Raw genomic sequence first — 89809 nt, forward strand, 5'->3', positions numbered from 1 at the left:
CGAAAGAGCAACAAAGATAAGACCTGAAATGAAAACACCAGACAAAGCGGCCTGCCATGAAATGCCCATGCCGAGCACGACAGAAAACGCAAAAAACGCGTTCAGCCCCATACCTGGCGCGATGGCGATCGGATATCTCGCGATCAGTCCCATTAAGATACAGCCTGCCGCAGACGCCAGCGCTGTCGCTGTAAAGACCGCGCCTTGGTCAATTCTCAGCGCTTCCGGAAAATCTTTCACGCTCTCCAAAGCAAGTGTAATCGGATTGACGAACAGAATATATGCCATAGATAAAAAAGTCGTTAATCCGCCAATGATTTCATTGCGATAGCTGGTGCCCAGCTCATCAAACTGAAAAAACTTTTTCAAGCTATTTGACTCCCTTCACTCTTTGTTATTTATCCTGCCCTGAAAACGCCAAATAAAAAACGCCCCAATGCATTTTGGGACGCTTGACTACAGACGGATTTCAGTTCGTATAAATAAACGTGTTTTATTTATATCAAACGAAAGAAATGTTTACGTAGTCAAGCCATTTACGGTAGCTTGGTAGAGACTTGCGAGCCATATCCCCGCGATTATACGAATTATCTTATTTGATTTCTGTGTCTATTGTACCAAGTTCGTTTTGAAATGACAATATAAAAAACGAACATTACCGATTCAAAAAAATGGTTTATTCGTCTATTGACTAAATTGATAACAATGATAAAAACCGTATGTATGACTTCATACGGTTTTTCAACTTATGCTTATTTTATCTTGGCAGGCTGACTCACCTGATGCACTGGTACAGTAAACGAGAATGGCTTTCGTTGAACCAGGTCATTTAAAACGCCTTTATCAATATAAAGACCATATTTATTAAACTCAAAATGCTTTAAAGAAAGCTTATCAAGATAGGCATCATCCAGTTCAAAAGTAGATACCATTTCGGCTGTGTTCATATTTTTCACTTCAGCTTTATTCCATTTCAAATAATAACCTTCTTCATAATAAGCCATTGGATCAGGCCATGATTGCATTTTTTTCATATCACCAAGGCCAATCATTTCACCTATATTCACTAAGTCATCTTCGTTCATACTTGAAGTATCAACTCCAGTGAAGCGGTAATAAACCAATACTTTCCTCCCTTCTTGTTTCATGTTATTGATTTCAATCCCTATGTTTTGATGGTTTGTTTCTGAAACACGAAACGGCATCTCTGCATTTAGCGGAACGATTTCACTGCCCTCAGCCTCAAATCTAATATCTGCTATTAATGTTAGCTTTTTCGCTTTTGGATTGATTGGTGATTTTAACTGTGTTTGGCCTTTTGCTCTTACCGTTCTCTCGTTTACTTTTTTGCGGTCTCCAAGTTCGATGTTTGACGCTGACATCTCATATGTGTTTCCTAAATCATCTTTGACCTCGTTAATTTCAACCTCATCATTCTTTGCTATGCCTTGATAATCTATTGTAAATTGAAGGACAGATCCAAGTTTTCCGTTTTCCACTTGAATATTGGAAAATTGATAACGATTATGATAAGCCGATACCTCCTTTGAACTTTCTAAATAACTTGCATTCTTTTTGGTAATAGGCAGATTAAATCTCCAATTCCCCTGTATTTCATTGATATGAGTAATCACAAAAGGCACAGTATCCCCATTTTTTATTTCAGTACCATTTGTATAAATCCTTAATTGTCCTGCGTATTGCTTGTTATTTAATTTTTTAAGCATTAAGAAATCGTAGTTGATTGAAAACTTGTCGTTATAACTCGCTTCGTCCACATCATACATGATCTCTTTTTCATCAGACTGGAAGTTATCCACAGTAAAGTTATAGACAAGCTGTCCGGCATCGTAATATGAGCTATTTACAGAAACAGTGATTCCCCTAGACTCTGCTTTTTCATTCAAAGCTGTGACCAAATTGCTTTTAAACAATGATAGGCCAACTTTATCTTGAAAATCCTTATAAATTTGGCCGACAATGGGTATGCTTCCCATCGCTTTGTTTACAGATGGCAGAAAAAGACCGGACGTTAAATACAGTATACCTACCACAGCAGTAACAGCGATACCATTTGTTAGGATTCGTCCCCATTTAAAACGGCGCCTGCTGTTACTTTCATTTTCAGCACGAACGACAGCTTGATGTATTGCCTTTTTGAGTGCTTTCTTTGGCACTTTTATTTCGTCATACATCTGTTTTACTTGGTATTTGTCCATTTGTTTTGGTCCTCCTTTTCCAGCTCCTGTTTCAAAGCTTTTCTTGCTCTATGTAAATGTGTTTTAATTGTGCCTTCTGCCATTCCTGTTTGTTCAGCTATCATTGAAATCGAATAATCTTGAAAATAATAGAGTTGAATCGTGAGCTGAACATGTTCATCAAGTGAATCAATCGCATTTCGCAAATCCATGTATTCCTCGATATTGGCTTGATCAGTGCCAGTATCATGCTGTTTCTCAAACGGAACCAAATCTCCTTTCTTTTTATTCATGGCGAAAATGGAATGAATCAGTATTCGAGTAAGCCACGTTAAAAAATACTTTGGCTCTTTTAGTTTTTCTATATGAATAAAGGCTTTATAAGCCGTTTCCTGTACAGCATCAAGTGCATCTTCTTTGTTTCTTAAATAGAGATAGGCTGTTTTATATAACATCTCCTGATGTGCCAGCATAAGCTTTTCAAAGGCTCGAGAATTTCCTTTTCTCGCCTTTGTAATCAATCTTTCTTCCTTCACCTTATCCACCTCCTATGTTGTTAGATAGGAAAACTGCCGAAACGGTTTCAAAAAGTTCACAAAAAAAACGCCCCTTTTGTAAAAGGGACGTTTTTCTATTAGCTATTTACTTATTCCCACTCAATCGTCGCAGGCGGCTTACTTGTAATATCGTACACCACGCGGTTAATGTGCTTCACTTCGTTTACGATACGTGTCGAAATGACTTCAAGCACATCCCACGGGATACGCGCCCAGTCAGATGTCATGCCGTCAATTGAAGTAACGGCGCGGATTCCGATTGTGTAATCATATGTTCTCGCGTCACCCATAACACCAACGCTGCGGATGTCAGGAAGAACAGTGAAGTATTGCCAAATATCACGCTCTAATCCGTGATTCGCAACTTCTTCACGTAAAATCGCATCTGATTCACGAACGATTTCCAGTTTTTCTTCTGTTACTTCGCCAAGTACACGGATTCCGAGTCCCGGTCCTGGGAAAGGCTGGCGCCATACGATGTCATCGGGAATGCCGAGCTCTGTGCCAAGCGCGCGCACTTCGTCTTTGAAGAGCGTGTTTAACGGCTCGATCAGTTCAAACTGCATGTCTTCTGGAAGCCCGCCGACATTGTGGTGAGATTTGATCGTTTGCGCCGTTGCCGTACCGCTCTCGATGATATCAGTGTAAAGCGTTCCTTGTGCAAGATAGTCGATGCCTTTGAGCTTGTCCGCTTCATCATCGAACACGTAAATGAATTCATTACCGATGATTTTGCGTTTTTGCTCAGGATCAGAAACGCCTTTTAGTTTATTTAAGAATCTGTCTTGTGCGTCTACTTTAATGACGTTCATGTTAAAGCCTTCGCTGAATGTTTTCATAACCCCTTCAGCCTCGCCTTTACGGAGAAGACCATGGTCTACAAAGATACAAGTCAGCTGGTCGCCGATCGCTTTATGAATCAAAACAGCAACAACAGAGGAATCAACGCCGCCGCTTAGCGCGCAAAGAACCTGCTTATCTCCGACCGTTTCACGGATTTTTTGCATTTCAATTTCGATAAAGTTCTCCATTGACCATTTGCCTTCACATTCGCAAACGCCGAATACAAAGTTTTTCAGAAGGTCATTGCCGTATTCAGAGTGGCGCACTTCCGGATGGAACTGAACGCCGTACCATTTTTTGTCCGCTTTGCTCATCGCTGAATTCGGGCAGTGATGGCTTGTCGCGTCAACAGTGAAGCCTTCAGGAACTTCTACAACCAAATCGCCGTGGCTCATCCAAACCACTTGTTCGTTCGGAAGATCTTTGAACAAATCAGGTGCGCCTTCGATGTGGATGTTTGCTTTTCCGTATTCACGCTGGCTTGCCGCTTCAACTTTACCGCCAAGGTAATGAGTCATCAACTGCATGCCGTAGCAAATTCCCAAAACAGGAATATCAAGCTCGAAGATTTTCTCGTCACAGCGGAAAGAGTTTTCATCATACACACTGTTTGGACCGCCGGATAAAATAATTCCTTTCGGATTCATTTCTTTAATTTCTTCAGCCGTCAATGTATGGGGATGCAGCTCGCTGTATACACCGAATTCACGGATACGGCGTGTAATCAGCTGGTTATACTGACTGCCGAAATCAAGGACAAGAATCATTTCATTCACTAACTTTGTCATGGTTGTCACCTAATCTCCTCTAAGTTTTTTGACACAGAAAAAAACGAGGACAGATATGAAACACGATCCGCCCTCTTTGGCAAGGCCGTTTGCCGGAGTCCGGTAACTCGCTCCCAGACTCCGATAATATTCACTAATTCTAACAACACGTCGATAAGCGGTCAAGACCATCTTCTTTTAATTAAATTTTCCCATAACTCTCTGGTTTCATTCCAAAGCGCCTTCGAATCTTCATTTCTGTAAAGCGCCCGTTCATAGCTTGATGTCAGCTTTGACATGTCTTCCGAGCTATATTTTCCATCGATTCGTTTCGCATAGTCACGCAGCGTTTCACTGTCTCGTTTCGGAATGCCTCTTCTCTTCAGCTGTTTCAGCAGCGCGCCATATGCCTCAAAAAACACGTGCTGATCGCTGCGCCGCTTCAATTTTCTTACAACGAAAATAGGAATCCATAGCGAACGGAAAACATACAGCAAGACCGCTGCCAAGAGCAGGACTGCAAGAACCCCAAGCGCTCCATACCAGCCCGCCCCGGCATTTTCACGTGAAGCGGACGGTTTTTTAGAAACAGGTGTCTCCCGTTTTTCCTTTTGTTTTTCCGGCTGTTTTTTCTCTTTTTTCTGCGCTTCTTTTGTTTTCTCCGGTGAGCTGCTGCTTTCGCTGCCGGAATCCTTTGTGTCAGAAGAAGTAAATGCAGCCGGGTTTGTAAACCCTTTAGTCGGCTCAAATGTGACCCAGCCCTGTTCTGGGAAATACACCTCTACCCAGGAATGGGCGTTGTTATTTGTCACCTCGTAGATGCTGCCGTTTTTGTTTCCCGCTTCTTTATATTCGCCTGATGTATACCCCTTGACCCAGCGGGCCGGAATGCCGGCCGAACGCAGGAGCACCACCATAGCGGAAGAAAAGTTATCACAGTAGCCCATCTTTGTTTCAAACAGAAATTGATCGACATAATCCCCATCATCCTTAGGGATGGTCACGTTTTCGGTTTCATATGTGAACTGATTTGAACCTAAATAGTCCTCAACCGCTTTCACCTTATCAAACATATTATCATGATCCTGAGTCAGCTTGGCCGCAAGGGTTCTCACCCGCTCAGGCAGTGAATCCGGCAGCTGCATATAGCGGTTGCTGAATGTGTATTCCTCACTGTTGTTTCTCACTTTCACCTTTCTCAGCTCATCCAGCTTGTAGACCGGGGAATTGTACGTTACGGAATAGCTCCCCATATTTCTGATCTCACCGGCTTGTTCACTGATCGGGGAAATTTGTTCCGTGTTTCCGTTCATTTCAAGCGAGACAGCCTGCTTTGGCTGTATGGTTTTCGCACCGATCGGATACATCACATGGTTATACCCGTAGTGTTCATCAACTTTGACACGGACGGCGCTGCGTTCTGTCGCAACCTTGTGGTCAAACCATAGATTTTCAACTTTCCCTCCGCTTAGCTGATATGACATGCCTGTGTCTGTTTCAATCCAACCTTTCCCGGTATACGTATCCTTCGTTTCCACACGGAAATACGTACGCTCTTTTCCCTGCCAAGTAAAAACAGGGGTGTCATCCTGCTGAAACGGGCCGCCGAGTGATTCGTCATGGTTCCCGTATCCGATTTTGCTTTCACCAGCCGGCACACGCTCTTGATTGGTAATTTTTTTGAGAAAAGGCACCGGATCAGGCCAAGCCGGATCTGATTTCGGAGCGGCAAGTCCGAATCCCACGGCAGCCAAAATGAATACCGATAACGGCAGAAACCATTTCAGGACAGATATTTTTGGCAATGCGATTCTTTCCATCAGCTTGATGCGTTCTAAGTATAAAAGGCCAAGCATAAAGAAGCCGATCAGCACGATACGGATGACGGCAAAAGTGGCATCATATGGCGTAAAGGTATCAAGAATCGTAATATACGCTACTGTCATCATAAAGAAAAATAAGATTCTTCTCTGGTAAATCACCCAATAATGAAGGAGATAGACCAGCAGCCACAACAGCACAAAAAACAACAGGGTCCGAAACGAAGGAATCATGTCATTCCATTGCCCTGATTGTATCAGCGTGATATTCAAATAGACATCCCGCAAAAAAGAGCTGACCCAGTTCAAATCAAATATGGACCCTTGATAAAACAGGATGTGCACCGAGATCAACGTAAATAAGACACAAAAAGGAACGGTGACAAACCACCTCATTCTGAAAAAACTCAGTAGAAACGTCAAGCCGATAAAGACAATAAAAAAGCCCGTATGTTTCGTATCTGTAAAACGGTCAAGCGGTCTGAGCCACTCCCACAGCAATAAAAACGCCAGAAAATAAAATAGCAGCAAGCTCAAACGGCTTCCCTTCTGATCATCGTGCGGCATGTGCACCGTCACCCCTCTTTCTAAACAACACGCGAAACTCGTCCGCCCCTCATGACCTGAACTCTGATTTGGCGTTTCATCATGCGTTCGACCATGACATTTTCAGCTTGAGAAAGCTCAGCGTCTTTCTCTTTTGCCAGGATCACTGTAAACCGGCCTCCCCCGGTTTCTGCTAAGTTCAACAAATCTTCCGTGAACTGCCCCGTGACGATCACCTTATCAGCTTTGCGAACAGACGGCTTACCCAGCTCCTCCCGTACATATCGGCTTACCGGGTCAGCCGCATCACAATGAACGACGGCTAAATGCCGAAGCATGCGCTTAAAATGCTGCTCCCCTTCTTGAATAGGAAAAAGCGTTTTTTCCTTTCCGACTGAGGCCAAACCTGCCCCCGCACCGCTTTGTAAAACAGAATGAAGAATCGAAGCTGACACAGTAACGACCTCTTCGAATGCTTCAGAGGAAAAACGGTCCATCAGAAGAAACAGGTTTTTGCTTCGAGACGGTTCAAATTCCTTCGTCATCAGCTGGCTCCGCCGTGCAGAAGTCTTCCAGTCTAACGCGGCAAACCGGTCTCCCGGCTGGTAATCCCGAACACTCGCTGCGACTGCGGAATGGTGCTGATGAACCGGAGAAGACCCGCTTACACCATCTTCCTGATGCCTCTCATTCACCTGATAAGAAAGACGCTGAAAGGATGGATAGACAAACAGGGTATCATCCAGCTCATAAAAAGCTGTTTTTTCAATCAAGCCGAGAACGTCCCCGGTTCGCACCCTGACAGCATGAATATGATGTTCTCCGCGCGGTACGCGAGCTAGTTCATACGACATCGTCATACGCCGTTTAAACCAAGGGAAAACGAGACGTTTGGCCGCGGCTTCGTCTCGGTTCAATGACTCGATTCCTTCTGGCAGGCAATCTTCAATCACCATATACATCAGCGGAAACGGCAGCTTCCTTCTCAGCGTTATCGACACGCCCAGCCTGTCCCCCGCTTGCAATTGTGTTTTAACCATTTGCCGTGAAGCCTGGAAAGAACGGAGCGGATACAACGCCAGCAGCCCGGCATACACGACAAAAGGGAGAAACGCGTAAAACAAAAACCAGCTGACAAAGCCGCCTTGAAACATCGCGTAAGAAAAAACAGCAGCCGTCAATAGCGTTAATACAATCAGCTTCCACCCATATACCAGCCATTGCGTCTTCTTCATCAGCGGATCGACGACCTTTGAACCGGTACCTTCACAACGGACATGATCTCCCGTACGATCGCGTCTGCCTCGATTCCTTCAAACTTCGCCTCTGGCTGCAGCAGCATCCGGTGCGGAAGCGCGAAAGGAGCCAAATATTGAATATCATCCGGAATGACATAGTCGCGATGATGGAGCAGCGCATATGCTTGGGCCGCTTTCATGAGAGCGATTGATCCGCGCGGACTGACGCCTAATTGAACAGAGGCATGCTGTCTCGTTTTCTGCACGATTTCCACAATGTATTCTTTAATGCTGTCATCGGCGCGGACATTTTGCACTTCCCGCTGCAAACGGATGAAGTCTTCTTTTGAAATAACCGGCTCAAGCGTCTCAATCGGATGGCTTTTTTCCTGAAGAGATAAGACGTCCAGCTCCTCATTAAAGGTCGGATAACCCATGCGAAGTTTGAATAAAAAACGGTCAAGCTGGGCTTCCGGCAATGGGTACGTCCCTTCATATTCGAACGGGTTTTGCGTTGCCATGACAAAAAACGGAGCCGCAAGCGGCATCGTATGGCCATCTACCGTTACACTTCCTTCTTCCATCGCTTCTAGCAAAGCAGACTGTGTCTTCGGAGAGGTACGGTTGATTTCATCGGCCAGCACGATATTTCCCATAATCGGGCCGGGACGGTATTCAAATTCCATCGTTTTCGCATTATAGATGGACACGCCTGTGACATCAGATGGCAGCAAATCCGGAGTGAATTGAATTCTTTTGAAATCGGCGCCGATTGACTTTGCCAGCGCGCGGACCATCATCGTTTTACCGACTCCGGGCACATCCTCAAGCAGCACATGCCCTTTGGCAAGAATGGCTGCTAAGCTGAGTACGGCGATGTCTCGTTTCCCCACCATTACTCTATTAATATGTTCAACTGCTTTCCCCAGCAAAGGATGCAGGTCTTCTTGGTATGCCATTCTTTTCCTCCTAGTCATCTACAAAATTCATCATATTGTAACCTAACTTTACCACAAAAAGCGATCTGTATAAAAAAACGATTCTAGCAAATTGTTTCCAATAAAGCAGAATAAATCACACCAAAAAAGCTTCCTATGACAGGAAGCTCAATTATTTGCGTTCTAAAGGTTCCATATGAACATGTGAATAATCAATCGCATGCTCCTCCTTCATTCTCCGCTCAATTTCATTGGCAATATCGTGGCTTTCCGTAATATTTAAATCAGCGGATACTTCAACCACCACATCAACGTAGACCGTACTGCCCAAGTATCTCGCTTTAATATCTTTTAAACGGCGTACACCTGGAATCTTTTCGATTGTCTGTTTATAAGCTGAAATGTCTTTTACGTCGAATCCATCTGTCAAAGAGTGAGATGATTCTTTGAAAATATCCCATGCCGTTTTGCAAATGAGCAGACCGATCACAAACGCCGTGACCGTATCAATCCAAGCAAGGCGGAATTGCGCAGCCGCAATTCCGATAAACGTGCCGACGCTGACGAACGCATCCGATTTATTATCAGCGGCCGCGGCAAGGAGCGCATGGCTCTTCACCTTTTTGGCCAGCCTTTTATTGTACTGGTACACCATAAGCATCAGGACTGCCCCGCCTGCTGCCGTCCAAGCCGCAATCATATCCGGTGTCTCTTGTTTAGGAGAAAAAATAGATTCTCCGGCGCTGAACAGCACTTGCAGCCCGACAACCATCATAATAAAGGATGCGATAAGTGATGCGATCGTTTCCGCCCGAAAGTGGCCGTATGGATGATCTTCATCAGGAGGCTTTTGAGAGATGCGAAGGCCGATCAGCACAGCAACAGAAGCAATAATATCAGTTGTGTTATTAAACCCGTCTGCCATAAGCGCTTCCGAGTGAAAGAAATAACCGATGATCAGCTTAATCCCGGACAGGACAAGATACGCGGAAATGCTGACAATAGCCCCGGCTTCTCCCTTTTTCAGTTCATCGTATCTCTCCATACAAAACCTCCTCTCCGCTCGTGAATTCCTATTATAATGATACAAAGCTGAATAGCAGTGGGTCTACAGAAACATGATTCACTCGCCACAGAAAAATAGTTATGGCGGAACACTGTTTCTCTAAACCAATTTACTTTCCCCTCTAAAAATCCCTTAAAATTCAATGCCGCCAATACCTCTGCGATCTTCGATATTTTAAAACATTACGCTAGCTGCAAAAATGAATAATTAACGAAACATTTTTTCTTTTAATCCAAGCTTATCTCCTGAAAACACCACAAACAAAAACCTACAAATTTGAAATAAACTGTTATATTTTCTCACACGAATTTTCGACAAACTGTATATTTATGATAGAGTTTCAATTATCATAATATTCAGTAATGGTTTCATTCTTTAAGGAGGTAATTTATGAACCAGTCTCAATCAGGATTAAAAAAAGAATTAAAGACCCGCCATATGACCATGATTTCGATCGCGGGCGTGATCGGAGCCGGCCTATTTGTAGGCAGCGGTTCAGTCATTCACTCGACCGGTCCCGGTGCTATCGTTTCTTACGCGCTAGCCGGCTTACTGGTTATTTTCATCATGAGAATGCTCGGTGAAATGTCTTCCGTAAACCCGACGAGCGGATCGTTTTCCCAATACGCCCATGACGCCATCGGGCCATGGGCCGGATTTGCAATCGGCTGGCTGTATTGGTTTTTCTGGGTCGTCGTTATCGCGATTGAAGCAATTGCCGGAGCCGGCATCATTCAATACTGGTTCCACGATATTCCTCTGTGGCTCACAAGCTTAATTTTGACCGTATTGCTCACACTGACCAACATTTATTCCGTTAAATCATTCGGTGAATTCGAATATTGGTTCTCCCTTATTAAGGTCGTTACGATTATTTTGTTTTTAATTATTGGATTCGCTTTCATTTTTGGATTCGCACCAGGAAGCAGTCCAGTGGGCCTCTCCAACTTGACGGGCCAAGGCGGATTTTTCCCGCAAGGCATCAGCTCCGTATTGCTTGGCATTGTCGTCGTTATTTTTTCCTTTATGGGAACGGAAATCGTTGCTATCGCCGCAGGAGAAACATCCAATCCATTGGAATCCGTGACCAAAGCGACGCGTTCCGTTGTGTGGCGCATCATTGTCTTTTACGTCGGCTCTATTGCCGTTGTCGTTGCGCTTTTGCCTTGGAATTCAGCCAATATTTTAGAAAGTCCGTTCGTCGCTGTGCTCGGGCATATCGGTGTTCCCGCTGCCGCGCAGATTATGAATTTTATCGTCCTCACCGCTGTACTCTCTTGCCTGAATTCAGGTTTGTACACCACATCCAGAATGCTGTATTCACTTGCAGAAAGAAACGAAGCACCGCGCCGCTTTATGAAATTAAGCAAAAAAGGTGCTCCCGTACAGGCGATTGTTGCCGGTACACTTTTCTCATATATCGCGGTTGTGATGAATTACTTTTCTCCTGATACCGTCTTTTTATTTTTAGTCAATTCATCAGGCGCAATTGCACTGCTCGTCTATCTCGTCATCGCTGTTTCCCATTTGAGAATGCGTAAAAAACTTGAAAAAACGAACCCTGAAGCTTTAAAGATTAAAATGTGGCTCTTCCCATACTTAACCTACGTGACCATTATCGCCATCTGCGGGATTTTAGTATCTATGGCATTCATTGATTCCATGAGAGACGAGCTGCTGCTGACAGGCGTCATCACAGGAATCGTTCTGATTTCTTATCTTGTGTTCAGAAAACGCAAGGTGAGCGAAAAAGCGGCAGCCAAGTCTGTCACACATCAGCAGTCCGACATCCTCCCTTAATGCTGATCAAATCCTAAACGGACTCCCGTTTAGGATTTTGTTATTTCTTCTTCGGGCAGGCAGCGGCACGCCATTTTTTTGTAACCATCACGTCCTTATTGTCATTAACTATAATACCAATATGGAAAATTTAGATAAGGACAGATGAAAAATGATACTTGAAAAATTTGCGGATGCTCTCCCTATCCCAGATACACTAAAGCCTGTTCAGCAAACAAAAGAAAAGACTTACTACGAAGTCACTATGGAAGAATGCACTCACCAGCTCCACCGCGATCTCCCCCCGACCCGCCTTTGGGGCTACAACGGCTTATTTCCGGGACCTACCATTGAGGTCAAAAGAAATGAGAACGTTTATGTGAAATGGATGAATCACCTTCCTTCAACGCATTTCCTTCCGATTGACCATACGATTCATCACAGCGACAGCCAGCATGATGAGCCCGAAGTAAAGACTGTTGTACATTTACACGGAGGCGTCACGCCAGATGATAGTGACGGGTATCCGGAAGCTTGGTTTTCCAAAAACTTCGAGCAAACAGGCCCTTATTTCAAACGAGAGGTTTATCATTATCCGAATCAGCAGCGCGGTGCTATTTTGTGGTATCACGATCACGCCATGGCGCTTACCAGGCTGAATGTCTATGCCGGACTCGTCGGCGCTTATCTCATTCACGATCCAAAGGAAAAACGCTTAAAGCTGCCTTCCGGCGAATACGACATACCGCTTCTTATCACAGACCGCACGATCAACGAGGACGGTTCTTTGTTTTATCCAAACGGACCGGAAAACCCTTCCCCGACACTTCCCAATCCTTCAATCGTTCCGGCTTTTTGCGGAAAAACCATACTGGTGAATGGGAAGGTTTGGCCATACTTGGAGGTCGAACCGAGGAAATACCGCTTCCGCGTCATCAACGCCTCCAATACGAGAACCTATAATCTGTCACTCGATAACGGCGGAGAATTTATTCAGATCGGTTCAGACGGCGGGCTTCTTCCGCGCTCTGCTAAACTGAACTCTTTCAGTCTTGCACCTGCCGAACGTTATGATATCATCATTGATTTCACAGCCTATGAAGGACAATCGATCATTTTGGCAAACAGCGCAGGCTGCGGCGGTGACGTCAATCCCGAAACAGATGCGAATATCATGCAATTCAGAGTCACAAAACCATTGGCACAAAAAGATGAAAGCAGAAAGCCGAAGTACCTCGCCTCATACCCTTCGGTGCAGAATGAAAGAATCCAAAACATCAGAACACTGAAACTGGCAGGCACCCAGGACGAATACGGCAGACCGGTCCTTCTTCTCAATAACAAACGGTGGCACGACCCTGTCACAGAAGCACCAAAAGCCGGCACAACTGAAATATGGTCCATTATCAATCCGACACGCGGAACACATCCGATTCACCTGCATCTGGTCTCCTTCCGTGTATTAGACCGCCGGCCATTTGATATCGCACGTTATCAAGAAAGCGGGGAATTGTCCTATACAGGCCCGGCTGTTCCGCCGCCTCCAAGTGAAAAGGGCTGGAAAGACACCATTCAAGCTCACGCCGGTGAAGTCCTGAGAATCGCGGCAACATTCGGGCCATACAGCGGACGATACGTATGGCATTGCCATATTCTTGAGCATGAAGACTATGACATGATGAGACCGATGGATATAACAGATCCCCGTAAATAACCCGACAAACTTGCCTCTCGCAGGCAAGTTTTTTCTTTAAGAAACTTTTGGCCCCATTTTTCGTATAACATAAAAACAGCAATAAGGAGCGTTTTTATGCTGAGCGAAAAGACAAAACAATACATTTCCATTTATGCCGAATTAAAATCAAAATTAAAATGGAAAGTTGCACAAGATCAGATATTAATACTCATTTCGTCTGCATATATTGTGAATAAAAGAGAGTTTGATTTTGAGCGCTTTTATGATTTGAGCAGCTATATCAAATCAAACATCGGCAGCTTCTCGACACTCAATTCCCACCACCGCTTTACAGTTGCTTCCATTCTGGACATTCATTTTCAGCATGAGGCAAAACAAACGTTTCTGACTTTCATCGACGTATACAATGAAATGGTGAAGCTTGGATATAAGCGGGATATATTCACGTACCTTTCCGCCCTGATCCTGCTCACCGGCAAATCAGACACAACAAACCTAAGAGAACAGATGAACACGGGGCTTTCTGTTTATCAGCAGATGAAGAAAAATCATTATTTCCTCACTTCACCCCAGAATGTTCCGCTTGCCGTATTGCTTGGCGAAAGCGGAAAAGGTTTGGAGGCGCTAAACAAAGCGGAAACATGCTATCATCTGCTGGCGGCCAACGGGTTTAAAAAAGGGCGGTACTTACATCAGGTCAGCCATATTCTGGCCTTACAAAGTGAAAAAGCCCCTGAAACACTTGTTTCCCATTACAAACATATATATCAATCCATCACTGCATCTTTCAAAAAGCCTAAGGATTATCATTATCCAGACCTTGCCCTTCTCACATTTCTGGAAGAGCCAGATATCAAAACCGTTTTGGCTATCGCTCGCGAATTAAACCAAGATAAAGCATTTAAACGGCAAAAGGGGATTAATTTTAAAATTGCTGTCTGCTTATATCTCAGTGAGTATATGGAGAACAATCTGCTGATGGAATCAGGCCTATACACCGCAATCGAAGCGGCAATTCAGGCTCAGCAGACAGCTGCGACAGCCGCCATCATCAGCTCAACAGCAGCCATTCATTCTCAAGACGGAAACTAGAGGAGGAGAAACATGCCATACATCACATTAGAAGATCAGACACGTCTATACTATGAAACGCACGGGAGCGGTACACCGATCCTGTTTGTACACGGGGTGCTGATGAGCGGGCAGTTTTTTCACAAACAATGTTCAGCACTATCTGCCAATTATCAGTTTATTCGTCTCGACCTTAGAGGACACGGCGAATCCGACAAAGTGCTTCACGGCCACACCATTTCCCAATACGCCCGCGACGTAAGGGAGTTTCTAAAAGCAATGGAGCTCGATCGTGCCGTTCTCGCCGGCTGGTCAATGGGCGCTTTTGTCGTATGGGATTATCTCAATCAATTTGGGAATGATAACATACAAGCCGCTGTAATCATCGACCAATCCGCTTCCGACTATCAGTGGGAGGGCTGGAAACACGGCCCGTTTGATTTTGACGGTTTAAAAACGGCGATGCACGCCATTCAGACTGATCCGCTGCCATTCTACGAAAGCTTCATTCAGAATATGTTCGCGGAACCGCCTGCTGAGACAGAAAAAGAATGGATGCTGGCAGAAATCCTCAAACAGCCGGCTGCCATTTCAAGCACGATTTTATTTAACCAAACGGCTGCTGATTACCGTGACACCCTTCAAAACATTACTGTACCGACATTGCTTTGCTTCGGGGAAGACCGCAAATTTTTCTCTACAGCAGCTGGAGAACACTTGCGCGGCAAAATTTCCAACTCCACGCTCGTCACCTTTTCTAAAAGTAGCCATTGCCCGTTTTTAGAAGAGCCTGATGCTTTTAACAGTACACTCCTCTCCTTTTTAGATGGTCTGATTGGAAAGCCATAAAGAAAAAGGAATTAGGAGATTGGGGAAAAGTATGAGACAATAAGAAATGTGCAGTTAAAATACATGAGGGAAGAAGTGACTTTATGTCTTACTATAATAAACGTAATCAAGAACCGCTGCCTAAAGAAGATGTGAGTACTTGGGAATGCACAAAAGAAGACTGCAACGGCTGGAGCAGAAAAAACTTTGCCAGCAGTGACTCGCCATCATGCCCTTTGTGCGGCAGCAAAATGATTGACGGCATCCGTTCATTAGTGAATCTCCAAAACAACGGTCAAACGAAAACAAGCTAGCTCTTCCCTATAAACAAATGCAGTCTCCTGCAAGCAAACATTCCCCGAACGGAGACGCAAATTCTATATCCAGACTAAAAAGCCTCCATTTCAAAAGTGGCCTAAAACAAAGAAAGAAGCCCAAAACTGTCTACGTTTAGGGCTTTTTTTCGCCTGTCGTTATGGTATAATATGGATATCGATGAGGTGATAACATGATCGCAAACCAGCAGCGAAACGACCTAAAAAAAAGAGCTCAGATCAAAAAGCTGAACCTTGCCATCCACTCATATGTTGAACTTCTGTTTTTGTCGATACCGCTGATCCATTTCTTTAAATGGCTCGGTTCATCAGTCCTGCATCTCATCCATTAAAAAACCACTCAGCCCATGCCGAGTGGTTTTTTCAGCTAATAACAGAAAAGCTGTTGATGATGCCGTTCGGATTTTCCCACACTTTTTCGAACGTCTTTTTTTCAAGGTTGTAGGAATAAATCGTCCGAACCTTTGCTTCACGCCCTGTTTCATCCTTCAATTTTTTAGCTCCCTTGGCTTCGGCGAGAAAATAAATTTTCTTTCCATCCTTAGAAAACTGCGGCTGAGCGTCAATTAACAGCTTAAAGTTTTTTTGATTCGAAATGACGGTTTCATATTTTTTCGTATCCGCCTTCAGCATCTGAATAGAAGCGGTTTGCTCCGTGCCTTTTTGTGTATATGATGTAAACAACATACGTTTATCATCATCAGAAACAGCAATATCACTGATAAACTGGTCAAGGCTCTTCAGCTCATCAAATTTGTTTTGACGGCCTGACGCAAAATGAATCGTTGTCGGTTCAGGATCGATCCCCTTTTCGTTCGCTTCATCTGTTTTCTTGTAATCTTCTTCTACAGAATAATGAAGAAATGCAAATGAATCTGTTTTTTTGTTATAAAAGAAGCTGCTGACGCTGTCATCCTGATCATTCACGGCAGGATAAAGGTTTTTGTATTTCTTCGTTTTCAGATCAAAGGACGCGATCCGAAAATTGCTTTCGTCCGCTTTCCCTAAACGGAAATAGATGGTTGAACGGTCCCTCGATAAAAACAAGCTGTCCGCACTCTCAGCGCCTTTATACAGCATCATCTTTTTATTAGACTTTAGATCCAGCTTAAAGAGCCTCATTTCATTTTGATCATTATTGCCCGTATAATAGAGCACCCGCTGCTTTTGATCCAAGGCAAATGCCGGATAGCCGGTCAGCTCCTCCTCATGGATCACCTTGTCATTTTCATAATACTTCGTCAGCAGATCGGTATTCGTAATCGAAACGAGCAGCTGATCACCGCTTTCCGTATTGACTGAAACATCAGCAGCGCTCTCATGGCCTTTATCCTTTACAACATAAAACACAAAGCCCGCTGCCGCTATCACGACTGTTAACAATAATATGATTCTTTTTTTCATCTCTTATCTCCACCAATAGAAAAAGCAAGAATGTGACTTCTTGCTTTACAGATTATATATGTAGATTAATAGCTGTAATGTCCCGCTACTTTTCCTTTGCTTAATGGGTATCCAAGCGCTTTAAACGCTTTAGGGCTTACATCCAGTACTGCATGAGGCATTCTGCCAACATCATTTTTGTAAACCGTAATCACCTTTTTAGGCTTCGCTTTTGCATAAGCTCTGATTTTTGTCCCGTTTTTAGGAACATCAAATCCGATCTTGGTCGCACAGTCCCAGTGCCCAAGTTTTTTTCCTGAAGAGCCTTTTTTCCCGACTCCATTATACCAAGTAATATTTCCATTCACATGTTTCGCACTGGCATCTGCTGAAAAACTGAAAGCTCCCAAAGTACTTCCTACTAAGATAAAAGCGGCTAAAATGACTTTCTTCAACATTTCGTCCCCCTGTTTGTTAACATCTAGAAAAATTGTACACGATCAACCAGGGAATTTTTATTTCAATATCCTTACAGTAATGTTACAAAGCCAGAATAGTTGCCAATGCTAAAATAAACCATGGAAGATTATCCTATTATAATTGGAATATAAGCGTTATAATTGTTGATAGAGTAGTTATCGCATTCAATATGAACGAACCATTACCGTATTGTTCAAACCAAATTTCATAGTTATGTAAACGATTCATACTCTCTCATAATAAAGAAAAAAGAGCGTGCGAGACTCTTTTTTCTTCAAAATTTCTTTTTTTAAAAACGTAAATTACATTATATAAAATTTTCATTTCTTTTTTGGTTTTAAAAATGGCGATTTTGTGAACAGTTCATATTGATCAGTGCGGAATTACTCATATAAAAAGATATAGGAGTGGTAATCCATGAAGGCAGCAAGATGGCATAACCAAAAGGATATCCGTATTGAAAATATTGAAGAGCCAAAAACAGAGCCGGGAAAAGTAAAGATCAAAGTCAAATGGTGCGGTATCTGCGGCAGTGATTTACACGAGTATCTTGGCGGCCCGATCTTTATTCCGGTTGACAAACCGCATCCATTAACGAATGAAACAGCACCTGTCACAATGGGCCATGAATTCTCCGGTGAAGTTGTTGAAGTCGGCGAAGGCGTTGAAAATTATAAAGCAGGAGACCGAGTCGTAGTCGAACCGATTTTTGCAACACACGGTCACCAGGGCGCCTACAACCTTGATGAACAAATGGGATTCCTCGGCTTAGCCGGCGGAGGCGGCGGTTTCTCTGAATACGTCTCTGTAGATGAAGAGCTGTTGTTCAAACTTCCTGAGGAATTATCATATGAACAAGGCGCTCTTGTTGAGCCTTCCGCGGTCGCTTTATACGCTGTCCGCTCAAGCAAAATCAAAGCCGGTGACAAAGCGGCTGTATTCGGCTGCGGACCGATCGGGCTTCTTGTGATTGAAGCGCTGAAGGCTGCTGGAGCGACTGACATTTACGCTGTCGAGCTTTCACCTGAACGCCAGCAAAAAGCTGAGGAGCTTGGAGCCATCATCGTTGATCCGTCCAAAACAGATGATGTAGTCGCTGAAATTGCAGAACGTACTGGAGGCGGTGTCGACGTAGCATTCGAAGTCACTGGCGTTCCAGTGGTACTGCGACAAGCGATCCAATCCACTACAATTGCCGGTGAAACAGTCATTGTAAGCATTTGGGAAAAAGGCGCTGAAATCCACCCGAACGACATCGTCATCAAAGAACGTACAGTCAAAGGAATTATCGGATACCGCGACATCTTCCCGGCTGTATTGTCATTAATGAAAGAAGGTTATTTTGCAGCTGACAAACTTGTAACAAAAAAAATCGTATTAGACGATTTGATCGAGGAAGGCTTCGGGGCTCTTATTAAAGAGAAAAACCAAGTCAAAATCCTTGTCAGACCTAACTAATGGAACAAAAAAGAATCCGCACACAGATGCGGATTCTTTTTATATGCCTTATCCAACCACTTCAGAGCTGGAATCTTTCTTCGCCTCGCCGCGAACATAAGCGCGGAAATTATCCTCCAGCTGCTCAAGCGAAAGCCCTTTCGTTTCCGGTAAAAATGTCTTCACAAACAATACAGAGCAAATTCCTAGTACAACGAAGATAAAGAACGTTGTGGACAGCCCAATCGCGGCCAGCAATATCGGGAAAGTGAAACTGACTGCAAAATTCACCATCCACAGACATAATACCGTGACCCCCATTCCCAAACCGCGAAGGCGGAGCGGGAAAATCTCAGAAAGCATCAGCCACGTCACTGGCGAGATCGCACCCTGCTGAAATGCAAGGAATGTCACTGTTAACGACAGAACCACATATGGAAGAGCCGGTGATCCTTCGAGCACAAGTGAGAATATCCCGATCAGCAATAATGCCGTTGTCGTACCGATCAAACCTGTCATCAGCATCGGCCGGCGGCCAACTTTCCCTAGCAGCCAGATTCCGACGAATGTTGCCAATACCGAAATCACGCCATTCGCGATATTTCCGATTAATGCGGCTTTCGTTTGAAAACCGGCATCTCTTAAAATTTCAGTACCATAATACATAATTGAGTTTACACCTGTAATTTGCTGTACAATCGCAATCCCGATTCCAATGAACACAATCCGGCGCACCCACGGTACCGCAAGATCTTTAAACGTCGCTTTTTCAAGCTTATCTTCTTTTTTGAAAGCGAATTCAATTTCTTCCAGCTCAGACGCAGCCTGCTTTTCATCCCTAATTTTTTTCAAAACCCGCAAAGCATCTTCTTTTCTCCCTTTAGAGACGAGCCAGCGAGGACTCTCAGGCATTCTAAGCATACCGAAAAACAAGAATACCGCAGGGAGCGACGCAATGACGAGCATAAATCTCCACACATTGGAGCTGTCTCCCATTGTTGTTCCGAGAATCGCATTAAAAATAAAGGCCAAAAGCTGTCCTGATACAATCATCAGTTCATTCTGCGTCACCATCCGCCCCCTGCTTTCCATAGGAGACATCTCCGCTAAATAGGCAGGAACCGTAACTGATGCGCCCCCGACCGCAATTCCGAGCACAAAACGGGAGATAATCATGATCGTTACATTTGGAGCAAACGTACACCCGAGCGTTGATATGAAAAATATAACAGCGAGGAACAAAATATTTTTGCGGCGGCCGTTAAAATCAGACATCCTGCCGCCAAATACGGCACCCAATGCGGCTCCAAAAAGAAGTGAACTGGTGACAAGCCCCTCTGTGAAGGCATTGAGGTTAAGCTGGTCCGGCTCTCCCATATACGGCAAAGCTCCATTAAGCACTCCCGTATCATAACCGAAGAGGAGACCGCCGAAAGTCGAGACTATAATAACTGTACGTAAAAATGACATTTGATTACCTTGTTTATTCATACTGTTTCCCCCAGTCTTTTTCAAAATCGATTACTGCGTATTTCAAAAACTTATTCTAGGGTTGCTGCTTTTCTTACATCTGGTGAGAAGGCTTCAGAAAAAATTCTTCATGTTTATCCAATGGCCTCATTACCTTCCCTTCAGCTTAGCCTCTCAGTTCTTTTGGAAGCGATTTCATTTTCATCTAAAAAAAACAGTGAGCATTTCTTTGCACATACACTCGACAACTTGTTACTTTATAGTCACTTGATAGTTCTATTTTAGTAATATAATAGTGACATTTTTGTTACTTCTGATATTATCATAATTATAAAAACACTTACAGTCAATATAAATTTCTGAAAATTTTTTATCTAATCAAAGAAAAATCATCAATTCAAGGGGAAAATGAACTTTTTTCTTTGTGAAAATAAGTAAATCTAGTCAAAATTTCTGTGAGTTTCTGTTTATCTGCTATCAACGACAAGATGGTTAACTGTTGGGTAACTCCTCCTGTTTTTCTTCTATACAATGACTTTCTTATCAAACATTTGAACAATTGTTTCAGACTAAAGGTAAAAGGAAATAAAAAAGAAAAGATGGCTGGCTAAGGGAGGCAACAAAATTGAATGAGGTTTATGTCATTGCAGGCCTTTTATTGTTAACAGCAGGCATGATCGATTTTTTATGGACCACATTATGGTTAGAGAGCGGCGCAGGCCCGATCACAAGATGTTTGTCAGCATGGCTGTGGAAAGGCTTCCGCAAAATCAGCGGAGACCACGCAAAGGTTCTCAGCACGGCAGGTCCTCTGCTGTTATGCCTGACATTAGTGATATGGATCATTTTATTTTGGGACGGGTGGTTTTTGATTTTCTCAAGTGACCCCCATTCACTTATGGACACTCAAACGAAAGAACCGGCATCCTTGTCAGACCGAATTTATTTTACCGGTTATGTCATGTTTACATTAGGGAATGGCGACCTCGCACCAAACGGAGACCTATGGAAGCTCGTCACGGTCATAGAAACAGCTCATGGCCTCCTCACAATCACATTTTCTGTCACCTATTTGATTTCCGTATTAAGTGCGGTTAACCAAAAGCGCTCCTTTGCCCAAGGTGTATTAAGCGTGGGGCGTGGGGCGTGACGGAACTGAAATTGTCCAGAATGCATGGAACGGCAAAGATTTTCACGACATTGATTTTCTTCTTGTCACGATCTCATCAGAGCTGGGAAAGCTGACCGCTCAGCATTACGCCTTCCCTATTCTTCATTTTTACCATAGCACGCAGCGCCAGGAATCATCCATTATAGCTGTCACTGTATTGGATGAGGCATTAACCATTTTGAAATACGGCATTCCTGAACAATATCAGCCGAACCAGCTTCACATCAAAGAAACGCGCTCAAGCATTAAAAACTATTTGGATACCGTTCATACCGCGTATATCCATTCAGCTGAACAAGCGCCGCCGGAACCAGACATCACAAAGCTTCAACAAAAAGGCATACCCACTTTATCAAAGCAGACATTCCAAACGGCTATCCATTCTTTACAGGAACGGCGTCAATTGCTGCTAGGCATTGTCCAAGCTGGTGCCCGAAAATGGCCTGTTCAGGAGCAGACAATAGACAACGCATAAAAAAAGTCCCGAGTGTCTGACCACTCCGGACTTTTCACTGTATCATTCTTACACAAGCTTTTGGCCGCAATTCGGGCAAAAATTAGCTTCACCGGTTTTTGTGCCGCAGTTCGGACAGAAATTTGGTTTGCTTCCGCTGCCAGATGACTGTGATCCTGATGACTGCGCCTGCTGATTCTGATTCATTTGATTCATCATCTGGTTGGCCATATTCATTCCCATCATCATTCCAGCCATATCAGAAGCCGCCCCGCCTCCGCTCATCTTTCCGGACGCCATTCCATCCGTCATTGAAATTTGCTGGTATCTATTTACATCCCCAACCATGCCGTAGGAAGCGTTCTTTGTAATCATATCTTGAACCTCTTGAGGGTAATTAAAGCTCATGATTTGAAAACCGGTGATCGTCATTCCGTCGCTGATTAATTGCATATCTAAGTCTTCTTGAATCCCCTTCGCAATGTCAAAAGCGTTGGCTTGGAGATTAAACATGTCTTTCCCTTCTCTAGTGATCCACTTCATAAGAAGCTGATCCAGAATGGAAGTGATCCGGGTTTTAATATCCTCTACAAAATACTGATCCTTCACGCCGGCGATTTTATCAATCAAGCTGATATAGTCCTGCACCTTGAAATTAAATGTGCCGTTCGCGCGAATCGGCATCCCGCCAGGCATTCCCGCTGCCGGAATATTTATCGCCTGCTTTGTTCCCCATCTTACGGTAAATTCCTTCGTATTAACAAACAGCACCTCGGCGCGCATGCCGCTGTTAAACCCAAACTTAAAGCCCTTTAATGTTGACAGGAATGGAATAATCTCAGATTCAATATCATAATCACCGTCATCTTGAAACATCCCTTCAACCCTGCCATTGCTCAAAAACACAGCATCCTGTCCGGGACGAATGATTAAACGGCTCCCTTTTTTAATTTCACGATTGTTCCATTTATAAAAAATCATATCATCTCTAAATTCTTCCCACTCAACTACATTCGCTAATTGATTTCTGAAAAACGACATTATGCCTCTCCCTTTCTCTATTTCTTACTTTTAGAAACTGCCGCGGCTTCCGCTGTATGACGTACCGCCTTTCGTAACCCCGCCATCGCCGCTGTCTTTATCATTTGACGGTTTTCTTTCTCTTGTTACAGTCGTTCTGATATAAGTGTCATATTGATCAATCACATCGGACGTACGTTGATCCATATATGTATTCCCATTAACCGTTACTTTGCCGCCTGCATGATAAAGCATGATTGAAACCGCGATGCCTCCGACTGCGATGGCAACAATGAGCTGAAACCACCATGTAAAGAATATGTTGTCGGGATTGATTCCCGGTTTTATGCCCATATCTTTATAGGAAAGCTGAATATATGTCTGAAAAGCTTTGAAATAATCTTCATTTGATAAATCAGATGAAATCGTATTTCTGATGCTGTTTAGCCTGCTGTTGTCCAAATACTTTTCAGCTTTTTTGAAGCCCGCGATGAATACTTCTCTATCCGCCATATCAATCGTTAAAATAGCTGTACTGCCTTTTCCGTAACGATCATAAAAGTCGCCGGCATAATCGGCAATATCCTCACCGTTCGTGCTTTTTGTCGTAATAATGATGAAATCAGTGTCCCTCTTTGCCCCCAGCTCTGCCGAGAGAGATTCGAGTTTTCCGATTTCTGCTTTCGATAATAGATGAGCATGGTCATACACATGCTGCTGTGATTCAGAAGCTCTCACCGCTCCGATCCCCAGTACCGGCATCATGATGAAAACAGCCAGCACAACAAAAATCGCTTTCCCGAAAAATCCCCGCATCAAAATCCGCCTCCCATCATCAATGAGACGAGCTTCAACGCAAGAAATGCCCCGCCTGCTATTCCGCTAAACCACGCCGCCACTTTTCCTGAACTGATCGGCGGCTTTCCGACAACCTTGCCTGTTTGCCCGTTCATCGCAAAAGTATGCTCTGCTCTTTCATAATCGTAACTGACCATCCAAACGGGAAGCAGAACGTAAAAGCTGTTCACGTTTTTCGTGTGAATATGTTTGTCCCTCACATTGACTGACGTATATCCGGAAAAAGTAGAATGTATGTATGAATCTATATAATTGCTGACTTTCTCTTTTGCCCTCGGAAAAAGCTCCTCATCGGTATAATTGTATTTTTCCGCAATATAACCGGCCAAATATGCCGTTTGAAAGTCCTTCAGCTCATCGTATGAATAAGGCTCCAATTTATCCATTAATTCATCTTTCATTTTTTCAGAGGCATCCACAGGAATTTTCAAATAATCGAGATTGATATCACGAAACGCTTCAAAGTGCTCTGTTTCCGTGCAAATATAATCCCCTTCTTCATATTGATGGACTCTGGTACAGTTCGCTGTCACCTGTACTTCACTATTTAAATCAAACATCCAAAATGGAATATACATGCCGGTGATGCTTTTAATACGATCAGCCGACATGAAACCTCTTGGTGTCAGAAGACCTTTTTTGCACCACTTTCGAAATGCCTGCTCTGCTTCTTGTTTACTGATTGTAAATGGAATGACCTTCGCCGGCGCCAAATGTCCTGATAAACGATCGGCAAGTATAGCAGCACCTCCGCAAAAACTGCACGTTGTCGCTGTCGTTTCAGCTTCCGTCATTAAAACGGCACCGCAGTTTTCACATTGATATTCCTTTGCTTCATCATCAGAAAACCGCGCCGCAATGTTTTCTTTCGGAAGGCTTTCAATATTGTCCTGTCTTCCGCAGCTGCCGCAGGATAACGACCCGAATTCACTGTCAAATGCCATATCACTGCCGCAGTTCGGACACTTATAAGATATTATCATTACCGTTCCCTCTCACATCTTATGATAAAATGTGCCGCAGCCGAAAAGCTGCGGCCTCCTATGTATTATTTATCGAGCATCATTTTCGCTTTTAACGCCGCAAGTTCATCATCCACCTGACTTGAACCGACAGTATCATATTTAGCAGTCAGATCATCAATATCATCCAGCGGAGCGCTGTTCAGTTCAGCCATTGCATTCGCCTGATCAAGTGCCTGATTTACTTTGTCCTCCATTCTGCCGAATGCAGACATTGATTGGCTGGCACCCGAAACAGAAGCGCCCAGCTTGTTCATTCTATCTTGCGTTTTCGCTACTGCCCACTTCGCCTTGATCATATTTTTGCGTGCTTCCAGCTCTCCAATGTCAGACACCAGTTTGTCATGCATCTTTCTCATTTGCGCGGCATTGGCAGCAGCCATTTGATTCGCCGTCTGCAGCTCAGAAAGCTTTGATCCTAAAGATGTTTTTCTTTCAAGGAATGTTCTCGCATCGCCCTCATTCCCCGCTTGCAGCGCCTTCATCGCATAGCTTTCCATTTTCTCCATGTCTGCCTGGCATTCACGTAATTCTCTTTTTGTCCTTTGCTCCTCAGCCATAACGGCTGCTGTTTCTGCCTTTACCTTAGACAAATCGCTGTTCATGTTTCTTAAATATTGATCTGCCATTTTCTCTGGATTTTCAGCCTTATCCAACAAAGCATTGATATTCGCCGACATAATATCTTTGAATCTCGTTATTATACTCATCATGTAGTTCCTCCGCTATTTCGTTAAACTTCTTACCACATATACTATTTATTATCGTTAAAAGTTTCACTTTTTTAATAAAAAATGAAATCCTAATAGAAAATACATAACTTTTTACCCGAATTTAACATTTACGCACAATATAAAAAAGGATGTTTCCCAAAGTCCAAAGACTTTCAAGAAAACATCCTCGATGGTCACAAATAAACTTCAATCTCTTCCATGCTGGGCAGTGCATCGATCGCCCCGATTTTAGTGCACACAAGAGCGCCCACCTTATTGGCAAACGCCACAATCTCACGCAGCTTCGCAAAATCAGCATCAACAGATTGAATCTGATCCGTGTTTGCCAATTGATATAAAGCGGCGCCGACAAAAGCGTCTCCCGCTCCCGTTGAGTCAATTGATGTAACCGGAATGCTCGGAATGATTTCATGATCTTTTCCATTCGAAAGAAGCGTCCCGCTTTTCCCAAGTGTCACAGCAACAATTTTCGCTCCGATCTCATGAAGGATCGCAACACCCTTTTCGTGATCCTTCGCACCGCTGATAATCTCAAGCTCCTCGTCACTGACTTTCACAAAGTCGCTTAAAGCAATCGCATTTCTCGCGACACTTACAAACTCTGAAACCCTTCCCTTCCATAAATCCTCACGGTAGTTAGGGTCGAACGAAATAAACTGTCCATTTTCTTTCGCACTCGACATCAGCTGTAAATAGGCTGAGCAAAACGGATCTGATAACAATGCCGTCGCTGAGCCGAAATGAAGGATTTTCGCTTCGTTTAATTTATCCTGGTCAATATCCTCCAGCGTAAACAAAGCGTCCGCGCCTCTATTAAAAACAAAATCGCGCTCCCCATTTTGTTTTAATGAAACAAAAGCAAGCGTTGTAGGCGCTTTCTCATCCATGACCAGCATAGAGGTATCCACCTGTGCGGCGTCCAATGTTTTCTTCAGAAAATACCCAAACGGATCCTTGCCTACTTTTCCGCTGAAAGCGGCGTCTCCGCCCAGCTTGGCAATTGCTGCTGACACATTCGCCGGAGCACCGCCGGCACTTTTTAAGAAATTGCGCCCTTCCATTAAATCAACATCCACATCGGTACAAAAGAAATCAATTAACAATTCTCCAATACAAATAACAGATTGGCTTCCCACATTATCACACTCATTTGTCAGTTCTCGATTATAGTTTCAGTATAGTGCTTTCTGTCATAAATACAACCATTTTCATAGAATATTTTAAATTTTACGTATACTCATCTTGCAGCCCTTTGCTCCAGATCAGACATCACCTGCTTATATTTTTTTTCAGTTAAAGGATAAAAAGAAATGAGAATAATAGACAGCAGAATGAACAATCCCGGAATGAGCGCATTCATATTTTTAATCGCATTCAATGACGATGCCGTCTGATCGGTATTCGCGACATACCCGGCGATTCCTAAATAAATGGCTGAAAATGACCCGGCTAACGCAACGCCCAGCTTATTAATAAAGCTCATGCTCGAAATCACCACACCATCCGCGCGAACCCCGGTTTTCCATTCCGCATAATCGACACAATCGGCAACCATTCCCCAAGCAAGGGTATTCAAAGGCGTCGTGAAAAATCCAGAAACGAAAAGCCAAAAGAAAATAAGCGGAATCGAAGAATACGATGTAAACTGAAGGCCCGCGTAAGAAAGAAGCGATAGAGCCGCCGTGATGATCATGACTTGTTTTCTGCCCCACTTCTCAGAAAAGAAAGGAATAAACAGATTGCTGATCAGCGCTGCTCCGAAAAATAAAACGGTTCCCAAAAACACGAATTCTTTATGATTGACGTTATACGTAAAATAGTACACCATCGTGCTGAGCTTAATATTAAATCCGATCGCAAAAGCTAAAAATGATGAAACTAACATAAGCAAAGGTTTGTTTCGGAATAAAACGGATAACGTCTTTTTGATCCCTTGTTTTTTTCTCTTTTCAGGCTGAATCCGCTCCCGTACAGTAAAGAAACTGAATAGATTCAAAACGATGCTGACCGCCGCATAAATGAGCGCCGTCATCTGAAATCCAAACGCCTGATCCTCTCCTCCGATAGCAGTTGCAAGCGGTGTCGCACAGGAAATGGATAAAAGGATGCCGATATACACCAAAATCATCCGGGTTGTGGTCAGAACCGTTCGTTCCTCCACAGAATTCGTCATCCGACCCGTTAAGCTGTTCACCGGAATCGTTTGCATACTAAAGGACATCCCAAGCAGAATATAGGTGATGTACGCATATACCATATTCCCCGTCTCACCGAAATGAGGCGTCGTGAAACATAAAAACGTAAATAACGCAAAAGGAAATGCCACCCACAGCAGATATGGCCTTGCCTTTCCCCACCGTGTATTCGTTTTGTCTAAAATCAATCCCATAATCGGGTCAAAAATAGCATCCAGCACCCGCACAACAAGAAACAAAGTGGCGATCACCGCAGGCTGAATGCCGCCGACGTCTGTATAATAGAATAATAAGTATGCGTTTACAAACTGAAAGACAATATTATACGACATATCACCGAAACCATATCCGATTCGTTCAAACCAGGACAGGCCAGTGCTGGATTTTGACTGATGCTTCGCCTTCAATGCCGTGACTTTTTCTGTTTCAATCATCATTTCCCACCCCAAGAATCCGTTTTCATTTTTAGTAAACAAGAGGGAGAATCCAAAGCCCCCCCCTCACAGTTCACTCAGCGATTTGGATACACCATTACTTTTAAGCATTCATTCTTAAATTGAAGCGCCCGCTCCATCGCCTCTTGCGTCTGCTCCAGCGAATATTTGTCCGTAACCAAATGCTTTGTGTCCACAATGCCGGAAGCGAGAAATTCAATTCCCTTTGGATACGTATTGGCATAACGGAAGATCCCGTAAATATCAATCTCATTATCCGCAATAAACGGCACACTGAGCGGAATCTCATTCTGAGAAGGCAAACCGACAATCGCCAGTTTACCGCCCCGGCGCACAGAAGCCAGTGCGGATTGCAATGCCGCTGGATTCCCCGCTGTTTCCCAAGCAACATCAACGCCTCTATCATTCGTGATTGTCTTAATTTCTTCAAGCGCATCCTGTTCACGGATATGAATGACATGAGTCGCTCCCATTTTTTTCGCAGCTTCTAACCGCAGCGGCTCTAAGTCGGTCACGATAATTGTGCCTGCCCCAAATGCTTTAGCTGCCGCAACAGCCATTAACCCCACCGGCCCCATTCCCATAATCGCAATCGTTGATCCGGGCTGAAGCTTCGTTCTCGCCGCTGCATGAATGCCGACAGAAAACGGTTCGATCAAAGCAGCATCTTCATAGGAAAGAGAATCCGGAATCGAAAAAACAAAGTCCTGACGCATTTTGATATATTGGACAAATGCGCCGTCAACTGGCGGTGTCGCCAAGAACTGTACATCCGGACAAAGGTTATAACGTCCTTCCTTGCACGCCTCACAGCGTCCGCACGTGACACCCGGTTCAACAGCTACACGGTCTCCCACCTTGAATTGTTCGACAGACGATCCGACTGCGGCAATTTCACCCGCGCATTCATGACCGAGAATAAATGGTTTTTCTACTACATAATTTCCTATTCTGCCATTTGTATAGTAATGCAGATCCGATCCGCAAATTCCGACAGCCATCACCTTAATCAACACTTCATCATGATTGATGTCAGGCACAGGCAATGTTTCAATTTTGATCTCTCTTGTGTTGTGCATAACAGCCGCTTTCATGTTCTGAGGTACTGTGTGAGTCATTTGGCAAATTCCTTTCTTTAGAAAATAAAATGTAAGTGCATACATTTTTGTTTTCTCTGTTACTGCCCCCATTTTATCTGCTTTTCAAGACGTTCAACAGCCTTTCCTGCTGTATAAAAGGACAGCGGCACTGTACTTTTATTTTTTCATATACAAAAAACGCTGGATTGATAAAATAGTACTAATAGGAGGTGCAGGCTTATGGCTGAACTTGAAAACCGAAAACAATTTGCAGAACTGCTGGCACCTGCCGTCAAATCGCTAAAACTTCATCCTGATTACAAAGTCAGAAGGAAAAAGAATGAAAAAACAGGACAGTCTTATATAGATAAAATCGCACTCCAGTTGGGAGTCTCCTCTAACACGATCAAAAGCTGGATCGGACAGATGGGTGCAAACTATATTCCCGGAAGAATTGACGACGGAAAACTGTTCGGAATGATCTGGATCATTCTCGAAAAGACCGACTTGGATATCGAGTGGCTGACCGGCCTGCTGGAAACCACCACCATCCCTGTTATCAAACCTGCATTGCCTGTATGGGCGGCATCTTGTCTCAAAAAAGCGAAAACGCTGCGAAAAAACGGTTCATTCGGAGCTCCGAGTGATGACGATATTGAAAAAGCGGTAAAACGGCTGTTTCATGATATCTCCGTCCAAAAATCGAATGCGCTTACAGAACAGCCTATCACGCATAACATACCGTCACGCTGGTCCGGGAGCTTTATCGGACGCAGCTTTGATATGGAAGCGATACGGCAATGGATGCTTTCTCCGTCACCAGTCTGTTTAATCACCGGTTGGGCCGGCATGGGAAAAACCACAATCGCTCTTGAAGCTGCCTATTCCTGTGTCGATGATACTTCAGATTGGCCGGCATTCAATAGCATCATCTGGGTCAGCGCCGATTGGAAAGGTTTAAGCTTTAGCGATTTTTTAAATACGATCGCCTATCAGCTCGGGCGCACAGAACAAATCGATAAATCAATCAATGAAAAACGCTTCGTCGTCCGCAATGCGTTAGCCAATTACACTCGAGAAAAAACGGTACTGCTGATCGTTGACAGCATTGATACCGCAGAACGTGACATTCACGAATTTATCACCAGCCTTCCACAAGGCGTAAAAGTTCTCCTTACAGCGCGGGAAAATGTAAAGCAAACCCATCGAGAAGGCTTTGGAGAAATGGCAGCCATCCAGCTGAGCGGCCTTGACCAAACAGATGCCCTAGTATTTTTTCATCAAGAAGTGCATCGCTGCTTACAAACATGCAACCTCCCACATAAACAGGAAAAACTGGAGCAGCTGTTACATCTATCGTCTGAACTGAAGAACGAATTCATATCAGCGACTGCCGGAAACCCGAAAGCCATGGCACTCAGCATCGCCTATATGTCAGACGATGACATTCCCGCTCAGGAGCTGATTCATGAACTTGGAAAAGCGGGCTACTCTCTGTTGGAATTGTTTGAGTTCCTCTTTGGCCGCACCTGGGACAGATGCAACGAAGATACACGAAAGCTATGGCAAACGCTTTGCTTTTTCAGCAAGCCGCCGGATAAAAACAGCCTGGCGGCAGCGCCCGGATTAGACACCCGCCGTTTTCATTACGCAATAGAACAAATGCGGTCGTATGCTCTGATTCAGCCGGAGCGAAGCGAGGTAAGGACACAATACTTAGCGCATCAAACCGTTGTCGCTTACGGAGAACAGCACTTGTCCGAACATCACGAATATGAAAAAGAAGCCCGCAGCCGCTGGGCCCGCTATTATATTGATTATGCCGAAACCCATTTAAAGCGGGAAAAGCCAAACTCTATCTATTGGAGCTACCTGCTGGGACGGAACTTAGATCAAATGAAACAAGAATGGCCAAATATCTTAAAGGTCATCAAATGGTCAAGCGAAACCGAACAAAAAGAAATCCTAATCGAACTCATCACCCGCATCAGCCATTTTCTGAGCAGAATCAACCTGCCCCTGCGAATCGAATACGGGTGCAAAGCCGCCGACGCCGCCCATCAATTAGGCAAACACACACGAGAAGCGTTCTTCCGAATCGACACAGCAGGCTGGGCACTGATGGAAGTCAATGATTTAGACGGGGCCTTACAGCAAATTGAAGCTGGATTGAGGATTCTGGAACAATCAGATACTCACGATGCCCATGATCTAAAGGTTTGGGGACACGCACTCAAAGCAAGGCTGTTTTTAAAAGCCGGGCAACAGGAAAAAGCAAAGACCATTTTAAACAAAATCGAAGATCAACCAATTTCCCCTACGATTCAACATAGGGTTCTGCTGGTTCGCGGAGACCTAAGCTTCGCGAGAGGTCATGATGAAGAAGCCATTCAATTATACGAAGCCGCAAATGAAATCAGCTCCACGTACGGCGGCGAAAAAACGATAGAAGCCTATTTCAATCTGGGTGTCGCTTACGTGAAATGTGGTCAGTTTGAAAAAGCGGAAGAAGCCTTTGAGCAGATGCTTTATGACAAACATAACGCGAATCAAGTTGAGTTGATCTATTATGATTATGGGATGGCACAGCTGTTGTATCGTAACGGAGAGAAAACGAAAGCGATGGAATTCAATCAGAAGGCGATTCGTTTGATTGATTCGTGGGAGCCTGCGATTGGGATTCGGGGTGAGGTGGAACTATTGGCAAGGGTGATTAAAGAAAACGACTAGCAAGCATAGTAGTTTTGTCATCAATCTCACTCAGTTTCTTTATTAATAAATAGGAAAGACCAACTGAAGTCGCAGTTGGTCTTTCATTTCTTATAAGGTTTACAAATGTACTGAATCAGGTTTTCCCGTATGTATTCTTTCTTGTATAAAGGAAAGCGTATCATTTGCCACCTTTTTGCGACAAAGTACAATACCTGAATGACCACAATTGTAGACATATCTTGTTGGTTTTTCCCAACATTCCCATAAATACTCTGCATCTTTTAAGTCAATATATTGATCGTGTTTAGCAGAAATCAGCAGAATGTTATCTTTATTAACTTTCGGCAAGGCTTGACTAGGATCTGTGATCTTCCAATATTTTATTAAATCTTCATAGATCACACCATTTTGTTCTAATTCTTCTCTTATGTATTTACCTGGGATCGTGTTCCATATCGAATAAGAAAGGCGATTGGCATAAAAGATTGATACCACTGCATCAATTTGAGATTCTAGGGTAGCAATTAGATTAGTAACCCATCCTCCTAAGCTTACTCCCACTATGATAACAGGGCCTTTTTTATTTGCTTTTATCCAATGAATTAACGCTCGTAAATCTACAACGGCCTGTCTTGTCGACTCAATTGTACGATCAATATTTGCACTAATCATCAACTCGCCACTATACAGTGAATTTTCCGGTTCTCTTTCAAAATGGTATGGAAGAGAATAATAATACATGTTCCAGCCTAAATCGTTCATTATACGATTATGAAATATTTTTTTGATTCTATTGTACGAATCCATGCGCCAGCCGTGTACAAAGATGACATTGGGTTGATCTATATCATTTTCATTTAAAAAAACCTCCCCTTCTAAAGTATCATTAACAGGATTCCCAGATTGAAGTAAGGATTCATAACTAAATGTTCCAACCCTATAATTTTTTTTAGATTCATTCAAATCAATTGAAACATCAGCTATATTTGCAGTGTAAAATTCCTCTCTATCATCTATTTCGGTTGTAAAAGCAGCAGAAAAATGTTTATCTTTGCTTCTTTTTCTATGTAAATCATATAAAGCCAAACGATCTATCATTTTTGAGAAATGCACTATTAAGTCCTCCTTGATAATCATAAAAAAACTAATATCAGAGTTGATAATTGGATTGTCTGTCTCCATAGAGTTGGGACGGATTTCATCAAGAATCTAACTCCATGGACAGTGAATTTTGGGGATCGGATATCATTATTCTGTTGCTTTAAATAAAAGACTAGTTTCTAATTGCAAGGAAAACATTGTCTTTTAGTAGCTAAAAAAAAGCAGCACAAATAGACATTTTAACAGGATTTCTCTTTGACAGTACTTTCCTAGGGGGAGACCGTCTAAGAGTGTTGGTGGCATTATTTTTTAGATAACTGAGTCTTTTTTGTCGTATGAGAGTATACCAATATGGTCTCCTGTCTGCAATAGAGAGAGAAATAACAAAGGTTTGGACCATAATTTTTAAACCCTATTTACCGAGTTAGTAACTAAGCTCTACGAGGAGTAATGAACGGAGACAGTAAACTAAGAATAAATAAAAGGAAGGACTGATTTATCTTTGTATATTCATTTGAATTTAAAAGAGACCCTTTAGAATACTTAAGATTAGTTCCTCCAACAGAACTAGAATACTTTTCCGATTTCATAGAAGATATTGTTTCAGTAGAGGAAGCTTATGAATGCTTAAATATTGTTCTTGAAGTATTGGATGGTTCTTCTGAAGAATATGAGATTCAATTAAACACCACCATTGCATATATAAAAAAAGATGAAACAGTAGTGGAACACCTTTATACAGAAAGTGAAAATGATAAGAGTTTTATGGAGACAGAAAAATTCAAAGAACTTATGCTTATCTGGAGAGACAAGATCCCAAAAAGGTATAAGAGTGATGATTGAAACTTTTGTAGGTCCTTTGAATTTCAAGGGACCTTTTTATTACTTCAATAACACTTCAATTTTTGCTTTTGTTTTCGGTCCATAAATGCCATGTGAGCCCGTACATACTACACAGGTTTATTTACACATCACAAAAGACAGAAAAAAGAAGCCTCTCACAAGTGTGAACTCGTAAGAAGCCTCGAAAATTTATAAATGGCATCAAAAGGGCATCAAAAATGACGTCCGTTGCCGACAAACCCTTGGTATATCAAGGGTTTTCGCCGTTTGATTACATCATTCCGCCCATAATTCACCCTATTTTCGCATGATTTCAGACTCTTTCATTCAAGGGTTCCCGTGATAAAAAACAACGAAGATAAAACAAGAAGAAACCGCATCTTTTCACAGTTGAGTGGGATTTTCGTTATTTTCGTGTTATTTTTCAAAAAATAACATGATATTTGCAGTCGGAACATTTGTTCTTATATAATCCCTTTAGGGAGATGATCAAATGACTGATTTTGAACGGAAAGTATATCAGATCATAGTGAACATGCAGTTATATGGAAAGAACCCAACTTTGAATGATTTGAAAAGGAAAACAGGAAAGAGTGAAGAGGATATCCGTGCAACTGTGAAGAACCTTTTGATGAAAGGTGAATTGAAGTGGGATAAGCATAAAAAGATGTGGACTTTTAAATAAAATAAGAAAGCAGGGTATCTCCCTGCTTTCTATAGTGAATAATATAGTGAATAGTAATTATAGTGTATGTGTTTCTAATGTGTATTCATAATACAACCAATATATATTTCCTGTCAAGCAAAAAAAGCAATTATTTTACAACTTGTAGTTGATCTTCTGATTCAAGTATTTTAGCCAAGCCGGATTCAGAACATACAATTTGATTTCTTGAGGAGCCTTTTTTCATTCCTTTTGTTAACTCTTTCGCCTCTTCAATAATTAAGCTCTGTTGCTTAAGATCTTCTAACAGTTCACTAACAAGTTCGGCAGGAACAGCTAATTTTGCAACTAAATCTTTTTTCAACCATCCTATGCCCAAAAAGCGATCTTCTCTATCTGCGTTAGATTCGTGCCATTTCTTTATTTCAATAAGGATTTGAATTGAGAGTTTAGCAAGGTCATATTTTTTCTCTTCGACCCCAAGCAACTCGACTAAGTCCTCAGCATAATGTACGTATTGCTTCATCTCAACATATTTGGGAGCAGTTTTAGATAAATAAAAAAGTTCCACTCTTTTACCCTTGTACATTAACCTACTCATGATCGGAATCATGTCACTATCGGCAGTTACAAACACGTAACAACTTATTGAAGGATCTTTATAAGTATTTTCGATTGCATCGATGCAAAGCTCTATGTCAGAAGAATTTTTGCGATAATCTCCTTCTTTGCCGTTTGAATAAACATGACGAATTTGAACGCGTTTCTTTTGTAACCTCGTTAAGCTACTTCTTATTTTTTGGAAGTCCGCGTATACTCTAAAGGCTCTGACGTTATCTTGACCGTATCTATCCCACAATTTTGAAAATAGATTTTTCTCTTCTAATTCATGGTCCGGATCATGATTAAAATTATTCATTAATGACCAATAGACATTATCGTAATCCACAAAAATTGCAACATTATCAAGCTTATTTTCAATATTCATAGTTCGAATCGTTTGCTGTGTTGAATTACTCACAATGCCCATCAACATTTCCATTACTTGTTTGCTTTTATCTTCTGGTGAAGGTTCAGTTTTCACAACCTTTGATCTTCTTATAGGTTTTGACTCATCCAATTTGATTACCCCTTTTCATTAGAAATACACACATATAAAAATTTACCATATTATCCCCAACAAACATATATTTTTCTATTTAGTCTATTTCCGTGACAAAAGTTTTGTATCAGTCATCGTACGGCCGGTATTTCTTCCGGCCGGCTTCTAATTCTTTTTTAAGGGCTTGTACATGTCCAAGCAAAAACAACGCAACTGTCCCAACCTTTTTAACCGGCTTGAGCTTTCCAGAAGTCACAAGAGTGCTTAAACGCTGCCGGGTGACTCCAAGCAGCTCTCCCGCTTCCGCTGCAGTCAAAACTTCTTCCTGGATAAACTTAATTTTTTCGCTTTCTTTCATGTCGGCTTTCTCTCCACATCATAATGAATCCTTTTAACAAGGTAATAACAACGGCTATCATCAATACAGTATGCGCAATCTTTCCAGACATACCCTCATCGGTCAGATCAATTGCAACTATCCCGGCAACCAAAATCAGCAAAACGGCAAAATCTGCTGTGCTGTACTGCTTAAAATATTTTTTCATACTATCGTGGACGTGGGCCTTTACGGTATACTGTAATTCAATTTTGCAGTATACTGTATAGAGCAAGGGGATTTACTCCCCTTTGCTCACTGTGTATCAGCGCTTCTTGCTTACCCGGCGGGAGCGCTTTTTCTTTTTCTTGCTATGCTTTTCGCTTTCCTTCTGCCATATGTCGTAGATGTGTTTGATGATGGTCACGATACCAGCGATAGCAAGAATCCAGTTTCTTACCTCGTCCACTTCAGCACCTCCTTTCTATACTTTAATTATACAATATCTATTTACAACCGTCAATAGATATAGCGAAAAAATTCCCTTACTTTGATTTTTTAGGATAAGAAATGAAACTATGGTTTAATTAAAGCCCTACTCAGGTAATAGGGCTTTTTATAGACCCCAGCAATTTCCCAATAGTCAATATGTCAATTTTGAGTTCATAAGAACACAACTTTAGAAGTCCTTTCACTTTATGTTCATGCTACCTTACTACCAACTTTATTATAACTATGGAAAATTATATTATGAAATGTTAGACTCTAATTGCTTCAAATTTAAAGGGAAGGAGAACCAAAAATGAATAGTGTAATCGGAAGTTTTAAGACTAAGTTTGCGATTGTTTTGGGGTTGGTTTTAGCTTTGGGTTTTGCATCTATCTTTGGCACTCCACAAGCTCAAGCTGCACAGGCAAATAATGATTATCAAGATAAAAAAGCAGCTGAACAGTTGGCATTAGCTTTTTATGAAGCGTCTACATTTGACAAAGAGACAAGTAAGTACAGTTTCGATGTTGAAAAAGCTATTGCATCCGGAATCAAATTGGCTGATGCAGTCCAAATGAAAAATTATTTAGAATCGTTGTCACCTGATCAAGCTAAAGAAACATATGATCAACAAGTAAGCGCAATAAAAGAAATAAAAAATAACCCAACAATTGCTCCTATTATTTGGTGGGCTGTGAAAGTTCTTGCTGGTGCTGGCTTAGCTTGGTTAGGCAAAAAACTATTAGATATGGGTGGATATGAGTTCTGTAAAAGATATGAGGATTATAACGACGTTACAAAGTATGTATGTAAATTTATCGGATAACATCTAGGAGTGATCAATATTGAAAGCATGGTTTGTATATGTCTTCATTGCAACATTGGTGTCAATGCTGATTCAATCAGGATTAGATAAGGCTGGTATGTTAAACTTGAACAACATATGGGCTGATTTTATCAGTTGGATTATCATTTTCTTTGTCGTTTATATTCTGATTGACTTGGCAGGAAGATTCCTCTTACGCTCGAAAAGCAATAGTTAAAAAAATCCCCTCCTATAAGGAAGGGATTTTCTTTTTTTACTTCAATAGTGCTTCCAGCTTCGCCTTCGTTTTCGGTCCGTAAATACCATCAGGAGTTAGTCCGTTCATCAACTGGAACCGTCTGACGGCATCGGCGGTTTTCGGTCCATAATAGCTATCGATCCCAAAGTTTTTGGCTTTCTTATCCGGATAGAAATGCAATGCCGAAAGTGCTGTTTGGATCTGCTTGACTGCATCGCTATGCATCAATGGACTTCTCACTTTAAAGATGCCAGAAGGCAGATTAAAGGCTGATTTCTTTTTGGTTGAGCTTGTTTTTTTCGCTGTCTTAGATGAAGTTGTTTTCTTGCTTGATGATTTGCCGCCCAGCGCTTTTAATTCTGCATCAATCGCCGCTTTGACTTCATTCCAGCGTCCCTCTGCTAAAATACGGTGTGGGCAATACTTTCCGCTCCAATCTTGATGCTTCCTCACTCGATCAATACCCCAGCCGCGTTCTTTAAGCAGCTGAGCAACAAACTTGATAGCTAACTTTTCAGCAGCCCTGTATTTAGGCCCTCCTGACTTGCTGTAGCAGATTTCAACGCCGATAGATTTACGGTTACCGGGACCGTTTGTGCCGTCTCCTGTGTGCCATGCATTGCGATCTGTTGGGATGCCCTGCCTTACCTCTTTGTCATCAACAGCAAAGTGGAAACTCGTTGAACTTGTGTTTCCGATCATATAGCTGACCTCATTAGCAGCAGATGCATCATTGTAAGTGTTATGAATGGTGATGTATTCCGCGGCCATCGGATTAGGACATTTTAAAGCGTATTTTGCTTCTGATACAAGGTTCTTTTTCACTGCAATTGTCATGAAAATCTCTCCTATTCTGTTTTTGAAATAAAAAGAGCCGATGGATTACCCAGCAGCTTGTTCATCCTTTTTGGTTGTTTGTTCGTTTTCTTCTTCAATTACATGAAGTCGGTCCGTAATCGCAGCCGGAATCTTAACGCCAATTTGTGCCAGGTTCTCCGTAATGGAAAGCCCTTCATTGGCGATATAAAAAAGAACGGTCCCAAATGTGAGAACACCGTTCAGGTTGAGAATTGTATCAATAATGTTTGCCACAATAACCACCAAAAAGCTGAGCATCTTCCGGACATAACCGAACCAAGCGCTCCGGCTCCGCAGCTTCTTAAATTTCCATGCCTTGATTACGCCTGTTATGACGTCAATTATGCTGAGGACCAGTAGTAAATCGAGATATTTCACACCTCCGAACAGGTAAATCCTCGCTAAATCCAATGTTTCAAAATTAATAAACACAGTCGTTTCCTCCATTTCTTGTTATCACCTCCTTAGAGGCAAAATAAAAAAGCCGCTTCTCCGCCGCTTAATTTTTTTGATGATTTAGTTTTACTGGACCTTTCAAGTTGTTGAGGTTCTTTTCTAACTTCTCAATATGTTCCTTCAGATGCTGGATTTCTTGCTCTTTTTCCGCTAAAAGCTGCTTATCTTTTTCTGATAGGTACTGATACGACAATATTACATCTTCAGCATCCATCCAATTTTGGCGATAAGCTGCCGCTTTTCGTTCGAATAGCTCCGCTTTCGTTTCTAAATCCATTTCGTTTGTTTTCTTTTCTTCCATATTGATTCTCCTATTCTATTTGGTCAGGATAAGCGTTTCCGCGCTCAAGGGCTGTTATCTCGTCAAACTCTTCTTGCGTAAGACGGCCCTTTTGAACGTGTGTTTTGAGCTCAATGGTTAAAACAGTCCCATTCTTCCAGCAATCCTCAAAAAAGTTGTAAAACACACTTCGTTTTTCCATCGAATCTCTCCGATCTTATGGCTGGTTTACCATTAAAACATTACACATTCTTTGTAAATCTAAAATTTGTTCTTTCATTTGCTCCTCCGTTGTTTTTGCATCATTTGGAGGAGTTATTTCGATTGGCTCCAGTTTCATTTCATTGCTCTCCTTTAGCCTTTAGGGTGCAAGTAAAATTCTCCTGACTTCGTCCCATCAGGAGAAACTGACACACGAAGAATTGGTTTCATCAACATGTATTCGGTACTATCTATATAGTCACAAAAATAGCCGTCTTGATCTGCTACCATACGAAACAGTTTATATTCCATTGTGCCAGTTGCTTTCACATAGACAATATGAAGCCCGTACCCGACAACTCTTTCTGATTCGGTCTTGATGTCAAATTCAACTGTGTCCATGGAGAACACCTTTTCAAATTTTGATTCGTGATAATTACAAGCTGAAAGGGATATTCCCTCAATTGTTTCTGTCATTTCTAACCCTTCTATATACGAACGGCTACTAGGATTAAAAACAAATTCTTTGATCAAATCCCTCCCTCCTTATGTTTTTTCATAAAAGACAACTAATCTTACCGTTATGGATGCACTGGTCATATCCTTTGCGCCTGTTCCCCTAACATGAACTTGAAAGCCTTTAGAGGATTGACTCATTATCCCCGCAGTCACATTATTGGCATTAGATCCGTAAGGTGTAGCCATCACAGCAAAAATATTTTCTGCACCTTGTGAATTTCCATCAACAAAGTTGATCGTAGTATAACCATAGGCATATGATCCACCACTCGTTAATACAACATCACATTGAGTAACGCATATGCACATGTTGTTTTGTAATTCTCCGTGGATATCTGTGACAAGAGAAGTTACATTGCCGCCTACGATTTTTTCTGCGGTAGTGTATTGGCTGTCTCCTGGATATATTATTGAGCTTTTTGGCAGTTCGACTGGCGCACCTTCGAATATTGTTCGCTTCGACGACTTCATTCGTATGCCGCCTGAAACATCAATTTCCGCATTACTAGGTTTTAATTCTAATAAAGTAGAAGAACCTGAAATACGCGCCCTATTTTGGAATGATGAAAAATAATTTAATTCATCAATGTCAATAGAGCTTACCTCTCCTGTCAGTGTGAAAATATCTTTCGGTCTATTTGTAGGCGATTCGTTGGAAATCGCTATAATTCCTTGTACACCTGTAGTGCCGCTTCCTTTAGAGCCGTACATTTCAACAACGGGGACATCGCTTTCGGTTGAGGTTCTACCAGTCCCTTTAACTGAAATCTTCCCATCCCCTATGCTTACACTTCGATAGATTTCCTGGTTTGAACCATCAGAGTCTACATATCCGCTCTCTTGATATATAAGGCTAGACTGCACGTCTAATTTTGTGTATTCCCCATATGTTCCTGAGGCAGTTGATCTTCTGTACTGATATAGCTTGTCTCCATCAAAATAAGAATCAAAATCACGGTTAGTGTTCAATGCTTGGAATTTGCCGCCTTTGATCAATGAACCTGTAATATTAATAGAATTAATCGTACCAGAATTTATTTTGTCAGCTGACAAACTGCCAATCTTGGCGTTTGTAATGGCTCCGTCAATGATATGGACGGTATCAATTATCGCTGTTTTCAGGTGAGCTTTTGCGATAGCAGCGTTTTGAATGGCTGCTGTTCCTATTGCCGCCTCAGCAATTTGCGCACTTGTTATGGCTGCTTTTTGGATGTGTGCTGTTCCTATCGCTGCCTCTTGTATATGAGCAGATCCGATAGAAAGGGCTTGGATGTAATCACCGTCAATAACGTTGTCCGTTAGTTGTGTGTCATAAGGACTGTATCCATACTCCTTTATCGTATCGCCTTCGCGAACTTGCAATTTTCGAATGACGAACGAGCATAACTCTGTATTGTTATTCCTGTTAAAGCCGCCGATGCCTATTGTATATACAGAGCTTGTCGTAGGGGCTGTGAATTTAATATTAACCCTGACAAACTGATCAGAAGGATAGGAAGAAATATCCGATAAATCTGTGCCGCTTATCCTGTACCATGAATTCGTTTCTTTAAGGTGAATATAGTTCAAATCAGTTGTGTTATTTCTTTTCACTTCAAAAGAAAGAGTGTATGTTTTCCCTTGCTCAAGCTTCATTCTTTGGATATTATTCGGCGCTACCCTTAGCCCACAAACACCAAAAAATAATTGATCAGTCAATTGAGTCTGAGAAACCGTCATTTCATTAAATTCTTTTTCCTGTACTGTATGAGAGGTATATGTGTAATCGTAAAACCATTTCGCCTTTAAAAGAGAGCCCGGGAAGATATTACCTTGGTCAAAGTTGCGCGCCAGTTTATCAGCCGTGACGGCTAAATTCGCCAGCCGATCCGCTATAATGCTGTTGAACATGATGTCATCCGTTAGAATCCGCTGAGTTTTTGCCGAAAACTCTGCTGTGAATTCGCTTGCTTTTTCATGGTAGTTAACAGCCCGTATGCGATAGTACCAAACGTTATCAACGCCAGCATTTTCATGTAGGTACCCGCTTTGTTTGCCTCGCCATAGCCGGTTTTCGATAGATGGGGTGAATCCTTTTATTTGCGATCCATAAACCTCATAAGCCGCAATATAAGAAGAAGGGTCGTAATCCCATGTGATACTCACACCCGAAAAAAGCCCCTTAACAGATACATTAGAAGGGACTGTGGGCACAATGTCAGGGAAACTGCCGTCAGTGACTTCGCCAACGTCTGGCTTCCTCTCCCAAGTACCTCGATTTTTATCGAGTATATTCTCTATCTGATTAATCCGATCATCACCTTGGAGCACTGATAAAAACTGCCCTATTTCCACTACACAGGTATTGTCCGGGTCTGTGATGTCGTATTCCATGGAAATGATGCGTTGCGACGTTTCTATCGGAATAGCAAAGTTTCGGTCTATGGCAATTGTCGTATCGCCCAGCTCAACGTGCTCATGCTCATAACCTGGTACATTCTGAAGCAATTGAACTGACAGCTCATAATTCACCTCAGTTTTTGATGCTGTCGTAATGAGATGGTTGTACGTGGCTTTTAAAAGCTCTGCTGGATCAGTTATATCTTCATTGTTGTATTGTCCTTCTCTGTGGATCAATTCACCGTTTTTAAGGCGTCCCAGCCTTTTTAATAGATCAGGATCTCCAACCCATTCCTGCCCCAGTGGTTTATCAACAGGATCACCTTTTGATTTCTTCCACTCTACTTCCGAGAAGTCAATAAACCTCGAATAACCGCCCGTCTCTTCTCCGTCTTCGTCTGTTGAGGCAATAGAGGCACCATATCCCCAAAGAGCTGTCAATGGGTAGCTGATGACTGTCCTTTTGATATTCTCTGTATCTTTATCTATCTCAAAGCGTTTCCCGCTGTCTTTTCCTCGTCGTGGCAATATCTTGATAATTCTCTTTGTGATCTTGTTTCCATCAAATTCGATAGAATCTTGAAGCTCGCCGCCCCAGATGTTTATCACTTCAGCAATACATTCTAAAGCTGTTTTCTTATAAAACGTAGTAGAGTTCGTACCAAGTTCAGCGCTTACCTCCGCAACCCACCGAGAACGGGCAAGCACGTTGTCCAGGACATATTGTGCTGTTTTGTCAGTTGGCCGGAAGTCTTTCACAAAGGTTTCTGCAAGCTCCATCATGGCAGCTTCACATGTTACTAGAGTGTTGACCTCTGAGTTTTCGTCCGTGTCGTCAAGTTCCTTGATCACAAACAAACGAAGAATGCCGTCTTTATCTCTAAAGATGACTTGATTCTCCTCAAACAAATAGCGCGCATCAGGATGGGAAGCATCAGCTACAAAAGAAAAAGAAGAGCCTTTATTCAGCTCTTCTTTGTATTTGGCATCCCAAAATCTGCACGCTTCTTGTCCGTCGCTGGACAGCACTGTCAGCACTTGATCATCTGGTGAAAGAATATACATGTCAGCCATTAACGGCCCCCCTTACAAATAAGCCTCATCGAATTTGATGCTGCTTGCGTGGCTTAACTTCAATTTTGTTGGTACTTTTGGTGGCAGCGTAAACCACTCAGATTGTATTTGCAGAGCAGTCATGATCAATTTACCACTGCATGTCACTTTTCTCTTTGATGAATCAATAATGAGAGTGTCGCCGGCGATGAAGTTGTACACGACTTTTATTGTCTTAGAAACAGATCCATCACCATTTAAAATAGCCACCTCATATGAAGTGGCCGCCTCTTTAAAAACACATTCGATTTTTGGTTCAATCTCCGCATAACCCGGATTTGTGAAAACCTGCACCCCGGCATTTAGTTCAGATTCCGCAGCCGCTCCATACTTTTTAGGATCAGGGCAGATAAAGGTCAATGTAGCCTGTTGGAAGCCGCCCTGCTCTTCGCTTTCAGATATACTCTCAAATATTGCGTAATAGGTTCTGTCAGGCTCATCATGGAAAATGAGTGGCTTTGGCTCCTCTGTATGCAAAATAAAAGTCAATTCTTCTTGTTTCTTCTTCAATTCCTCTTCATTGCTGAATGCAAAAAGAACATCTATTGTTATTGTTCTAATCGGTATTCTAGTGCCACGAAGGAAACCACCTGGACGGTTTCCTTTTGAGGACGTGTTTACCTCTCGGCTCATTATTCCCCGCCCAGTGGTTGATTTCACATAGAAGAAGGGTGAAATATCGATCCCATTAAATGTGATTTTCCATTGGTTGGGCAAAATCTCCTGATAGTTGATCAATTAATTCTCACCCTCCTTGCGTTTGATCTTCTTTGTGCGTCAGTCACAGACCTTTCTACGCCCTGACCGACTTTCTTGCTGTCCATCTCGATAATGATAGTTCTTTCAGGTAACTCAAGGTTTTTGACATCTGCACTCAGTTCTTTACTGACAGTGCCAAGGTCGCTTCTAGAAATGGATGTATCATAAGCAAGATTCATATCTTTCTGCTCGATATACATGGCATCGCTGATTGTACTTATTGCATTTTGAACTGCACTGATCCCATACTGAATCCCCGCTGCTATATTAGTAGAAACAGCATTGCCAATATCGAAGCTTTGAAGGGTTGTCTTCTTTTCGATTGTCTGAAGCATCTTACTGTAAGTATCTACTGCAGTGTTTTGGGCTTCAAAACTAATCATTGTACTGCTTACTTTGTTGTTCACTTCCACTGCAGCCGCTCTCTGTGCAACCTTGGCCGCACTTGCCGCAGCCGATTTCACTTTGGCCTGCGACTTATCAATACCAGCTGCCATACCGGTACCGACATGATAACCAACCTGATCGCGCATAACCCTTGATGGAGAATGAATTCCAAGTATTTTTTTGACTGTTTTTGGAATAGAGTCTGTCAAACGTGAGAATGTTCTCGTTACGCTATTCCACATACCTGTAACGCCGTTGATAAGACCTTGCATGATGTCCCGTCCGATCTTTCCAAGATCAATTCCTTTAAAGAAGGACATAACACTATCCCAAATGCTTTTGATCTTGTCTTTCACTTTACCCATAATGTTTGTAACGGATGATTTCAAAGCATTAAAGGTGTTCGATGCCGCTGATTTCAATTTATTCCACACGTTTGTAACTGCTGACTTGACAGCGTTCCAAACTGTAGAAAAGAGCTTTTTCTGGTTGTTTAACCAAGAAGTGAAAAACGATTTCAAACCGTTCCAAACTTTTTTACCGGCCGACACTACACCGTTCCACACGTTTGTAACTGCTGATTTAATAGCATTCCAAACCGTGGAAAAAATCTTTTTCCAACCGTTTAGAGTAGTAGTGAAAAATGATTTCAAACCGTTCCAAATTGTTTTTCCAGTGTTTACAATGCCGTTCCAAACCTTCGTAACAACACTTTTAATACCATTCCAAACCGTGGATGCGAATTTTTTTATAGCGTTCCAAACTGTTAGGATGACTGTTTTTTGCAACTCGAAATTTTTTCGAAGAAGCGAAACAAATCCATTCCACAAATTGGAGCCGACTTCTTTTATTTTGTTCCATGCGTCAGAAAGCCATTTTGATACTACTCCCCAAATTTCGATTGTTTTTTTCTTGATGGTATCCCAATTCGCGATGACAAGTGCAACCAAAGCCACGACCGCCGCTGTTATCCATCCGATCGGACCCATGGCAACAACCCATGACGCTGCCATCCTCGCAGCGTTTGCCGCTGCCGTTGCCGCTAATGCTGCAAGACGTATTCCGAACGCTATCATTTGTTTGATTCCAGCTGCCAACATAGATGCAAATGAACTAATTTGCGCTGCCGTCCACGCCGCTGCCATACGTGCCGCTTGTGCCACAGACTGAGCAGCCATGACAACCATCTGTTTGATCCAAAGTCCCATCTGCACTATCCCAGCTCTAAGGGAAGTTACAAAAGAGCTTATTTTCATGATTGTCCATGCCGTTGCCGTTCGTGTTGCTTGCGCAATTGACTGTGCCGCCATAACAGTCATATTCTTGATCCACAAACCCATTTGAACTAAACCTGATTTCAGAAGAGAAACCAACGTGCCTATTTGCATAGCAGTCCATGACGCTGCCATTTTAACTGCATTTGCTGTGGCTTGAGCAGCCATGACCGTATATTTTGCAATAAACTTACCGACCCAAATTATTCCGGTTTTTAGCTGTGATACCATTCGAGCGAGTGTAAATCCTTCGGTACCAGTGACAAACGTTCTTACCCACTTAGCCGCAGTAACAAAGTCTTTTAACCCGTTTGTGACCGCACTAACTGCGGCAATCGCAGGAACTATCGCTCTTAATGCACCCAGCAATGAAATGCCCACGGCAATGAATTGTCCGATAGCAGGGTTAGCTTGCATTGCTGCATTTGTGAATTTTAAAAACCCGTTTACCGTTTGTAAGATGGATTGCCCTAACGGAGCCATGCCAACAAGCAAATTGATGATTGTTTTGGCGATTTCACCAATCGTACTCCAAACAGTCGGACCGTTCGTTTTGATGTAGTCAATAAACGACTGAAATTCCTTCGTTTTCGTGACGCTGCCGGCCCATTCATTAAACCTCTGAGTCATGTTAACAAGGGATGTCATCATGTCCTGAGACATAGGGGCAAAACCGGTAAACAACTTAGTCAGACCGCCTGATAAGTTCCCAATGATCTGCAGCAATTTAGGACCGTTCGTTTTGACGTATTCAATAAATGTTTGGAACTTCTCGGATGATCCTAAATTGGCTGACCACTTCACCCATGAAGCTGTGGCCTTTTCCAAACTGGCCGACATGTCGTTCCCAAGAGGTCCAAAAGCAACAATCAGATTCATAACTGTTCTGAGGACATTGCCGGCTATTTTCCCAAACGTAACGAAGGCCTGACCAGCGTTTTTGTTCATGTAGTCAATAAAGCGTCGCATGTCGGTGTCTTTAAACGCCGCATTCATGCTTTTTGCTAATGTAACGCCGCCATTCGCCACGCTTTTGAACATAGGTCTTAAACTATTCAGAACGCCTTTAAACGTCGTCAGCGAGCTCGTGAATGTTTTTAAAATTGGTTTCTGTACAGATTGAGCAATGCTCTGCCAATTCGCTTTAAAATCTTCTAAAGTATCAAGGGCCTTCTTCTCTTCTTTTCCAAGAGATTGCTGGATGACCTTGATCTTCTCCATGATTTTCGCGCGTTCCTTGGCATCAGTGGTTTCATCCAACTTTTCTTGGAGCTTTTTCAAGTCCTCAGAAGCTTTGAATACACCGCTTAATGAAGAAACCGCCAGCGCCCCGAATGAAGCCGCCCCTGTTCCTGCTACTGCAAAAGCGCTCCCAAGCCCCATAACTCCACCAGCTGCCACACCAAGCATCGGACCCAGTGAGCCTATAGCGCCAGTAATGCTGGCAAGAACCGGAGAAATAGCAGGCAACGCAGATGTAAATGCCCCTGCAAGTGAATGGCCTATTACAGTAGAAACGGAGTTCGTGATTTTAGCCAGACGATTCATAGAGTTTTCGAATCGATCAGTACGGGCTTCAATGAAAATCCATACTCTATTTGGTAAGGATCTCGTCTCAGTTTGTGCCGTAGCGACTGCGCGAGTTAAATCCGAAGTATCTCCGTTAATGTTGGTCGTTACCCGGTTGGGCAATGATGCAAGTTCTGTTCGCGCCGCCGATACGGCCCTTTGTACGGGGGCAGAGTCTGCGTCTAAATCGACTCGGGTTCTTTCATGTCGATGAATAAAGTTATCGATCTGCTGCTCAGCTTGTCTGACTCGCGCTTGGAAGCTTGCGGTTTCAGCTTCCACTTCAACAGTATGAGTATCAGCCATTCGCCGCATCATGTCATTGACTCGGTCCATGCTTCTGTTGAATCTCTGCGTCTGAGCTTCTACAACAGCAGTAAGCCTCTCGATCATGCCCTCACCCCTTTTCTTTGTATTGTTTTCCGAAATAAGACCGCACAGCGTCATTTAACATCTGCACGCCTTTAGCTCTCGGACCGAGCTTGTTTACGTCTGTTTCACGCCATATGTTTTCCTCGCTTGTCAGTGAACGTTCAAGCTCTCTGCGCGCTTTTCTAGCGTCAAACATCTTTGATTCTTTTGGTCTCTTTTCGTTTAATGCATAGCGATGAAACATAGCATTTCTCGCCAGCAACTCTATCTCATCAATTTCACGCAGCTTTGCTGCTTTTAGCTTTCGTTTATACTCGTTTGGAGTCCATGACATAATGACATCGTTGTCATAGACACCCATCCAACGAGCTGCATTTTCAATTACTTGGAGATAGTCGATCCCGTCTTCTCTTTGTACGCTTCCTCCATCGTCTCCAGCATGTCCTTGTTCATTTCGTCTTCCTCCAAACGCTTCGCTTCCATTTCCGGAGTCTCGTTCGGGCTGGCCTTCTTCGGTTTCGCCAGCTTGCTCATCATCTTCCATTGCTGACGGATCTTTCCTTTGAAAAAACCCGCTGAATCCAGTGTGTTAAAAGCTTCTTTCACCATCTCATCAACGGCGTTTCCAGTTTCATCTTCTTCAATGATCTTGGCGATAGCATCTTCAATTTGCTCAACAGACGGCTTGCCTTTTTTCAAGTGAGCCAGCGCGCAATCCCAAAATGCAGAAAGGTAAACAGCATCATCGTTCAGTAAGCTGTTGTAAATCGTTAATGTACCGCCTGATTTGTCACCGTTTTTATCTTCTTTCGCATATTTCTCGTTTGCTGTTCTATCGAATGCGAAATCACAGCGTGCAGCATAATCTTTTCCGTCAATTGTTAAGTGAGCCATATATAAAACCTCCAAAATTTTGTATTAAAAAGAGCCCTGGCAACAGCCGGGCTCCTATGCTTCTTCCTTATTTGTGCGAATCGTGAATTTCTCTGACCAAGCCGATTCCCCGGCGGCATTTACCGCGGATACATTGAAAATGTATGAACTGTCAGGTTTTAGAATCGGATTGGAGAGATATGAGTTTGTCGTGACAGTTGCTATCTTTGCATAGTATCTGTAAATGTTGTACGAGGTCGCCCCTTTCACCGCGTCCCACTTGAATCCCACTTGATTAGAAGTGACACTTGTTGTGGTTATATTACGGGGTATATCAGGGCGCAGTCGCTTGAGTTCTCGTGATGATCTCGGTCATCGGTGATTCCCCAGCGTCATTAACTGCTGAGACGTTGACCGTCAGCTGGGTATCTGCCGCAATGCCTGTCAGTGTGTGGGATGTGCCTGTGACAGTAACATCAAGCTGCTTGTTGGCTCCTCGGTACACTTTATATGACGTTGCCCCATCTACCGCATCCCACTTCACGGTCACGCTGTCAGTAGTAGCCGTGAACGATAGATTTTGGGGCGCATTAGGGTGTAGTCGTTGTTTTGGCATTCTCGCCAAACTGCATGAACTTTTTAGCACCCGCAGATGATCTGATCAAATCAATTAATTCTTGAGGCAGTGGGTCAAGTTCTCCTTTACGAGTCTTACCGAGAACAGGCATAGTTGTTGATACCTCAATAAATCCATCTTGTGGTGCACTTTTCTCTAAGCTTTCAATGATTGCATGTCCGTATTCAGAATCATGCTTTTGGTTTGCGTTCTTATTCAGGTTTACTTTCCACACCTGGAGTGTCTCTTCATTATCATAGGCATCTTCGATTGCAGATTGCCCAGGATCATTGGTAGCAGCATAATAAGTCAGTTCAAAATTCTCTGATTTAGGACCGTAACCAACGATTCGGCCAGACTTTGTTGATTCATCTTTTGTATCTTGCTCTTTTGTATGACTGCCTTCTGTTTGGAAAGCAATAAACAGGCCTTCATTTGAAGTAGCATTCATCGGTTGAACAAAGTAAACCTCATCAATACCATTCAATAAATCTGACATTTTGTTCATCCTCTCAATTGTTTATTGTGTATCGCATCCTGAGAATGCCGTGCCGCGTGTATCCGTCAATGTCGGTGATCACCTGCATGCCACGCATCTCAGAACGGCATAAAGAAAAGCCCTCTATTTCTAGGGGCTCTCTCGTTATTGCTTGCAGCATCAAATCAAGGATCTGCATCGCTTCTTTTTTGCCGTTGTAATCGCTCCAGCAATGGAGAACAACATTGATGATTTCACCTTTAGACGTTTTTGTTTCAAATGGCGAAACGTCATCATCTCCCGTTGTTACATATGGCTTTTTCTGATCTTTCGAGACTGCATCAAGCACACCAGTGACGCGTGCATTCAGCTCTTCATCAGTTGATAGCCTTTGAAATATAGCCGTCTGCAACGGCCACATGGCTGACCGCATAATGACAGCCCCTTTCTATCACATTTGACTGGCGAAATACCTCATACCTTCCTCAATAGACGGATTCCAGAACGGCTGGGCCCGCATGCCTCGTGTCATAACCCATCGGTTAAGCTTGGTATCATAATAGACCCAAGGAGTCTGACGGCCGCCCCCATCCTCCGCATAGATTCCGGTTCCATACTCTACATACCAAGTTGTTATCGTATGGCTTTTTATCCATACTTCTTACTGTCACCAGCAAGTTCGGCGTACATTTTCAACCAATAAAAAAAGACAACCTTTACTGGTTGCCGGACACTCTTGGGAACATTATATTTATTCAGTTCCTACGCTCTACGGTGCTTGGTAGCCTTTCGCAATCTACCAAGTTACCTCGGTGTTGTCTTGACTGGATTAAACAATTCGGGAGGTCTCATACCGCTTCTATAGTACCTAGAATGCAGAGTACCATAATTAATACCAAGCTTTTCTGACCATTGTTTTAGATTCAGACGTTCACCTTGATACTCCACCCAAACAGTCGACCTTCTATTGACTGCTTGTTCTTTTATCGGAATCCAAGTGCAATTATCAGGAGAATATCCTTTATTAACATCGATTCTTTCAATAGATAGATTGTTACGATAACCATTATCTAAAGACCATTTCTTAAAAGAATCAAAACTTTTCTTCCATTCATCACAAACATCAATTCCTCTACCACCATATCTTTCATAAGCTTTGTCAGATTTATTACAACAACGCTGCTTCATATTCATCCATACAATATAGAGGTGTTTACCGCTTTGTTTATGTCTGTGATTCTTAGTTAAATTTATTTTGTCTTGTTCTTTTTTTAAACAGCCACACGATCTGATCGAACTTTTAAGAGAGTCGCTTCTTACCGTTTTAGTATTACCGCAGTCACAAACACAGTCCCAAAACGTTTTTCTCCCAGAACGTTTTTCAGATAACTGTATAACTCTCAATCTCCCGAATTTCATTCCTGTTAAGTCACTAATACCTTCTCCTTTAATGAATTGGCCCTTTGTATTACGATTTTCTGGCATAATATCACCTCTAAATAATATTATACCTGTGCCAATTTCGATAAAAAAGCTTCAACGCAAGACTTTCACCGATTTTGCCCAGTTTATTACCCCGTTATTACTAACGAGGACGGCGTACGTTTCACCGCATAATCAGCACCAACAGAAATAACGGCCGTTAAGCCGCCATCCCGATAGTCAACTTCTATTGAATTTTTCAAGTTTCCGCCGTCGATCATGGCCGTTGGAGCATTTAAAACAGCGTTGCTGTAGATCAGCTCGGCCGTGTCAGTTACAATACGTTTAGCTTCTTCAATCACATTGTTCCTGAACTCTTCAGTTGCTCTGCGCATTTGCCTGACCCATCTGCCGCTAACCCTTGCCATCAGACTCAAGCACCCCCGATACCTGGCATTTCAAATTCAAGACTTCATGCATGCCGCCTTGATCAATTGGCTCTGATTTGAGAATGAGAATTTTATTTTCGTAAATGATCCTCATTGTCTTCTCAATATCAGTCCGATAAGGGAAATACACATTGCATTCAACCGGGTTTTGCAGCTGCTGAGCCTGATAATATTCCCGGGAACTGACGCCACTGACTAATGCTTCTGTTGTGATGTAGTCAACGTAACCTTCTTCATAACCTCCGCCGCCGTCTGGCACCTTACCCATCCGCTGAAACGTGATTTCGTGGGGGAATTCTTCATAGATCATCGGTATGCCTTTCTGTATGGATACAGATTCTTCATGATGTGTTGCGGGAATTCCGTATTATACGAATATGACACATCCCCCATACTTCTCCCAGACAGACCAGACGGCGTCATATTGTATTCAGTCGCTTTTGCAACAAATATTTTCACGCCGGCGGGCAGCGTCCCTGGCTCAAAATTGTTTTTACAAAAGTCGCTTGCGTACTCAATTAAAATAGGGACAACCTCAGATAAATAAGCGTCATGCTTATCAGTGGTTATCCCTATCATTCGTTTTACTTGTTGGATGTCCATCGGATCACCCTTTCAGTTTGGTTAGCAGTGTATCGCGCTTCATGTTGAAATAGCCGGGTATGCCCCGATCTTTTGCAATCTCTTTCAATTGATCATCAGATAGTGTTTCAAAATCAATACTTTCTTGGCCTTCTTGCTTGTCAGTTGATTCAGCAGTTTGTTGAACTGCTTTTCTAGCTTTCAACTCCTGTTCAAGAAGCCAAAATGTAGTCGCTCCCATTAGTAACTCTCCTTTACGCCTGTGTACGGGTAACAATCTCAGACATTGCAGATTCCCCGCTATTATTGACAGCCGTCACATTGATTGTAAGTTGAGTATCAGGACTCATTCCGGTTGTTGTGTAAATCGGTTGGGTTACGCTCTTATCGAACGTTTTATTTGACCCTCTATAGATGTTGTATGAAGTAGCCCCAGCTACGGGATTCCATTCAACCGTTATAGAATCAGTTGTGCTTGTGTACCGTAGGTTTTGGGGCGCATTAGGGCGCTGGTGTTACAACTGGAAGTGAATCATCAACAATAATGGACTTTTGAAGGTATGTTCCAAAACCTACATCAGCCCTGTTGTTAGGAATGAACTCAATCAAGTTTTGTTTCTGTAAATTTGTATGCGTTACTGAATGCATTGCAATTGAAGTGAATTTTCCTTTAGCATCCCCGAGTAATTGAGCTGCATCGAGAATCACTTCACCGCTTAATTTTGAATTAGCTGCTGCTTCTGGTCCTTCATTGGAAATGATCTTCACAATTCGGACTTTCTTTTTGTCATAAACACGTTCATAGTTCTTTGCGCTTGCCAATTCTTTGAATGTAGGCATTTCGGCAGCAACATCAGCTTCGGTCCATTTGAAACCACGAGGATGCATAATGAACTTCTTACGATTGATCAAAATGTCCTCACCTTTTAGTGAGTTTCGATCTGTTTCGGTTGGTGTTTTCGGCATACCTGGGGCATAACCAACGGCACCTCCAGCAAATAGGTAAGTTGTGTACTTTTTCCCGTCACCGCTCGAAATATCTAATACAAGATCGCCATCATTATTAGTGATGTTGCTACCAAAGACACCATCCAACATAAGGAAGATCATTTTTTGAAACTGTCTTTCCCAATAGTAATTGACGCGATCCCCAATTGCTCTCATTGGATCTGATCCTGCAAGCTCTCCCGCTAAATCTTCTGCGCTCCAAGCCTTACCATATTCGAATACTCGAGCAACGTCTTTCCCTGATGTGATTTTTTCTGGAGTCAATGCAAAGTTTGATTGAATCGCCTCTGGATCTCCTTCAAGATCGTTCCAAAAAGGCATATTGACTGTATCCCCACCACTTGGAACAATTAAGCCCGGTACAGGCTGAATAATTCCACTTCGATATACCGCTGTTTGTTCAACAGTATTGTTCATTGTGTATTGGTTAAAAATTTCCGGGATGATAACATCCTGAACTCTAGTTACTGTCATTTAAATTCTCCTTTATAATCCGTAGTTTGCAGGATTTCCGCCTGCTTGGATAATTAATTGTTTTGCTTGTTCTGGGTTACTTCTTAGAATTTGGCCTTGTTCAGTCAAGTTCATATGTTCTTTACTGAAAGGGTTATTCCCAGCTGGAGACACAGCTCCTGCTCCTTGTGAACTATGAGGTTGCCTTCCTGCAAGCTTTGGCGGTTGTTCCTCACTCTCCTCAAAAAGATAACTGTCGCTTTCTTTAAGAGCGTTCAACTGCTCTTCCAGACCAATGACCTTTCCGTCAGCTAACTTCAAACTGTCAAGGTTTAAATTGGCTTTAACAGCCCTAATATTTTTTGACTTCGCATCACGCAATGCTGATTCAACAGCAAAATCAAAAGCCTGCTGATCTAATTTTTGCTGATACTCCTCAGCAGTTTTTCTGTTGTCTTCTTGCAATTGTTCAATTGCAGCTTGAAGCTCTTCATTGCCTTTTGCCTGCTTCTGCAAAGTAGATAATTGTTGATCGCGCTCATCCAGCTGCGCTTTCAAGTCCTTCTTTTCACTGTTTACTGCGTCAAAACGTTCTTTCGGAAACCATTGTCCGTTACTGACAATATCAATCTTTTGATCTCCGACTTTATCCATGACCTGAGCATACAGATCATCACCAAGCAATTCTTTTAAACTCATTTCAACCTCTCCTTTAATGTTTTTTTGCGTGTCCACCTCACGCACAGGATTTGCGCTTAGTTTGGCTCCAAGCATTTAGAATGAGCAATGAGCCTTTTTACGTCATGCTCAGGACAAAATAAAAAAGCTGACACATATGTAACCAGCTTTAAACTTCACTTGTATCGTTTTCAAAATTCGAGATTTTTACGGTTCTGATCTCAGCAGAATTTAAATCGCCTTGCGGAAAAGGAATTCTGACTCTGAAGGTGTATTCAGCATTTAAAAATTTTCCGTCATCCTCTTTTTCTTCGAATCTTTGAGAATTCACTGAGACTAATCGCCCTGCTTTGACGGCTTCTTTAATCGTCTTGAGAAGCAAATCAGCTATCGCTTCATCGGAAACATTGCCCATTTATCATTTCCCCTTCTCCTCAATGGATTTGTACCACTCTTCATAGGTTTGATATGGGATGGTCTCGCCAGCGCCATTGCCGCGCTTACGGGCCCTTCTTGTATCCGGCAGCACGCCATTTACTTTGAAAGCAATCGTACAACGGCAGTTAATATCATCCTTGGCATTATTCATGTGCCCTGGAGCCGGTCCGACGCCGCCATATATTGATTTGAATAGCCCGTTTCGTTCAACAGTCTTGCCATCTAGCTTTCTGTGACCAGAACGAGTCTTAAGATCAAGAGTTGCATTCCACATCTTTTCGAGTTTGCTCTTTTTAGAAGCCTGCTCAGCGCTTTTCATCCTCGCCGAGACTTGTACCCTATGAGTCTCTGTTCTCGCCACGTCTCGAGCCTTTCTGCGGGCAAATTCGGTCGTTTGCTCAATACGCCGGGCAATCTTGGAGTAATCTTCACCGGCTTGAATGCCTTGAGCAATTGAAATCTGTATTTGTCGAACGTAGTCATCTCTGTGGCGTTTATATAGGGCTGATAGAGTCAATTCAGCTATCGGGTTTAATATTGCCTGCTTGATTACTTCGACAGTAGGAATACTGAAGCCTAAGTCAACCGCAGCTTCCATCTCGTACAAATAGGCAGAGCGCATGTAACTCTCAAGGAATTGTTTAGCAGCCAATGCCTCAACGATTGTGAGGATAGTTTTGAATGCCTTGCTGGATTCCTCAGTCATGCGCTCCATTTCTTTTTTAAACCTGTTGTATTTATTCATATCAGCCATAGATAGCTGACCATCTCTGCTGTATTTCGCATAAAGGGCTGCGATTTGTTGATTGATCTCTTTTAGCCGTTGAGCAAAAACGACATCAATCTTTTTCGCGTCCTCTGTGATCATGTTATCTAGGTACTTATCAATATCATTCTGGTTCATCTTCATCACCGCCTGTATCTGTAGGGATTTCTCTCAACGGCGGCATACTTTTCCGGTATTCCAATTCCTCATCTTTTATCCTCTTCAGCTCAGCTTCTACATCATCAACCCAAGGATGGTGCGCCAATCGTGTTTCTTTGCTGATATCTGTGCTTTGACTACCCATTTGCACCTCTTCAAGCTCATTTGTCATACGTGAGCGATTGAATGTCATTTGCAAAAGAGTGGGATCGTATTCACCCTGACCAGTCATTTTTAGGTATTCTGTGAAAAACCAAAAAAAGGCGTGCAGCGCCGGCCGGAATTTCCGTTCAGCTTCATTCGCCTTTAGATCAAGTAATGAATATAGATTTTTAATTGCAACGTTTGTAGGAGAATTACCGACTTTATCCGGATTGTTATTTACACCCTGACCGAACCGGTAAATGTTTTCTTCCAATCGATCAAGGTGGGTGTTCGCACTATCAATCGGTACATCGACCGTCTTAAGTTCAAGACCGCCATCTTCCCCGACTTCAACTGCTTTATAGTGTTTCAAGTTGGTCATAAACTCTCCTAAGTCCTGACCACCAAAGTTTTTCAATTCGTAAATAACATCCTGCATTTCATCAAAGGTGTTTGCGTTGTTTGATATGGTGTTGTTGTACTGATCAATCAAGTCTTTATAAAAGACAAGGTCACTGACTCCCTCATCGTTGTTTTTAAACTCGATCAAAGGTACCCTTCCCCAGCCGTATCCTGTTTCTCCTAAATAAAAATGGCTCTCCGGATTTCGTTTGTACTCAAAATCAAGAACAAGTTCCCCGTCATGCATAACGTAATAAAAAATTTGCTGATCAGTATAAAGCTCAACTTTCCTGATAAATTCATCGTCAATTGTCTTTATGTCGTAATAACGGATAGCATAAAGAAGATTCCTTTTTTTAGTCGTGTCGTATACCGGGCATACTTCCTCAGCCGGAATACGAATAAAATCGAATTTCCCTTCTTCGTCTACGAATGGATGTAGCCACTCTCGTCCTTTGTTGCTGGCGTTCTTTAGCAGTTGATTCAACACATCATCAAACTCTTCGTTTACGAAGTCATTTACCAGCTTCAAAAAGTTTTCATCCTCAGCATTAAAGGTGATCGGCTTCCCGACTAAATACTGTGTTTTCTGCTGAACGAGGAGTTTGTGCCAATTGTGAGATATGCGGTTATTCGGCTTGTCGGTATCTACCTTGCGAATACCGCCCTCATAGTAGTACCGCAGCTTCTTTTTAATATCAGCCTGATTCATGTAATAAGCCACACCTTCAAGCATCTTATCCCGCTCATATTCATGTTTATCAATCATCCGTAATATTGCAGAGGTATCAGGCAAAATGTCTGAAGTCTCTGCGCTGTCTTCGATGATTTTCAGCAGTTCTTCTGTGTGTGTTGGTGTTATTGGATACATCGCTTAAACCTCCTTTATCTCGTCATTACTCTTACTCCAGATGGTTTGCTATTCGTATATATCGCATAACGAACAGAGTCCAGAACATCATCCCATTCCTTAACCGGTTCGCCTGTCTTCTGATTCCAGACATACATAAAAATCTCTTTTTTGAACCGATCAACTTTGTCCTCAACAACGTAAAGCTGATCTTTCTTGAACAGCTGCGCCACTTTCTCTATACCGGATACAACAGCTTTATCAGCATTTTGAGCCCGGAGTTTTTCTCTCCGGAACCGCTGAACGTGTTCAGGCCGTGCTGTATCACAATAGAAATTAATGTTTCCGTATCGCTCTTTGATGTCCTTCGCTACCTTCACCCAGTAGTCAATCTCTTCGTGCTGCTTGGAATGTTCTTCGAGCAAATAAAAACACCCTTGGTCATCTTGTCCGATTACGACAATAGAACCCGGGTGCTCATATCCCCAGTCAACGCCAGCAAAGTATTTTGTAAACCTGCCCTGTTTCTCTTTTAACTGGTCTGAACTGATATAGTGCTTGTCTTTGTTAAAATCCTTGTATATTACGCCTTCCGGAGCAACCCAGTAGCCGTAAATGTCCCTGTCCGTAAACATGCCGCTCGGTGTTGAAGCAACAATACTTTCGACATACTCAGGATCAAGAAAGTTGTTATCAAACAATGAGAAGTGAAAAGACCGGATATTCAGCCGGCCGTTTTTCAGCCGCTGCCCGTCTTTGTCGATATAGTCTGTTTTGACGGTGTGCATCGGGTTTTCAGGGTTTGTATCCATCATGACCATCGCGCCTTTATAGGAGCAACGAGAAATGACTTCCTTCACGAATGAATCATGCAGGGCAGTCGCTTCGTTTAAGAATGCGCCAGCTGATGTGAAACCCCGCGCCTTTTTCCAAGAGTCTGCATTTGCTCCATCAAAGCAATAAACACGATTGCCAAATATCTCAACTGCATTCGATTTATCAAGGCGCAATTCTTTCCCCAGGATGAGCTCTAAATCATTTAGGATATTCCGCTTTATAGAAGCTTGAGTTGCCCCGCCAATGATAAAGGAAAGCCCCATGTTTTGATATTTGCTGATATGCCCAAGGAACGTCAAAAGGAGCACGAACGTTTTCCCTGCCCTTTTCGCCCCGCTGCATATTAAGATTTTCGGCTGCTCTTCAATAAAGCTGTTCCATACCTCTTGTTGCTTGGAGTTAAGTTCCATGAGGTTTCACCATCTTCCGCAGCATGGTAGCAACTTCATTTTCCTGTGAGTTTTCGTTATCACCGTCAATATCTTTCTTCGCCTTCTCGATATTCAAGCGCATTTGCTCCAATTTAAGGCGCCGCTCGTCTGCTTCGTGAGCCAGCTGGTCAAACTGTTTAATCAAGCCCCTTAGCTCTCCCATTGCCCGAGATTGAGCATTCAGGAAGGTTGCATGACGATCCCAAGCGAATTGAAATTCATACTCTTCCTCTTCAATTTCGCTGACCTCAGATATGAGGGACCTTTTCTTTTTCAATTCTTTAATCATTTCTTCCTTATCAGAAACGAACATGATCTTTTGCGCCCGGATAATGGCTGCATATTGAATCTGAATTTGATCCCATATCATATCAGCAGGCGAACGCTCCTGAATCTCTTCCATGATTTCAAGCGTTTCTTCTGGCAGGAATTTAGAGAAAAAGCCGTGAGTCACAGCATTTTGATTCCTCTGTGGTGCACCGCCGTTGTTCCCGACTGCATTTTTGTTGCCCGGTTGCCCGCCTTTTTTTGTGTGCACACTTTTTTCAATGGGTGCACCCTTTTTCCTTTCCCAACCATGCCGCTGCTTCCACGATTTAATGGTGTTCACTGACACCCCGTATTTCTCGGCAAGGTCCTTGTATTTCATGCCTTTGACGTAATCCTTATACGCCTGAATGTGCTTTTCGGCCATCTACATTCACCGCCGCCCCCTTCTAATTCGTGTTGTTTTGGAAAAAATATTCCCTCTAAACCACCACCGTGCTCAAGCCGTTAACCGCCAATTGTCTATCCTGAGTCTTACCGGAAGCAGTTTACAGGGAACAAAAAAAGCACCCTTTTAGGATGCTTTTACTAAAATAATTTACCAGGCAGAACTCCAATTATTTGATCTGAAAATAAAACCAAACTATTAGATTCTATCTCATTTGTAGTTTTTATAATTACATCTTCAAGATATATTACATTGTGTTCAGATCCATTATTATTCATTTTGAATAGATGGTCTGCCATTGAGTATGCATCCAACTTACCTGTTTCTAACTTTTCTTCGATTTCGATCTTTAGATCGTCAAGAGACTCCGCCTTAAACCCGTCAATTTCTTTAGTTTTTCCTTGAACAATACCAAAGCTAGTCAAATAAGTTAAGTAGAGAGCGTCATCTCCATTACCATTTGCCTTTTTAACAATTGATAAAGCCTTCTCTAATTCCAGTATATAATCTTTTTTGTTTTCCATTATTTTCACCTCCACCTTATTATCGGTTAAGGAGTATGACAAAGGAATCATTTGCAAAATTTGTCGAACGAAACTGTTGAATAAAACCATATTTTGTCGGGGATATTAACATGTACGCAATACTGCTGCTGTTTTATCACCCGAATTCACTGTGTAAAGCCTCCCAGTTGAGTTGATCCTCGCTTATCGTTGGGAGGTTTTACTCATTGTATGAAATTGGTGGTGACGCAGGAATAATCCGCCGCGCCGATCCTGCCTCCCATTTTACACCGCCGATTTTATCTGTTTCAACAATTGCAAAAGCTGACACGTTTGGCACACTTCGCACAAATGGCACACGATCTTTTCTTTGATCCTTCTGACCGTTTCCCGGGAGACGCCAAGGTGTAAAGCTATTTCACGGTATTTCATCCCATCCAGCATGCAATCTAATACGATTCGGTGCTTTTCGTCAGTCAATTCCTCAATTGCTCTATCAAGGAAATCAACGATAGCTTCGAACTTGTAAAGCCGTTTTTCTCTCCTGTCCAACTGTCTTAATTCAGCCTGGCTGATGCCCTTACTCCCTTTGGGCAGTGTCGCCTCAATCCCATACTGGGACACTCCGTTTGTTCCCGTAACACTGGATATTACTGCTGTATCCAGAATGCGTGTTAGTCGTGAAATCTCCCGCAGCATGAATTTATAATCACGAATCCATTCCTCAATCTCCCATGCAATCATTTGATCTGTCATAGTGCTTTCCCTCCTGATAGTTAAATAGAGTAAGTGTCATTCCAGTTGTTTGCTTTTTGCTCTGCGACATATTGAAGCCTCGATACCTCTTTCACTCTGATACTGAAGGTTTTGACCAAGAAGGCTTTCAACTCGTTATAGAGCTCTTCTTTGCCGCAAAAGATATTTACAAGCTTTCCGTTTTTATAAGCGAATTCGTATTTCATCCTGAAACTCCCCTTTTACTTTCTGCGTTTATAAGCGCCGCCTTTGCCACGTCTGAGTGTTTGCATGTTTGTGTTCATCATTGATTGCCAGAAACGATCTGAGCGCTCCTGTTGCTTCTGTGACGGTTTCTTTTTGGACTGTTTCATATCTCATCACTCCTTTCACCGCTAGTAATCGCGATAGACATCCAGATAGTTGCGAAATAAAAAACGGACACCAAACAAACAGCGCTTATGCTGTAAGTTCAGTGTCCGCAGGCTTTCCGTCTTGGACTTATTTAGTTAAAGCAGCACGTATGTAGCAATAGTGCCGATAATTGATGTGATACATATTGCTGTTAAGTGATTCCGCAGCTGTGAATCCTTATCCTCTCCTATAACTCCCATAAGAGAGATAACCAGAACCAGTAGGAGAACTATTTTCAAGGCTATTATCACTTGTCTTCCCTCTTCTCTATATACTTATCAATATCCTTAAAGTAAGCCGCAGCCGTAAATGATATGATTACCCCGATCAAAGTAAGATTCGCTTTCATGTCCGGTCTGTAATCATGTTGGAAATATATCCAGAATCCACACCCCATCAGCAGAAACAGTATCCTGAGAATCATAGGTTGCTCTCCATCACTCCGCGCCCTCCACTTCACAAACAGCGCATTTAAAGACAGGTTCGTAATGCTCGTTTGTATAGTGACCTCTTAGTTCCCGTTTTACTTCTAACGTTACATTGCTGACGTTACCGAATTTCTTTTCTAAATGGCTTTTGATTATTTGTTTAACTTCTTCTGGAGATAAAGACACTTTCATTTTCATCACTCCGCGCCCTCCTGATTTTTAAAGTCGTAATCACCAGCCTGTAACAGATATCCCATTCCATCCGTTTCATTTTCATAAACTGGGTCGATTATTTGCGATTCTCTAACGTTTATTTCCTTGTCTCCTTTGTTCGGCTTGCTCCATGCGTAAAATGTTTGTTTCCTACCATTCAACGTTTCCCCTGCTTTATCTGTGTAAAGTTTCACTCTGCGCCCTCCTTCGCTTTCTCCAAATCAGACTCAACCTTTTTCATAATGTCTTTGATTTCATCTTTCTTGTACCCATGCATAGCCAGTAAGACATAAGCTCCTAATTTGTCATATTTCATCACTCCGCGCCCTCCAATAACTCAGGATTCTGATAAACGTCGCCTAGTAATTCGAAATTCGGTTCAATTCTATATAAAGGCCCTGCTCCCATTCCCTCTACATAAAATCCGTAAGTGTCTTTTGAAAATTCGACCTTCCCCAATACTTTGTCATAACCCGGATGCCAAGTTGATTCCCGTTTGCCCTTTATGATGTCTGCTTGATAAATTACACCAGCATCAAAAAATCTTGTGCCCCACATGAGCGCCGATTCCCCGTCGTAACTTTCCGCAACAATAACCCTGCACCCATCACGCCATAAAATCCATTTATCTCCTTTGATTTCAAGGCTCAATCCCTCATCATCCCAATAATGCATCTGCTCGCCGTCCCAAACTCTGTATGCTGTGTTCATTGTCCGCTCTCCTTTGCTCTAATCTTGTACCGTGTTTTACAACCCTTGCTAACTTGTTTCAATTCAGCAGTGAAACAGTCGAGACAAATATTTTCTTGTTTTCGGTGGTCGCCAGTGTTTTGTTTTAGCTGTTTAATATCTGATCGAAAAGCAAACCTTAAAGGCTTTTCAAAGATAAGCGAAGTATTTTCATGAGTATCCAATCCACATGTTTCACAGCATAATTTATTCACGCTATTTCCTCCTCAACGCCCATGCTGCAGCCGCATTTCGGGCAACGTGCATCTGGGCGGATTTTTATATCTAATTCGTTGTGACCACATTCAGGGCAGATGTATTCGATCATGATGCCCCCTCCTGGTCCATAATCGCTTTGAATATGGGGTAAATCTGCTGAGGCACAACCGCGTTGCCTAATCCTTTAATTCTGTCCAACCGATTGGGAACCCCATCATCGCTTCCCAAAAAGCCGGATTCGCACGCCCTCTTTTCCCAGTCAACACCATTAAATAGTTTGGTAACTGTCCTAAATGTGCTCTTTCTCCATTTTGTAACTTTGTCATTGTTTTCTGGTAATCGTTCAGTCCCCTTGTATCCGATGCTGTTGGCGTTGGGAAGATATCCGACAACAAAGACTCTGTCTCTTCTATGCGGTGCCCCGATGGCGAGAGCTGGTATAATAAACGATTTCCCTTTGTAACCTTCACTTTCCAAGTCAGATAACGTGCGGTCGAGCTCCATATTTGCGAAGTTAGCAACGTTTTCGCCAACAACCCAAGTGGGTCTAAGTTCTTTGATGAGCCTAAACATTTCCGGCCAGAGGTCGCGGTCATCTTCTGTGCCTCTTTGCTCCCCGGCAATACTGTAAGGCTGGCAAGGGAATCCTCCTGAAATAATGTCAATTGTTCCACCTGGCTCAATCACTCCTTTTTTCTCTAACAGCTGTCTGTTTAAGGTGCAAACATCATCGAAGATGGGGACACCTGGGAAGTTCTTATTCAATACTTTTTGGCAGAAGGGTTCACGCTCACAGAATGCGACAGTTTCAATGCCGGCCCATTCCGCTGCAAGTGCGATGCCCCCTATTCCTGCGAATAACTCAATACTTTTCATATTCGTGTTCTCCTAATCAAATAAACTAAGCTGAGTGATTTTGTAATTGAAGAGCAACATTTCTTCGGCCCCTCGGTCTTTTCCGGATCCACCAACAACCTGCTTGTACGCTGAAAAGGTTTCTGTCGCCCAATTTGGGTAGATCTCGAGTATTAAAGGATCATCATAGTAAGAGAGAATCACTTTTCCTTTTACTTTATTCAGCAACCGAGCCAGTTCCCGGTGATCATCTTCCGTGAAGCCGCCAGCGTAAAACTTCTCACGACCAACATATGGAGGATCAACATAAAACAAAGTATCGGGGCTATCGTATTTCTCAATGATGTTGCGAAAATCCTTACATTCGATCATGACCCCCTTCATGCGGTTAGCAAAGGACTGGAAGGCAGTACAGGCGCTTATGTATCCACCCGCTGGGTTCTGACCGCTTTGCGTGCTGTGCCGCCATCCTGTTTGTGGCACTTCTTCTGCGTTTCCCTTACTAATGCCGGAACGATTCATGTAAAACCACCTGACAGCACGATCAAAGTCATCTGACGGGTAGTCCTCAGTTTTCCATTTCTCATAGAGCGCCCGACTGTACGGAATAGATTCGCATGCCTTTTGCATCGCTTTTGGATCCTTCCTGACTTGCATCAAGAAATTAACTACATGACCGTCGATATCGTTATATACCTCATGTCCCATTTTCGGCTTATTAGCAATTACATGGGCTGCCCCGCCGAAAGGCTCAACGTACACCTTATGGGCAGGCATCTTATTTATGATGTGTTCGGCATATTTGGCTTTTCCGCCGAACCAGATTAAAGGTGACCTCGCCATGCTTAACCCCCTATCCCCGGCAGAACTGCGATTGCAAAGAATAAAACCAAAACCATTGCCCCAATGAGCCAACCGTTTGTCTTATCACGCTTTGCAATGATAGTTTCATCACCGATCATTTTCAGATCGTCTGACTTTGCCACGAGCACCGGTATGTAATCTGGATGCACTTTCAAATGTTCCGCCGCCTCATAAATGGTCATTGCTTCGTCTTTTGTGGATTTAACTGCCCGCTGAAGCTCTACTTGTAAAGGAATCATTCTGCATCACCTACAATCTGCAGATTCTTATAATGAGCTACATGTCCGCAGGGATTTTCCCAAATATGAACTTGTCCAAAGAATCCGTCCTCAACATGCTGCGTCAGCTGAGGATTCCCCATTTCCTCGCCACAAGTAGGGCATTCCCAAAGTGCATTCACTTCTTTGAACCCGATCATGAAATCATTGGAATCGCGGGCGGGTATCGTTACCTTTTTTGCGTTCATTCCGCATCCCCCTCCAATGCTTCAATTCTCCCCTGCAATTCTTCCACTTCATCCTCTAAATTGCCGTTTTCAAATTCAAAGTCTCTTATTGACTCTGCCTGTTCCTCGACCTTTAATTTTAGTTCTTCGTTTTCTTTCGTAAGCCGCTGAATCTCTTCCTGATCGTGCTGCTTTTCCTTTTTCAGACGTTGCACTTCATTGAATAAATCCACGTTTATTTGTTCCTGTGATAATCCGCTCATTTCACATCACCCTCCAATTCATTTTGAGCAACTGTTATCGCGAAATTGAGATTGGTAATGATCTTCTCTAATGCCTGTTTGTATCGGCTGCTTTCCCCGCTTAGATGCTGAATGTCCTTTTGAGCCTGCCGGAATTGATGTACCGTTACTTCCTGCTGGCGTTTGTTTTCCTCGATGATTTCCCGCTGCTTAACAGCCAGTTCAGCTTGCTCAATAAGCCAAGCAATTTCCTTCTGAGGAATGTATGTCAGTTTTTTTAAACGTTCAATTCTCTCTTTCATGTCCGTTCCTCCCCCGCAGGGGAAAGCCCCTGCTATTTGAATTTGTGGCCGATCCTATAATCTAAACGAGACAGACCGCCCTTAATTGTTTGAATGATTGTTTCTCCGTGTTCTGGGGCATCAAGGACATGTGCAGTGCCCTCGTTCCCATCTAAAATAAGAATCTGTATTTTGCCCGGCTCAATTGCCTGTTCAATTGTTATATCTTTGCTTAAATTAATTTCCTGTGGTTTGTTCACCTAGCGCGCCCCCTGTGCATGTGCTATGATAGAAGTACCAGTTCATATCAGAGCATCGGGGCATACGCTTCGGTGCTTTTTTTTGTGTTTAATAGTGATCCGGTTTCCATCCGACCATTGTGAATGTTGGCGATGGTTTCAGTTCCTCCCGGTAAACGATCGGATGCTTTTTCACGTATTCCGCCAGCTGTTCCGGCGTCATCTTCCATTCTTCAACCGGTCCTGGCTTGTAAGGATTGATGCTTTGCTGTTCCATGATATTTCCCTCCTGAATTGATTTTGGGAATTTCCGTGCCGCCGAGCTTCTTGCAATCAGAACCCATTCGGCTGGCGCATGCCTTAAACTGAGAGCAACGTGTCATACAGGCCATGAGCTTATCTTCTTCCTGCACCCACAACGGCCGATCGTCTGCGATTACCACGTTTAACAGTGGACTTTCCCGCCTTTCTTTTGAGTTTTTTCAGCTCGTCCAGCTCGATGAAGCCGAGTGACTTATCCAGAGCCAGCACCTTGAGTGGCGTATCATAAAGCCGCTCATACAACTTGCGTTTGATGGCAAATTCCTTTGTTTCTACGCCCTTGATGTCAATGATCTCGATGCTGCCGTCCAAGTTATGAACCTCAAAGTCTGCAATATATTCAATCTTCCGAAAAGTTTTCCCGTTCTTTTTGAATGCCTCTTGCAGAAGGAAACGCGGTTGCAGCTTAAAATCTTTTATCTGCTTGCTCACCTTGAGCCATTTCAGCTGCTCATAGTATTTGGCTTCGGCCCGGCTGTCGAACGTGATGCCGTCCACCTGTGTTTTCCTGGCGCCGTACTTATTTGCTGGCATGCGATGCCTCCTGAAGCTTGTTTTTTTGCTGTGCAATCTCCATTTCTGACATGCCGCAATCAGAACAACATTCATAGTCCGGTATCTGCAAATGATCTTCTCCCGGCATAGTGCAGTAACTCATTTCCATGTGCTTATGTTCACAGGCTTCCTGACGTTTTTTCTGTTCTTCCTCTCTGACAACCGAGCAATATACTCTTTCGTGCAACCTCGCTCCGTGCTTTGTCATCAGCCGCTTTCCACAATGTTCACACTGATAAAGTGTCTGATTCTCTAAAACTTTCATTCCGCCGCCTCCATCTCTGACTATTTCCTTATCGGCCCGTTTCCCCGTGCCGTCGTTACCTACCGTCAATCTGTTCCCAATGCTGGATCTGCTTCTCCTTGTACGGCGCCGTAAGTATAATGGCCGGCAGCAGGATCACCGCTTTAAGCACTGCGCATCAGCTCCATTTGTCTGATCTTTTCCTCAAGCACCCGGATAGCCGGTGTGAGGTCCTTGCCGCCCTTTTGTTCAGCAGGCCCGAACAAATACATTCCTTTGGATCCTTTAACGTTCGTTTTTTCATCCATTCCGCAACCCTGCCAATCTATGATTTAATTGCATTCTGTCGCCCTTGATGATTACGCAATAATCCGCACACATCTCATAAATCCTGGTGCCGAGTGCCTCGTCTATATCGACCAGCTCTTCGATGTCTAATTCACTTGAGATAAGAACCGGTTTATGATTCAGATATCGATAATTGATGACGGAATATGTCTGCTCCACCTGCCAATCGGTTGCCCGTGGTTTCTTAATCCGTCCTTCTTTGGTGTTTGTGTACACAGGCTTGAACAGATCATCTATGAACAGCACTTCAACCTCTTTCATGCGGTTGAGTTTCTCTTCCAGCTTGTCAAAGTCATCTTTCAGATCGTTGAACCCTTCCACGTAAGGAAAATACTGAACCGCGATGTTCTTTGATTTGATCAGCTTGTTTGAAATAGCTGTCAGCAAATGCGTTTTCCCTGACCCTGGCTGCCCCAGTAAAGCAATGCTGTTGCTTCGGGTGCCCCGGATGCTGTCAAAATCCTTGTAGTATTCCACAGCAGTATCGTAAGTGTCTTTCACGACAGCTGGTTTTCCCTCGGTTATAAAATTCTTGAACTTCAACTTCTCAAATTCAGCAGTTATGTCACTAGAATTCATCAATTTCCGGATGCGCCGGCGCTCTATGCATTTGCACCGGACCCAAACCTCATATCCTTCCTTGTTCTCGATGTAGCCCAGTTGATCTTTGCATTTCGGGCATTCATATTCAGCCTTTTCTTCTGACCCGGCCGACCCCGCCGAAAATTGGGCTGACCTTTCCTGGAGCTTTTTCAGAATTGCTGCCATTGCCGCGTCCGTACTTTGTGTTTTGTGTGTTTCCATGTTGCCACTCCTTACTTTTGTTCTTGTTTGACTGGAGAATGCGCTGCACGTAGGCCAAGTTGCGAGCGTTCCGCGTTACTGCCTCTTTCATTGCCTCCAGGACCTTATCTTCGCCATAATCGTCTATCAAGCTATTAAGCTTCTCAGCCATGAACGATGATAGAAGGCCAAATCCCTCATCCTCGAAAAATGCAAATGCGTTACTCTTCATTTTCTTCTCATCCTCCTGCTGCTTTTCTTGTGCTGGCGCCAAGTCTTTTTTCTTGTTGTAATTTCCTAGTTGTATGTACTCAGCGTAATGAAGAACTGTCACAATAAAACCCCGTTTTTGAGGTAATCGATCAAGCTTTAAATACCCCTGTTTGACCATGCGATCTAATGAGTATTTCATTTGAACAGGTGACCACCCACTACTGTTTTTTCCTTCTGTCCATCCAGAAAGCGCAGCAAGCTCTGTTACTTTGATTATTGTTTGACCAATTTCTAATGTCTGGCCCGGTCTATATTCAGCTTCAGTGAAAAGATACTGATAAATCATCCGGTCTCTAAAATCTTTAAAAGGCAATCGAGGGAGGACTACAAATCCAACACCTTCTATAAACATGCCGCTCACCTACTTCCTTTCACACAATGCTGTCATTCCGCTGATGCGGACTAAACGCAAGCCAGGTTCATTTGTTTTTAGATAGCCTTCCACATAAGCACGAAACAGTTTTGCGCGATTGGGCGCCCCCTCCGTAAGCCACTTATAACAGAAGGGGATGCTAACCTTAATCAAATGGGAGGTCATCGTCACTGATGTCTACAGGCTTGCCGTCAAAAGGATCAGCATCCTGCGCACTTGGTTTTTCCTCTGATACTTCTGCGTCAATGATTTCTGGCTCAGACATTTCGTCAGTGATGTCAATGCGCTCTCGTGCCTCATCGTCCTCAATGACAGCCTTCTGCATTTCCACTGACAAGATGCCCCATTTGCTCAGAATCGCTTTCAAAACAGTTTTTAATGCCATTGCATCCCAATCGTTTTTCCAGCCGAAGTCCGACTTACTAAACTTCTTTTTATGCTTTTCAACTTGCGCCTTTGTCCAATACACCGTTTTCCGAAAACCGTTTAGAAGCTCAAAGTAAGCAGCGTAACCAATAACCGCATCTGATTCCCGTTTTTCAAAATCAATTTCTATTTCCTCAGTTAATGGGTTCCACTTTTGCAATTCTCCTTCATGGACCGGTATGCAATTGATGAATTTATACTGGCCCGTACGTAAAGCCAACTGAATGTACCCTTTGTAACCAAGCTGAAATTGGGCACGACCGCCATACGGAACGATCCAGGCATAACCCAAGTTTTTATCCACTGGCAGATCAAGCGTAGCCGCCACCATAGCCGATGAAATCACGCTCATAGGCTCTGCCTTTTGAAGCATCTTTTCGCCGTTGTAAAGGCTCAGAATTGACGCTGTGAATTGGGAAGCCCTTTTCCCTAGAACTTCTTCGAAACGATTCATGACTGCCGGAGAAGAAAGCAGACCTTTCATTGTTGTTCCTTGCTGTTGTGCTGGAGCACTGTTTTGTTTCTTCTGGATATTGCTTTTTAGCGATTGATTTGTAGCCATATTCAGCTAACCTCCTTGATTCCAAAGCGTCTAAATTGGACTTCTTTAGTGACTTTCTCGTATACGTCCGGAAACTGCTCTTTGAGTTTCTTAGAGTCGATCCGGTTAGTCGAAACTGACTTCCAACTAGTTTGATAGTTTCCGATGAAGCCGTATTCAGCTTCCTTCATTTCGTGCTTAATCTGGTTTTCTAATTCCTTCGCTTGCAATTGGAGTTCGTTGATCTGATCTTTCAGCTGCAAATATTGCTGAATGCGTGTTTTATTCGCTGAAGTTAGATCAACGACTTTACCGCCCTCTGCCTCGGCATAACGTTGCTTGAGATATTCTTCTGCAGCACTCGAACCGTCAAGAACCGGAGCCTTTCCGCCCAAGACCTTTTCATTCCAAAATTCAATTTCAGCTTGAAAGATCATCGCAATGAGCTCATCATCACGCTCAATCTCTTTCCAAATGAATTTATTGCCGCCGATTAGGACAGCGAAGTACGCTTTTTTATATTCAGGCCCCAGCACTCCTAGATAGTGTTGAACCTGCACAATATAGCTGTCGGGAATCTCGTCATCTTCCCACTCTTTCAGGTTGTATGCCGACGTGGTTTTGCACTCCAAAATGGCTTTTTCACCAACAATCATTCGGTCAACATTCGCCAGTATAAAATCGTGCTTGGGATGCCTGAGCATCGCTTTTCTCCGTCTAACTTTTTTGCCGCTACGAATCTCAAACTCTTTTGCAACAACGTCTTCAAGAAGCGAGCCAAAGTATGCTGCTTCACTGCCTGATTCACTTACAGGTACCTGACCTGTTTTGTCTAACCACAATTCAAACGGTGTTTGCCATTTGTTTATGCCTAAAATAACGGAAGCATCAGAACCACCTATGCCCTTCCTTCGCTCAAGAAGCCATTCGTCCCGACTCATGTCCGCTGTCGAAGCGAAAACCTCTGCTTGCATCAGAGCAGCCCCACCTTTCTTTTGTAAGCTTCTGTTCCAAGCCGTTGCCATTCCCGGTAATGGTCCATTGAAGGGAAACTAAACTGCGCTTTACCGTTTTTGGCGAATACAATTGAACCGCCAACCTGTCTCAAACGTTGCTGATCCTCCGCACGTTCGCTGAATGCCACTTTTACTGCTCTTGTCATCGCTGATCCCCCTCCGCTAAAATTCTTTCTCCTTCCCTTTCCAAATAAGCTCTGCCATCATAAGTAAGTGAAACAGCTAAAATCTGTTCTTTTGGAGTTTCAGGCGCTTTTATACCTGTTAATCTTTCAAATTCATCACCTTCAAAACACTTTATAAAGGCTGGGTCAAACTTCTGTATTTCTTTAAATCTCTCTTTCTCTTGGTGACTAATAGCGATGTATAAATCAATTTCATTAGCATCACGCATTAATTTGATGTGTTCACTTGTCAATTTCATATCCAGCAAACCTCCATTGATTTTTATGAGGCGTTTTGGTATAATTAAGTAAATATTTCAGTCAAAACGCCTTACTGAGTCCACTTGCCAGAGTGGGCTTTTTTATTGCTCATTTTTAAATTTGAAACCAAGCTGTTCCCTCAGATAACGATCAAGGTTCTCTCTCAAGATCACCGCGCCGCAATCGATTACATAATCATCGACTGGGGTAACTTCATCCCCGAAAAAATCCTTTTGTGTTTCTGGCTCAGTCAACTTATCGTGCCAGTTGTTTAAAATCATTGGATTTTCGATCATTCATATTCTCCTTTCTGTAATTTGCTGTGCGTTCATCCCAAATCAAGAGTAGTTCGCTATGATTTCGGATTCTTTCACACCATGCTCTGACTTCCAACGCTGTTGCTGGTTTGTGTACAAAGTGAACCATCAACCTAAGCTCCTACGTACCAATGACAAATCAATGCCTCGCTTTTGCATTTTCAATGCCGTATCATATAACAACCCTTTATTCGAAATGCGTTTTAAATCCTCAATATTCGCTTTAATACTGCCAAGAATATCTAAAGCTTCTTCGTAATCACCATCTTTTAAAGAGGCCAGTAATAGATCAGCCATACTTTCAACTGAATCTGATTTTCGTTTTGCCACTTCTACATCGGATTTCAAAAATTGATTGAGTTTCATACGAGCATAGCCTGCCTTTCCTCTTGTTTTGACATTGCAACTTGATCCATTAACGCTTTACGTGTCCACTTTTCCGCCAGCTCCTGCATCTTTAGACCATGACTTCTAGATAAAGCGTAAAAGAGAGTATCAATAGCTGGGCCGAGATCAAGAATCTCTTTAAGATCACTCATGGGAAGATCTTCAACTCGGCCGGGCCGTTCATTCGCCAACCACAGTGCAATATTTTCAGCAGCCTCAATTGATTCTTTTGTCTGTTTCATGAAATTGATTAAAGCCTTGCTGGGGCTTACATTCAAAGCTGGATCGACTGGCGCTGTCGCCCTTGGATGCAGCCGGAACAAGTAATGTACAAGATCAATGTGTTCATATGCTCCACATACCTCAAACCACTTGATACAGAGTTCAGGCGTTAGTGTGCTCAGGCCCTTTTCGACATTTGAAACATACTGCTGATCTTTGCCACCGAGTAGTTGCCCCAGCTGGTATTGTGTGAATCCTATTGCCTTTCTCACTTCACGCATAATATTTGGTAAATTATCGAGTTTATACGGGTTGTTCGACATATGTTCTCCTCCTGTTTCACGGGGAATTATTTGGTAAAATTTAATTAATGAAGGGATGGGGTTGTCCCTTTGCAGCTATTCCAACCTCCGCAAGATTGTGGAGATTGGTGTCTCACTCCTCAAAGTTGTGGAGTGAAGGTGATTAAGCCGATTGAGATGACATGAATTTATTCACAAAATAAATCTGACCTTTTCCGGTTACCTTTGGTGTGCGTGTGGTCCTGATTGAACCGTCAAGGTTGCTTACAGTTCGCTTCTTGATTTCGAACAGGCCCATATCCATACTGCGTTGAGTCGGGAGATTAAATGACTCACCCTTTTTGCGAATCAGATACCCATTGTCTCGTAACCATTGAAATAATTTATTCGGCCCGATATCTACACCGTTTTGCTGGATGATTTTCGCTAATTCACCAACAAGCACAGAGGACTCGGACGATTCAACCGCCTCAGCGAAAACCACTTTCGGTTTCATGGTTTCAATTTGCTTGCTTTGCTCTTTCATAGTGTGAAGAGTAGTTTTGAAAAGCAGCTTTGTATTTTCATCAGCTTGCGGCAAGTATGTTTGGATGAATAACTCGTCATTTGCAACGTAGCCGCCCGTTTTTCTGATAGTCGGGATGACTTCATGAGTGATCCATCTTTTGAATTGTTTAGCCTCTGGTTTGTTACTAGTTAAAATAAGTGAATACAAACCAGCTTCATTGACAACGGTTGTTTTTTGATTACGGCCTAATGAATCGGCGAGGTAAACTTTTCTTACCTCGTCTTCGTCGAGCCGGGACACCGCTACTTTGTGATTTGAATGATTTAGTACATTGCAGACATCCTTTGCGACAAACCAAGGTTGTCCATCCTTTACAACTGTCCGAACCTGCTGATCTTGATAATTGAATACTTTTTGTAATTCGTTCATTCATGAACCTCCTTAGAAAGAGTAATTATCTGAATTCACACAACGAAACGAACGGACGACCTAATTATTACTCAACGAACTTTTTCGTTCTGCAGCAGTTACCTATTCAGGCTGTTGCCTCCTTGTGAAAATACTTTGTATTTTCTTCAATCCAACGAGTGTTTCGTTCGATCCATTTGAAAAGTAATTGTGTTGGTATTTTCTTTCCAAACTCATCGTTAACCGGAAAATCAGGTCGAGCCATCAATTCAGACATTTTCGTTTGACCGCACCGAAGAACTTTCATAGCTTCTTCCCTTGTAAGAACATGAGGAAGTTCATTCAGTGAGCCAAGACGTTCAACAAGCATTTCAGTTGCTCTGTCTGCAATCTTTGCAGCAATCTGATCTATGAATTGTTCATCGTACTGCATAGTGAACATATCTTTAACCTCCTATGCTGTTTAAATAATCTTCCAATCTTTTATGTGGTAAAATCTTCATAGAAAGGTGGTGTTGACTATGTCAGATTTCCAAGATGGAAGTACTCTAGTACAAACAATCTCTGGCAAATGGTTTAGGTTTGCTAAAGAGCGTGATGGAGCAATGTTGATTGATCTACCAAACGAAGTGATTTTGAGTATCCATCCTTCGTCTCAAATGATTAGTATCTACCTTCCAGACGAAAAGAAAATCTATTACTATGCCGGTGACTTATCGTTTCAAAATGAAAATGGGCAAACCAAAGTTCATGTAACAAGTACAGCAATCAAAGAAATTCAGTTGCACTCAGGTGGTTCTATCGATAATACTTTCCAAGACATTACTTCCTTTTTCTTTGAACTTGATCTAGCCAGAACAGAGCTTTGGAAGAAGAGACACAATATCGGTCAAATAACTAATAGTTGATTTTCATAAATTTGGTATTCGGGAAAAAATTTTTGAGTTGGGAGTATGGAATTAGCCTATTCCCACACACTCCACAGAAATTTAATCTCCCGCTCCATGCTCTACCGCAATCAGTACATGCATTATCTGAATCACTAGCCGCCGTAACTGCGGTGGCTTCTTCACTAATTTGTTTCATGTTTTCACTCCTATGCTGTATATGATTTTTGTGACGTTTTGTTGCATTCAAGACCAAAAAAAAGATCTGGAAACAACTCTTTTTCATTCTTTTTGAAATAATTAGCCATTCTAACCATCAATTTAACGGTTGGATTTCTGTCACCTTTTTCAAGAGCACTTAAATATTGTCTTGATATTTCTAAATCGTCAGCAACAAGTTGTTGGGAACCAATCGATTTTCTGATTTCCGCAAGGAGCTTTCTTTCTTTAGAACTTTTCAATCCTCTCACCTCTCTTTGCTACACATAGTAACAACTTAACTAAAGTATAATTGCTACAGTGTGTGGCTGTCAATACATTTAGCTACTTTTTGTTGCAATATTTTATTTGCCACACAATGTGTCTTATAATTGTTATTGGATCAATATGTCGCAAGAAAGTTGGAGTTATTATGTTAAGTGACCGTTTAGTTAAATTAAGAAAGAGCAAAAAGCTCACACAGCAAGGATTAGCAGAAAGACTGCAAATTACTCGTTCCTCCTTGTCCCAGTATGAATTAGGGAATAGGCAACCTGATTATGAGACATTAAAAAGAATAGCTGATTTCTTTGAAGTATCAACAGATTATTTGCTGGGTCACCGCTCTAACATTGAGCCTGTCGTTCAGGAAGAAAAAGCTCCTTACAATGTTGCAGATGATCCAGATTTACAAATTGCCTTTAGAGAAGCTGCTGATTTTTCTGAGGAGGCTCGAAGACAAGCTATTGATTTTATTAATTACCTAAAAGAGAAAGAAAAAGCCAAAGGACGTAAATCTTTAAATACAGAGAATGATTAACATCTTCTAAAGCAAAAGTATTGCAATTTTTTTATATCTCACAAGAGCAAAAAATAATGGTATAAACGAGGCTCCTGCTCTTATTATTTCTTAATGTTTATTATGTTTAAATTCTGTTTACTAATAAGATTTACATTCTCATTTATATTCCATTCACATTCTCATTTATAAATTTGTTTTGGTGATAGCGATAAGCCTAGTCATATCAAGGGTTTTAACCGTTAGTCTCATTTACATTCTCTTTTGTATTTCATTTGTAATCTCATTTATATAAAAAAGGGGAAATTATAGTTGGCATTTTTATTTGAAAATGGTGAGGTTTATAATTGTCAGTTTAAAAAAACGATGAAGGCCTCTAAAAACTTTGTGAAAACATATGAAGCAGCAAAAACTATTCTTGATGAAAAGAACGAGACTATTAATGAACTCGTTTGCGGGTGCATGAAAGGTGACTCATCTTGGGGGCTTTTTATTGCAACTGAAAATCTCGTATATTTCATTGTTTTGAAGAAAAAGCAACCTGTTGTAACGCAATGGTCATATGAAGAGATTATAAAGATTTCAATCAGCCGAAAACCTATGATTGGATATAAAATCGATTTGCAAACAGTTGATGGCAGTCTAAACATCAATTCAATATCAGAAGGCGACATCGAAGGACTCCATAAGTTTGTGGAATCAAAAATAGCTGGCAACGAAGAGAAACACCAACATCAACAAGAAGAACTCGAGAAGAATATTAAGGAATACTACTTTAAATCTGCCAAAACGACAGTTACTTTGGATGGCAACTTTGTAAGAGTTGCAAGAAAAGGTGCAGTTAACACCATTACACGTGGTTACAGTGGTGAGAAATCATACAGAATTAGTGAATTAACAGGCGTTCAAATTAAAAAGCCTGGTTTAGTCACATCTGGTTATTTTCAATTTTTGACCCCTGCCGCAAATGAAACAAGTGGATTATGGGATGCTATTCAAGATGATAATTCTTTCGTATTTACAAAAGATGAATTGCCAATGGTTTTAGAGATCCAAAAACACATAGAAGAGCATCAGGCTGCGCCAGCGCAATCAGCAGCAACCACGGCATCTGCACCAGCACCAAGTATTTCAGCAGCCGATGAGTTAAAAAAATATAAAGAGTTATTGGACATGGATGCTATCACTCAAGAAGAATATGAAATCAAGAAGAAACAATTACTTAATTTATAATAGCCCTTTTATCTTGGGCTTTTCTTTCACACCAAAAACAGAACATATATTCCCATCTTGGCGGTGTTAATTATGGCTATTCGGTTATCACACTTAGAAGAAGAAGTGAAAAAGATCTATCTCAAATTAAATATGCTTACTCCTGAAGAGATAGATATGGAGCGCATTGTAGCTGCTTTCGAAATATGGATTCATTACGAGGAGACCGCCAGCAGCATGTTTTGCATAAATGGTCTCTATAGTATGGTGTTGGATTCAAGGACGTCTCGTCAGCAGCAATGGGAGGATTTTGTACACGAACTCGGGCACGTGATTAAGCATTGTGGAAACCAATTCAATATGAATCGCTTGTTTCGCCAATTGCAAGAATACCAGGCTAATAGCTTTATGTATCATTTCTGTGTGCCAACATTCATGCTTGAAAAAATTTCGTTGCCACGCATGCAGTCAGAGGCTATAAAGTTAATAGGTGACACCTTCAACGTAACATATCCTTTTGCTGCAAAACGGCTGGAAATGTACAGAAGGAAACAGTTTTCATTCATGATGTATAAAGAACTCTATAAAACTAATCAATAAAAATGAGGTGAGTAAATTGTACTTTGAGGAATTAGTTAAGGGAAAGAAGTGGCTCGCTGTCGGTGACGGTCCAAGAGATCCGGTCACCGGTAAACGCAAACAAATAGCAAGAAGAGGAAAGACCAAAAAAGAGGCTGAAAAAAGAGTCCTTGATGCTATTGCCGCTCTTGTAGAAGACGGCATAGATGAGTCTGTCGTGAAAAAGATGACATTCGAAAAGCTGGCTGCTGATTGGATTTGTGATTATGCACTTACCACTGGCAACAAGAAAGGCACCATTAGGATTAGAACAAAAGAAATTAAAATTCTCAACCGATATATTGCCAAAACAAATATTGCAAAGATCACAACAAGAAAGTACCAAAAAATATTAAATGATCTTACGGAACAAGGCTATGCTCGAAATACAATAAGTGGGGTCCATACTACAGCAGGGCTGATTTTTAAATATGCCATACAACAAAAGCTATTGAAACATAGCCCAACTGAAGGTGCAGTCGTTCCGAAAAAACGTTTAACTGTAGAAGATATCGAAAATAACCCGATTGAAGAAAAGTATTTTGAAAAAGAGGAACTCGAAGAATTCCTTTTGACTGTGAAGGAATTTGGATTAGATATGGATCTTGAAAGATTTTATTTACTCGCTTTTTCCGGAATGCGTTCAGGTGAATTATGTGCCCTGAAATGGACCGACATCAATTTTGAAACCAATGAAATCCGCATAACCAAAACCATATACTCAGAAAATAACAACATGAAAGAGTATGAATTGGTCCCACCAAAAACAGCCGGCTCAGTCCGTACAATCGAATTAGAAGATCAGATCATGGACATGCTAAAGGAATATCAAATGCGACAGAAAAAAAGAAGGCTTCAGTCACGCATAAAGCCAGAGGAATACCATGATGGAAATTTTGTTTTTGCGAGAGAAAATGGATATCCATTCTTACCTAAAAATATCATTGTGCGTATGGAAAGGTTACTTGAGAAAACATCTATTAAGAAGCATGCAACACCTCATATTTTCAGACACACACATATCAGCATGTTGACCGAAGCTCGGGTAGACATTACAACGATCATGAAAAGAGTTGGTCATGATGATATGAAAACTACAATGAGAATTTACACACACGTTACTGAAAAAATGAAAGAGGATGCTTCGCAAAAAGTCCAGAAGACTTTCGGAAACATCCTCAATATCGGGATTTCATGAAGAAATGTTATCAAAATGTTATTTTTTTGAGCATTTCGGATAAAATCAACGGTCAAACCCTTGGTATATCAAGGGTTTTCGCCGTTTGATTACATCATTCCGCCCATACCGCCCATGCCGCCCATATCAGGCATACCAGCACCGCCGCCAGCATTCTCTTCTGGTTTGTCAGCGACAACAGCTTCAGTTGTTAAGAGCATTGCTGCTACAGAAGCCGCGTTTTGCAGTGCAGAGCGTGTAACTTTCGTTGGGTCAACGATACCTTTGTCGATCATGTTTACCCATTCGCCAGTTGCAGCGTTGAAGCCTACGCCGATTTTTTCGTTTTTGAGGCGCTCAACGATGACAGATCCTTCAAGACCAGCATTGTGTGCAATTTGACGGATTGGCTCTTCAAGCGCGCGAAGCACGATGTTGATACCTGTTTGAGCATCACCTTCAGCTTCAACTGCAGCCACTTTGTTATATACGTTTACAAGCGCTGTACCACCGCCGGATACGATGCCTTCTTCAACAGCTGCACGAGTTGAGTTGAGGGCGTCTTCGATGCGAAGTTTACGCTCTTTCAGCTCAGTTTCAGTTGCAGCGCCGACTTTGATGACAGCTACACCGCCAGCAAGTTTCGCAAGACGCTCTTGTAATTTTTCTCTGTCGAATTCAGAAGTTGTTTCTTCCACTTGAGCGCGGATTTGAGTCACGCGGGCAGAAATTTTGTCTGTTTCGCCAGCGCCTTCAACGATTGTTGTGTTTTCTTTTGTAACCACAACTTTAGAAGCGCGTCCCAATTGTGTGATTTCAGTCGATTTCAGGTCAAGGCCAAGATCTTCTGTGATGACTTCTCCGCCAGTAAGGACAGCGATGTCTTCAAGCATTGCTTTACGGCGGTCACCGAAGCCAGGAGCTTTAACAGCCACTGCGTTGAATGTGCCGCGAAGTTTGTTCACAACAAGTGTTGCAAGTGCTTCGCCTTCAACATCCTCAGCGATCAGAAGCAATGGTTTGCCTTGCTGAACAACCTGCTCAAGCACAGGAAGGATTTCTTGAATGTTTGTGATTTTTTTGTCTGTGATTAAGATGTAAGGATTGTCGAGAACCGCTTCCATCTTATCAGAGTCAGTTACCATGTAAGGAGACGCATATCCGCGGTCGAATTGCATACCTTCAACAACTTCAAGCTCAGTTGTGAAGCCTTTAGACTCTTCGATTGTGATAACGCCGTCGTTTCCTACGCGCTCCATTGCTTCAGCGATAAGGCTTCCGACTTCCTCATCAGCAGCAGAGATCGCAGCAACCTGAGCGATAGACTCTTTGCCTTCGATTGGCTTAGAAATTTCTTGTAAGTTTTCGATCGCAACCGCTACAGCTTTTTCCATACCTTTACGCACGCCTACAGGATTAGCACCTGCTGTCACGTTTTTAAGGCCTTCACGGATCATTGCTTGCGCAAGAACTGTCGCAGTGGTTGTACCGTCACCGGCAACGTCGTTTGTTTTGCTGGCTACTTCAGCAACAAGCTTAGCACCCATGTTTTCAAACGCGTCTTCGAGTTCGATTTCTTTAGCGATTGTTACACCGTCATTCGTGATTAACGGAGAACCGAATTTTTTCTCTAGAACCACGTTGCGTCCTTTTGGTCCTAAAGTTACTTTTACAGCATCAGCAAGTGCATCGACACCGCGAAGCATTGCGCGGCGAGCTTCTTCACTAAACTTAATATCTTTTGCCATTTTTACAAAACCTCCTCGAATTTTTAAGTATTTGTTTATTTAAGAATTAGCCGATAACAGCTAAAATGTCGCTTTCACGTAAGATTAAGTATTCAGTACCTTCGTATTTCACTTCAGTACCTGCGTATTTTGAGAAGATAATGCGGTCGCCCTCTTTTACTTCTAAAGCAACGCGCTCTCCGCTTTCTAACACGCGACCTGAACCAGCTGCCACGATTTTGCCTTCTTGCGGTTTTTCTTTTGCAGAATCCGGCAACACAATTCCGCTGGCAGTTTTTTCTTCAGATTCTACGAGTTCAATGACAACGCGATCACCTAATGGCTTTAACAATGTAATAACCTCCTCAATAGTATGAATATGTAATTTTAGCACTCAACACTAAAGAGTGCTAACACAATTCTTATAATAAAGAATCTCACTTCCAATTTCAAGTGATAAGATAAAAAAATTTTCACGCTTACATGATTCTTTTCAGCACCCTTATCCCTTAGCTTTTTCACCCCCGTTCTGATTATGTTACAATAGCTGTAGACAACGAAACCCATTTAACAAAGGAGTACATACCATTTGAGAAAACAGTATTGGTTTATTATTTTGACATATATCATTATGCAGTTTTCCTACATAATTGCGATTCCCTTGTTCTTTAGATTCGGTTATGCCGGAGGACATCCTACCAAGGAAAACATGCTGCACGCACAAGGATTATGGTCCGTCATCAGCTTTATCGCCTGTCTCATTGTCGTTCTGCTTATTCTGAGAACGGTTCCGAAGACAACGCTGCGAAACGGCCGGAAAGACTCCGTCGGGCTTTCTATCCTATGGGCGATAGCCGGTTTTTTCATTGCCCTTTTCTCTCAAGGAATAGCAGGCTCTATTGAATATTATATATTCGGCATCGGAAGAGAATCAGAAAATACACAAGCCATTCTTAAAGTCATTCAGGCAGTCCCGCTCATGATTATCGTTTCTTCTATCGTCGGGCCTATATTAGAAGAAATCCTCTTCAGAAAAATCATTTTCGGGGCGCTTTACGAAAAAACGAATTTCTTTTTTGCAGCACTGCTCAGCTCGATTATTTTCGGTATTGTTCACGCTGATTTGAAGCATCTTCTTCTTTATACAGCTATGGGCTTTACCTTTGCCTTCTTGTATGCGAGGACAAAACGGATATGGGTGCCGATTTTCGCCCATGTCATGATGAATACATTTGTCGTTATCATGCAGCTTGAACCTGTTCAGAAGTACCTTGAACAGCAGAGCACACAAATGCAATTGATTATTGGAGGATTATTTCTATGAGAAACCCGGTAGTTTGGGGAATGATCTATTTTGCCGTAGGGTGCATCTTTACTTATCTTGCCGCAAGCTCGCCAGGCAGCATGTGGTCATTTTACTCCATCCTGCTGATGGTGTTCGCCGCTTACAACATCAGCATTTCATTTAAGATGTTCGCCTTTTCATTGAAAATCAAAAAGAACCAGAAATAAAGAAAATCCATTTCTCCGTATGAGAAATGGATTTTTTATTATTGCCCGGAAGACACGTCCTGATCGGAAGCGCTGCTTTTCTGCGCTTTCCGATAGGCGGCCCTCGATATAAAAATACTGATTTCATATAAAATCAACAGCGGAACAGTGACCATCATATGAGACAAAAGCTCAGGAGGAGTAATCAGGGCAGCGATCACAAGCAGCGCAAAATACGCATACTTTCTGATTTTCGCTAAGAACATGGGTGTCACAATTCCAAGCCTTGTCAAAAACATGAGAATGACCGGCATTTGGAACAACAGTCCGAACGGAATTGTCAGCTGCAGAAGAAAATGAAAATACTCATTAATTCCGATCACCTGATTGACATTCAAGTCCTGAGAGATTCGCTTCATAAAATCAACAACAAAAGGAAATAAAATATAATACGAAAAAGATAAGCCCGCTAAAAACAACAAAACAGAGATCGGAATGTAACCGAGCGTTACTCTTCGCTCTTTCTCATAGAGGCCTGGACTTACAAAAGCCCAAAGCTGATAAAGAATAACCGGGGAGGTCAGAACAATGCCGATGATAAACGCAAACTGCATAAACACAAAAAGCGGATCTGTCAGGTTAAACGCGTTAAGCGTAAGCTCCTTCGCTTCATCTGTTTTTTGCAGATACACAATAATCGGCTTCGCTAAGAAAAATCCCGCGATAAAAAAAACGACAAACGCCAGCGCCACAACCAGCAATCGTTTTCGAAGCTCAGCAATATGCTCCAGCAGCGACATTTGATTCACATTCATTCGTGTCACCCTAACCTACTGATCTTCTTTCTTTTTTTCCTCTTCATCACTCGTTAATCCTTTAGTAGCGTTTTTGAATTCACGAAGTGTGTCTCCCGCTGCTTTCCCCAGTTCAGGCAGCTTTTTAGGACCGAAGATAATTAAAGCAACGATTGCGATAACAGCAAGGCTTCCAGGACCGATCGGCATATGTGGGCTCCTCCTTTCCCTCTATTCGATTTCCTCCAAAACTGAATAATGCTTCAAGAAATAAACCAGTGATTGAAGCTCTACAGCTAAATCTATATGATGAATTCGAATGTGTTCCGGCACATTCAAGCGGGCCGGCGTAAAGTTAAGAATACCCTTGATTCCTAACGCGACTAATCTGTCTGTAATAGGCTGAGCAGCAACTGCTGGCACTGTTAGAATGGCAACTGATTCATTTTTTACGTACTGTTCAAGGTCATTAAGGTTATAGACGGGCACGCCGCCTACCTCAGTTCCTATTTTACTCTCATTTATATCAAAAGCCATAGAAATTTTTGTGTTATTATTTTTTGTGAAATTATAGTGAAGAAATGCCGTTCCCAAGTTCCCGACACCAATCAAGATGACGTCTGTCATCTCATCCTGATCAAGCGTTTTGCGGAAAAAAGACAGCAAATAATCCACGTTATATCCATATCCTTTTTTGCCAAGAGCTCCAAAATAGGAAAAATCCCTGCGAATCGTGGCAGAATCAACCTTTACGGCATCACTGAGTTCAGCGGAAGATACACGCTGTTTTCCTGACGCATGCAGATTCTTTAAAAAGCGATAGTAAAGCGGCAGCCTTTTTGCCGTCGCCTGCGGAATTTTTGATTGATCCTTATTCATTTTTGGTCCTCCAAATTATACTCGGATAGTTCTCTTTTAAAGTCACCGTTTTTCCCGCCTGTCTTTTCCAGCAAGAAAGTAGGGCCGATGACCATCCCCTTATCAAGGGCCTTGCACATATCGTAAACGGTAAGAGCGCACACCGATGCAGAAGTGAGCGCTTCCATTTCCACACCTGTACTCCCTTTCGTCTTGACCTGTGCTTTTATATGAAGTATAACTTCTTTTTCTTTTATTTTCCAGTCGAACGATATATCTACTCCGCTCAGTGAAAGCGGATGGCACATCGGAATGATATTGGACGTTTGCTTTGCCGCCATAATGCCTGCCACTTGTGCAACAGCCAGTACATCTCCTTTGCCGATATCGTGACTTTGTATTTTCTCGTACACTTCATTCTTCATGTGTACGCTTGAAACAGCCGCCGCAGTACGGACAGTCGAAGATTTTTCGCTTATATCCACCATCTGGGCTCTTCCCTGTTCATTAAAATGAGAAAATCCATTCATATTAAAACTCTCCTTAAAAAGATCATACACTATTTTCTTCTCTATGTCTTATTCGGCCAATGTATTGTTTGCTGACTTCTGATTCATAAGCTACACTTAACTTATTATAGCAGAGGTGAAATAATATGATGATCTTACAAGTTAATCAGCTGTCCAAATCATTTGGTGCTGATACTATTTTAAACAATATAAAGCTGGAAGTCAGAAATCGTGATCGCATCGCCATTGTAGGTAGAAATGGTGCGGGAAAATCTACGTTGCTTAAAATTATCGCAGGCCAGCTATCATACGAAAAGGGCGAAGTCATTAAACCGAAAGATATTACAATGGGATATCTCGCCCAGCATACGGGCTTGGATTCTAAGCTTACCATAAAAGAAGAGCTGCTGACTGTTTTTGACCACTTAAAAGCAATGGAAAAGGAAATGCGGGCTATGGAAGAAAAAATGGCGGCAGCTGATCCCGATGAATTGGAAAGCATCATGAAAACCTATGACCGGCTTCAGCAGGATTTCAAAGATAAAGGCGGCTATCAATATGAAGCGGACGTCAGATCTGTGCTGCATGGCCTCGGCTTCAGCCATTTTGACGATTCTACACAGGTGCAAAGCCTCAGCGGAGGCCAGAAAACAAGACTGGCCCTAGGCAAGCTTCTGTTAACACAGCCTGATTTGCTCATTCTTGATGAGCCGACAAACCATCTCGATATTGATACACTAACCTGGCTTGAACATTATTTGCAGGGCTATTCAGGCGCCATTCTCATCGTTTCTCATGACCGCTACTTTTTGGACAAAGTGGTAAACCAAGTATACGAGGTATCTAGAGCGGAAAGTAAAAAGTATCACGGCAACTACAGCGCTTATCTCGACCAAAAAGCCGTGCAATATGAAAAAGATCTTAAAGTGTATGAAAAGCAGCAGGATGAAATCGCAAAGCTCCAGGACTTCGTAGACCGAAATCTGGCAAGAGCCTCTACCACAAAAAGAGCGCAAAGCCGCCGAAAGCAGCTTGACCGAATGGAAGTCAAGGCAAAACCGCTCGGCGATGAAAAATCCGCAAACTTTCATTTTGATATTACAAAACAGAGCGGAAACGAAGTCCTGCGTGTTCAAGATCTCACAATCAGCTATGAAAACCAGCCGCCGCTTTTAAGAGAAGTGTCTTTCATGCTCACAAGAGGAGAAAGCGCCGCGCTTGTCGGCCCAAACGGGATCGGTAAATCGACATTGCTGAAAACATTAATGGACACCCTGAAGCCAGATCAAGGAACGATCTCATACGGCTCGAATGTCAGTGTCGGCTACTATGATCAGGAGCAGGCTGAGCTGACTTCCTCCAAACGTGTCCTTGATGAGCTGTGGGATGAGTACCCCGGGCTTCCGGAAAAAGAAATCAGAACTTGTCTCGGGAACTTCTTGTTTTCCGGAGATGATGTATTGAAACCCGTGCATTCACTGAGCGGGGGTGAAAAAGCAAGAGTGGCCCTTGCTAAGCTGATGCTTCAAAAAGCGAATTTTCTCATCCTTGATGAACCGACAAACCATCTGGACTTAGATAGCAAAGAAGTTCTCGAAAACGCGCTGATTGATTATCCAGGCACATTGTTATTTGTCTCACATGACAGGTATTTTATTAACAGAATCGCCACAAGAGTCTTGGAGCTATCTTCAAACCATATAGAAGAATATCTGGGCGATTACGATTATTATACGGAGAAAAAAACAGAACAGCTTGAACTGGAGAAAATGAATCAGCAAGAGGAAACAGAAAAAACGCCCGCCACGGTAAAGTCTGACTCCAAACGTTCCTACGAAGAAGAAAAAGAATGGAAAAAGAAAGAACGCCAACGGCTCCGGCGGATTGAAGAAATTGAAACCACTGTTCAAACCATTGAAGAAAACATCAGCCGCAATGATGAATTGCTTTGTGACCCGGAAGTCTTTAAAGATCACGAAAAGGTACAAGACATCCATGCAGAAAACGAGAAACTCAATCAGGAGCTGGAGATTCTTTTATCCGAATGGGAAGAACTATCCACAGAAGAAGCTTAAAAAAAGTCAAGCACCTCTTTTTTGAGGTGCTTTTTATCCACAGAAAATAACCTTTTAGGCAAACAAAGTAAGCGCTTTATACACATTATCCACAAAATATTCTGAATTTATCCACTTTATTAACAGTGTCTTCAGCCCTTTATCCATCTATATCTCCATAATTACTCACAGACATGTGGATAAATTGAGAATTATCTGTTAATAAAAGATAAAAAGCCTCACGCCATTATATCGTGAGACTTTGATAAGAAGTCAATTCAAGGCCAGGCTGGCCATTCATATCATATGAACCGCGAATCCCCTTCTCAAAAGCAATGGTACCAGCCGCAGCAATCATCGCAGCATTATCCGTACACAACGCTAACGGAGGAATGACAAGCGCAATACCTTCATGCTGTGCAAATTCCTTTTCTAGTGCTGCTCTGAGTCCTCTGTTTGCAGCTACTCCACCAGCTAAAAGGACCTGTTTAACACCATATTCCTTTGCCGCACGCACCGTTTTCGTCACCAAGACATCAATTACGCTATTTTGGAAACTGGCAGACAAATCTTCCGGAGCAATCTCCTGTCCTTTTTGAGACGCATTATGAAGCGTATTAATCACGGCAGACTTCAACCCGCTGAAGCTGAAATTGTAAGAGCCTTCTTCAAGCCATGCCCGAGGAAGCGGAATATTGCCATTCCCTTTTTCAGCAAGCTTATCAATTTGCGGTCCGCCCGGATACGGCAGTCCCATTGTTCGCGCCACCTTGTCATAAGCTTCACCCGCTGCATCATCGAGCGTTTCCCCAATGACTTCAAATGATCCGTGTTCCTTCATATAGACCAATTCCGTATGGCCCCCTGAAACGACCAATGCCAATGCCGGAAACACGATCTCTTCTACAAGACGATTCGCGTATATATGACCGGCTATATGATGGATGCCAATTAACGGAATGTTATGCGCAAAGCTCAATGCTTTAGCAGCGTTCACTCCGATAAGAAGCGCTCCCACCAATCCCGGACCTTCAGTTACTGCAATCGCGTCAATATCACTATACGTCATGTCAGCTTTACGAAAAGCCTCTTCTATGACCAAAGTAATCTGCTCAACATGATGTCTTGAAGCAATTTCCGGAACAACGCCTCCAAAGCGCTTATGGCTTTCAATTTGAGAGGCCACTACGTTCGAAATGATTTCTTTACCGTTTTTCACAATTGCTGCCGCCGTTTCATCACAGCTTGTTTCAATTCCTAATACGTAAGTCTCTTTTTGCTCACTCATTTATCGTCACCCACATAATTAACGCATCTTCCCCGTTATCAGTATAATAGTTCTTTCTTATTCCGCCGGGCTGCATCCCGAACTTTTTATATAAACCTTGAGCAGGATGATTAGAAACCCTCACTTCAAGCGAAAGCCGCCTTGCGTCTTTTTCTTTGCACAGTTCCATCGCTGAGCGAAAAAGCGTTTCTCCTAAAGACTGGCCGCGATACTCCGGTTTGATCGCGATATTCGTAATTTGCGCATCGTCCATCACAATCCAAATCCCGCAATACCCAGCAACATGGCCGTTCTTTTCAATCACGAGATAATGAGCATACGGATTTTCCATCAGCTCATGGTAAAACGAATCCTTTGTCCACGGAGACGTAAAGGAGGATGTTTCGATTTCGTATACGTGATCAATATCATCATGCCGCATGTTTCTAACCGCTGCTTTTGTTTTCATCCTATCACCCTACTTTTGACTTTCAATCCATTTCGCTTCAGCTTCCGCCAGCCGCAAGTATTCCGGGACAAGGCCGTGAACATCAGCTGCTTCTTTTTCCGCCCCTAGAAAACCCAATTCTGAAGGACGCGGGTTATGCTGAGCAGCAGCTCCAATGATTCCTTTTGGTCCAAGCACATCCTCTATCATCTGCTTGTGAATGGAAGTATCATGACCTAAAAACAAAACAGGGCGTTCTTTTTCTTTTAGCATCTCCAGCCAATCGGCCAGCATCACATTTTGATCAGGAACAACTTGAACCAAAAGCCCGTTTTTGTATTCATACAGACCTGTATACACCTGTCCACGTCTGGCATCAAAGATAGGGCTGATCAGCCCGTCAAAATGCCGTCCATTTGCCGCAAGCGCCTCAAGGCTTGATACAGCAGTAATCGGAATGTGTAAAGACCAGGCAAGCGTTTTTGCGAGCGTCACGCCAATCCTGACTCCTGTGTATGAACCAGGTCCTTTCGCAACCACAATTTTAGAAAGATCCTGCGGTGTCATCTCACAATCCTTCAGTAATGAATGAACAGCAGGCATCGCTCTTACAGAGTGGTTCTTTTTCAAATATGTAATGTGTTCTGCTATGACGGTGTCTTCTCGAAGCAGCGCAATGCCCAACGTATAATTTGATGTATCAATTGCTAATATTGTCATGTCCACTTATCTCCTCACAAAGCATTTCATACCGATTCCCGTCAGCAGTAAAGGTAATTTCCCGCTCATCATCGCCTGCTCTTTTAATGACAATCTGCAGTCGCTCCTTCGGAAGCTGCTCTTCAATTAAATGAGCCCATTCAACGAGGCAGACACCTTGTCCGTGAAAATATTCGTCAAGTCCCAAATCCTCACTTTCATCTTCCATTCTATACACATCCATATGATAAAGAGGAAGTGTGCCATCGTTATATTCTTTTATAATTGTAAAAGTCGGACTGTTTACAACACGTGTAATTCCAAGTCCTTCCGCAAAACCTTTCGTAAAAGTCGTTTTTCCGGCCCCTAAATCGCCCTCTAATGTCAGGACGTCTCCCGGTTTAGCAAACGATGCCGTCAGCTTAGCAATCGCTTTTGTATCTTCAGGATTTACAGTTCTCCACTTTAATTGCTTCACACGAGTCACCCGTCTTATTTAAAATGATTATATCCTTTTTTTTCTATGATCTTTGATGTTTTATCTGTTTTTAGGATCACGTTGGATTCAGTTTTTTCTCTGACATGACCAATCTTTGTAATGGGCAGTTGACGTGTTTCGCACTCTTGCTTCAACACTTCCCATTCCTCCTTTGAAACCGTCCCTGTCAGCTCAAAATCCTCACCGCCAAACAAAGCCCACTCTTTCCAGTTATGATGGAGCTTAGGCAAGACAGAATGGACTGGCAGCATGCTTTCATCGATTTCAATTGAAACACAGCTGGCTTCCGCAATCTCATTTAATTCACTTGCTAATCCGTCACTAATATCATTTAAAGCTGCCCGCTGAACATTCGAGCATAATCTGCCGATGCTTACTCTCGGCTGAGGCCGTTTATGCCTGTTGATAAAGTAATCCGCTTCAATAGCTGAGTTTTGGGGATCAATCTCTTCTAACAATAAAGAAAGTCCAGCTGCAGAAGAACCGATTTCACCGGTTACAAACACAATATCATTCGGTCTTGCCAAGCTGCGCAAACAAGCCTGTCCCTTTTCAACTTCCCCGATTACAGTGACTGTGACAACTAATTTGTCAGAGGTAGAGACTGTATCGCCGCCAATCAAATCCATATGATATAGTTTCGCCAGTTCATTCATACCTTCATACATCGCCTTAATTTCCGATTCCGTCCATTTTGAAGGTACTGCAAGTGATACCAAATAAAATTTCGGAATGCCTCCCATTGCGGCAATATCACTTATATTAACGGCTAATGCCTTATACCCGATATCTTTAGGTGAGGAATAGTGTAATTTGAAATGCACGTCTTCTACCATAGTATCAACACAAACAATTTCCTGAACGCCATGTTTCGCAGTGTAGAGCGCTGCATCATCACCAATTCCTACATCAACGGAAGAATGGTGAATGGTCCGCGGAGTAATGCTATGTATCAAATCAAATTCATCCATGAACCAAAGCCCCCCTTTCAACCTGCTTAGCCTATATGTACTCTTCCTAGTGTATCGAATTTTGCTGTAATATCCAAGATGTTGCCGATATAAAAGAAAGCTTGGCTATGACACCAAGCAGAAGCTACAGTAAAAGAAAACACAAAAAAAAACGAAAACATGATCGTTTCGTTTAATAAAAAATGGCGGTCCGGACGGGACTCGAACCCGCGACCTCCTGCGTGACAGGCAGGCATTCTAACCAACTGAACTACCGGACCATATTTGTATAGGATTATTTAGTTGCACCCTTCGGGCACTCCTTATTTCATCCATATATTTTGGTTGCGGGGGCAGGATTTGAACCTGCGACCTTCGGGTTATGAGCCCGACGAGCTACCGAACTGCTCCACCCCGCGATGATAATAATTTAATTTAAGTTACAAGCTTGGCGGCGTCCTACTCTCACAGGGGGAAACCCCCGACTACCATCGGCGCTGAAGAGCTTAACTTCCGTGTTCGGCATGGGAACGGGTGTGACCTCTTCGCTATCGCCACCAAACAAATGCCTTCAGGATGAAGGTACTGGGCGTTTCTCACAGGATGTGAGAGCCCTTAGCGGAGTTTCCTTGCTTTTCCGCCTTTTAGAGAGATGTTCTCTCAAAACTAGATAACAGATGTGACATCATTCAAAATGTGGTTAAGTCCTCGATCGATTAGTATCTGTCAGCTCCATGTGTCGCCACACTTCCACCTCAGACCTATCAACCTGATCATCTTTCAGGGATCTTACTTCCTTGCGGAATG

At 42.6% G+C, this 89809-nt stretch carries 108 protein-coding genes, 2 tRNA genes, 2 rRNA genes, 7 pseudogenes and 1 riboswitch (1 of these 120 cut by a window edge); of the genes and pseudogenes, 20 read left to right on the plus strand and 99 right to left on the minus strand.

Annotation, left to right across the window (positions count from 1 at the left end; translation table 11 throughout):
• The 8 genes from pbuG to JMN17_RS13850 all read right to left on the minus strand — a co-directional run.
• Nucleotides 1-369, minus strand: partial view of a hypoxanthine/guanine permease PbuG gene (pbuG, locus tag JMN17_RS13815; RefSeq protein WP_087991336.1) — the 5' portion only. 954 nt of this gene lie to the left of the window's left edge; the window shows 369 of its 1323 coding nt (coding positions 1-369); it begins with the start codon at nt 367-369; the stop codon falls past the left edge of the window.
• A 135-nt stretch (nt 370-504) separates the two neighbouring features.
• A riboswitch (purine riboswitch) is annotated at nt 505-606 on the minus strand.
• 146 nt (nt 607-752) lie between these two features.
• Nucleotides 753-2219 (minus strand): DUF4179 domain-containing protein, encoded by a 1467-nt coding sequence (locus JMN17_RS13820; protein WP_202328348.1) that lies wholly within the window; start codon nt 2217-2219, stop codon nt 753-755.
• On the minus strand, nt 2201-2734 hold the full coding sequence (locus tag JMN17_RS13825) for a sigma-70 family RNA polymerase sigma factor (protein ID WP_202328349.1): 534 nt from the start codon (nt 2732-2734) through the stop codon (nt 2201-2203). The genes JMN17_RS13820 and JMN17_RS13825 overlap by 19 nt, the downstream gene beginning before the upstream one ends.
• Nucleotides 2735-2844: 110 nt before the next feature.
• Nucleotides 2845-4386 (minus strand): glutamine-hydrolyzing GMP synthase, encoded by a 1542-nt coding sequence (gene guaA / locus JMN17_RS13830; protein WP_087991386.1) that lies wholly within the window; start codon nt 4384-4386, stop codon nt 2845-2847.
• Between the two features lie 161 nt (nt 4387-4547).
• Nucleotides 4548-6752, minus strand: coding sequence for a DUF4129 domain-containing transglutaminase family protein (locus tag JMN17_RS13835; protein ID WP_202328350.1), 2205 nt, complete (start codon nt 6750-6752; stop codon nt 4548-4550).
• A gap of 20 nt (nt 6753-6772) precedes the next feature.
• Nucleotides 6773-7969, minus strand: coding sequence for a DUF58 domain-containing protein (locus JMN17_RS13840; RefSeq protein ID WP_202328408.1), 1197 nt, complete (start codon nt 7967-7969; stop codon nt 6773-6775).
• Entirely contained in the window at nt 7966-8928 is a 963-nt protein-coding gene (locus tag JMN17_RS13845; protein WP_087991333.1) for an AAA family ATPase, read from the minus strand. Before JMN17_RS13845 ends, JMN17_RS13840 begins: the two co-directional genes overlap by 4 nt.
• A 151-nt stretch (nt 8929-9079) precedes the next feature.
• A complete protein-coding gene (locus tag JMN17_RS13850; RefSeq protein ID WP_202328351.1) occupies nt 9080-9952 on the minus strand; it encodes a cation diffusion facilitator family transporter in 873 nt (290 codons plus the stop codon).
• 266 nt (nt 9953-10218) lie between these two features.
• Between JMN17_RS13850 and JMN17_RS22160 the strand changes: the two are divergent.
• The 7 genes and pseudogenes from JMN17_RS22160 to JMN17_RS13880 form a co-directional block, all read left to right on the plus strand.
• Nucleotides 10219-10326 (plus strand): annotated as a pseudogene (locus JMN17_RS22160) (hypothetical protein); the annotation flags it as partial.
• A 37-nt stretch (nt 10327-10363) separates the two neighbouring features.
• On the plus strand, nt 10364-11773 hold the full coding sequence (gene gabP, locus JMN17_RS13855; protein WP_087991331.1) for a GABA permease: 1410 nt from the start codon (nt 10364-10366) through the stop codon (nt 11771-11773).
• Between the two features lie 151 nt (nt 11774-11924).
• Nucleotides 11925-13466 (plus strand): outer spore coat copper-dependent laccase CotA, encoded by a 1542-nt coding sequence (gene cotA / locus JMN17_RS13860; protein WP_087991330.1) that lies wholly within the window; start codon nt 11925-11927, stop codon nt 13464-13466.
• Between the two features lie 96 nt (nt 13467-13562).
• A complete protein-coding gene (locus JMN17_RS13865; RefSeq protein WP_202328352.1) occupies nt 13563-14540 on the plus strand; it encodes a DUF4003 family protein in 978 nt (325 codons plus the stop codon).
• Between the two features lie 12 nt (nt 14541-14552).
• Nucleotides 14553-15368, plus strand: coding sequence for an alpha/beta fold hydrolase (locus JMN17_RS13870; RefSeq protein WP_202328353.1), 816 nt, complete (start codon nt 14553-14555; stop codon nt 15366-15368).
• Between the two features lie 83 nt (nt 15369-15451).
• Nucleotides 15452-15661 (plus strand): cold-shock protein, encoded by a 210-nt coding sequence (locus JMN17_RS13875; RefSeq protein WP_087991327.1) that lies wholly within the window; start codon nt 15452-15454, stop codon nt 15659-15661.
• Nucleotides 15662-15855: 194 nt separating this feature from the next.
• Nucleotides 15856-16014 carry a hypothetical protein gene (locus tag JMN17_RS13880; protein ID WP_202328354.1) on the plus strand — a complete coding sequence of 53 codons (159 nt, stop codon included), beginning with the start codon at nt 15856-15858 and terminating at the stop codon, nt 16012-16014.
• A gap of 31 nt (nt 16015-16045) precedes the next feature.
• On the opposite strand, the gene JMN17_RS13885 is transcribed toward JMN17_RS13880, so the two are convergent.
• On the minus strand, nt 16046-17086 hold the full coding sequence (locus tag JMN17_RS13885) for a PD40 domain-containing protein (RefSeq protein ID WP_202328355.1): 1041 nt from the start codon (nt 17084-17086) through the stop codon (nt 16046-16048).
• 65 nt (nt 17087-17151) lie between these two features.
• Nucleotides 17152-17523, minus strand: coding sequence for a cell wall metabolism protein WalM (gene walM, locus JMN17_RS13890; protein ID WP_087991324.1), 372 nt, complete (start codon nt 17521-17523; stop codon nt 17152-17154).
• Between the two features lie 439 nt (nt 17524-17962).
• On the opposite strand from walM, the gene bdhA reads away from it, so the two are divergent.
• A complete protein-coding gene (gene bdhA, locus JMN17_RS13895; RefSeq protein ID WP_087991323.1) occupies nt 17963-19003 on the plus strand; it encodes a (R,R)-butanediol dehydrogenase in 1041 nt (346 codons plus the stop codon).
• 48 nt (nt 19004-19051) lie between these two features.
• Here the strand turns inward: bdhA and JMN17_RS13900 are convergent, their stop codons facing one another.
• Entirely contained in the window at nt 19052-20473 is a 1422-nt protein-coding gene (locus JMN17_RS13900) for a sugar porter family MFS transporter (RefSeq protein ID WP_087991322.1), read from the minus strand.
• 604 nt (nt 20474-21077) lie between these two features.
• Here JMN17_RS13900 and JMN17_RS13905 point away from each other — a divergent pair.
• Nucleotides 21078-22098: pseudogene (locus JMN17_RS13905) on the plus strand (potassium channel family protein).
• A 48-nt stretch (nt 22099-22146) separates the two neighbouring features.
• On the opposite strand, the gene JMN17_RS13910 reads toward JMN17_RS13905, so the two are convergent.
• The 7 genes from JMN17_RS13910 to gutB form a co-directional block, all read right to left on the minus strand.
• On the minus strand, nt 22147-23118 hold the full coding sequence (locus tag JMN17_RS13910) for an SPFH domain-containing protein (RefSeq protein ID WP_202328356.1): 972 nt from the start codon (nt 23116-23118) through the stop codon (nt 22147-22149).
• A gap of 30 nt (nt 23119-23148) precedes the next feature.
• Entirely contained in the window at nt 23149-23913 is a 765-nt protein-coding gene (locus tag JMN17_RS13915) for a TPM domain-containing protein (protein WP_087991320.1), read from the minus strand.
• Entirely contained in the window at nt 23913-24938 is a 1026-nt protein-coding gene (locus tag JMN17_RS13920; RefSeq protein ID WP_202328357.1) for a TFIIB-type zinc ribbon-containing protein, read from the minus strand. The genes JMN17_RS13915 and JMN17_RS13920 overlap by 1 nt, the downstream gene beginning before the upstream one ends.
• Nucleotides 24939-25003: 65 nt before the next feature.
• The gene (locus JMN17_RS13925) at nt 25004-25687 is read right to left on the minus strand and encodes a PspA/IM30 family protein (RefSeq protein WP_202328409.1); all 684 of its coding nucleotides are present in this window, start codon (nt 25685-25687) and stop codon (nt 25004-25006) included.
• 197 nt (nt 25688-25884) lie between these two features.
• Nucleotides 25885-26847, minus strand: coding sequence for a carbohydrate kinase family protein (locus JMN17_RS13930; RefSeq protein ID WP_202328358.1), 963 nt, complete (start codon nt 26845-26847; stop codon nt 25885-25887).
• A 101-nt stretch (nt 26848-26948) separates the two neighbouring features.
• On the minus strand, nt 26949-28340 hold the full coding sequence (locus JMN17_RS13935) for an MFS transporter (RefSeq protein ID WP_202328359.1): 1392 nt from the start codon (nt 28338-28340) through the stop codon (nt 26949-26951).
• Between the two features lie 77 nt (nt 28341-28417).
• Nucleotides 28418-29479, minus strand: coding sequence for a sorbitol dehydrogenase (gene gutB, locus JMN17_RS13940; protein ID WP_202328360.1), 1062 nt, complete (start codon nt 29477-29479; stop codon nt 28418-28420).
• Between the two features lie 201 nt (nt 29480-29680).
• Here gutB and JMN17_RS13945 point away from each other — a divergent pair, with 201 nt between their 5' ends.
• A complete protein-coding gene (locus JMN17_RS13945) occupies nt 29681-32170 on the plus strand; it encodes a tetratricopeptide repeat protein (RefSeq protein ID WP_202328361.1) in 2490 nt (829 codons plus the stop codon).
• 99 nt (nt 32171-32269) lie between these two features.
• On the opposite strand, the gene JMN17_RS21770 is transcribed toward JMN17_RS13945, so the two are convergent.
• Entirely contained in the window at nt 32270-32959 is a 690-nt protein-coding gene (locus tag JMN17_RS21770; RefSeq protein WP_313886383.1) for an alpha/beta hydrolase, read from the minus strand.
• 144 nt (nt 32960-33103) lie between these two features.
• Nucleotides 33104-33401, minus strand: a pseudogene (locus tag JMN17_RS21775) (abhydrolase domain-containing 18); the annotation flags it as partial.
• Between the two features lie 1188 nt (nt 33402-34589).
• Here JMN17_RS21775 and JMN17_RS13955 point away from each other — a divergent pair.
• Nucleotides 34590-34781: a hypothetical protein gene (locus tag JMN17_RS13955; RefSeq protein WP_202328363.1), complete on the plus strand. Its 192-nt coding sequence runs from the start codon at nt 34590-34592 to the stop codon at nt 34779-34781.
• A gap of 130 nt (nt 34782-34911) precedes the next feature.
• Here the strand turns inward: JMN17_RS13955 and JMN17_RS13960 are convergent, their stop codons facing one another.
• From JMN17_RS13960 to JMN17_RS13975, 4 genes are all read right to left on the minus strand, one after another.
• On the minus strand, nt 34912-35880 hold the full coding sequence (locus JMN17_RS13960) for an NYN domain-containing protein (protein WP_202328364.1): 969 nt from the start codon (nt 35878-35880) through the stop codon (nt 34912-34914).
• Nucleotides 35881-35989: 109 nt separating this feature from the next.
• A complete protein-coding gene (locus JMN17_RS13965) occupies nt 35990-36220 on the minus strand; it encodes a helix-turn-helix domain-containing protein (protein ID WP_202328365.1) in 231 nt (76 codons plus the stop codon).
• On the minus strand, nt 36198-36473 hold the full coding sequence (locus JMN17_RS13970; protein ID WP_017696610.1) for a hypothetical protein: 276 nt from the start codon (nt 36471-36473) through the stop codon (nt 36198-36200). The genes JMN17_RS13965 and JMN17_RS13970 overlap by 23 nt, the downstream gene beginning before the upstream one ends.
• Nucleotides 36474-36503: 30 nt before the next feature.
• On the minus strand, nt 36504-36647 hold the full coding sequence (locus JMN17_RS13975; RefSeq protein WP_010329784.1) for a hypothetical protein: 144 nt from the start codon (nt 36645-36647) through the stop codon (nt 36504-36506).
• Nucleotides 36648-36980: 333 nt separating this feature from the next.
• On the opposite strand from JMN17_RS13975, the gene JMN17_RS13980 reads away from it, so the two are divergent.
• Nucleotides 36981-37493 (plus strand): hypothetical protein, encoded by a 513-nt coding sequence (locus JMN17_RS13980; protein WP_202328366.1) that lies wholly within the window; start codon nt 36981-36983, stop codon nt 37491-37493.
• A gap of 253 nt (nt 37494-37746) precedes the next feature.
• Here the strand turns inward: JMN17_RS13980 and JMN17_RS13985 are convergent, their stop codons facing one another.
• From JMN17_RS13985 to JMN17_RS14265, 59 genes and pseudogenes are all read right to left on the minus strand, one after another.
• Nucleotides 37747-38568 carry a peptidoglycan recognition protein family protein gene (locus tag JMN17_RS13985; RefSeq protein ID WP_202328367.1) on the minus strand — a complete coding sequence of 274 codons (822 nt, stop codon included), beginning with the start codon at nt 38566-38568 and terminating at the stop codon, nt 37747-37749.
• 45 nt (nt 38569-38613) lie between these two features.
• Nucleotides 38614-39036: a phage holin family protein gene (locus JMN17_RS13990; protein ID WP_103803604.1), complete on the minus strand. Its 423-nt coding sequence runs from the start codon at nt 39034-39036 to the stop codon at nt 38614-38616.
• Between the two features lie 52 nt (nt 39037-39088).
• On the minus strand, nt 39089-39346 hold the full coding sequence (locus JMN17_RS13995; protein ID WP_103803603.1) for a hypothetical protein: 258 nt from the start codon (nt 39344-39346) through the stop codon (nt 39089-39091).
• A gap of 10 nt (nt 39347-39356) precedes the next feature.
• Entirely contained in the window at nt 39357-39527 is a 171-nt protein-coding gene (locus tag JMN17_RS14000; protein ID WP_103803602.1) for an XkdX family protein, read from the minus strand.
• Between the two features lie 15 nt (nt 39528-39542).
• Nucleotides 39543-39665, minus strand: a complete 123-nt coding sequence (locus JMN17_RS21940) for a hypothetical protein (RefSeq protein ID WP_258038971.1) — start codon at nt 39663-39665, stop codon at nt 39543-39545.
• 14 nt (nt 39666-39679) lie between these two features.
• Nucleotides 39680-40060, minus strand: a complete 381-nt coding sequence (locus JMN17_RS14005; RefSeq protein WP_103803601.1) for a hypothetical protein — start codon at nt 40058-40060, stop codon at nt 39680-39682.
• 12 nt (nt 40061-40072) lie between these two features.
• Nucleotides 40073-43498, minus strand: a complete 3426-nt coding sequence (locus JMN17_RS14010) for a phage tail spike protein (protein WP_202328368.1) — start codon at nt 43496-43498, stop codon at nt 40073-40075.
• 12 nt (nt 43499-43510) lie between these two features.
• Nucleotides 43511-44275, minus strand: a complete 765-nt coding sequence (locus JMN17_RS14015) for a distal tail protein Dit (protein WP_202328369.1) — start codon at nt 44273-44275, stop codon at nt 43511-43513.
• The gene (locus JMN17_RS14020) at nt 44272-47919 is read right to left on the minus strand and encodes a tail tape measure protein (RefSeq protein WP_202328370.1); all 3648 of its coding nucleotides are present in this window, start codon (nt 47917-47919) and stop codon (nt 44272-44274) included. The genes JMN17_RS14015 and JMN17_RS14020 overlap by 4 nt, the downstream gene beginning before the upstream one ends.
• Before the next feature lie 360 nt (nt 47920-48279).
• The gene (locus JMN17_RS14030) at nt 48280-48792 is read right to left on the minus strand and encodes a tail assembly chaperone (protein WP_202328371.1); all 513 of its coding nucleotides are present in this window, start codon (nt 48790-48792) and stop codon (nt 48280-48282) included.
• A 54-nt stretch (nt 48793-48846) separates the two neighbouring features.
• On the minus strand, nt 48847-49116 hold the full coding sequence (locus JMN17_RS14035; protein WP_207194296.1) for a fibronectin type III domain-containing protein: 270 nt from the start codon (nt 49114-49116) through the stop codon (nt 48847-48849).
• Complete coding sequence (locus JMN17_RS14040) at nt 49106-49387, minus strand: fibronectin type III domain-containing protein (RefSeq protein ID WP_063336247.1); 282 nt, start codon at nt 49385-49387, stop codon at nt 49106-49108. Before JMN17_RS14040 ends, JMN17_RS14035 begins: the two co-directional genes overlap by 11 nt.
• A complete protein-coding gene (locus JMN17_RS14045) occupies nt 49362-49886 on the minus strand; it encodes a phage major tail protein, TP901-1 family (RefSeq protein WP_063336246.1) in 525 nt (174 codons plus the stop codon). Before JMN17_RS14045 ends, JMN17_RS14040 begins: the two co-directional genes overlap by 26 nt.
• A gap of 13 nt (nt 49887-49899) precedes the next feature.
• Nucleotides 49900-50298, minus strand: a complete 399-nt coding sequence (locus JMN17_RS14050) for a DUF3168 domain-containing protein (RefSeq protein WP_010329801.1) — start codon at nt 50296-50298, stop codon at nt 49900-49902.
• Between the two features lie 18 nt (nt 50299-50316).
• Nucleotides 50317-50490 (minus strand): annotated as a pseudogene (locus JMN17_RS21780) (HK97 gp10 family phage protein); the annotation flags it as partial.
• 179 nt (nt 50491-50669) lie between these two features.
• Nucleotides 50670-51350 (minus strand): hypothetical protein, encoded by a 681-nt coding sequence (locus JMN17_RS14055; protein WP_202328372.1) that lies wholly within the window; start codon nt 51348-51350, stop codon nt 50670-50672.
• 122 nt (nt 51351-51472) lie between these two features.
• A pseudogene (locus JMN17_RS14060) lies at nt 51473-51715 on the minus strand (HK97 gp10 family phage protein); the annotation flags it as partial.
• Nucleotides 51702-52046, minus strand: coding sequence for a phage head closure protein (locus JMN17_RS14065; protein ID WP_202328373.1), 345 nt, complete (start codon nt 52044-52046; stop codon nt 51702-51704). The gene JMN17_RS14065 and the pseudogene JMN17_RS14060, both read right to left, overlap by 14 nt.
• On the minus strand, nt 52043-52339 hold the full coding sequence (locus tag JMN17_RS14070) for a phage head-tail connector protein (protein WP_033884272.1): 297 nt from the start codon (nt 52337-52339) through the stop codon (nt 52043-52045). Before JMN17_RS14070 ends, JMN17_RS14065 begins: the two co-directional genes overlap by 4 nt.
• A 4-nt stretch (nt 52340-52343) precedes the next feature.
• Nucleotides 52344-52559 carry a hypothetical protein gene (locus tag JMN17_RS14075; RefSeq protein ID WP_033884273.1) on the minus strand — a complete coding sequence of 72 codons (216 nt, stop codon included), beginning with the start codon at nt 52557-52559 and terminating at the stop codon, nt 52344-52346.
• Nucleotides 52560-52572: 13 nt separating this feature from the next.
• Nucleotides 52573-52824, minus strand: a pseudogene (locus JMN17_RS14080) (fibronectin type III domain-containing protein); the annotation flags it as partial.
• Nucleotides 52820-53800: a hypothetical protein gene (locus JMN17_RS14085; protein WP_033884274.1), complete on the minus strand. Its 981-nt coding sequence runs from the start codon at nt 53798-53800 to the stop codon at nt 52820-52822. The pseudogene JMN17_RS14080 and the gene JMN17_RS14085, both read right to left, overlap by 5 nt.
• A gap of 12 nt (nt 53801-53812) precedes the next feature.
• Nucleotides 53813-54478: a phage scaffolding protein gene (locus JMN17_RS14090; protein ID WP_202328374.1), complete on the minus strand. Its 666-nt coding sequence runs from the start codon at nt 54476-54478 to the stop codon at nt 53813-53815.
• Between the two features lie 148 nt (nt 54479-54626).
• A complete protein-coding gene (locus tag JMN17_RS14095) occupies nt 54627-54872 on the minus strand; it encodes a hypothetical protein (RefSeq protein WP_202328375.1) in 246 nt (81 codons plus the stop codon).
• Nucleotides 54873-54875: 3 nt separating this feature from the next.
• Nucleotides 54876-55799, minus strand: a complete 924-nt coding sequence (locus tag JMN17_RS14100) for a phage minor head protein (protein ID WP_202328411.1) — start codon at nt 55797-55799, stop codon at nt 54876-54878.
• Nucleotides 55786-57237, minus strand: coding sequence for a phage portal protein (locus tag JMN17_RS14105; protein WP_202328376.1), 1452 nt, complete (start codon nt 57235-57237; stop codon nt 55786-55788). Before JMN17_RS14105 ends, JMN17_RS14100 begins: the two co-directional genes overlap by 14 nt.
• Nucleotides 57238-57251: 14 nt before the next feature.
• Nucleotides 57252-58463 (minus strand): PBSX family phage terminase large subunit, encoded by a 1212-nt coding sequence (locus JMN17_RS14110; RefSeq protein WP_202328377.1) that lies wholly within the window; start codon nt 58461-58463, stop codon nt 57252-57254.
• The gene (gene terS, locus JMN17_RS14115) at nt 58453-59178 is read right to left on the minus strand and encodes a phage terminase small subunit (RefSeq protein WP_202328378.1); all 726 of its coding nucleotides are present in this window, start codon (nt 59176-59178) and stop codon (nt 58453-58455) included. Before terS ends, JMN17_RS14110 begins: the two co-directional genes overlap by 11 nt.
• 161 nt (nt 59179-59339) lie before the next feature.
• Entirely contained in the window at nt 59340-59723 is a 384-nt protein-coding gene (locus JMN17_RS14120; RefSeq protein ID WP_202328379.1) for a hypothetical protein, read from the minus strand.
• Between the two features lie 264 nt (nt 59724-59987).
• Nucleotides 59988-60458 (minus strand): sigma-70 family RNA polymerase sigma factor, encoded by a 471-nt coding sequence (locus tag JMN17_RS14125; protein WP_116315376.1) that lies wholly within the window; start codon nt 60456-60458, stop codon nt 59988-59990.
• A 36-nt stretch (nt 60459-60494) separates the two neighbouring features.
• Nucleotides 60495-60664 (minus strand): annotated as a pseudogene (locus tag JMN17_RS14130) (hypothetical protein).
• Nucleotides 60665-60679: 15 nt separating this feature from the next.
• Nucleotides 60680-60811, minus strand: a complete 132-nt coding sequence (locus JMN17_RS14135; protein ID WP_033884289.1) for a hypothetical protein — start codon at nt 60809-60811, stop codon at nt 60680-60682.
• Nucleotides 60812-61098: 287 nt separating this feature from the next.
• On the minus strand, nt 61099-61275 hold the full coding sequence (locus JMN17_RS14140) for a hypothetical protein (protein WP_180950483.1): 177 nt from the start codon (nt 61273-61275) through the stop codon (nt 61099-61101).
• A gap of 13 nt (nt 61276-61288) precedes the next feature.
• Nucleotides 61289-61477 (minus strand): hypothetical protein, encoded by a 189-nt coding sequence (locus JMN17_RS14145; protein ID WP_202328412.1) that lies wholly within the window; start codon nt 61475-61477, stop codon nt 61289-61291.
• On the minus strand, nt 61477-61686 hold the full coding sequence (locus JMN17_RS14150) for a hypothetical protein (protein ID WP_202328381.1): 210 nt from the start codon (nt 61684-61686) through the stop codon (nt 61477-61479). Before JMN17_RS14150 ends, JMN17_RS14145 begins: the two co-directional genes overlap by 1 nt.
• Complete coding sequence (locus JMN17_RS21945; RefSeq protein WP_268542427.1) at nt 61683-61808, minus strand: hypothetical protein; 126 nt, start codon at nt 61806-61808, stop codon at nt 61683-61685. Before JMN17_RS21945 ends, JMN17_RS14150 begins: the two co-directional genes overlap by 4 nt.
• A complete protein-coding gene (locus JMN17_RS14155; RefSeq protein ID WP_202328382.1) occupies nt 61808-62203 on the minus strand; it encodes a YopX family protein in 396 nt (131 codons plus the stop codon). The genes JMN17_RS21945 and JMN17_RS14155 overlap by 1 nt, the downstream gene beginning before the upstream one ends.
• A 342-nt stretch (nt 62204-62545) precedes the next feature.
• Nucleotides 62546-63316 carry a DNA cytosine methyltransferase gene (locus JMN17_RS14160; RefSeq protein ID WP_202328383.1) on the minus strand — a complete coding sequence of 257 codons (771 nt, stop codon included), beginning with the start codon at nt 63314-63316 and terminating at the stop codon, nt 62546-62548.
• Nucleotides 63317-63328: 12 nt separating this feature from the next.
• Nucleotides 63329-64138: a DNA adenine methylase gene (locus tag JMN17_RS14165; protein ID WP_202328384.1), complete on the minus strand. Its 810-nt coding sequence runs from the start codon at nt 64136-64138 to the stop codon at nt 63329-63331.
• Between the two features lie 2 nt (nt 64139-64140).
• On the minus strand, nt 64141-64398 hold the full coding sequence (locus tag JMN17_RS14170; RefSeq protein WP_202328385.1) for a hypothetical protein: 258 nt from the start codon (nt 64396-64398) through the stop codon (nt 64141-64143).
• Complete coding sequence (locus JMN17_RS14175; protein ID WP_202328386.1) at nt 64395-64625, minus strand: hypothetical protein; 231 nt, start codon at nt 64623-64625, stop codon at nt 64395-64397. Before JMN17_RS14175 ends, JMN17_RS14170 begins: the two co-directional genes overlap by 4 nt.
• On the minus strand, nt 64622-64867 hold the full coding sequence (locus JMN17_RS14180; protein WP_202328414.1) for a hypothetical protein: 246 nt from the start codon (nt 64865-64867) through the stop codon (nt 64622-64624). The genes JMN17_RS14175 and JMN17_RS14180 overlap by 4 nt, the downstream gene beginning before the upstream one ends.
• Nucleotides 64864-65148 (minus strand): hypothetical protein, encoded by a 285-nt coding sequence (locus JMN17_RS14185; RefSeq protein ID WP_202328387.1) that lies wholly within the window; start codon nt 65146-65148, stop codon nt 64864-64866. The genes JMN17_RS14180 and JMN17_RS14185 overlap by 4 nt, the downstream gene beginning before the upstream one ends.
• A 32-nt stretch (nt 65149-65180) precedes the next feature.
• On the minus strand, nt 65181-65387 hold the full coding sequence (locus JMN17_RS14190; protein WP_202328388.1) for an XtrA/YqaO family protein: 207 nt from the start codon (nt 65385-65387) through the stop codon (nt 65181-65183).
• Nucleotides 65388-65475: 88 nt separating this feature from the next.
• The gene (locus JMN17_RS14195) at nt 65476-65643 is read right to left on the minus strand and encodes a hypothetical protein (protein ID WP_202328389.1); all 168 of its coding nucleotides are present in this window, start codon (nt 65641-65643) and stop codon (nt 65476-65478) included.
• A gap of 119 nt (nt 65644-65762) precedes the next feature.
• Entirely contained in the window at nt 65763-66221 is a 459-nt protein-coding gene (locus JMN17_RS14200) for a DUF1064 domain-containing protein (protein WP_017697392.1), read from the minus strand.
• Complete coding sequence (locus JMN17_RS14205; RefSeq protein ID WP_033884334.1) at nt 66208-66507, minus strand: hypothetical protein; 300 nt, start codon at nt 66505-66507, stop codon at nt 66208-66210. The genes JMN17_RS14200 and JMN17_RS14205 overlap by 14 nt, the downstream gene beginning before the upstream one ends.
• Nucleotides 66508-66650: 143 nt before the next feature.
• Complete coding sequence (locus tag JMN17_RS14210; protein WP_162868982.1) at nt 66651-66794, minus strand: hypothetical protein; 144 nt, start codon at nt 66792-66794, stop codon at nt 66651-66653.
• Nucleotides 66787-67638 carry an ATP-binding protein gene (locus tag JMN17_RS14215; RefSeq protein WP_202328390.1) on the minus strand — a complete coding sequence of 284 codons (852 nt, stop codon included), beginning with the start codon at nt 67636-67638 and terminating at the stop codon, nt 66787-66789. Before JMN17_RS14215 ends, JMN17_RS14210 begins: the two co-directional genes overlap by 8 nt.
• Nucleotides 67523-68242 carry a DnaD domain-containing protein gene (locus JMN17_RS14220; RefSeq protein ID WP_202328391.1) on the minus strand — a complete coding sequence of 240 codons (720 nt, stop codon included), beginning with the start codon at nt 68240-68242 and terminating at the stop codon, nt 67523-67525. Before JMN17_RS14220 ends, JMN17_RS14215 begins: the two co-directional genes overlap by 116 nt.
• 166 nt (nt 68243-68408) lie before the next feature.
• A complete protein-coding gene (locus tag JMN17_RS14225) occupies nt 68409-69251 on the minus strand; it encodes a recombinase RecT (RefSeq protein ID WP_033884309.1) in 843 nt (280 codons plus the stop codon).
• Between the two features lie 2 nt (nt 69252-69253).
• The gene (locus tag JMN17_RS14230) at nt 69254-70204 is read right to left on the minus strand and encodes a YqaJ viral recombinase family nuclease (RefSeq protein ID WP_202328392.1); all 951 of its coding nucleotides are present in this window, start codon (nt 70202-70204) and stop codon (nt 69254-69256) included.
• On the minus strand, nt 70204-70392 hold the full coding sequence (locus tag JMN17_RS14235; RefSeq protein ID WP_202328393.1) for a hypothetical protein: 189 nt from the start codon (nt 70390-70392) through the stop codon (nt 70204-70206). The genes JMN17_RS14230 and JMN17_RS14235 overlap by 1 nt, the downstream gene beginning before the upstream one ends.
• Nucleotides 70389-70670, minus strand: a complete 282-nt coding sequence (locus tag JMN17_RS14240) for a hypothetical protein (RefSeq protein WP_090558344.1) — start codon at nt 70668-70670, stop codon at nt 70389-70391. The genes JMN17_RS14235 and JMN17_RS14240 overlap by 4 nt, the downstream gene beginning before the upstream one ends.
• A gap of 102 nt (nt 70671-70772) precedes the next feature.
• Nucleotides 70773-70967 (minus strand): YqaI family protein, encoded by a 195-nt coding sequence (locus JMN17_RS14245; protein WP_015715353.1) that lies wholly within the window; start codon nt 70965-70967, stop codon nt 70773-70775.
• A gap of 129 nt (nt 70968-71096) precedes the next feature.
• Nucleotides 71097-71354, minus strand: a complete 258-nt coding sequence (locus tag JMN17_RS14250) for a YqaH family protein (protein WP_015715352.1) — start codon at nt 71352-71354, stop codon at nt 71097-71099.
• Nucleotides 71351-71920, minus strand: a complete 570-nt coding sequence (locus JMN17_RS14255) for a helix-turn-helix domain-containing protein (RefSeq protein ID WP_129010131.1) — start codon at nt 71918-71920, stop codon at nt 71351-71353. The genes JMN17_RS14250 and JMN17_RS14255 overlap by 4 nt, the downstream gene beginning before the upstream one ends.
• 142 nt (nt 71921-72062) lie before the next feature.
• Nucleotides 72063-72836, minus strand: coding sequence for a phage antirepressor (locus JMN17_RS14260; RefSeq protein ID WP_202328394.1), 774 nt, complete (start codon nt 72834-72836; stop codon nt 72063-72065).
• Nucleotides 72837-72942: 106 nt separating this feature from the next.
• Complete coding sequence (locus JMN17_RS14265) at nt 72943-73257, minus strand: hypothetical protein (protein ID WP_017697379.1); 315 nt, start codon at nt 73255-73257, stop codon at nt 72943-72945.
• 79 nt (nt 73258-73336) lie between these two features.
• Here JMN17_RS14265 and JMN17_RS14270 point away from each other — a divergent pair, with 79 nt between their 5' ends.
• Nucleotides 73337-73723 carry a hypothetical protein gene (locus JMN17_RS14270; protein ID WP_202328395.1) on the plus strand — a complete coding sequence of 129 codons (387 nt, stop codon included), beginning with the start codon at nt 73337-73339 and terminating at the stop codon, nt 73721-73723.
• Between the two features lie 188 nt (nt 73724-73911).
• On the opposite strand, the gene JMN17_RS14275 is transcribed toward JMN17_RS14270, so the two are convergent.
• The gene (locus JMN17_RS14275) at nt 73912-74163 is read right to left on the minus strand and encodes a helix-turn-helix transcriptional regulator (protein WP_202328396.1); all 252 of its coding nucleotides are present in this window, start codon (nt 74161-74163) and stop codon (nt 73912-73914) included.
• Nucleotides 74164-74333: 170 nt separating this feature from the next.
• Between JMN17_RS14275 and JMN17_RS14280 the strand changes: the two genes are divergently transcribed.
• The 4 genes from JMN17_RS14280 to JMN17_RS14295 all read left to right on the plus strand — a co-directional run bounded on the left by JMN17_RS14280 (nt 74334) and on the right by JMN17_RS14295 (nt 77727).
• A complete protein-coding gene (locus JMN17_RS14280; RefSeq protein ID WP_202328397.1) occupies nt 74334-74720 on the plus strand; it encodes a helix-turn-helix domain-containing protein in 387 nt (128 codons plus the stop codon).
• A gap of 291 nt (nt 74721-75011) precedes the next feature.
• Nucleotides 75012-75932 (plus strand): SHOCT domain-containing protein, encoded by a 921-nt coding sequence (locus JMN17_RS14285; RefSeq protein ID WP_242519906.1) that lies wholly within the window; start codon nt 75012-75014, stop codon nt 75930-75932.
• Nucleotides 75933-76004: 72 nt separating this feature from the next.
• Nucleotides 76005-76511 (plus strand): ImmA/IrrE family metallo-endopeptidase, encoded by a 507-nt coding sequence (locus JMN17_RS14290; RefSeq protein WP_202328398.1) that lies wholly within the window; start codon nt 76005-76007, stop codon nt 76509-76511.
• 16 nt (nt 76512-76527) lie between these two features.
• The gene (locus JMN17_RS14295; RefSeq protein ID WP_202328399.1) at nt 76528-77727 is read left to right on the plus strand and encodes a tyrosine-type recombinase/integrase; all 1200 of its coding nucleotides are present in this window, start codon (nt 76528-76530) and stop codon (nt 77725-77727) included.
• 89 nt (nt 77728-77816) lie between these two features.
• Here JMN17_RS14295 and groL read toward each other — a convergent pair whose 3' ends face one another.
• Together groL and groES are read right to left on the minus strand one after the other, a co-directional pair.
• Entirely contained in the window at nt 77817-79454 is a 1638-nt protein-coding gene (gene groL / locus JMN17_RS14300; protein ID WP_087991314.1) for a chaperonin GroEL, read from the minus strand.
• A gap of 46 nt (nt 79455-79500) precedes the next feature.
• Complete coding sequence (gene groES, locus JMN17_RS14305; protein ID WP_003155970.1) at nt 79501-79785, minus strand: co-chaperone GroES; 285 nt, start codon at nt 79783-79785, stop codon at nt 79501-79503.
• Nucleotides 79786-80022: 237 nt separating this feature from the next.
• On the opposite strand from groES, the gene JMN17_RS14310 reads away from it, so the two are divergent.
• Together JMN17_RS14310 and JMN17_RS14315 are read left to right on the plus strand one after the other, a co-directional pair.
• Nucleotides 80023-80757 carry a CPBP family intramembrane glutamic endopeptidase gene (locus tag JMN17_RS14310; RefSeq protein ID WP_087991313.1) on the plus strand — a complete coding sequence of 245 codons (735 nt, stop codon included), beginning with the start codon at nt 80023-80025 and terminating at the stop codon, nt 80755-80757.
• The gene (locus JMN17_RS14315) at nt 80754-80945 is read left to right on the plus strand and encodes a YdiK family protein (RefSeq protein WP_087991312.1); all 192 of its coding nucleotides are present in this window, start codon (nt 80754-80756) and stop codon (nt 80943-80945) included. Before JMN17_RS14310 ends, JMN17_RS14315 begins: the two co-directional genes overlap by 4 nt.
• A 38-nt stretch (nt 80946-80983) precedes the next feature.
• On the opposite strand, the gene tatC is transcribed toward JMN17_RS14315, so the two are convergent.
• The 4 genes from tatC to moaC are packed head-to-tail and all read right to left on the minus strand — an operon-like array spanning nt 80984 to nt 83106.
• Entirely contained in the window at nt 80984-81748 is a 765-nt protein-coding gene (gene tatC / locus JMN17_RS14320; protein WP_087991311.1) for a twin-arginine translocase subunit TatC, read from the minus strand.
• 6 nt (nt 81749-81754) lie between these two features.
• Nucleotides 81755-81928, minus strand: coding sequence for a sec-independent protein translocase protein TatAY (gene tatAY, locus JMN17_RS14325; protein ID WP_003234072.1), 174 nt, complete (start codon nt 81926-81928; stop codon nt 81755-81757).
• Nucleotides 81929-81949: 21 nt separating this feature from the next.
• Nucleotides 81950-82597 carry a redox-sensing transcriptional repressor Rex gene (locus tag JMN17_RS14330; protein ID WP_087991310.1) on the minus strand — a complete coding sequence of 216 codons (648 nt, stop codon included), beginning with the start codon at nt 82595-82597 and terminating at the stop codon, nt 81950-81952.
• Entirely contained in the window at nt 82594-83106 is a 513-nt protein-coding gene (moaC, locus tag JMN17_RS14335) for a cyclic pyranopterin monophosphate synthase MoaC (protein ID WP_087991309.1), read from the minus strand. The genes JMN17_RS14330 and moaC overlap by 4 nt, the downstream gene beginning before the upstream one ends.
• A 125-nt stretch (nt 83107-83231) precedes the next feature.
• On the opposite strand from moaC, the gene JMN17_RS14340 reads away from it, so the two are divergent.
• Nucleotides 83232-85160, plus strand: coding sequence for an ABC-F family ATP-binding cassette domain-containing protein (locus tag JMN17_RS14340; protein WP_202328400.1), 1929 nt, complete (start codon nt 83232-83234; stop codon nt 85158-85160).
• Nucleotides 85161-85386: 226 nt separating this feature from the next.
• On the opposite strand, the gene tsaD is transcribed toward JMN17_RS14340, so the two are convergent.
• The 9 genes from tsaD to JMN17_RS14385 all read right to left on the minus strand — a co-directional run.
• Nucleotides 85387-86427 carry a tRNA (adenosine(37)-N6)-threonylcarbamoyltransferase complex transferase subunit TsaD gene (tsaD, locus tag JMN17_RS14345; RefSeq protein ID WP_202328401.1) on the minus strand — a complete coding sequence of 347 codons (1041 nt, stop codon included), beginning with the start codon at nt 86425-86427 and terminating at the stop codon, nt 85387-85389.
• Complete coding sequence (gene rimI, locus JMN17_RS14350; RefSeq protein WP_087991306.1) at nt 86420-86875, minus strand: ribosomal protein S18-alanine N-acetyltransferase; 456 nt, start codon at nt 86873-86875, stop codon at nt 86420-86422. Before rimI ends, tsaD begins: the two co-directional genes overlap by 8 nt.
• A gap of 9 nt (nt 86876-86884) precedes the next feature.
• Nucleotides 86885-87574 carry a tRNA (adenosine(37)-N6)-threonylcarbamoyltransferase complex dimerization subunit type 1 TsaB gene (tsaB, locus tag JMN17_RS14355; RefSeq protein WP_202328402.1) on the minus strand — a complete coding sequence of 230 codons (690 nt, stop codon included), beginning with the start codon at nt 87572-87574 and terminating at the stop codon, nt 86885-86887.
• A complete protein-coding gene (gene tsaE / locus JMN17_RS14360) occupies nt 87555-88031 on the minus strand; it encodes a tRNA (adenosine(37)-N6)-threonylcarbamoyltransferase complex ATPase subunit type 1 TsaE (RefSeq protein ID WP_202328403.1) in 477 nt (158 codons plus the stop codon). Before tsaE ends, tsaB begins: the two co-directional genes overlap by 20 nt.
• A 14-nt stretch (nt 88032-88045) precedes the next feature.
• A complete protein-coding gene (gene thiL, locus JMN17_RS14365) occupies nt 88046-89023 on the minus strand; it encodes a thiamine-phosphate kinase (protein WP_202328404.1) in 978 nt (325 codons plus the stop codon).
• A 183-nt stretch (nt 89024-89206) separates the two neighbouring features.
• Nucleotides 89207-89283, minus strand: a tRNA-Asp gene (locus JMN17_RS14370).
• A gap of 61 nt (nt 89284-89344) precedes the next feature.
• Nucleotides 89345-89421 (minus strand) — tRNA-Met (locus tag JMN17_RS14375).
• Nucleotides 89422-89448: 27 nt separating this feature from the next.
• Nucleotides 89449-89564: ribosomal RNA gene (gene rrf, locus JMN17_RS14380) — 5S ribosomal RNA — on the minus strand.
• A 134-nt stretch (nt 89565-89698) separates the two neighbouring features.
• Nucleotides 89699-89809: ribosomal RNA gene (locus JMN17_RS14385) — 23S ribosomal RNA — on the minus strand; the annotation flags it as partial.

Source organism: Bacillus sp. RHFS10, assembly GCF_016757475.1.
In the GTDB taxonomy this organism is placed as follows: domain Bacteria; phylum Bacillota; class Bacilli; order Bacillales; family Bacillaceae; genus Bacillus; species Bacillus subtilis_G.

Bases quoted from the DNA above. Each gene is read 5' to 3' on its own strand.
- JMN17_RS13820 (WP_202328348.1), bottom strand. From the start codon at position 2,219: ATGGACAAATACCAAGTAAAACAGATGTATGACGAAATAAAAGTGCCA.
- guaA (WP_087991386.1), bottom strand. From the start codon at position 4,386: ATGACAAAGTTAGTGAATGAAATGATTCTTGTCCTTGATTTCGGCAGT.
- JMN17_RS13835 (WP_202328350.1), bottom strand. From the start codon at position 6,752: ATGCCGCACGATGATCAGAAGGGAAGCCGTTTGAGCTTGCTGCTATTT.
- JMN17_RS13845 (WP_087991333.1), bottom strand. From the start codon at position 8,928: ATGGCATACCAAGAAGACCTGCATCCTTTGCTGGGGAAAGCAGTTGAA.
- JMN17_RS13850 (WP_202328351.1), bottom strand. From the start codon at position 9,952: ATGGAGAGATACGATGAACTGAAAAAGGGAGAAGCCGGGGCTATTGTC.
- gabP (WP_087991331.1), top strand. From the start codon at position 10,364: ATGAACCAGTCTCAATCAGGATTAAAAAAAGAATTAAAGACCCGCCAT.
- cotA (WP_087991330.1), top strand. From the start codon at position 11,925: ATGATACTTGAAAAATTTGCGGATGCTCTCCCTATCCCAGATACACTA.
- JMN17_RS13865 (WP_202328352.1), top strand. From the start codon at position 13,563: ATGCTGAGCGAAAAGACAAAACAATACATTTCCATTTATGCCGAATTA.
- JMN17_RS13870 (WP_202328353.1), top strand. From the start codon at position 14,553: ATGCCATACATCACATTAGAAGATCAGACACGTCTATACTATGAAACG.
- JMN17_RS13875 (WP_087991327.1), top strand. From the start codon at position 15,452: ATGTCTTACTATAATAAACGTAATCAAGAACCGCTGCCTAAAGAAGAT.
- JMN17_RS13880 (WP_202328354.1), top strand. From the start codon at position 15,856: ATGATCGCAAACCAGCAGCGAAACGACCTAAAAAAAAGAGCTCAGATC.
- JMN17_RS13885 (WP_202328355.1), bottom strand. From the start codon at position 17,086: ATGAAAAAAAGAATCATATTATTGTTAACAGTCGTGATAGCGGCAGCG.
- walM (WP_087991324.1), bottom strand. From the start codon at position 17,523: ATGTTGAAGAAAGTCATTTTAGCCGCTTTTATCTTAGTAGGAAGTACT.
- bdhA (WP_087991323.1), top strand. From the start codon at position 17,963: ATGAAGGCAGCAAGATGGCATAACCAAAAGGATATCCGTATTGAAAAT.
- JMN17_RS13900 (WP_087991322.1), bottom strand. From the start codon at position 20,473: ATGAATAAACAAGGTAATCAAATGTCATTTTTACGTACAGTTATTATA.
- JMN17_RS13910 (WP_202328356.1), bottom strand. From the start codon at position 23,118: ATGTCGTTTTTCAGAAATCAATTAGCGAATGTAGTTGAGTGGGAAGAA.
- JMN17_RS13915 (WP_087991320.1), bottom strand. From the start codon at position 23,913: ATGCGGGGATTTTTCGGGAAAGCGATTTTTGTTGTGCTGGCTGTTTTC.
- JMN17_RS13920 (WP_202328357.1), bottom strand. From the start codon at position 24,938: ATGATAATATCTTATAAGTGTCCGAACTGCGGCAGTGATATGGCATTT.
- JMN17_RS13925 (WP_202328409.1), bottom strand. From the start codon at position 25,687: ATGAGTATAATAACGAGATTCAAAGATATTATGTCGGCGAATATCAAT.
- JMN17_RS13935 (WP_202328359.1), bottom strand. From the start codon at position 28,340: ATGATTGAAACAGAAAAAGTCACGGCATTGAAGGCGAAGCATCAGTCA.
- gutB (WP_202328360.1), bottom strand. From the start codon at position 29,479: ATGACTCACACAGTACCTCAGAACATGAAAGCGGCTGTTATGCACAAC.
- JMN17_RS13945 (WP_202328361.1), top strand. From the start codon at position 29,681: ATGGCTGAACTTGAAAACCGAAAACAATTTGCAGAACTGCTGGCACCT.
- JMN17_RS21770 (WP_313886383.1), bottom strand. From the start codon at position 32,959: ATGGATTCGTACAATAGAATCAAAAAAATATTTCATAATCGTATAATG.
- JMN17_RS13955 (WP_202328363.1), top strand. From the start codon at position 34,590: ATGACTGATTTTGAACGGAAAGTATATCAGATCATAGTGAACATGCAG.
- JMN17_RS13965 (WP_202328365.1), bottom strand. From the start codon at position 36,220: ATGAAAGAAAGCGAAAAAATTAAGTTTATCCAGGAAGAAGTTTTGACT.
- JMN17_RS13980 (WP_202328366.1), top strand. From the start codon at position 36,981: ATGAATAGTGTAATCGGAAGTTTTAAGACTAAGTTTGCGATTGTTTTG.
- JMN17_RS13985 (WP_202328367.1), bottom strand. From the start codon at position 38,568: ATGACAATTGCAGTGAAAAAGAACCTTGTATCAGAAGCAAAATACGCT.
- JMN17_RS13990 (WP_103803604.1), bottom strand. From the start codon at position 39,036: ATGGAGGAAACGACTGTGTTTATTAATTTTGAAACATTGGATTTAGCG.
- JMN17_RS13995 (WP_103803603.1), bottom strand. From the start codon at position 39,346: ATGGAAGAAAAGAAAACAAACGAAATGGATTTAGAAACGAAAGCGGAG.
- JMN17_RS14000 (WP_103803602.1), bottom strand. From the start codon at position 39,527: ATGGAAAAACGAAGTGTGTTTTACAACTTTTTTGAGGATTGCTGGAAG.
- JMN17_RS21940 (WP_258038971.1), bottom strand. From the start codon at position 39,665: ATGAAACTGGAGCCAATCGAAATAACTCCTCCAAATGATGCAAAAACA.
- JMN17_RS14010 (WP_202328368.1), bottom strand. From the start codon at position 43,498: ATGGCTGACATGTATATTCTTTCACCAGATGATCAAGTGCTGACAGTG.
- JMN17_RS14020 (WP_202328370.1), bottom strand. From the start codon at position 47,919: ATGATCGAGAGGCTTACTGCTGTTGTAGAAGCTCAGACGCAGAGATTC.
- JMN17_RS14030 (WP_202328371.1), bottom strand. From the start codon at position 48,792: ATGGCTCACTTAACAATTGACGGAAAAGATTATGCTGCACGCTGTGAT.
- JMN17_RS14040 (WP_063336247.1), bottom strand. From the start codon at position 49,387: ATGCCAAAACAACGACTACACCCTAATGCGCCCCAAAATCTATCGTTC.
- JMN17_RS14045 (WP_063336246.1), bottom strand. From the start codon at position 49,886: ATGTCAGATTTATTGAATGGTATTGATGAGGTTTACTTTGTTCAACCG.
- JMN17_RS14050 (WP_010329801.1), bottom strand. From the start codon at position 50,298: ATGCGGTCAGCCATGTGGCCGTTGCAGACGGCTATATTTCAAAGGCTA.
- JMN17_RS14055 (WP_202328372.1), bottom strand. From the start codon at position 51,350: ATGCCAGAAAATCGTAATACAAAGGGCCAATTCATTAAAGGAGAAGGT.
- JMN17_RS14065 (WP_202328373.1), bottom strand. From the start codon at position 52,046: ATGATCTATGAAGAATTCCCCCACGAAATCACGTTTCAGCGGATGGGT.
- JMN17_RS14070 (WP_033884272.1), bottom strand. From the start codon at position 52,339: ATGGACATCCAACAAGTAAAACGAATGATAGGGATAACCACTGATAAG.
- JMN17_RS14075 (WP_033884273.1), bottom strand. From the start codon at position 52,559: ATGGGAGCGACTACATTTTGGCTTCTTGAACAGGAGTTGAAAGCTAGA.
- JMN17_RS14085 (WP_033884274.1), bottom strand. From the start codon at position 53,800: ATGACAGTAACTAGAGTTCAGGATGTTATCATCCCGGAAATTTTTAAC.
- JMN17_RS14090 (WP_202328374.1), bottom strand. From the start codon at position 54,478: ATGAGTTTAAAAGAATTGCTTGGTGATGATCTGTATGCTCAGGTCATG.
- JMN17_RS14095 (WP_202328375.1), bottom strand. From the start codon at position 54,872: ATGGGCAATGTTTCCGATGAAGCGATAGCTGATTTGCTTCTCAAGACG.
- JMN17_RS14100 (WP_202328411.1), bottom strand. From the start codon at position 55,799: ATGAACCAGAATGATATTGATAAGTACCTAGATAACATGATCACAGAG.
- JMN17_RS14105 (WP_202328376.1), bottom strand. From the start codon at position 57,237: ATGTATCCAATAACACCAACACACACAGAAGAACTGCTGAAAATCATC.
- JMN17_RS14110 (WP_202328377.1), bottom strand. From the start codon at position 58,463: ATGGAACTTAACTCCAAGCAACAAGAGGTATGGAACAGCTTTATTGAA.
- terS (WP_202328378.1), bottom strand. From the start codon at position 59,178: ATGGCCGAAAAGCACATTCAGGCGTATAAGGATTACGTCAAAGGCATG.
- JMN17_RS14120 (WP_202328379.1), bottom strand. From the start codon at position 59,723: ATGGAAAACAAAAAAGATTATATACTGGAATTAGAGAAGGCTTTATCA.
- JMN17_RS14125 (WP_116315376.1), bottom strand. From the start codon at position 60,458: ATGACAGATCAAATGATTGCATGGGAGATTGAGGAATGGATTCGTGAT.
- JMN17_RS14135 (WP_033884289.1), bottom strand. From the start codon at position 60,811: ATGAAACAGTCCAAAAAGAAACCGTCACAGAAGCAACAGGAGCGCTCA.
- JMN17_RS14140 (WP_180950483.1), bottom strand. From the start codon at position 61,275: ATGATTCTCAGGATACTGTTTCTGCTGATGGGGTGTGGATTCTGGATA.
- JMN17_RS14145 (WP_202328412.1), bottom strand. From the start codon at position 61,477: ATGAAAATGAAAGTGTCTTTATCTCCAGAAGAAGTTAAACAAATAATC.
- JMN17_RS21945 (WP_268542427.1), bottom strand. From the start codon at position 61,808: ATGAAATATGACAAATTAGGAGCTTATGTCTTACTGGCTATGCATGGG.
- JMN17_RS14155 (WP_202328382.1), bottom strand. From the start codon at position 62,203: ATGAACACAGCATACAGAGTTTGGGACGGCGAGCAGATGCATTATTGG.
- JMN17_RS14160 (WP_202328383.1), bottom strand. From the start codon at position 63,316: ATGAAAAGTATTGAGTTATTCGCAGGAATAGGGGGCATCGCACTTGCA.
- JMN17_RS14165 (WP_202328384.1), bottom strand. From the start codon at position 64,138: ATGGCGAGGTCACCTTTAATCTGGTTCGGCGGAAAAGCCAAATATGCC.
- JMN17_RS14170 (WP_202328385.1), bottom strand. From the start codon at position 64,398: ATGATTCCTTTACAAGTAGAGCTTCAGCGGGCAGTTAAATCCACAAAA.
- JMN17_RS14175 (WP_202328386.1), bottom strand. From the start codon at position 64,625: ATGAACGCAAAAAAGGTAACGATACCCGCCCGCGATTCCAATGATTTC.
- JMN17_RS14180 (WP_202328414.1), bottom strand. From the start codon at position 64,867: ATGAGCGGATTATCACAGGAACAAATAAACGTGGATTTATTCAATGAA.
- JMN17_RS14185 (WP_202328387.1), bottom strand. From the start codon at position 65,148: ATGAAAGAGAGAATTGAACGTTTAAAAAAACTGACATACATTCCTCAG.
- JMN17_RS14195 (WP_202328389.1), bottom strand. From the start codon at position 65,643: ATGGAACAGCAAAGCATCAATCCTTACAAGCCAGGACCGGTTGAAGAA.
- JMN17_RS14200 (WP_017697392.1), bottom strand. From the start codon at position 66,221: ATGCCAGCAAATAAGTACGGCGCCAGGAAAACACAGGTGGACGGCATC.
- JMN17_RS14205 (WP_033884334.1), bottom strand. From the start codon at position 66,507: ATGAAAGTTTTAGAGAATCAGACACTTTATCAGTGTGAACATTGTGGA.
- JMN17_RS14210 (WP_162868982.1), bottom strand. From the start codon at position 66,794: ATGGATGAAAAAACGAACGTTAAAGGATCCAAAGGAATGTATTTGTTC.
- JMN17_RS14215 (WP_202328390.1), bottom strand. From the start codon at position 67,638: ATGGAAACACACAAAACACAAAGTACGGACGCGGCAATGGCAGCAATT.
- JMN17_RS14220 (WP_202328391.1), bottom strand. From the start codon at position 68,242: ATGTTTATAGAAGGTGTTGGATTTGTAGTCCTCCCTCGATTGCCTTTT.
- JMN17_RS14225 (WP_033884309.1), bottom strand. From the start codon at position 69,251: ATGGCTACAAATCAATCGCTAAAAAGCAATATCCAGAAGAAACAAAAC.
- JMN17_RS14230 (WP_202328392.1), bottom strand. From the start codon at position 70,204: ATGCAAGCAGAGGTTTTCGCTTCGACAGCGGACATGAGTCGGGACGAA.
- JMN17_RS14235 (WP_202328393.1), bottom strand. From the start codon at position 70,392: ATGACAAGAGCAGTAAAAGTGGCATTCAGCGAACGTGCGGAGGATCAG.
- JMN17_RS14240 (WP_090558344.1), bottom strand. From the start codon at position 70,670: ATGAAATTGACAAGTGAACACATCAAATTAATGCGTGATGCTAATGAA.
- JMN17_RS14245 (WP_015715353.1), bottom strand. From the start codon at position 70,967: ATGATCGAAAATCCAATGATTTTAAACAACTGGCACGATAAGTTGACT.
- JMN17_RS14250 (WP_015715352.1), bottom strand. From the start codon at position 71,354: ATGAAACTCAATCAATTTTTGAAATCCGATGTAGAAGTGGCAAAACGA.
- JMN17_RS14255 (WP_129010131.1), bottom strand. From the start codon at position 71,920: ATGTCGAACAACCCGTATAAACTCGATAATTTACCAAATATTATGCGT.
- JMN17_RS14260 (WP_202328394.1), bottom strand. From the start codon at position 72,836: ATGAACGAATTACAAAAAGTATTCAATTATCAAGATCAGCAGGTTCGG.
- JMN17_RS14265 (WP_017697379.1), bottom strand. From the start codon at position 73,257: ATGTTCACTATGCAGTACGATGAACAATTCATAGATCAGATTGCTGCA.
- JMN17_RS14270 (WP_202328395.1), top strand. From the start codon at position 73,337: ATGTCAGATTTCCAAGATGGAAGTACTCTAGTACAAACAATCTCTGGC.
- JMN17_RS14280 (WP_202328397.1), top strand. From the start codon at position 74,334: ATGTTAAGTGACCGTTTAGTTAAATTAAGAAAGAGCAAAAAGCTCACA.
- JMN17_RS14290 (WP_202328398.1), top strand. From the start codon at position 76,005: ATGGCTATTCGGTTATCACACTTAGAAGAAGAAGTGAAAAAGATCTAT.
- groL (WP_087991314.1), bottom strand. From the start codon at position 79,454: ATGGCAAAAGATATTAAGTTTAGTGAAGAAGCTCGCCGCGCAATGCTT.
- JMN17_RS14315 (WP_087991312.1), top strand. From the start codon at position 80,754: ATGAGAAACCCGGTAGTTTGGGGAATGATCTATTTTGCCGTAGGGTGC.
- tatAY (WP_003234072.1), bottom strand. From the start codon at position 81,928: ATGCCGATCGGTCCTGGAAGCCTTGCTGTTATCGCAATCGTTGCTTTA.
- JMN17_RS14330 (WP_087991310.1), bottom strand. From the start codon at position 82,597: ATGAATAAGGATCAATCAAAAATTCCGCAGGCGACGGCAAAAAGGCTG.
- moaC (WP_087991309.1), bottom strand. From the start codon at position 83,106: ATGAATGGATTTTCTCATTTTAATGAACAGGGAAGAGCCCAGATGGTG.
- JMN17_RS14340 (WP_202328400.1), top strand. From the start codon at position 83,232: ATGATGATCTTACAAGTTAATCAGCTGTCCAAATCATTTGGTGCTGAT.
- tsaD (WP_202328401.1), bottom strand. From the start codon at position 86,427: ATGAGTGAGCAAAAAGAGACTTACGTATTAGGAATTGAAACAAGCTGT.
- rimI (WP_087991306.1), bottom strand. From the start codon at position 86,875: ATGAAAACAAAAGCAGCGGTTAGAAACATGCGGCATGATGATATTGAT.
- tsaB (WP_202328402.1), bottom strand. From the start codon at position 87,574: ATGACAATATTAGCAATTGATACATCAAATTATACGTTGGGCATTGCG.
- thiL (WP_202328404.1), bottom strand. From the start codon at position 89,023: ATGGATGAATTTGATTTGATACATAGCATTACTCCGCGGACCATTCAC.